This window comes from Roseovarius sp. MBR-6 (assembly GCF_040547525.1).
Lineage (GTDB): Bacteria > Pseudomonadota > Alphaproteobacteria > Rhodobacterales > Rhodobacteraceae > Roseovarius.
In genome coordinates this window covers 1-110,809 of the sequence record NZ_JBEPPW010000010.1, presented here as the reverse complement: position 1 = coordinate 110,809, position 110,809 = coordinate 1, and the positions used below count along the sequence as shown (strand labels likewise).

General features: G+C 66.3%; 110 protein-coding genes, 1 tRNA gene, 2 pseudogenes and 1 riboswitch (1 of these 114 cut by a window edge). Of the genes and pseudogenes, 61 read left to right on the top strand and 52 right to left on the bottom strand.

Features of this window, described 5'->3' with window-relative positions; all coding sequences use genetic code 11:
* On the top strand, positions 1-1,159 hold the final stretch of the coding sequence (locus ABIE57_RS13405; RefSeq protein WP_354539560.1) for an Rne/Rng family ribonuclease. It extends 1,568 nt beyond the left edge of the window; only the last 1,159 of its 2,727 coding nucleotides appear in the window; its start codon lies off the left edge, out of view; it ends in the stop codon at positions 1,157-1,159.
* Positions 1,160-1,201: 42 nt separating this feature from the next.
* Here the strand turns inward: ABIE57_RS13405 and ABIE57_RS13400 are convergent, their stop codons facing one another.
* On the bottom strand, positions 1,202-1,432 hold the full coding sequence (locus ABIE57_RS13400; RefSeq protein ID WP_354539535.1) for a sulfurtransferase TusA family protein: 231 nt from the start codon (positions 1,430-1,432) through the stop codon (positions 1,202-1,204).
* Between the two features lie 93 nt (positions 1,433-1,525).
* On the opposite strand from ABIE57_RS13400, the gene ABIE57_RS13395 reads away from it, so the two are divergent.
* Positions 1,526-2,278 carry a cytochrome c biogenesis CcdA family protein gene (locus ABIE57_RS13395; RefSeq protein ID WP_354539559.1) on the top strand — a complete coding sequence of 251 codons (753 nt, stop codon included), beginning with the start codon at positions 1,526-1,528 and terminating at the stop codon, positions 2,276-2,278.
* A 4-nt stretch (positions 2,279-2,282) separates the two neighbouring features.
* Here ABIE57_RS13395 and dtd read toward each other — a convergent pair whose 3' ends face one another.
* On the bottom strand, positions 2,283-2,720 hold the full coding sequence (gene dtd / locus ABIE57_RS13390; protein WP_354539534.1) for a D-aminoacyl-tRNA deacylase: 438 nt from the start codon (positions 2,718-2,720) through the stop codon (positions 2,283-2,285).
* Between the two features lie 162 nt (positions 2,721-2,882).
* On the opposite strand from dtd, the gene ABIE57_RS13385 reads away from it, so the two are divergent.
* Complete coding sequence (locus ABIE57_RS13385) at positions 2,883-3,776, top strand: fructose bisphosphate aldolase (protein ID WP_354539533.1); 894 nt, start codon at positions 2,883-2,885, stop codon at positions 3,774-3,776.
* A 360-nt stretch (positions 3,777-4,136) separates the two neighbouring features.
* On the opposite strand, the gene dxs is transcribed toward ABIE57_RS13385, so the two are convergent.
* The 3 genes from dxs to ABIE57_RS13370 are packed head-to-tail and all read right to left on the bottom strand — an operon-like array spanning position 4,137 to position 7,193.
* Positions 4,137-6,065 carry a 1-deoxy-D-xylulose-5-phosphate synthase gene (dxs, locus tag ABIE57_RS13380; RefSeq protein ID WP_354539532.1) on the bottom strand — a complete coding sequence of 643 codons (1,929 nt, stop codon included), beginning with the start codon at positions 6,063-6,065 and terminating at the stop codon, positions 4,137-4,139.
* 22 nt (positions 6,066-6,087) lie between these two features.
* Complete coding sequence (locus ABIE57_RS13375) at positions 6,088-6,951, bottom strand: polyprenyl synthetase family protein (protein WP_354539531.1); 864 nt, start codon at positions 6,949-6,951, stop codon at positions 6,088-6,090.
* Positions 6,951-7,193: an exodeoxyribonuclease VII small subunit gene (locus ABIE57_RS13370; RefSeq protein WP_354539530.1), complete on the bottom strand. Its 243-nt coding sequence runs from the start codon at positions 7,191-7,193 to the stop codon at positions 6,951-6,953. Before ABIE57_RS13370 ends, ABIE57_RS13375 begins: the two co-directional genes overlap by 1 nt.
* Positions 7,194-7,295: 102 nt before the next feature.
* Here ABIE57_RS13370 and ABIE57_RS13365 point away from each other — a divergent pair, with 102 nt between their 5' ends.
* Positions 7,296-8,207 (top strand): phosphotransferase, encoded by a 912-nt coding sequence (locus ABIE57_RS13365; protein ID WP_354539529.1) that lies wholly within the window; start codon positions 7,296-7,298, stop codon positions 8,205-8,207.
* Positions 8,208-8,210: 3 nt separating this feature from the next.
* Here the strand turns inward: ABIE57_RS13365 and ABIE57_RS13360 are convergent, their stop codons facing one another.
* Complete coding sequence (locus tag ABIE57_RS13360; protein WP_354539528.1) at positions 8,211-9,749, bottom strand: helicase HerA-like domain-containing protein; 1,539 nt, start codon at positions 9,747-9,749, stop codon at positions 8,211-8,213.
* A 411-nt stretch (positions 9,750-10,160) separates the two neighbouring features.
* Between ABIE57_RS13360 and ABIE57_RS13355 the strand changes: the two genes are divergently transcribed.
* Positions 10,161-10,799, top strand: a complete 639-nt coding sequence (locus tag ABIE57_RS13355) for an invasion associated locus B family protein (protein WP_354539527.1) — start codon at positions 10,161-10,163, stop codon at positions 10,797-10,799.
* A 131-nt stretch (positions 10,800-10,930) separates the two neighbouring features.
* Here ABIE57_RS13355 and ABIE57_RS13350 read toward each other — a convergent pair whose 3' ends face one another.
* The 3 genes from ABIE57_RS13350 to ABIE57_RS13340 form a co-directional block, all read right to left on the bottom strand.
* Positions 10,931-12,142 (bottom strand): beta-ketoacyl-[acyl-carrier-protein] synthase family protein, encoded by a 1,212-nt coding sequence (locus tag ABIE57_RS13350; protein ID WP_354539526.1) that lies wholly within the window; start codon positions 12,140-12,142, stop codon positions 10,931-10,933.
* The gene (locus tag ABIE57_RS13345) at positions 12,139-12,399 is read right to left on the bottom strand and encodes an acyl carrier protein (protein ID WP_354539525.1); all 261 of its coding nucleotides are present in this window, start codon (positions 12,397-12,399) and stop codon (positions 12,139-12,141) included. The genes ABIE57_RS13350 and ABIE57_RS13345 overlap by 4 nt, the downstream gene beginning before the upstream one ends.
* A 265-nt stretch (positions 12,400-12,664) precedes the next feature.
* Positions 12,665-14,314 carry a L,D-transpeptidase family protein gene (locus ABIE57_RS13340; RefSeq protein ID WP_354539524.1) on the bottom strand — a complete coding sequence of 550 codons (1,650 nt, stop codon included), beginning with the start codon at positions 14,312-14,314 and terminating at the stop codon, positions 12,665-12,667.
* Positions 14,315-14,652: 338 nt separating this feature from the next.
* Between ABIE57_RS13340 and mepK the strand changes: the two genes are divergently transcribed.
* A complete protein-coding gene (gene mepK, locus ABIE57_RS13335) occupies positions 14,653-15,222 on the top strand; it encodes a peptidoglycan L,D-endopeptidase MepK (protein WP_354539523.1) in 570 nt (189 codons plus the stop codon).
* A gap of 69 nt (positions 15,223-15,291) precedes the next feature.
* On the opposite strand, the gene ABIE57_RS13330 is transcribed toward mepK, so the two are convergent.
* Positions 15,292-15,375: transfer RNA gene (locus ABIE57_RS13330), tRNA-Leu, on the bottom strand.
* Positions 15,376-15,494: 119 nt separating this feature from the next.
* Here ABIE57_RS13330 and ABIE57_RS13325 point away from each other — a divergent pair.
* Positions 15,495-16,073, top strand: coding sequence for a YqaA family protein (locus ABIE57_RS13325; protein ID WP_354539522.1), 579 nt, complete (start codon positions 15,495-15,497; stop codon positions 16,071-16,073).
* A gap of 4 nt (positions 16,074-16,077) precedes the next feature.
* Positions 16,078-16,557, top strand: coding sequence for a disulfide bond formation protein B (locus tag ABIE57_RS13320; protein ID WP_354539521.1), 480 nt, complete (start codon positions 16,078-16,080; stop codon positions 16,555-16,557).
* 276 nt (positions 16,558-16,833) lie between these two features.
* Here the strand turns inward: ABIE57_RS13320 and ABIE57_RS13315 are convergent, their stop codons facing one another.
* Positions 16,834-17,262, bottom strand: coding sequence for an Lrp/AsnC family transcriptional regulator (locus ABIE57_RS13315; RefSeq protein ID WP_354539520.1), 429 nt, complete (start codon positions 17,260-17,262; stop codon positions 16,834-16,836).
* A gap of 116 nt (positions 17,263-17,378) precedes the next feature.
* Here ABIE57_RS13315 and rocF point away from each other — a divergent pair, with 116 nt between their 5' ends.
* Genes rocF through ABIE57_RS13300 form a run of 3 tightly spaced genes read left to right on the top strand, consistent with a single transcriptional unit; the run spans position 17,379 to position 19,951 of the window.
* Positions 17,379-18,308, top strand: a complete 930-nt coding sequence (rocF, locus tag ABIE57_RS13310) for an arginase (RefSeq protein WP_354539519.1) — start codon at positions 17,379-17,381, stop codon at positions 18,306-18,308.
* A 10-nt stretch (positions 18,309-18,318) separates the two neighbouring features.
* Positions 18,319-19,377 carry an ornithine cyclodeaminase gene (gene ocd, locus ABIE57_RS13305; protein ID WP_354539518.1) on the top strand — a complete coding sequence of 353 codons (1,059 nt, stop codon included), beginning with the start codon at positions 18,319-18,321 and terminating at the stop codon, positions 19,375-19,377.
* Positions 19,378-19,420: 43 nt separating this feature from the next.
* Entirely contained in the window at positions 19,421-19,951 is a 531-nt protein-coding gene (locus ABIE57_RS13300) for an isochorismatase family protein (protein ID WP_354539517.1), read from the top strand.
* A gap of 1 nt (position 19,952) precedes the next feature.
* Here the strand turns inward: ABIE57_RS13300 and ABIE57_RS13295 are convergent, their stop codons facing one another.
* The 3 genes from ABIE57_RS13295 to purM form a co-directional block, all read right to left on the bottom strand.
* Positions 19,953-21,293, bottom strand: coding sequence for a DEAD/DEAH box helicase (locus ABIE57_RS13295; protein ID WP_354539516.1), 1,341 nt, complete (start codon positions 21,291-21,293; stop codon positions 19,953-19,955).
* Positions 21,294-21,550: 257 nt separating this feature from the next.
* Positions 21,551-22,144, bottom strand: a complete 594-nt coding sequence (gene purN, locus ABIE57_RS13290) for a phosphoribosylglycinamide formyltransferase (protein ID WP_354539515.1) — start codon at positions 22,142-22,144, stop codon at positions 21,551-21,553.
* The gene (gene purM, locus ABIE57_RS13285; protein ID WP_354539514.1) at positions 22,141-23,187 is read right to left on the bottom strand and encodes a phosphoribosylformylglycinamidine cyclo-ligase; all 1,047 of its coding nucleotides are present in this window, start codon (positions 23,185-23,187) and stop codon (positions 22,141-22,143) included. Before purM ends, purN begins: the two co-directional genes overlap by 4 nt.
* Before the next feature lie 176 nt (positions 23,188-23,363).
* Here purM and ABIE57_RS13280 point away from each other — a divergent pair, with 176 nt between their 5' ends.
* Positions 23,364-25,283, top strand: a complete 1,920-nt coding sequence (locus tag ABIE57_RS13280; RefSeq protein WP_354539513.1) for a tetratricopeptide repeat protein — start codon at positions 23,364-23,366, stop codon at positions 25,281-25,283.
* A gap of 60 nt (positions 25,284-25,343) precedes the next feature.
* Here ABIE57_RS13280 and ychF read toward each other — a convergent pair whose 3' ends face one another.
* From ychF to ABIE57_RS13260, 4 genes are all read right to left on the bottom strand, one after another.
* Entirely contained in the window at positions 25,344-26,441 is a 1,098-nt protein-coding gene (gene ychF, locus ABIE57_RS13275; RefSeq protein WP_354539512.1) for a redox-regulated ATPase YchF, read from the bottom strand.
* Positions 26,442-26,513: 72 nt separating this feature from the next.
* Complete coding sequence (locus tag ABIE57_RS13270) at positions 26,514-27,377, bottom strand: DMT family transporter (protein ID WP_354539511.1); 864 nt, start codon at positions 27,375-27,377, stop codon at positions 26,514-26,516.
* 154 nt (positions 27,378-27,531) lie between these two features.
* Positions 27,532-28,458 (bottom strand): pirin family protein, encoded by a 927-nt coding sequence (locus tag ABIE57_RS13265; protein ID WP_354539510.1) that lies wholly within the window; start codon positions 28,456-28,458, stop codon positions 27,532-27,534.
* Positions 28,459-28,502: 44 nt separating this feature from the next.
* A complete protein-coding gene (locus ABIE57_RS13260) occupies positions 28,503-29,096 on the bottom strand; it encodes a LysE/ArgO family amino acid transporter (RefSeq protein WP_354539509.1) in 594 nt (197 codons plus the stop codon).
* Between the two features lie 90 nt (positions 29,097-29,186).
* Here ABIE57_RS13260 and ABIE57_RS13255 point away from each other — a divergent pair, with 90 nt between their 5' ends.
* Positions 29,187-30,074: a LysR family transcriptional regulator ArgP gene (locus tag ABIE57_RS13255; RefSeq protein WP_354539508.1), complete on the top strand. Its 888-nt coding sequence runs from the start codon at positions 29,187-29,189 to the stop codon at positions 30,072-30,074.
* A 10-nt stretch (positions 30,075-30,084) separates the two neighbouring features.
* On the opposite strand, the gene rseP is transcribed toward ABIE57_RS13255, so the two are convergent.
* From rseP to pyrH, 6 genes are read right to left on the bottom strand one after another with little or no spacing between them, the layout of a single operon-like run.
* Positions 30,085-31,431, bottom strand: a complete 1,347-nt coding sequence (gene rseP / locus ABIE57_RS13250; protein WP_354539507.1) for an RIP metalloprotease RseP — start codon at positions 31,429-31,431, stop codon at positions 30,085-30,087.
* 3 nt (positions 31,432-31,434) lie between these two features.
* A complete protein-coding gene (gene dxr / locus ABIE57_RS13245) occupies positions 31,435-32,610 on the bottom strand; it encodes a 1-deoxy-D-xylulose-5-phosphate reductoisomerase (RefSeq protein WP_354539506.1) in 1,176 nt (391 codons plus the stop codon).
* Positions 32,607-33,380, bottom strand: coding sequence for a phosphatidate cytidylyltransferase (locus tag ABIE57_RS13240; protein ID WP_354539505.1), 774 nt, complete (start codon positions 33,378-33,380; stop codon positions 32,607-32,609). Before ABIE57_RS13240 ends, dxr begins: the two co-directional genes overlap by 4 nt.
* On the bottom strand, positions 33,377-34,102 hold the full coding sequence (gene uppS / locus ABIE57_RS13235; protein WP_354539504.1) for an undecaprenyl pyrophosphate synthase: 726 nt from the start codon (positions 34,100-34,102) through the stop codon (positions 33,377-33,379). The genes ABIE57_RS13240 and uppS overlap by 4 nt, the downstream gene beginning before the upstream one ends.
* Before the next feature lie 17 nt (positions 34,103-34,119).
* Complete coding sequence (frr, locus tag ABIE57_RS13230; RefSeq protein WP_354539503.1) at positions 34,120-34,683, bottom strand: ribosome recycling factor; 564 nt, start codon at positions 34,681-34,683, stop codon at positions 34,120-34,122.
* A 48-nt stretch (positions 34,684-34,731) separates the two neighbouring features.
* Positions 34,732-35,463: a UMP kinase gene (gene pyrH / locus ABIE57_RS13225; protein ID WP_354539502.1), complete on the bottom strand. Its 732-nt coding sequence runs from the start codon at positions 35,461-35,463 to the stop codon at positions 34,732-34,734.
* Between the two features lie 119 nt (positions 35,464-35,582).
* On the opposite strand from pyrH, the gene miaA reads away from it, so the two are divergent.
* Positions 35,583-36,458, top strand: coding sequence for a tRNA (adenosine(37)-N6)-dimethylallyltransferase MiaA (gene miaA / locus ABIE57_RS13220; RefSeq protein WP_354539501.1), 876 nt, complete (start codon positions 35,583-35,585; stop codon positions 36,456-36,458).
* Between the two features lies 1 nt (position 36,459).
* Here miaA and ABIE57_RS13215 read toward each other — a convergent pair whose 3' ends face one another.
* On the bottom strand, positions 36,460-37,116 hold the full coding sequence (locus tag ABIE57_RS13215) for a sugar transferase (RefSeq protein WP_354539500.1): 657 nt from the start codon (positions 37,114-37,116) through the stop codon (positions 36,460-36,462).
* A gap of 363 nt (positions 37,117-37,479) precedes the next feature.
* Between ABIE57_RS13215 and ABIE57_RS13210 the strand changes: the two genes are divergently transcribed.
* Complete coding sequence (locus ABIE57_RS13210) at positions 37,480-39,006, top strand: class I adenylate-forming enzyme family protein (RefSeq protein WP_354539499.1); 1,527 nt, start codon at positions 37,480-37,482, stop codon at positions 39,004-39,006.
* Positions 38,993-39,631, top strand: coding sequence for a DsbA family oxidoreductase (locus ABIE57_RS13205; protein WP_354539498.1), 639 nt, complete (start codon positions 38,993-38,995; stop codon positions 39,629-39,631). Before ABIE57_RS13210 ends, ABIE57_RS13205 begins: the two co-directional genes overlap by 14 nt.
* Positions 39,632-39,636: 5 nt before the next feature.
* On the opposite strand, the gene ABIE57_RS13200 is transcribed toward ABIE57_RS13205, so the two are convergent.
* Positions 39,637-39,966, bottom strand: a complete 330-nt coding sequence (locus ABIE57_RS13200; protein WP_354539497.1) for a KH domain-containing protein — start codon at positions 39,964-39,966, stop codon at positions 39,637-39,639.
* Positions 39,967-40,173: 207 nt separating this feature from the next.
* Between ABIE57_RS13200 and ABIE57_RS13195 the strand changes: the two genes are divergently transcribed.
* The 3 genes from ABIE57_RS13195 (at position 40,174) to ABIE57_RS13185 (ending at position 45,543) form a co-directional block, all read left to right on the top strand.
* On the top strand, positions 40,174-41,394 hold the full coding sequence (locus tag ABIE57_RS13195) for an efflux RND transporter periplasmic adaptor subunit (protein ID WP_354539496.1): 1,221 nt from the start codon (positions 40,174-40,176) through the stop codon (positions 41,392-41,394).
* On the top strand, positions 41,391-45,179 hold the full coding sequence (locus ABIE57_RS13190) for an efflux RND transporter permease subunit (RefSeq protein WP_354539495.1): 3,789 nt from the start codon (positions 41,391-41,393) through the stop codon (positions 45,177-45,179). Before ABIE57_RS13195 ends, ABIE57_RS13190 begins: the two co-directional genes overlap by 4 nt.
* A 199-nt stretch (positions 45,180-45,378) precedes the next feature.
* Positions 45,379-45,543, top strand: a complete 165-nt coding sequence (locus ABIE57_RS13185) for a VPEID-CTERM sorting domain-containing protein (protein ID WP_354539494.1) — start codon at positions 45,379-45,381, stop codon at positions 45,541-45,543.
* 9 nt (positions 45,544-45,552) lie between these two features.
* Here ABIE57_RS13185 and xrtE read toward each other — a convergent pair whose 3' ends face one another.
* The 3 genes from xrtE to ABIE57_RS13170 form a co-directional block, all read right to left on the bottom strand.
* Positions 45,553-47,154 (bottom strand): exosortase E/protease, VPEID-CTERM system, encoded by a 1,602-nt coding sequence (xrtE, locus tag ABIE57_RS13180; protein WP_354539493.1) that lies wholly within the window; start codon positions 47,152-47,154, stop codon positions 45,553-45,555.
* Between the two features lie 63 nt (positions 47,155-47,217).
* Positions 47,218-47,883: an alpha/beta hydrolase gene (locus tag ABIE57_RS13175; RefSeq protein ID WP_354539492.1), complete on the bottom strand. Its 666-nt coding sequence runs from the start codon at positions 47,881-47,883 to the stop codon at positions 47,218-47,220.
* Positions 47,880-48,509, bottom strand: coding sequence for a DNA-3-methyladenine glycosylase family protein (locus ABIE57_RS13170; protein ID WP_354539491.1), 630 nt, complete (start codon positions 48,507-48,509; stop codon positions 47,880-47,882). The genes ABIE57_RS13175 and ABIE57_RS13170 overlap by 4 nt, the downstream gene beginning before the upstream one ends.
* 100 nt (positions 48,510-48,609) lie before the next feature.
* Here ABIE57_RS13170 and ABIE57_RS13165 point away from each other — a divergent pair, with 100 nt between their 5' ends.
* Positions 48,610-49,482, top strand: a complete 873-nt coding sequence (locus tag ABIE57_RS13165; protein WP_354539490.1) for a TIGR01459 family HAD-type hydrolase — start codon at positions 48,610-48,612, stop codon at positions 49,480-49,482.
* Between the two features lie 102 nt (positions 49,483-49,584).
* Entirely contained in the window at positions 49,585-50,028 is a 444-nt protein-coding gene (locus ABIE57_RS13160) for a MaoC family dehydratase (RefSeq protein WP_354539489.1), read from the top strand.
* A gap of 323 nt (positions 50,029-50,351) precedes the next feature.
* On the opposite strand, the gene ABIE57_RS13155 is transcribed toward ABIE57_RS13160, so the two are convergent.
* The 4 genes and pseudogenes from ABIE57_RS13155 to ABIE57_RS13140 all read right to left on the bottom strand — a co-directional run bounded on the left by ABIE57_RS13155 (position 50,352) and on the right by ABIE57_RS13140 (position 54,238).
* Positions 50,352-51,950, bottom strand: coding sequence for a phosphoenolpyruvate carboxykinase (locus ABIE57_RS13155; protein WP_354539488.1), 1,599 nt, complete (start codon positions 51,948-51,950; stop codon positions 50,352-50,354).
* 334 nt (positions 51,951-52,284) lie between these two features.
* Positions 52,285-53,370, bottom strand: a pseudogene (locus ABIE57_RS13150) (complex I 51 kDa subunit family protein); the annotation flags it as partial.
* 68 nt (positions 53,371-53,438) lie between these two features.
* Positions 53,439-53,876, bottom strand: a pseudogene (locus tag ABIE57_RS13145) (formate dehydrogenase subunit gamma); the annotation flags it as partial.
* A gap of 53 nt (positions 53,877-53,929) precedes the next feature.
* Positions 53,930-54,238 (bottom strand): LysR family transcriptional regulator substrate-binding protein, encoded by a 309-nt coding sequence (locus ABIE57_RS13140; RefSeq protein WP_354539487.1) that lies wholly within the window; start codon positions 54,236-54,238, stop codon positions 53,930-53,932.
* 553 nt (positions 54,239-54,791) lie between these two features.
* Between ABIE57_RS13140 and ABIE57_RS13135 the strand changes: the two genes are divergently transcribed.
* Positions 54,792-56,972 carry a polysaccharide biosynthesis tyrosine autokinase gene (locus tag ABIE57_RS13135; RefSeq protein ID WP_354539486.1) on the top strand — a complete coding sequence of 727 codons (2,181 nt, stop codon included), beginning with the start codon at positions 54,792-54,794 and terminating at the stop codon, positions 56,970-56,972.
* A 135-nt stretch (positions 56,973-57,107) separates the two neighbouring features.
* On the opposite strand, the gene ABIE57_RS13130 is transcribed toward ABIE57_RS13135, so the two are convergent.
* Together ABIE57_RS13130 and ABIE57_RS13125 are read right to left on the bottom strand one after the other, a co-directional pair.
* Entirely contained in the window at positions 57,108-58,904 is a 1,797-nt protein-coding gene (locus tag ABIE57_RS13130; RefSeq protein ID WP_354539485.1) for an ABC transporter transmembrane domain-containing protein, read from the bottom strand.
* 79 nt (positions 58,905-58,983) lie between these two features.
* Entirely contained in the window at positions 58,984-59,655 is a 672-nt protein-coding gene (locus ABIE57_RS13125) for an NnrU family protein (protein ID WP_354539484.1), read from the bottom strand.
* A gap of 98 nt (positions 59,656-59,753) precedes the next feature.
* A riboswitch (cobalamin riboswitch) is annotated at positions 59,754-59,962 on the top strand.
* Between the two features lie 136 nt (positions 59,963-60,098).
* Between ABIE57_RS13125 and ABIE57_RS13120 the strand changes: the two genes are divergently transcribed.
* From ABIE57_RS13120 to ABIE57_RS13075, 10 genes are all read left to right on the top strand, one after another.
* Positions 60,099-61,910: a TonB-dependent receptor plug domain-containing protein gene (locus ABIE57_RS13120; protein WP_354539483.1), complete on the top strand. Its 1,812-nt coding sequence runs from the start codon at positions 60,099-60,101 to the stop codon at positions 61,908-61,910.
* 46 nt (positions 61,911-61,956) lie between these two features.
* A complete protein-coding gene (locus ABIE57_RS13115) occupies positions 61,957-62,736 on the top strand; it encodes an ABC transporter substrate-binding protein (protein WP_354539482.1) in 780 nt (259 codons plus the stop codon).
* A complete protein-coding gene (locus ABIE57_RS13110) occupies positions 62,733-63,716 on the top strand; it encodes a FecCD family ABC transporter permease (protein WP_354539481.1) in 984 nt (327 codons plus the stop codon). Before ABIE57_RS13115 ends, ABIE57_RS13110 begins: the two co-directional genes overlap by 4 nt.
* A complete protein-coding gene (locus tag ABIE57_RS13105) occupies positions 63,713-64,471 on the top strand; it encodes an ABC transporter ATP-binding protein (RefSeq protein WP_354539480.1) in 759 nt (252 codons plus the stop codon). Before ABIE57_RS13110 ends, ABIE57_RS13105 begins: the two co-directional genes overlap by 4 nt.
* Complete coding sequence (locus ABIE57_RS13100; protein ID WP_354539479.1) at positions 64,468-65,130, top strand: adenosylcobinamide amidohydrolase; 663 nt, start codon at positions 64,468-64,470, stop codon at positions 65,128-65,130. Before ABIE57_RS13105 ends, ABIE57_RS13100 begins: the two co-directional genes overlap by 4 nt.
* Positions 65,123-65,752, top strand: coding sequence for a MotA/TolQ/ExbB proton channel family protein (locus tag ABIE57_RS13095; protein WP_354539478.1), 630 nt, complete (start codon positions 65,123-65,125; stop codon positions 65,750-65,752). Before ABIE57_RS13100 ends, ABIE57_RS13095 begins: the two co-directional genes overlap by 8 nt.
* On the top strand, positions 65,749-66,126 hold the full coding sequence (locus ABIE57_RS13090; RefSeq protein WP_354539477.1) for an ExbD/TolR family protein: 378 nt from the start codon (positions 65,749-65,751) through the stop codon (positions 66,124-66,126). Before ABIE57_RS13095 ends, ABIE57_RS13090 begins: the two co-directional genes overlap by 4 nt.
* A gap of 4 nt (positions 66,127-66,130) precedes the next feature.
* Positions 66,131-66,514 (top strand): ExbD/TolR family protein, encoded by a 384-nt coding sequence (locus ABIE57_RS13085; RefSeq protein ID WP_354539476.1) that lies wholly within the window; start codon positions 66,131-66,133, stop codon positions 66,512-66,514.
* The gene (locus tag ABIE57_RS13080; protein ID WP_354539475.1) at positions 66,511-67,479 is read left to right on the top strand and encodes a TonB family protein; all 969 of its coding nucleotides are present in this window, start codon (positions 66,511-66,513) and stop codon (positions 67,477-67,479) included. Before ABIE57_RS13085 ends, ABIE57_RS13080 begins: the two co-directional genes overlap by 4 nt.
* A 98-nt stretch (positions 67,480-67,577) precedes the next feature.
* A complete protein-coding gene (locus ABIE57_RS13075; RefSeq protein ID WP_354539474.1) occupies positions 67,578-68,621 on the top strand; it encodes a patatin-like phospholipase family protein in 1,044 nt (347 codons plus the stop codon).
* 9 nt (positions 68,622-68,630) lie between these two features.
* Here ABIE57_RS13075 and ABIE57_RS13070 read toward each other — a convergent pair whose 3' ends face one another.
* The 5 genes from ABIE57_RS13070 to ABIE57_RS13050 all read right to left on the bottom strand — a co-directional run bounded on the left by ABIE57_RS13070 (position 68,631) and on the right by ABIE57_RS13050 (position 73,882).
* Positions 68,631-68,876, bottom strand: coding sequence for a DUF2484 family protein (locus ABIE57_RS13070; protein WP_354539473.1), 246 nt, complete (start codon positions 68,874-68,876; stop codon positions 68,631-68,633).
* 84 nt (positions 68,877-68,960) lie between these two features.
* Positions 68,961-70,217, bottom strand: coding sequence for a hypothetical protein (locus ABIE57_RS13065; RefSeq protein ID WP_354539472.1), 1,257 nt, complete (start codon positions 70,215-70,217; stop codon positions 68,961-68,963).
* A gap of 5 nt (positions 70,218-70,222) precedes the next feature.
* Positions 70,223-71,623, bottom strand: coding sequence for a UDP-N-acetylmuramate--L-alanine ligase (gene murC, locus ABIE57_RS13060; RefSeq protein WP_354539471.1), 1,401 nt, complete (start codon positions 71,621-71,623; stop codon positions 70,223-70,225).
* A gap of 4 nt (positions 71,624-71,627) precedes the next feature.
* On the bottom strand, positions 71,628-72,722 hold the full coding sequence (locus tag ABIE57_RS13055) for a UDP-N-acetylglucosamine--N-acetylmuramyl-(pentapeptide) pyrophosphoryl-undecaprenol N-acetylglucosamine transferase (protein ID WP_354539470.1): 1,095 nt from the start codon (positions 72,720-72,722) through the stop codon (positions 71,628-71,630).
* Positions 72,719-73,882: a peptidoglycan glycosyltransferase FtsW gene (locus tag ABIE57_RS13050; protein WP_354539469.1), complete on the bottom strand. Its 1,164-nt coding sequence runs from the start codon at positions 73,880-73,882 to the stop codon at positions 72,719-72,721. Before ABIE57_RS13050 ends, ABIE57_RS13055 begins: the two co-directional genes overlap by 4 nt.
* Before the next feature lie 121 nt (positions 73,883-74,003).
* On the opposite strand from ABIE57_RS13050, the gene ABIE57_RS13045 reads away from it, so the two are divergent.
* The gene (locus ABIE57_RS13045; RefSeq protein ID WP_354539468.1) at positions 74,004-75,191 is read left to right on the top strand and encodes a BaiN/RdsA family NAD(P)/FAD-dependent oxidoreductase; all 1,188 of its coding nucleotides are present in this window, start codon (positions 74,004-74,006) and stop codon (positions 75,189-75,191) included.
* Positions 75,192-75,268: 77 nt separating this feature from the next.
* On the opposite strand, the gene ABIE57_RS13040 is transcribed toward ABIE57_RS13045, so the two are convergent.
* Positions 75,269-76,003, bottom strand: a complete 735-nt coding sequence (locus ABIE57_RS13040) for a FadR/GntR family transcriptional regulator (protein WP_354539467.1) — start codon at positions 76,001-76,003, stop codon at positions 75,269-75,271.
* An 84-nt stretch (positions 76,004-76,087) separates the two neighbouring features.
* Here ABIE57_RS13040 and ABIE57_RS13035 point away from each other — a divergent pair, with 84 nt between their 5' ends.
* The 17 genes from ABIE57_RS13035 (at position 76,088) to ABIE57_RS12955 (ending at position 92,322) form a co-directional block, all read left to right on the top strand.
* Positions 76,088-76,822: a DUF2182 domain-containing protein gene (locus ABIE57_RS13035; RefSeq protein ID WP_354539558.1), complete on the top strand. Its 735-nt coding sequence runs from the start codon at positions 76,088-76,090 to the stop codon at positions 76,820-76,822.
* Between the two features lie 15 nt (positions 76,823-76,837).
* Positions 76,838-77,467, top strand: a complete 630-nt coding sequence (locus tag ABIE57_RS13030) for a DUF1326 domain-containing protein (protein WP_354539466.1) — start codon at positions 76,838-76,840, stop codon at positions 77,465-77,467.
* A complete protein-coding gene (locus tag ABIE57_RS13025; protein ID WP_354539465.1) occupies positions 77,467-78,573 on the top strand; it encodes a dimethylsulfoniopropionate demethylase in 1,107 nt (368 codons plus the stop codon). The genes ABIE57_RS13030 and ABIE57_RS13025 overlap by 1 nt, the downstream gene beginning before the upstream one ends.
* Positions 78,574-78,667: 94 nt before the next feature.
* Entirely contained in the window at positions 78,668-79,660 is a 993-nt protein-coding gene (acuI, locus tag ABIE57_RS13020) for an acryloyl-CoA reductase (RefSeq protein ID WP_354539464.1), read from the top strand.
* Positions 79,653-80,159, top strand: coding sequence for a GNAT family N-acetyltransferase (locus ABIE57_RS13015; protein WP_354539463.1), 507 nt, complete (start codon positions 79,653-79,655; stop codon positions 80,157-80,159). The genes acuI and ABIE57_RS13015 overlap by 8 nt, the downstream gene beginning before the upstream one ends.
* 81 nt (positions 80,160-80,240) lie before the next feature.
* Positions 80,241-80,585 (top strand): hypothetical protein, encoded by a 345-nt coding sequence (locus ABIE57_RS13010; RefSeq protein WP_354539462.1) that lies wholly within the window; start codon positions 80,241-80,243, stop codon positions 80,583-80,585.
* Positions 80,586-80,653: 68 nt separating this feature from the next.
* Positions 80,654-82,048, top strand: coding sequence for a PepSY-associated TM helix domain-containing protein (locus ABIE57_RS13005; RefSeq protein WP_354539461.1), 1,395 nt, complete (start codon positions 80,654-80,656; stop codon positions 82,046-82,048).
* A gap of 637 nt (positions 82,049-82,685) precedes the next feature.
* Complete coding sequence (mraZ, locus tag ABIE57_RS13000) at positions 82,686-83,189, top strand: division/cell wall cluster transcriptional repressor MraZ (RefSeq protein WP_354539460.1); 504 nt, start codon at positions 82,686-82,688, stop codon at positions 83,187-83,189.
* Positions 83,190-83,192: 3 nt separating this feature from the next.
* A complete protein-coding gene (gene rsmH, locus ABIE57_RS12995) occupies positions 83,193-84,182 on the top strand; it encodes a 16S rRNA (cytosine(1402)-N(4))-methyltransferase RsmH (RefSeq protein WP_354539459.1) in 990 nt (329 codons plus the stop codon).
* Positions 84,182-84,529 (top strand): cell division protein FtsL, encoded by a 348-nt coding sequence (ftsL, locus tag ABIE57_RS12990; protein ID WP_354539458.1) that lies wholly within the window; start codon positions 84,182-84,184, stop codon positions 84,527-84,529. The genes rsmH and ftsL overlap by 1 nt, the downstream gene beginning before the upstream one ends.
* A complete protein-coding gene (locus ABIE57_RS12985; RefSeq protein ID WP_354539457.1) occupies positions 84,526-86,310 on the top strand; it encodes a peptidoglycan D,D-transpeptidase FtsI family protein in 1,785 nt (594 codons plus the stop codon). The genes ftsL and ABIE57_RS12985 overlap by 4 nt, the downstream gene beginning before the upstream one ends.
* Positions 86,311-86,325: 15 nt before the next feature.
* Complete coding sequence (locus ABIE57_RS12980; protein WP_502950135.1) at positions 86,326-87,807, top strand: UDP-N-acetylmuramoyl-L-alanyl-D-glutamate--2,6-diaminopimelate ligase; 1,482 nt, start codon at positions 86,326-86,328, stop codon at positions 87,805-87,807.
* Complete coding sequence (locus tag ABIE57_RS12975; protein WP_354539455.1) at positions 87,804-89,240, top strand: UDP-N-acetylmuramoyl-tripeptide--D-alanyl-D-alanine ligase; 1,437 nt, start codon at positions 87,804-87,806, stop codon at positions 89,238-89,240. Before ABIE57_RS12980 ends, ABIE57_RS12975 begins: the two co-directional genes overlap by 4 nt.
* Positions 89,240-90,322 carry a phospho-N-acetylmuramoyl-pentapeptide-transferase gene (mraY, locus tag ABIE57_RS12970; RefSeq protein WP_354539454.1) on the top strand — a complete coding sequence of 361 codons (1,083 nt, stop codon included), beginning with the start codon at positions 89,240-89,242 and terminating at the stop codon, positions 90,320-90,322. Before ABIE57_RS12975 ends, mraY begins: the two co-directional genes overlap by 1 nt.
* A gap of 180 nt (positions 90,323-90,502) precedes the next feature.
* Complete coding sequence (locus ABIE57_RS12965) at positions 90,503-90,976, top strand: hypothetical protein (protein ID WP_354539453.1); 474 nt, start codon at positions 90,503-90,505, stop codon at positions 90,974-90,976.
* Positions 90,977-91,045: 69 nt separating this feature from the next.
* Entirely contained in the window at positions 91,046-91,624 is a 579-nt protein-coding gene (locus tag ABIE57_RS12960; protein ID WP_354539452.1) for a nitroreductase family protein, read from the top strand.
* Positions 91,621-92,322, top strand: coding sequence for an EI24 domain-containing protein (locus ABIE57_RS12955; protein WP_354539451.1), 702 nt, complete (start codon positions 91,621-91,623; stop codon positions 92,320-92,322). Before ABIE57_RS12960 ends, ABIE57_RS12955 begins: the two co-directional genes overlap by 4 nt.
* Here the strand turns inward: ABIE57_RS12955 and ABIE57_RS12950 are convergent.
* A complete protein-coding gene (locus tag ABIE57_RS12950) occupies positions 92,294-92,572 on the bottom strand; it encodes a DUF1467 family protein (protein ID WP_354539450.1) in 279 nt (92 codons plus the stop codon). The two genes, ABIE57_RS12955 and ABIE57_RS12950, sit on opposite strands and share 29 nt — an antisense overlap.
* On the bottom strand, positions 92,572-92,976 hold the full coding sequence (gene mce / locus ABIE57_RS12945) for a methylmalonyl-CoA epimerase (protein ID WP_354539449.1): 405 nt from the start codon (positions 92,974-92,976) through the stop codon (positions 92,572-92,574). Before mce ends, ABIE57_RS12950 begins: the two co-directional genes overlap by 1 nt.
* A 147-nt stretch (positions 92,977-93,123) precedes the next feature.
* Here mce and ABIE57_RS12940 point away from each other — a divergent pair, with 147 nt between their 5' ends.
* Positions 93,124-93,825, top strand: coding sequence for a response regulator (locus ABIE57_RS12940; RefSeq protein WP_354539448.1), 702 nt, complete (start codon positions 93,124-93,126; stop codon positions 93,823-93,825).
* Between the two features lie 5 nt (positions 93,826-93,830).
* Here ABIE57_RS12940 and aspS read toward each other — a convergent pair whose 3' ends face one another.
* Positions 93,831-95,861, bottom strand: a complete 2,031-nt coding sequence (gene aspS, locus ABIE57_RS12935) for an aspartate--tRNA ligase (protein WP_354539447.1) — start codon at positions 95,859-95,861, stop codon at positions 93,831-93,833.
* Between the two features lie 351 nt (positions 95,862-96,212).
* Here aspS and ABIE57_RS12930 point away from each other — a divergent pair, with 351 nt between their 5' ends.
* Both ABIE57_RS12930 and gap read left to right on the top strand, forming a co-directional pair.
* The gene (locus ABIE57_RS12930) at positions 96,213-96,356 is read left to right on the top strand and encodes a hypothetical protein (RefSeq protein ID WP_354539446.1); all 144 of its coding nucleotides are present in this window, start codon (positions 96,213-96,215) and stop codon (positions 96,354-96,356) included.
* A 91-nt stretch (positions 96,357-96,447) separates the two neighbouring features.
* The gene (gap, locus tag ABIE57_RS12925; protein ID WP_354539445.1) at positions 96,448-97,449 is read left to right on the top strand and encodes a type I glyceraldehyde-3-phosphate dehydrogenase; all 1,002 of its coding nucleotides are present in this window, start codon (positions 96,448-96,450) and stop codon (positions 97,447-97,449) included.
* Positions 97,450-97,452: 3 nt separating this feature from the next.
* On the opposite strand, the gene coaD is transcribed toward gap, so the two are convergent.
* The 3 genes from coaD to ABIE57_RS12910 all read right to left on the bottom strand — a co-directional run bounded on the left by coaD (position 97,453) and on the right by ABIE57_RS12910 (position 99,398).
* Positions 97,453-97,944: a pantetheine-phosphate adenylyltransferase gene (coaD, locus tag ABIE57_RS12920; protein ID WP_354539444.1), complete on the bottom strand. Its 492-nt coding sequence runs from the start codon at positions 97,942-97,944 to the stop codon at positions 97,453-97,455.
* A 64-nt stretch (positions 97,945-98,008) separates the two neighbouring features.
* Complete coding sequence (locus tag ABIE57_RS12915) at positions 98,009-98,443, bottom strand: CBS domain-containing protein (RefSeq protein ID WP_354539443.1); 435 nt, start codon at positions 98,441-98,443, stop codon at positions 98,009-98,011.
* Positions 98,444-98,504: 61 nt separating this feature from the next.
* Positions 98,505-99,398 carry a LysR family transcriptional regulator gene (locus tag ABIE57_RS12910; RefSeq protein WP_354539442.1) on the bottom strand — a complete coding sequence of 298 codons (894 nt, stop codon included), beginning with the start codon at positions 99,396-99,398 and terminating at the stop codon, positions 98,505-98,507.
* Positions 99,399-99,502: 104 nt separating this feature from the next.
* Between ABIE57_RS12910 and ABIE57_RS12905 the strand changes: the two genes are divergently transcribed.
* Together ABIE57_RS12905 and ABIE57_RS12900 are read left to right on the top strand one after the other, a co-directional pair.
* Entirely contained in the window at positions 99,503-101,002 is a 1,500-nt protein-coding gene (locus ABIE57_RS12905; RefSeq protein WP_354539441.1) for a CoA-acylating methylmalonate-semialdehyde dehydrogenase, read from the top strand.
* 143 nt (positions 101,003-101,145) lie between these two features.
* Positions 101,146-102,285: a carboxylate-amine ligase gene (locus ABIE57_RS12900; RefSeq protein WP_354539440.1), complete on the top strand. Its 1,140-nt coding sequence runs from the start codon at positions 101,146-101,148 to the stop codon at positions 102,283-102,285.
* Positions 102,286-102,291: 6 nt separating this feature from the next.
* On the opposite strand, the gene cobS is transcribed toward ABIE57_RS12900, so the two are convergent.
* The 5 genes from cobS to ABIE57_RS12875 all read right to left on the bottom strand — a co-directional run bounded on the left by cobS (position 102,292) and on the right by ABIE57_RS12875 (position 107,074).
* Positions 102,292-103,278: a cobaltochelatase subunit CobS gene (gene cobS, locus ABIE57_RS12895; protein WP_354539439.1), complete on the bottom strand. Its 987-nt coding sequence runs from the start codon at positions 103,276-103,278 to the stop codon at positions 102,292-102,294.
* An 85-nt stretch (positions 103,279-103,363) separates the two neighbouring features.
* Positions 103,364-104,017, bottom strand: a complete 654-nt coding sequence (locus tag ABIE57_RS12890) for a Crp/Fnr family transcriptional regulator (protein WP_354539438.1) — start codon at positions 104,015-104,017, stop codon at positions 103,364-103,366.
* Positions 104,017-104,889, bottom strand: coding sequence for a 3-hydroxyisobutyrate dehydrogenase (mmsB, locus tag ABIE57_RS12885; RefSeq protein ID WP_354539437.1), 873 nt, complete (start codon positions 104,887-104,889; stop codon positions 104,017-104,019). Before mmsB ends, ABIE57_RS12890 begins: the two co-directional genes overlap by 1 nt.
* Positions 104,886-105,935, bottom strand: a complete 1,050-nt coding sequence (locus ABIE57_RS12880) for an enoyl-CoA hydratase/isomerase family protein (protein WP_354539436.1) — start codon at positions 105,933-105,935, stop codon at positions 104,886-104,888. The genes mmsB and ABIE57_RS12880 overlap by 4 nt, the downstream gene beginning before the upstream one ends.
* Complete coding sequence (locus tag ABIE57_RS12875; RefSeq protein WP_354539435.1) at positions 105,935-107,074, bottom strand: acyl-CoA dehydrogenase family protein; 1,140 nt, start codon at positions 107,072-107,074, stop codon at positions 105,935-105,937. Before ABIE57_RS12875 ends, ABIE57_RS12880 begins: the two co-directional genes overlap by 1 nt.
* A gap of 286 nt (positions 107,075-107,360) precedes the next feature.
* Between ABIE57_RS12875 and ABIE57_RS12870 the strand changes: the two genes are divergently transcribed.
* From ABIE57_RS12870 to ABIE57_RS12845, 6 genes are all read left to right on the top strand, one after another.
* Positions 107,361-107,483: a hypothetical protein gene (locus tag ABIE57_RS12870; RefSeq protein WP_354539434.1), complete on the top strand. Its 123-nt coding sequence runs from the start codon at positions 107,361-107,363 to the stop codon at positions 107,481-107,483.
* On the top strand, positions 107,464-107,952 hold the full coding sequence (locus tag ABIE57_RS12865) for a MobC domain-containing protein (protein ID WP_354539433.1): 489 nt from the start codon (positions 107,464-107,466) through the stop codon (positions 107,950-107,952). The genes ABIE57_RS12870 and ABIE57_RS12865 overlap by 20 nt, the downstream gene beginning before the upstream one ends.
* Complete coding sequence (locus ABIE57_RS12860; protein WP_354539432.1) at positions 107,949-109,244, top strand: relaxase/mobilization nuclease domain-containing protein; 1,296 nt, start codon at positions 107,949-107,951, stop codon at positions 109,242-109,244. Before ABIE57_RS12865 ends, ABIE57_RS12860 begins: the two co-directional genes overlap by 4 nt.
* A 16-nt stretch (positions 109,245-109,260) precedes the next feature.
* The gene (locus ABIE57_RS12855) at positions 109,261-109,545 is read left to right on the top strand and encodes a hypothetical protein (RefSeq protein WP_354539431.1); all 285 of its coding nucleotides are present in this window, start codon (positions 109,261-109,263) and stop codon (positions 109,543-109,545) included.
* A 232-nt stretch (positions 109,546-109,777) separates the two neighbouring features.
* Positions 109,778-110,050 carry a hypothetical protein gene (locus tag ABIE57_RS12850; RefSeq protein WP_354539430.1) on the top strand — a complete coding sequence of 91 codons (273 nt, stop codon included), beginning with the start codon at positions 109,778-109,780 and terminating at the stop codon, positions 110,048-110,050.
* 71 nt (positions 110,051-110,121) lie between these two features.
* Positions 110,122-110,809 (top strand): hypothetical protein (locus tag ABIE57_RS12845; RefSeq protein WP_354539561.1); only part of this gene is annotated, 688 nt, incomplete at its 3' end.

Below are 110,809 nucleotides of genomic sequence, written 5' to 3'. Positions count from 1 at the left end.
GGTGGGCCGCATCTCGGGCTTTGGCCTCATGGAAATGAGCCGCCAGCGCCTGCGTCCGGGGATGCTCGAGGCCAGCACCCAGCCTTGCCCGCATTGCCACGGCACCGGCCTCATCCGCTCGGATGACAGCATGGCGCTCTCGATCCTGCGCCAGATCGAGGAAGAAGGCACACGCGGTCGCTCGCGCGAGGTTCTGGTGCGCGCCCCCGTGGCCATCGCCAATTTCCTCATCAACCAGAAGCGCGAGCATATCGCCCAGATCGAACAGCGCTATGGCCTGTCGGTGCGCATCGAGGGCGATCCGGCATTGGTCAGCCCCGATTTCACCCTCGAGAAGTTCAAGACCGCAACCCGCATCGTGCCCGATCCGGTGACGCAATTCGTCTCCGGTGGCTCTGCGCTGATGGACGAGATCGACAGCGCAAGCGACGAGGTCGAGGTTGAGGACGAGGAGGATGACGTGGCCGAAGCCACGCCCGAGACCTCTGATGACGGCGAACGCCCGAAGAAAAAGCGCCGCCGCTCGCGCAGCCGCAAGCGCAAGCCCAGATCGAATGGCGACCAAGAGCCGCAGGAGTCGCAAGACGACGACGCTCAGGCCGATGAGCGTCTGGCCGCCACGCCGACCGGGGAGATCCCCGAGGCCGCAGCACCGTCCCAAGCCATCGCCGACGTCGAAGCCATAGCCGAGACCGCCCCCGAGACCGCCAAGCCCAAATCGAGGTCACGGTCCGGGTCGCGCAGCCGCAAGACGCCGCCCCCCGCGAGCGCGGAAGCAGAGACCGAGGCAGCACCGGCCACCAAGCCCAGAAGCCGCACCGTGTCGCGCAGCAAGAAACCCAAGGAGGCCGCAACGGACACCGTCGAGGCACCGGCCGTCGCTACCGTGGAGGTCGTCCCGACTGCCGAGACAGTGGCGGAGCAAACCCCTCCCGCACCTGAGCCGGTGGCCGAGCAGGCAGCGCCCGCGCCCGAACCCGTGGTGGTCGTCGAGCAGCCTGAACCCGTAGCCCCAGAGCAGACCCCGGACGTTCCCGATGAGGTTCCGGCAGAGGGCACGGCAAACGCTCCGGAACCGGTGGTCGAGGAGACGGCCGACACGCCGACACCCGAGGACGACACCAAGCCCAAACGTCGCGGCTGGTGGTCCTTCGGCTGATCCGACAGCGCCCCGGCCCCATGCGGGCCGGGGCACGCCGCCTCAGCCGGTCTTGCGGATCACATAGGTCTGGACCCCGTCCGCCTCTGTCGCCGAGACAAGGACATGCCCGCTTTCGACGCAGAAATGCGGCACGTCGATCACCGCCGCCGGATCATCCGCCTGCATGGCAATCGCCTCGCCCGGCGCAAGCGATTTCAGCCGCTTGCGCAGTTTCAGCACCGGCAGCGGACATAGCAGCCCGCGCGCATCAAGGATCTCTTTCGGGGTCATGAATGCTCAGATAGCGGCCTTGTTACAACCTGTCCACAGGGTTGTGACACAGTGCCCCGTGACGCCGCCCGCTACAGCGTCTATGTCTGGCCCATGTTCGGAATCGAAATCATCGACGCGGCGCTTTTGCCCGCCATGTTCGTGGCGCTTCTGGCCGGGGTGATCTCGTTTCTCAGCCCCTGCGTCCTGCCCATCGTGCCGCCCTATATCGCCTATATGAGCGGTATCAGCCTCAACGAGTTGTCACAGGACGGCGCGCAACGCGCGCGCGCGGTGGTGCCCGCGCTGTTCTTCGTTCTGGGCCTCTCGACCGTGTTCATCTTTCTGGGGTTCACCGCCTCGGCCCTCGGGCGCGCCTTCCTGCAATATCAGGACTGGTTCAACACCGTGGCGGGCGTTCTGGTGATGGCGTTCGGTGCGCATTTCGTGGGCGTCTACCGGATCGGCTTTCTTGACCGCGAGGCGCGCCTTGACGCCGGTGATCGCGGCGGCTCGGCCTTCGGGGCCTATGTTCTCGGGTTGGCCTTCGCCTTTGGCTGGACGCCCTGCATCGGCCCGCAACTGGGCGCGATCCTGTCGCTTGCCGCCTCCGAGGCCAATATCGCGCGCGGCACGACGCTTCTGGCGGTCTATGCCATCGGCCTCGGGGTGCCCTTCCTGCTGGTCGCCGCCTTCCTGCCGCGCCTGACCGGGCTCATGGGCTGGATGAAACGGCATATGGAGCGGATCGAGCGGGTGATGGGGCTTTTGCTCTGGACCATCGGTCTTCTGATGCTCACGGGCGGATTCTCGGCCTTTTCCTTCTGGCTTCTGGAGACCTTCCCGGCGCTGGCGCTGATCGGCTGAGGTCTCAGCTTTCCATCCAGATCGTCACCGGGCCGTCATTGACGAGACGCACCCGCATGTCCCCGCCGAACTGCCCCGTCTCGACCGGCACGCCAAGACCGGCAAGCGCGCCCGCGAACTGCTCGTAAAGACGGCGGCCCTCCTCGGGGGCGGCGGCGGCAGAGAAACCGGGGCGATTCCCGCGCGAGGTGTCGGCGGCAAGGGTGAACTGGCTCACCACAAGCGCCCCGCCGCCCGTGTCCAGAAGCGAGCGGTTCATCCGCCCCTCGGCGTCGCGGAAGATGCGCAGCCGCGCCACCTTGCCCGCCAGCCGCGCCACGTCGGCCTCGGTATCGCCCTGCATGGCGCAAACAAGCACCAGAAGCCCCGCACCACAGCGCCCGATCCGAATGTCCCCGACCGTGACCTCGGCCTCGCTCACCCGTTGCAACAATGCCCGCATGTCCCCTCCTGCGCCGTCAGCCTTCGCGCAGGATAGCCCCGCAAATGCGCGAAATCCAAGAGGTCCGAAGGCCCCGCCTGCTGTTAGCGCCACCAAGATTGCGCGCCGCCCGCGCCTCGCCTAAGAGGGCGCAAAGAAGATGTGTTCAAAGGGATTTCCGCCATGTCGAAGGCCGCGCAACGCGACAAGATCACCCAAGGCCAGGGTTTTATCGCCGCCCTCGACCAATCGGGCGGCTCCACCCCCAAGGCGCTGCGGCTTTACGGGATCGAGGAGAGCGCATACGCCTCCGAGGCCGAGATGTTCGACCTCATCCACGCCATGCGCGCGCGCATCGCACAGGCCCCGGCCTTTACCGGCGACAAGGTGTTGGGTGCGATTCTCTTCGAGATGACCATGGATCGCAGCATCGCGGGCCAGCCCTCGGCGCAGTTCCTGTGGGAAGAGCGCGGCGTCGTGCCCTTCCTCAAGGTGGACAAGGGGCTCGCCGAGGCAACCGACGGCGTGAAGCTGATGAAGCCGATGCCCGATCTTGACGCGCTGCTGGCCCGCGCCAATGCGGCCGGCATCTTCGGCACCAAGATGCGCTCGGTCATCGACGCGGCCAACCCTGCCGGGATCGAGGCGGTGGTGGCGCAGCAATTCGAGGTGGGGCGCCAGATCCTCGGGGCCGGTCTTGTGCCGATCATCGAGCCCGAGGTGACCATCTCCATCGCCGACAAGGCCGCGGCCGAGGACCTGCTCCTGTCCCGCCTCACCGCCCATCTCGACACGCTTTCCGAGGGCCAGGAGGTCATGCTCAAGCTCACCCTGCCCGAGACCGCGAACCATTATCAAAGCCTTGTCGATCATCCGCGCGTGTTGCGCGTGGTGGCGCTCTCGGGCGGCTACAGCCGGGACGAGGCCAATGCGCGGCTTGCCCGCAACCGGGGCGTGATCGCCAGCTTCAGCCGCGCACTGACCGAGGGGTTGTCGGCGCAGCAGCCGGATGCCGAGTTCAACGCCACCATCGCGGCCACCATCGACGCAATCCACGCGGCCTCGGTCGCGGGCTGAGGCCCGCCATCAGACCCGTTCGGCAGCGAAAGCAGGGTAGCGGACACTGGCAGTCAGGGCCGTTTGCTGTTCTTTAAATACCCCGCGCGAGGGCCCGACCGCGGGTGGGCGCTCTGACGGTCGTGGGTGGCACTTTATGGTTCAGGATACTTGAACGCTCGCTCGTGCCGCAGCGCTGCAACAGCGCCCGCCCGGGGGGCGGTCGGGCGCTCGCGCGGCGGTGTGCAAGCACACCTTGATTCCGCGCGGGGAACGAAGCTCACCCCGCAAGACCGCCCGCCGTGCCGTCCACCGGATCCCCGAGGATGTCTCCGGATACCGTCCGACACACCCTGCCCCGTGAGCATCCCGGATCGCGGCTCAGGCCCGCCTGCCCGCGATCTGGCCGAGCCCCATCACCTCGAGCACCTTGGCCTCGATCTGCGGCGCGTTCATCGCCGCCACGTCATACATCTGCGCGGGGCTGGCCTGATCTATGAAACTATCGGGCAGCACCATGGAGCGGAATTTCAGCCCGCGGTCAAAAACTCCCGCTTCGGCCAGCAAGTGGCTGACATGGCTTGCAAAGCCGCCAATGGCCCCTTCCTCGACCGTGATCAGCGCCTCGTGCCTTGCGGCCAGATCGAGGATCATCTCGCGGTCGAGCGGCTTGGCAAAGCGGGCATCGGCCACCGTTGGCGTGATCCCGCGCGCGGCCAATGCCTCGCAGGCCGCCAGCACCTCCGACAGCCGCGTGCCGAACGACAGGATGGCCACCCTCGCCCCCTCGCGCACGATCCGGCCACGCCCGATCTCGAGCGGCACGCCGCGCGCGGGCATCTCGACGCCCACCCCCTCGCCGCGCGGATAACGAAAGGCGATCGGCCCTGCGTCATGCGCCGCCGCCGTGGCGACCATATGCACAAGCTCGGCCTCGTCGGCGGCGGCCATCACCACGAAGCCCGGCAGGTTGGCCAGAAACGCCACGTCGAACGCCCCCGCATGGGTCGCGCCGTCGGCCCCCACAAGCCCCGCGCGATCAATGGCAAAGCGCACCGGCAGGCGTTGAATGGCCACGTCATGCACCACCTGATCATAGCCGCGTTGCAGAAACGTCGAATAAAGCGCGCAAAAGGGCCGCATCCCGCCCGCCGCAAGCCCCGCCGAGAACGTCACCGCGTGTTGCTCGGCAATGCCCACATCGAAGAGGCGCGACGGATACCGCTCGGCAAAGAGGTTGAGGCCGGTGCCATCGGGCATCGCCGCCGTCACCGCGCAGATACGCGGATCGTCCGCCGCCTCGGCCAGCAGCGCATCGGCAAAGACGCGGGTATAGCTTGGCGCGTTCGACGGCGCCTTTTTCTGCTTGCCGGTCAGCACGTCGAATGTCGCCGTCGCGTGGCCGCCGTCGCGCGCCTCCTCGGCGGGGGCATAGCCCTTGCCCTTCTTGGTCAGCACGTGAATGAGCATCGGCCCCGTCGCCCGCGCCTTGACGGTCCGCAAGACCGGCAGAAGCTGCCCCAGATCGTGCCCGTCGATCGGGCCGACATAGGAAAAGCCCAGCTCCTCGAAGAGCGTGCCACCCACGGCCAGCCCCTTGAGCATGTCCTTGGCCCGCCGCGCGCCTTCCTGAAAGGGCGGCGGCAGAAGCGAGATCGCGCCCTTGGCGGCGGCCTTGAACTCCTGGAACGGCTCGCCCGCATAGAGCCGCGAGAGATAGGCCGAGAGCGCCCCCACCGGGGGCGCAATGGACATCTCGTTGTCGTTCAGGATCACGAAGAGCCGCTTTTTCAGATGCCCGGCATTGTTCATCGCCTCGAAGGCCATGCCGGCACTCATCGCGCCATCGCCAATGACCGCGATGGCATCGCCATGGCCGGTCTCGCACGGCCCCCCCAGATCGCGCGCCACGGCAAAGCCCAAGGCCGCGCTGATCGAGGTGGAGCTGTGCGCCGCGCCGAACGGGTCATAGGGCGATTCCGACCGCTTGGTGAAGCCCGACAGCCCGTCCTTCTGGCGCAGCGTGCGGATGCGGTCGCGCCGCCCGGTCAGGATCTTGTGCGGATAGCACTGATGCGACACGTCCCAGATGATCTTGTCGCGCGGTGCGTCAAAGACATGGTGCAGCGCCACGGTCAATTCCACCACCCCCAGCCCCGCGCCCAGATGGCCGCCGGTCTCCGAGACCGCCGAAATCGTCTCGGCGCGCAATTCCTGCGCAAGCTGCACAAGCTGCGCCTCGCTCAGACCCTTGAGATCGGCGGGCACATGGACCTTGTCGAGCAGCGGCGTTTTCGGACGGTCGGTCATGACACCCCTCCCCGGGGCAAACTCAGCTTTCGCGCGAGATAACGAAGCGGGCCAGATCGCGCAACCCGTCGCCCCGCGCCCCGTAAGAGGATAGCGCGTCGCAGGCGCTGTCAACCAGTGCCCGCGCCCGCGCACGCGCGCCCTCGAGCCCCAGCAACGACACGAAGGTGGCCTTGCCCGCGGCGGCATCCTTGCCCACAGCCTTGCCCGCGGCACCTGCATCGCCTGTCACGTCGATCACGTCATCCTGGATCTGAAAGGCCAGGCCAAGTGCCCGCGCATAGGCCGCGAGCGGGGCCGTGTCGGCGCGCGCCATCACCGCCCCCGCCACCGCCGCCCATTCAATGAGCGCGCCGGTCTTGCCCGCCTGCAACGCGGTGATCTCGTCAAGGTCGAGCGGCGCGGGCGCACTTTCGGCGGCGATGTCGCGCGCCTGTCCCAGCACCATGCCGCGCCCGCCCGCCGCGCGCGCCAGCCCCAGTGCCAGATCGGCCCGCACATCGCCCGCGCCACAGCGCGGATCGGCCACCATCTCGAACGCGAGCGCCTGAAGCGCGTCACCGGTCAGGATCGCCGTCGCCTCGTCCCATTTGACATGCACGGTGGGCTGCCCCCGGCGCAGCGCATCGTCATCCATCGAGGGCAGATCGTCATGCACGAGGGAATAGGCGTGCAGCGCCTCGATGGCGCCTGCGGGCCAGAGCGCGGACGCCTCCGCCACGCCATGCAGACGCGCGCCCTCCAGCACCAGATGCGCACGGATGCGCTTGCCGCCCCGCGTGGCGTAGCGCATCGCCGCGGTCACCGGTCCCGCCGGGTAACCCGCCAGAACGGTGTCCAGATGAGCCGCCACCCGTTCGGCATCCCGGCCAAGGCGCGCGTGCATCACCCCTCCGCCAACGGGCGGCTGCCCGTGGGGTTGCCCTCGGCGTCGAGCGTGATGGCGTGAACCTTCTCTTCGGCCTCCTTGAGCTTTTCCTCGCAGCGCTTCTTGAGCAGCGCGCCCCGCTCGTAAAGGGCGATCGACTCGTCAAGCGCCACATCGCCGCGTTCCAGACGGCTCACCACCTGTTCCAGCTCCTGCATCGCCTGCTCGAAACTCAGTTCCGTGACGGGGGTCGCGCTCATGCTCATATCCTGCTGCCTGACTTCCGGGCATGACCTTAACCGCGCAGGGCACGGGGCGCAATTCGGTTGACGGCGGGCAAGGCTTGGGAAAATCTCCGGCCCATGTCCGATGACGATCCACGCCCCGACATCGACCTGCCCGAGGGGGCAGAGATCACCGAGGTCCTGCGCCTCGTGCCGGGCAAACGCGCGGTCTTTGCCGGGCATTGGCAGGGGCGCGCGGCGATCTTCCGACTGGCCGAGCCCGCCACAGCCGAGTTGCAGGCCCGCGAATGGCACGAAGCGCGGCGCATCTGGCCCTATATGCAGGGCGCGCGCTTTCGCGTGGCCGAGCCGCTGGCCTATTTGCCGGACCTGCGTCTCATGGTGATGGAGCGCGCGCCCGGCACGCCGCTTCTGCAATGGCTCTGGCAGGCCGCGCCGGAGACGCGCGGCGCGGCCCTTGCCCCGGCCGCGCACTGGCTGCGCCGCTACACGGATGTCTCCGAAAGCTGGGCGCGCGCCACGCCCGCAGGCTGGCTTGCCCGCGCCGCCCGCTGCGCCGCAGCACAGCCTTTCGCGCGCCTGCGCAGCCTCGAGGCCGATATCCTCGCAGCCCTCGCGCAACTTGGTCGGCGGATCGAGACCGAGGATTGGCGCATGGCGATCTGCCATGGCGATTTTCACCCCAACAACCTGCTGCACGACGGGGCGCGCCTGACGGGCATCGACACCGGTGCCTCGGCGCAAATGCCGGTCTGCCGCGATATCGCGCGGTTTCTGATGCATCTCGCGCGGCGCGGCATGGCCCCCTCGGGCCAGACATGGTGCGGTGCCGATGCGGCCCTCGCGGCGGCCTTTACCGATGCCTTTGCCCTGACCACGTTCGAGCAGCGCGTGGTTCTGCCCTTCTTTCTGGGCATAGACGCGCTTTTGCGGGTCGAGACCGAGGGCCTCAAGCGCCGCCGCCTGCGCCTTGCCGAAGCGGCCTATGCGGCCCTGCGCGATGATCTCGCGCGGCTCTCGCCCGCGTGACCGTCATCGCCCCCGGAACAGCCCGCCGAGGATACCGCGCACCAGCCGCCGTCCCGTCGTGCCCTGCAACTCCTTGAGCACCGCCGAGGTGATGGCACCGCCAAGGCTGTCGGTGGCGCGCCCGCGCGTCGTGCGGCCGGGGCTTGCGCCCCCCGAATAGCGCCGCGCCGTCTTGAACTCGCGCGCCGCTTCTTCTTCGGCAGCCGCCTGCGCCTCGGCCGCTTCGGCCTCCTTCGCCGCCGCCTCGGCCCGCGCAGCCAGCACCTCGAAGGCCGAGCGCCGGTCGATCACCGCCTCATACTTGCCCGCCACCGGCGAGCCGGCGATGACCGCGCGCCGCGTGGCCGCGTCACAGGGGCCAAGCTGCGTCGCGGGCGGGCGGATGAGCGTGCGCTCGACCACCCCCGGCACGCCCTTGCCCTCCAGAAGCGAGGTCACCGCCTCGCCGGTGCCGACATCGCGGATCGCCTCCGCCGTGTCGAAGCGCGGATTGGGCCGGTAGGTCTCGGCGGCGCGCTTGAGCGCCTTCTGGTCGCGCGCGGTAAAGGCGCGCAGCGCGTGCTGGAACCGGTTGCCAAGCTGGCCCAGGATCGCGTCGGGCACGTCATCGGGGTTCTGGGTGATGAAGTAGACCCCTACCCCCTTGGACCGGATGAGGCGCGCCACCTGCTCCACCTTGTCGACCAGAGCCTTGGGCGCATCATCGAACAACAGATGCGCCTCGTCGAAAAAGAACACCAGCTTCGGCTTGTCGGGATTGCCCACCTCGGGCAGTTCCTCGAACAGCTCGCTCAGCAGCCACAGCAGAAAGGTTGCATAAAGGCGCGGCGATTGCACCAGCCTGTCGGCGGCAAGGATGTTGACATGCCCCCGCCCCTCTGGCGTCACCCGCATGAGATCCGAAAGATCCAGCGCCGGTTCGCCGAAGAAATACGCGCCGCCCTGATTTTCCAGCACCAGAAGCGCCCGTTGGATCGCCCCCACCGAGGCCGCCGTGACATTGCCGTAGCGCAGCGACAACTCGGCCGCCTGCTGACCCACAAAGGTCAGGAGCGCCTGCAAATCCTTCAGATCCAGAAGCGGCAGCCCCTCTTCGTCCGAGACGCGGAACGCGATGTTGAGAACCCCCTCCTGCGCCTCCGAGAGCGCCATCAGCCGCGCCAGCAGAAGCGGCCCCATCTCGGCCACGGTGGTGCGCACCGGATGTCCCTGCTCGCCGAAGAGATCCCAGAAGATGACCGGGAAAGCGTCATAGCGAAACCCGTCGAAGCCGATTCGCGCGGCGCGCTCGGTAAAGGGCCCGTGCAGCTTGCCTCCCGGATCGCCCGCCTCGGCCATGCCCGAGATGTCACCCTTGATATCCGACAGGATCACCGGCACGCCCGCATCCGAGAATCCCTCGGCCAGAATTTGCAGCGTCACCGTCTTGCCGGTGCCGGTCGCCCCGGCAATAAGCCCGTGCCGGTTGCCGAATTTCAGCAAAAGCTCCTGCGCCGCACCATAGTCCGGCCCGCCGCCACCCACGAAAATCGCCTCTGACACGCCACCCCTCCCGGTCCAGAAATCGTCACGGTGCGACCATACAATCTTAACCCTTCTGTGCCAGAGTGAAATCACGCCCGGTCCCGAGTGTCCTCCCGGACCGGGTGACTTCCTCCCTGTCAGACTGGCCGCGCCCTCGGGTGCGGCCTTTTTTCTTCACGGCCCCACTTCACCTGTTGACGCAACCGGTCTTCTGTCCTAGCGTTCAGCCAAATACTAAGTCGGCCAGTCCGACGGGGAGAGAAACGTTGTTTGAAAGAGGTCCACGGGCCTCTTTCTTCTTGTGCGGGGGCAGCATAGCCGCGCGCGACATGTCGCCCGCGCCTGCTTCGGAGACGCGATTTCATCCTGACACTCCCCAGCCGACGTGGTAGACGCCTGCCAAACTCGTCCGAAACCCATGGGGATAAAATGTCCAAGACCGTGTTCCGCCTCACTCTCGCCGCTCTTCTCGCCGTATCGACCGCCGCAGGCGCGCAACAGGCCGAAAGCCCGGCAGGCGATGCCCAGACCGACGCCGCCCCGGCGCAGACCGAAGCGCCGGTCAACCCGGTGCCCGGGCTCGATACCGGACGCGTGGTCGATGACGAGAACGCCCCCTATATCCGGGAGACCCATGGCGACTGGTCGATGCGCTGCTTTCCCAACGAGGTTGAGGGCCAGGGCGACGACCTGTGCCAGATGTATCAGCTCCTGACCGAGGAGGCCGGCAATCCCGTGGCCGAAATCAGCATCTACCGCCTTGCCGGCGGCGGTCAGGTTGTGGCCGGGGCCACGCTCGCGGTGCCGCTCGGCACGCTGCTCACCGAAGAGGTCAAGCTTTCGGTGGATAGCGGCAAGGCCAAGAGCTATGCCTATTCGTTCTGCACCATGGCAGGATGCTTTTCGCGGATCGGTTTGGCGCAGGTCGATATCGACGCAATGAAACGCGGTTCCAAAGCCACGATCGAAATCGTGCCCGCCCAGGCCCCGGATCAGATCGTGCGCATCGACGCCTCGCTCGTGGGCTTCACTGCCGCCTTCGAGGCGACCTCGACGATCACGAACTGAGGCGCCCTGTCACCCTCGGACATGCACTGAGGGTCTCCCGACAAAAGACCCTCCGGCTTGGCCGGAGGGTCATGTTTTTGGGGACCCCGTCATCCTCGGGCCAGACCCGGGGATATCCCCTCATGAGCGCCTCAGCCGAACCGCCGCAGAGCCATGACCGCATTCAGCCCGCCAAAGGCAAACGCGTTCGACAGCGCGACATCGACATGCGCCTCGCGCGCCTCGTTCGGCACCACGTCGAGCGCGCATTCCGGGTCCGGCTCCTCATACCCGATGGTGGGCGCAATCACCCCGTCGCGCAGCGCCATGATGCAGGCCAGCAGTTCCACCGCCCCCGTCGCGCCGATGAGGTGCGCGTGCATCGACTTGGTCGAGGTGATCATCAGCTTGTCGGCATGATGCCCAAAGACATCGGCCACCGCCGCGCATTCGGTCTTGTCATTGGCCGCCGTGCCGGTGCCATGGGCGTTGATATAGCCCACGTCCTCGCGGTTCACGCGTGCATCGCGCAGCGCACCCGCGATCGCCCGCGCCGCGCCCTGTTTCGAGGGCATGACGATATCGGCCGCGTCCGAGGTCATGGCAAAGCCGACCACCTCGGCCAGGATTTCCGCGCCGCGCCGCTTCGCGTGCTCCAGCTCCTCGAAGACAAAGATCGCCGCGCCCTCGCCCTGCACCATGCCGTTGCGATTGGCCGAGAACGGGCGGCAGGCGTCGCGGCTCATCACCCGCAGCCCTTCCCATGCCTTGACCCCGCCGAAACACAGCATGGACTCGGACCCGCCCGTCACCATCACCGGGGTGATGCCGCCATGCACCATCTGGAAGGCCTGCGCCATGGCGTGATTGGACGACGCACAGGCCGTCGAGACGGTGAAGGTCGGCCCCTTGAGGTTGAACTCCATCGACAGGTGGCTGGCGGCGGCGTTGTTCATCAGCTTGGGCACCACGAAGGGATGGACCCGGTTCTTGCCCTCCTCGTAGACGGTGCGGTAATTCTCGTCGAGCGTGGTCATGCCGCCGCCGGAATTGCCAAGGATCGCCCCCGCCCGCGCCGCCAGTTCGCCGGAGAACTCAAGCCCCGCCTGCCCGATCGCCTCGCGCGCGGCAATCAGCGTGAACTGCGTGAACCGGTCATAGAGCGCCAGTTGCTGCCGGTTGAAGCGCGCCACCGGATCATAGCCCTTGACCTGCCCGCCGATGCGAATCGACAGCCGCTCCACATCCTTGAACTCCAGATCGCCGATGCCGCAGCGCCCCTCGCGCATCGACTCGAGCGTCGTGGGCACATCATGGCCAAGCGCGTTGATCGTGCCCGCCCCGGTTATGACAACGCGTTTCACGCCTGCTCCGCGATCAGCCGCTCGATGCCCGCGATGATCGAGCGCACGGAGGAAATGTCGAAATCGCCCTTCTCCGGCTCGTTGGCGTTGAATGGCACCGCGATGTCAAAGGCTTCCTCGATGGCAAAGATGCTCTCGACAAGGCCGAGGCTGTCGATGCCCAGATCCTCCAGTGTGCTGTCAAGGGTGACATCTGCGGGTTCGAGCACCGCCTGTTCGGCGATGATCGCGATCACCCGGTCCTGAATGCTGCTCATGATGCGGTCTTTCCTTTCACCGCCCCGGCGGGGGCGCATCTCGGGGTCTTGTGCGTCAGTTACGTAACGGATTTTTAAAGGCTGAGCACCGCGCGCACAATCTTTTGCGGCGGCGCTGCCGCACCGCCGCGATTACGATGGATCACTTGCCACGGCACCGGATCTCCGGCGTTCCGGTTTTTCGCTGAAACACGGAAACGCTTTGAGGATTTGATTTGACACAATTTCGAACCGAAAAAGTCTATCAGATTTTTCCGAAATGGCTTTAGCTGTTCGGCCCGCCAAGCGTCACACCGGCGCGTTCCAGCGCCTCCCAGATGCGGGCGTCCCGACCGTAGACATCGCCGCGATACTGCATCTTGCCGCCGGGTTTCGTCACCGCCGTGCGATAGATCAGGTGGACCGGAACATGCTCCTCGAGCTGCACATAGGTCTCGCGTTTCGTCGCCAGGACCGAGTGAAAAAATGCCTTTGGATCCGCCTCCTGGCGCGACAATATCTCATAGGCAAAGTCGAAGGGCTGTTGCAGGCGGATGCAGCCCGAACTGAAGTCACGCTTCTCGTGCTGGAACAGCTCTTTCTGCGGCGTGTCGTGCAGGTAGATGTTCCACTTGTTCGGGAACATGAACTTGACCAGCCCGAGCGCATTGCTGTCCGATGGCGGCTGCTTGATCGCAAAGGGAAAATTGCGCCCGTTATACGCGTTGAAATTCACCGCACCCCGCGGCACCTCCCGCCCCCGGCTGTCATAGATCTTGAGATAGGAGGCGGCATTGCGATTCGCCTGAAGCCGCGGCAGGTAATCCCGCGCCATGATCGAGCGCGGCACATGCCAGGTCGGGTTGATGACCAGATGCTCCATCTCGTCAGAGAATTCCGGGCTGCGCCGGTCGCTCGTGTTCTTGCCGATCACCGCGCGGGTCTCGAAGGTGATGCGGTCGTCGTCGATGATGCGGGCACTGAAATCCGCAAGGTTTACAAGGATATGCCGCATGCCGCGCGCATTGGTGAGCCAACGCTCGCGCTCCATCGCCACGATCACCGAGCGCAGCCGGTCCTCGGGCGTGGTGTTGAGAACGGCCATCGTGCTCGGTCCCGCGACGCCATCGGGTTCAAGCCCGTGATCGCCCTGAAACGCCTGCACCGCCGTCTGGATCGTGCCGTCATAAGAGGCCGCCGCACTGCGCGCGAGATACCCCATGGCCACGAGCCGGTTGCGCAGCGCGATCACCGCCGGGCCGGTCGCGCCGGGCCTGAGACTTTCCGCTGCCACCGGTGCGCCCCAGCCACCCCCGGCAACAAGCCGTTCCAGATCCAGCTTTTGCTTTTGCAGACGGCGGTATTCGTTCGATTGCGGCACCAGCGCGCGCAGGGCCGCGCGCGGCTCTTTCGCGCGCACCTCGTCCAGCAGATCCGACGCCTCCCGGCGCGCAACCTCGCGCTTGATGTCGCCATCCACGCGCGACGGAATCACGATGCCGCTTTGCAGGTCCCGCGCATAGGCAAGATAGGCACGGCTCAACGCCACCTCCGCCTCGGCCAGCGCCTGCACCGAGCGGACATCGCCCAGCCGCGCCATCAGGCCCGGCACATCGTAGCGCGCCACCGGCAGGCCATGCACGTCCGCCTCACCAAGCGCGCGCAACAGCGCCGCGCGCCGCGCGCGATCCGCCTCACCCTCTCCGGTCCAGAGCGGCGCATAGCCACTTTCCCGGTAATAGTCCGCCAGCGCCCGGTCCGGGGCCGCCGCCTCTGCCACCGCCTGACGAAAGGCCGTCTCCTCGGCGCGCGCCTGCGCCACGGCCAGCGCCTCGGCCAGAGCGCCCGACACGGCGGGCGCGAGCAGACCGGGCGTTCCCTCCGCGCGTGGCGCGGTCGCGGCCAGCGTGCCCAGCACACAGAAAACCGCACCCATGCTCCAAAGTCCCGGCACCATACCCATACGTCTCTCCCAGTCGCGCTTTCGCTTTCGATCCTGCCAATATTTCACTGAAACCTCAATTCTTTCCTAACGTTTTCATGTCACGCTTTCCCAATTCCACGTGACGTGGGGCTTTTCGGCACCGGGGTCGCATTGCCGCCACAGCGGCCGGCAATGCGCAGATTCCCGCCGAAACCGCTTGCCGTTCACGCAGTGTGACAAAAGGGGGCTTGGTTGATGATTCTTGTTATGCCATACAAAACCGGCATCTGGGGATGATGACACAAGCCGCGAAACAGTGGCTCATACAGGCGACGGGACAGGCGCTATCAATGACTGATTTCAGCTCGACTGGACTTTCCCGCCGTGGCGTTCTTGCGGCCTTCGCCGCGACACTCGTCACAGCGGCTCCGACCTTCGGCAATGCAGCAGGGTTCCTGCGCGGGGCGGGCGACATCCGAAGGTTGCGCATGGTGTCTCCGCGCACCGGAGAGCGGATCGACACGATCTACTGGATCGAGGGTGAATACATCCCCGAGGCGCTCAAGGAAATCAACGTGTTCATGCGCGACTGGCGCACCAATCAGGCGCATGGCATCGACCGGCGCACGGTGGATATCCTGACCGCAAGCCACAATCTGCTTGCGGCGAGCGAGCCCTACACGCTGCTCAGCGGCTATCGCAGCCCGCAGACCAACGCCATGCTGCGCTCACGGTCGGGCGGGGTGGCCAAGAATTCGCGCCACATGATCGGCGAGGCCGCCGATCTGCGCCTTGGCAGCCGCTCGGTCGATCAGATTTACCGCGCGGGCGTGGCCTGTGGCGGCGGCGGCGTCGGGCGATACTCGGGCTCGAACTTCGTTCACATGGATTGCGGCCCGGTGCGAAGCTGGGGCCGCTGAGCGGGCAGCGCGACAACAGATATACAAGCAAAGGCGGCGCATCCGTGCCGCTTTTTGCCTTTCTGAAAATGGTGCGGGTGGTCGGACTCGAACCGACACTCCTTGCGGAAAGGGTGTTTGAGACCCTCGCGTCTACCATTCCGCCACACCCGCGCCTGATGCGTCTTTAGCCAAGCACGGCGGCCCCGTCCAGAGCCAGTTGCAGCGAAACGGATCTTGACCGCGCCCGCCCCGCATGGTGTGTCCGCGCCAAGACCCAAAGGGAGACACCGATGCTGCGCGCGCTCTATGACCGGACGATCCGCATGGCCGAACATCGGCACGCGCTCTGGGTGCTCGCGGTGATCTCCTTCGCGGAAAGCTCGGTTTTTCCGATTCCGCCCGATGTGCTGATGATTCCCATGATCCTCGCGCGCCCCTCGCGCGCCTGGCTGGTTGCAACCGTGGCACTGGTCTCCTCGGTGCTGGGCGGGATGCTCGGCTATGCCATCGGCGCGTTTGCCTATGAGGGGCTCGGCCAACCGATCCTCGCCGCGCTCGGCAAGGGCGATGCCATGACCGCCTTCAGCACCCGGTTCAACGATTTCGGCTTCTGGGCGGTGCTCACGGCAGGCGTGACGCCGTTTCCCTACAAGGTCATCACCATCATGTCGGGCTGGACGGCGATGCCGCTTGGCACCTTCATCGCCACGTCGATCCTTGCGCGCGGTATCCGGTTCTTCCTCGTGGCCGCACTTTTGTGGAAATTCGGCGCGCCGGTGCGCGACTTCATCGAGCGCAAGCTTGGCCTGCTGACCATCCTTTTCATCGTGCTGCTGTTCGGCGGCTTCTACCTCACACGCTATCTCTGAGACCATGACACGCCAGAAAACCCTCCTTCTGCTCGCCGCCGCAGGCTCCGCCGCCCTTCTGCTCGGGGCGTTTGCCTTTCAGCATCTGGGCGGCATGGCGCCGTGCAAGCTCTGCATCTGGCAGCGCTGGCCGCATGGCATCGCCATTGGCCTTGGCCTGGCCGGTCTTGTCGCCCTGCCCACGCTCATGGCCGGTCTGGGCGCGCTTGCCGCCCTCGCCACCGCCGCCATTGGCGGCTACCATACCGGGGTGGAGCGCGGCTGGTGGCAAGGCCCCTCGGATTGCTCGGGCGGCCCGGTCGGAGGCCTGAGCACCGAGGATCTCTTCGCGCAGATCATGGCCGCGCCATTGGTGCGCTGCGACGAGGTGCCGTGGGAAATGTGGGGCCTGTCGATGGCAAGCTGGAACATGGTGGTTTCGCTCGGCCTGATGCTCGTCTGGCTGATGGCGCTGCGCGCGCGGCAGGGGCGGCGGGGGGCCTGAAGGGGACATTGGTGGAGCCGCGCGAGGGCCCGACCGCGGGTGGGCGCTGCTCGGGCTTTGGTGGTCGCTTTATGGTGCCAAATACTGGAACGATTGAAGGGAGTTTGACGTTGCAGAAGCGCCCGCCCGCCACGCCGGAGGCGTGCCGATTATAATCGGCGCACCTTCGGTGCGACGGGGCGGTCGGGCGCACGCGCGGCGGCGTGCAAGCACGCCTTGATTCCGCGCGGGGGACAGGAGGCGACCGTCACCTTCAAGCCATGACAGGCCACTCCCCTACCCCCCCGATTTCCAGGTATTGAGCAACAGGCTCGTCTCCGAACCCGAAATCCCGTCGAACCGCCTGATCTGCGCCAGCACCCGGTCGAGCGCCTCCAGCGTCTCGGTGCCGATCTCGACGATGAGATCCCAGCGGCCGTTGGTCGCGTGGATCGCGCGCACCGCACTCAACCCGTTCAATTGCCGGATGATCCGGTCCGTGCCGCGCCCCTCGATGCCCAGCATCATCAGCCCGCGCACCGGATCGCGCAGCGTATCGTCGCGCAAGACCACCGAAAAGCCGACGATCTCGCCTTTCGCCTGAAGCCGCTCGATCCGCGCCCGCACGGTGGTGCGCGACACGCCAAGACCAAGGGCCAGATCCGAGAGCGAAGCGCGCGCATCGTGGCGCAGCGCCGAGAGCAGGCGGCGGTCGGTGTCATCCATATCGAAGCCTCTTGCGTTCGTTTTGACTGAATTGCGCCCGTTATGTGCAAAACAATCCCTTTCAATCAACCGAATTCGACGTCACCTTCAGCGCAACCCGTCACAGGAGGCCAGACATGTCCGTCAAGGATATCATTCTCATCGGCGCGCCCGTCGATAGCGGCAAGGACCGGCGCGGCTGTCTCATGGGGCCGGATGCCTATCGCACCGCGGGGATTGCCGAGGCGCTGCGCGACCTCGGCCACCGTGTCAGCGACCGGGGCAATCTTGCCCCCGCGCCTGCCGCGCCCGCGCCCGACATGCCGCCCCATGTCCACCAACCCGCCAAGACGGCAGGCTGGACCGCCACGCTGATCGAGGCGGGGCAAGAGGCCATGGCCGAAGGCTTGCCCATCTTTCTGGGCGGTGATCACAGCCTGTCGCTCGGCTCGGTTGCGGGGGTGGCGGCCCATGCGGCCCGCGCGGATCGCCCGCAATTCGTGCTCTGGCTCGACGCGCACAGCGATTACCACACCCCGCAAAGCACCGCCTCGGGCAACCTGCACGGCACGCCCATCGGCTATGTCACCGGGCGTGCGGGCTTTCACGGCTTTCCGCCCGTGGCCCACCCGATCCCCGAGGAGAACATCTGCCTGCTGGGTCTGCGGTCGGTGGATGCGGCCGAGCGCGCGGCGCTGGAGCCGACGAAAATCCGCCGCCACGACATGCGCGAGATCGACGAGCGCGGCATTTCCAGCCCGCTGGCGGAGTTCCTCGATCATGTCGCCGCCCGGAACGGCGCGCTGCATGTCTCGCTCGATGTGGATTTCCTTGATCCCTCCTTCGCCCCCGCCGTCGGCACCACCGTTCCGGGCGGGGCCACCATCCGCGAGGCGCATCTGGTGATGGAGATGATCTGCGACAGCGGCCTCATGACTTCGCTCGATCTGGTCGAGCTCAATCCCTTTCTTGACGAGCGCGGACGCACCGCGCAGGTGATGGTCGATCTTGCCGCCTCGGCCCTTGGCCGCCGCGTCTTCGACCGCGCCACCCACGCCCATATCTGAGGACCTGACCATGACGCTTGCCCCTTCCGACAAGGCCCTCGTGCCCTTCGTCTCGGTCGATCACATGATGAAACTGGTGCACCATATCGGCATCGAGCCGATGCTGCGTGGCCTCGCCGAGTATATCGAGGCCGATTTCCGTCGCTGGCAGCTTTTCGACAAGACCCCGCGCATCGCCTCGCATTCCGCCGAAGGCGTGATCGAGCTCATGCCCACCTCGGATGGCGAGGTCTACGGCTTCAAATACGTGAACGGCCATCCCAAGAACACGAAAGAGGGGCTTCAGACCGTCACCGCCTTTGGCCTGCTGGCCAATGTCGGCAATGGCTATCCGGTGCTTCTGTCGGAAATGACGGTATTGACCGCCCTGCGCACGGCGGCCACCTCGGCCATGGTGGCGCGTCACCTTGCCCCCAAGGGCGCCGACACAATGGCGATGATCGGCGCGGGCGCGCAGTCGGAATTCCAGAGCCTTGCCATGAAGGCGATCTGCGGCCTGAAATCCGTGCGCCTCTATGACATCGACGCGGCGGCCACGGAGAAGGCCGCGCGCAACCTCGCGGGGCTGGGGCTCGACGTGGTGGCCTGCGGTTCTGCCGAGGCCGCGATGGAAGGCGCGCAGATCATCACCACCTGCACCGCCGACAAGCAATATGCCACGATCCTGACCGATAACATGGTGGGCGCTGGCGTGCACATCAACGCGATCGGCGGCGATTGCCCCGGCAAGACCGAACTGGCCCCGGCGATCCTGCACCGATCCTCGATCTTCGTGGAATATCCCGAACAGACCCGGATCGAGGGCGAGATCCAGCAGCTTGACCCCGATCACCCGGTCACTGAATTCTGGCAGGTGCTTGCGGGCACGGCGCCGGGCCGCCGCAGCGCCGCCGAGATCACGCTTTTCGACAGCGTGGGCTTTGCCATCGAGGATTTCAGCGCCCTGCGTTACGTGCGCGACCGGATCGCGGGCACGGGTCTTTTCACCCCGCTCGACCTGCTCGCCGATCCGGACGATCCGCGCGACCTCTTCGGGATGGTGATGCGGGCAGGACCCGGTGCAGGCTGACGCGGCCCTTGCCAAGCCTGCCCTGACGCGGCAGGCTTGCGCCATGCTTGACGCGCGCGCCTCTCACCTTCTGTTGATCGACTATCAGGCCCGCCTCATGCCCGCGATCCATGGAGGCGCGGGGGTTGTAGCCAATGGCGCGCGGCTGTTGCACGCCGCGCGTCTCCTTGACGTGCCGCGCAGCTTTACCGAGCAGAACCCCGACAGTCTCGGGCGCACGGTGCCGGACCTTGCGCCAGAGTCGGGCGAGGCGGTGCTGGCGAAAATGAGCTTTGACGCCTGTGCCGACACCGCCCTCATGACGGAAATTCCCGCCGCCCGCCGGCTTGTCGTCTGCGGCTGCGAGGCGCATGTCTGCGTGTTGCAAACGGTTCTGGGGCTGCTGGGTGCCGGGCGTGCCGTGGCACTTGTGGCCGATGCCACAGCCTCGCGCGTGAGCGGCAACCGTGACGCCGCACTGGCGCGCATGGCGCGTCACGGGGCCGAGATCGTCACCACCGAGATGGTTCTGTTCGAGTGGCTGAGAAGCGCCAGACATCCCCGCTTCCGCGAGGTGCTGGCGCTTGTCAGATAGATCAGGCGGCCTGACGCGTGCGGCGGCGGCTGCGTGCCGCTGCCCCCGGCTTGGCCTGCCCCGGCTTGGCGGAGCCGTGATTGCCCCCGCCATAACCGCCCGCGCCGCCATAACCACCGGCACCCGTCTTGGCCCCGCCCGGCTTGCCGCCGCCACCGGCGCGGCGCGGTCCGCCCCGGCCTGCGGGTTTGGCTTTCTGGCCCGGCATCACCTCCCACGGCGTGCCCGAGGCAACCGGGATGGTCATGCCCAGAACTTTCTGGATGTCCTTCAACTCGCCCATCTCGTCGGGCGCGCAAAAGGCAATCGCCGCGCCATCGCGCCCCGCGCGCGCCGTGCGCCCGATGCGGTGCACGTAATTGTCCGGCACGTTCGGCAATTCGTAATTATAGACGTGCTTCACGTCCGGAATGTCGAGGCCGCGCGCGGCCACATCCGTCGCCACCAGCACCTTGGAGTGACCGTCGCGGAACGAGCGCAGCGCGCGATCGCGCTGACCCTGGCTCTTGTTGCCGTGGATCGTGGCCACCGCGTAGCCCGCCTGCTCCAGCCGCTGTGCCAGCTTGTCGGCACCATGCTTGGTGCGGCCAAAGACCAGCGCCAATTCATCGCGGTGCTTGTCGAGCATCTCGATCAGCAGATCGGCCTTGGCGGCCTTGGCGATGAAATGCACCTCCTGCGTGATCTTGTCGGCGGGCTTGCCCGGCGGGCTGACCTGCACGCGGCGGGGATTTTTCAGATAGCTTGACGCGATCTCTTCCATCTGCTTGGGCATGGTGGCCGAAAAGAGCATGGTCTGACGCTCGGCAGGCAGAAGGCCCGCGATGCGGCGCAGCGCATGGATGAACCCCAGATCGAGCATCTGATCGGCTTCGTCGAGCACCAGAAAGCTTGCGGTGTCGAGGCGCAGCGCGCGCCGGTCGATGAGGTCGAGAAGCCGCCCCGGTGTGGCGACAAGAATATCGCAGCCCCGGTCCATGCGGTTGATCTGTGCGCTGATCGAGGTGCCGCCAACCACAAGGTTGATGCGGATCGCGCTGTCCTTGACCAGCGGCATGAGCGCGTCGCGGATCTGCCCTGCCAGTTCGCGCGTCGGCGCAAGGATGAGGCTGCGCACGGATTTGGGCTCCGGACGCCCGGGGTTGGCCATCAGCCCCGCCACCAGCGGCAGACCAAAGGCCAGCGTCTTGCCGGTGCCGGTCTGCGCCAGCCCCATCACGTCATCGCCGTCAAGCGCGTGCGGAATCGCGCGGGTCTGGATCGGCGTCGGCTCGGTGATGCCAAGTGCGGCAAGCTTGCGGGTCAGCGTCTCGGGCAGGCCCATCGTGTCGAAAAGAGTCAAATCAAGTCCTTTCAGGCGCCGGGCCCCTGCCCGCGCACCCGTGATCGTGGTTGCACCATGGGCAAGGCGGGGCCACATGCCCACGCCCTCCGGCCGGTGTCTGGCCCCACGCGTGATTTCGGGAACAGGTCCGCGACATTTCATCTGAACGGCACATGAGGGCCGGACTGCTCACGCGGCAGGAAATATCGGTTGAGCGCCATATGGCGGCGGCGCGCGCAGAAGTCAAGCACGACACGGCGCGCGTGCGCAGAATGTCAGGGCAGCAGGACCGGGCGACGGTCCCCGGCGGCAAAGCGGCGCAGCACCATCGGATAAAGGATATGCTCCTGCGCCAGCACCCGCGCGGCCAGCGTCTCGGGCGTGTCACCCGCCAGCACCGGCACCCGCGCCTGCCCCAGGATCGGCCCGTCATCGAGCGCGGGCGTGACCTCGTGCACGGTGCAGCCCGCCTCTTGCTCGCCCGCCGCAAGCGCGCGGGCATGGGTGTTGAGCCCGCGATATTTCGGCAAGAGCGAGGGGTGGATATTGATCATCCGCCCCGCCCATTGGCCCACGAAACCCACCGTGAGCACCCGCATGAACCCGGCAAGGCAGATGAGGTCGATCTCGTGCGGGACAAGCCGCCCGGCAATCTCGGCCTCGAACGCCGCGCGGTCCTTGCCGAAGGGGCGGTGATCCACCACCTCCGTGGGCAGGCCCTGCGCACGCGCCCAGGCGATGCCGCCCGCGCCCGCGTCATTGGAGAAGATGAGCGCGGGCCGCGCCGGATGATCGCCCACCATCGAGGCCACCAGCGCGCGCATGTTCGACCCGCCCCCGGAGAGGAAAATCGCCACGTGCCGTGTCACAGCACGCGGCCCTCATAGCGCACGCCTGCGCCCGAAACCACGCGCCCGAGGCGCGCAACGCCCTCGCCCGCCCCTGCAAGGGCCGCCTCTATCTCGTCCGCGCGCGCCGGATCGACCACCACCACCATGCCGATGCCGGCGTTGAAGGTCTTGAGCAGTTCCGCCTGCGCCATGCCGCCGGTCGCGGCCAGCCAGCGGAACACACCGGGCAATTGCCATGCGCCAAGGTCGATCTCGACCCCCAGCCCCTCGGGCAGGACGCGCGGCACGTTTTCCGTCAGCCCGCCGCCGGTGATATGGGCAAGGCCCTTCACGCCGCCAGCCTTCAGCGCCGCCAGCGCGGGGCGCACATAAAGCCGCGTGGGGGCCAGCAGCGCCGCGCCGAGCGTGCCCTCACCCCAGGGGCAGGGATCGTCCCAGCCGAGGCCCGAGATCTCGACGATCCGGCGCACAAGGCTGTAGCCGTTGGAATGCACCCCGTCCGAGGCGAGCCCCAGCAGGACATCGCCCTCGGCCACGTCCCGCGGCAGGTCCGTGCCGCGCTCCATCGCGCCCACGGCAAAGCCCGCAAGGTCGAAATCGCCCGCCGGATACATCCCCGGCATTTCCGCCGTCTCGCCGCCGATCAGCGCGCAGCCCGAGGCGGCACAGCCCCGCGCGATGCCCTCGACGATGCGCGTGGCCTGTTCGACCTCGAGCTTGCCGGTGGCGAAATAGTCAAGGAAAAAGAGCGGCTCCGCCCCCTGACAGATCAGGTCATTGACGCACATCGCCACCAGATCGACGCCCACACCGTCGACAATCCCGGTGTCGATGGCGATGCGCAGCTTGGTGCCCACCCCGTCGGTCGCCGCGACCAGCACCGGATCCGAAAACCCCGCCGCGCGCAGATCGAACAGCCCGCCAAAGCCGCCCAGCCCCGACATCACGCCGGGGCGGCGCGTGGCGGCGGCGGCGGGCTTGATCCGCTCGACAAGGGCATTTCCGGCGTCGATATCGACGCCCGCCTCCGCATAGGTGATGCCGTTCCTGCTCTCGCTCATGGCGTCGTCCTCTCGCATGTCGCGGCACGGGTTAGACGATTGCCCCGCCCCGCGCAATCGCAAAGCAGGGGTCGGCCGCGCCCCCGGCGGCCGGATCCGGAGCGGGGCCGGAGCCGGATGAAAACCGTTGACCGGCCTGCGCCCCCGGCTAAGGTCGCCGTGCGGAGGGTGGCGTGATGGTCGAAAAGGTTTTGCACGCGGGCAATGTTTCGGCCTGTGTCGGGGCGGTGGTCACGGCGGCAGAGACCAGCGTCTTTGGCGGGGCGACGCTGATGATCGGGGCCGCCCTCTCCGGTCTTGCACTCTTCAGGGGCCTCAAGCCCGCAGAGCAGTCGGTTGCGCAAGACATGGCGCGCGCGCTGGATCAGTATCTGGCGCGCGCGCATCTGACCCCGGATCGCAAGCGGATCATGGTGCAGATGCTCAGTAACTATCCGCCCACCCACACCGATCTTGCCCGCGGCAATATGCTGGCAGAGACCATCGCAGACCATATGCGCGGTCACATCACGACCCACGCCACCGACCCGGCCCATTGCGGCCAAACCGCGCTCGACGATTACGCCGCCATGCTGCGCGCCCTTCTGGCCCCGGTGTTGACGCCGTCAGATGCCACCCAAGCGATGCTGACGGAGCTTCTGGCGCGCACCGACAAGAGCGGCCAATCCGACCGTCTGCGCGATGAGGGGATCACCGAAAACGCCATCATCCGCCTTGCCCAACGCATCGCGCGCGAGACGGACGATCTGGGCCAGGCCTGGCTCGACTTGCAGAACGCCATGGATATCGCCGTGCGGGTGCAGCAGGAAGGGCGTATCCCCTCCAACCACGGCGATTTCGTGGATGAGGTGCTGGCGCGCGCGACCCGCCTGTCGGCCACGGGCGACTATACCGCCGCCAGCAGTGCCATAGCCGAGGCTTTGGCCGAGGAAGAGGCGCAGCACCTCGCCCGCACCGCCCGCCTGCTGCACAGCGGGATAGAGATTGCCATGCTCGAGGGCAACAGCGCCCGCGCCGCCACCCTCCTGATCCAAAAGGCCGATCTGGAGGCAGGCGGGCGCGCCGGGTTCGACGACTTGCGCGCATTGCAAGATAGCCATCATGTCGAAGGCCGCGACAAGGGCACCGCCCTGCCCCTGCGCATCGCCATCGACCTCGCCCATGCGCTCCACACCCGCGCCTCCACCGCCGACGAACGCGGCACGGCGCTCAATGATCTGGGGGTGTCGCTGCTAACTGTTGGGGAACGCGAGAGCGGCACCGAACGGCTGCAAGAGGCCGTCATCGCCAATCGCGCCGCCCTGGAGGAATTCCCCCGCGACCGCGTGCCGCTGGCTTGGGCCGGGACGCAGACAAACCTCGGCAATGCGCTGCGAACCCTCGGGGAACGCGAGAGCGGCATCGAGCGGCTGGGCGAGGCCGTCATCGCCTATTGCAACGCCTTGGAGGAATGGACCCGCGACCACGTGCCGCTGCAATGGGCCATGACACATATGAACCTCGGCGCTGCGCTGCAAACCCTCGGGGAACGCGAGAGCGGCACCGCAAGGCTGGAAGAGGCCGTCAACGTCTATCGCCGCGCCCTGGAGGATTACACCCGTGACCGCGTGCCGCTGCAATGGGCCGCAACACAGATGAACCTCGGCACTGCGCTGCAGGCCCTCGGGGAGCGCGAGAGCGGCACCGAACGGCTGGAAGAGGCCGTCATCGCCTATCGCGACGCCCTGGAGGAATTCCCCCGCGACCGCGTGCCGCTCGATTGGGCCATGACACAGATGAACCTCGGCACTGCGCTCGCAACCCTCGGGGAACGCGAGAGCGGCACCGAACGGCTGGACGAGGCCGTCATCGCCTATCGCGACGCCCTAGAGGAATGGACCCGCGACCGCGTGCCGCTGCAATGGGCCATCACCAAAGCCAACCTTGCTGAGTTGGAGCGCGCTTTTTTCGACAAGACTGGCGACGCCGCGCATCTGGATCGGGCAGAAGACCACGCGCGCGCGGCGTTGAAGGTGTTTGACGCCGCCGGGGCCAGCCATCATGCCGCTTATGCCGACACCATCCTCGCCAAAATCGCCGCGCGGCGGGGTGGCTGAGCGGTCATCGCGGCGCCGACACGGATACCGACGCAATTCCGACCGCCGGATTCGCCCCGCTCAGGTGTTGAAGAGGAAATGCAGCACGTCGCCGTCCTTGACGACATAGCTCTTGCCCTCGGACCGCATCTTGCCCGCGTCCTTGGCCTTTTGCTCGCCGCCGAGGGTGACGAAATCCTCAAAGGCGATGGTCTCGGCGCGGATGAAGCCCTTTTCGAAATCGCCGTGGATGACGCCCGCCGCCTTGGGGGCCGGGGTGCCTTGCGGGATGGTCCAGGCGCGCGCCTCCTTGGGGCCGACGGTGAAATAGGTCTCGAGGTGCAAAAGCGCATAGCCCGCGCGGATAAGGCGATCCAGCCCCGCTTCCTCCAGCCCCATTTCCGACAGGAACATCTCGGCCTCCTCGGGTTCCAGCTTGGAAATCTCCTCCTCGATCTGGGCCGAGATCACCACCGAGGCCGCGCCCTGCTCTGCCGCCATGGCCGCCACCGCTTGGGAAAACGCATTGCCGCTGGCCGCACTCGCCTCGTCGACATTGCAGACATAAAGCACCGGCTTTGCGGTCAGCAATTGCAAGAGCCGCCACGCGCGCGCGTCCTCGGCATCGACCGGAACGGTGCGGGCGGGCCGCCCCTCCTCCAGCGCCGCCTGTGCGGCGGCCAACAGCCGGTCGGCCTGAACTGCGTCCTTGTCACCGCCCTTGAGCTTGCGCACCAGCCCCGCGCGGCGCTTTTCCACCGACTCGAGATCGGCCAGCATCAATTCGGTCTCGATCACCTCGGCATCGGCCACCGGATCGACCCGCCCCTCGACATGGGTCACATCGCCATCCTCGAAACAACGCAGCACATGGGCGATGGCATCGGTCTCGCGGATATTGGCCAGGAACTGGTTGCCAAGCCCCTCGCCCTTGCTCGCCCCTTTCACCAGCCCGGCGATATCGACGAAGGTCATCCGCGCGGGGATGATCTGTTTCGATCCGGCGATCTCGGCCAGCCGGTCAAGCCGCGCATCGGGCACCGCCACATCGCCCACGTTCGGCTCGATGGTGCAGAACGGGAAATTGGCCGCCTGCGCCGCAGCGGTGCGCGTCAGCGCGTTGAAGAGCGTGGACTTGCCCACATTGGGAAGCCCCACGATACCCATTCTGAATCCCATCGGAGTGCCTTTCCCGTGCGCCTCGTGTATCGGGGCGCATCTACGGGGGCGGCGGGGGCAAGGTCAAGCGCGTCAGACCTTGGTGGCAGAAACCGGCGGCGTGATCCGCCGCTTGAGCACCGCCTCACGCCAGGAGATGAAGCTGACCGCCGCCACGATCACCGTGCCGCCAAGGATCACAAAGACATCCACCCCCTCGCCAAAGACCAGCGCCCCGAGCAGCACCGCCCAGACCAGTTGCAGGAAGGTGACGGGTTGCGTGACCGTCAGCGGTGCCGCGCTGAAGGCAAGCATCATGGTGTAATGTCCGGCCGTGGCCAGACAGGCGACCGCGAACAGGATCGCCATTTCCCAGGGCGTCGGCGGCACCCAGACGGCGATGGCCATGGGGGCAAGACCGATCGTGACGGTGAGCGACAGCATCGCCACCACCACGCCCGCGCTGACCCGCCCGGTCAGCACCTTGGCCATGAGGTAGGAACCGCCGAAGGTCACCGCCGTGACCAGCATCGCCAGATGCCCCGGCCCCACCTCGCGGAACCCCGGCCGCAGGATGATCAGCGCGCCGCACAGCGCCACGACGATGGCGATCACCCGCCGCACCGCCAGCCGCTCTCCCAGAAAGAGCGCCGCGCCGATGGTGACGTAGATCGGCGCGAGGTAGTTCATCGCCGTGACATCGGCGATCGGGATGCGCGCCATGGCATAGAACCAGAGCGCCACGCCCGCCGTGTGCAGCACGCCCCGCGCCCCGATCAGGCCCCATGTGCCCCGGTCCAGCCGCAGGTTGCGCAGCGTGCCGAGCATCGGCAGGAGAAACACCAGCCCGAGAAAATAGCGCAGGAAAGCCGCCTGAGAGGCCGGCATCCGCGTGCCCAGCACCTTGACCAGAGCGGTGACCCCGACAAAGAGCAGGCCCGTCAGGATCATCCACATGACGCCCCGGACGGGGCTCGACGGGGTCTCGATCAAGGGGGGCCTCTGCGCGCGCATGAACCGCATTAAGTCACGGCGCAGACGCCCTGTCGAGGCGGGCTGCGGCGCTTTGTCATGCGCGAGACGCAAGGCCATATCCCGGTCAAAGCATGGCTCAGGGCAGCGGGATGAAGTCCGTGTCGTCGCCCGGCGGCAGGGCAAAGCGGCCGTGGTCGCGCGACGCCCAGTCGGCCTTGGCCGCCTCGATCAACTCGCGCGAGGAGGCCACGAAATTCCACGAAATATAGCGCGGACCGCCCAGCGTCTCGCCACCCAGAAGCAAAACCCGCGCCCCCGCCTCTCCCGCGCGCAACGAGAGCCGGTCGCCGGGGCGAAACACCATCATGCGCCCCGCCTCGAACACTTGCCCCCCCACGCTGACAGACCCCGAGAGCACATAGGCGCCGCGATCCTCATGATCCTCGGGCAGCGGCACGCCCGCGCCGGGGGCAAGCGTCACATCGGCATAGAACATCTCGGAGAAGGTCGAGACCGGCGCGCGTTCGCCCCAGCCCCGCCCCATGATGAGGCGCAGCCGTGTGCCGCCATCCTCGATCTCCGGCAGCGCCTCGCTGGTGTGATGCTCGAAACTCGCGGCGCGCTCTTCTTCCGCCTCGGGCAGGGCCACCCAGGTCTGGATGCCGAAAAGGCGGCTCTCGCCCCGGCGCGTCGCGTCGCTCGTGCGCTCGGAATGGGTGACGCCGCGCCCCGCGACCATCCAGTTGACAGCCCCCGGATGGATCATCTGGTCGGTGCCAAGGCTGTCGCGGTGCTGAAACTCGCCCTCAAAGAGATAGGTCACCGTGCCAAGGCCGATATGCGGATGGGGACGCACGTCGATCCCCTGCCCGGTCAGGAACTCCGCCGGTCCCATCTGGTCGAAGAAGATGAACGGCCCGACCATCTGCCGCTTTGGCGCGGGCAGCGCGCGGCGCACCTCGAACCCGCCGATATCGCGGGCGCGCGGCACGATCACCGTCTCGATCGCGTCCATGTCTGCCCCTTCGGGGCAATCGGGCTCCAGTCCGGGGTTCCAGCTCATCGCGCCTCTCCTTCTGGCTTCGAGGCCAGTCTAGCACAAATCGCTCAGCCCGAAAGCAGCCCCGCCGCGATGGACCACATCACCACCCCCACGCCCGCATCGAGCACGCGCCAGGCCTCGGGGCGGCGAAAGAACGGCGCGAGCAGCCGCGCGCCATAGCCCAATGCGAAGAAGAAGGTAAAACTCGCCGTCACCGCGCCGGCACCAAAGGCCAGTCGGTCGTCATATTGCGCCGAGATCGAGCCGAGCAGAACCACCGTATCCAGATAGACATGCGGGTTGAGCCAGGTCAGCGCCAGACAGGTGAGCACCGCGCGCGCACGGCTGCCCGCCCCCTCACCCGCCCCCAGCACCGCCCCCCCGCGCCACGCCGCCTGAAAGCTGCGCGCGCCATAAACCAGCAGAAAGGCCGCGCCGCCATAGCGCATCACCCGCTCCAGCCCCGGCACCATTTCGGCCAGCGCGCCGAACCCCGCCACGCCCGCCGCAATCAGCACCGCATCGGACAGCGCACAGACCAGCACCACCGCCAGCACATGCGCGCGCCGCAGCCCCTGCCGCAGCACAAAGGCATTCTGCGCCCCGATCGCGAGGATCAGCGAAAACCCGAGCGCGAAGCCCGCCAAGCCTGCCTGCATCTGCCTGTCTCCCGCATTGCCCGGCGCTTGCCTAGCGGGGTCGGCTGCATTACTCAAACTCAATGATCTAATTCAGCATCAGGTTTGCTAATGGTCTTTCCCGCCGATCACCTCGCCACGCTCCGCGCCATCCTGCAATCGGGCAGTTTCGAGGGCGCGGCGCGGATGCTGGGGATCACCCAATCGGCGGTCTCGCAACGGCTCAAGGCGCTGGAAACCCGCATCGGCGCGCAGCTTGTGCGGCGCGGCGCGCCCTGCACGGCGACCAACGCGGGCGAGCGGCTGGCGGCCCATGCCGATCAGGTGGCGCTGCTCGAGGCGCATCTGGCGCGCGATCTCTCGGCCCTTGCCCCGCCGCCGCAGACCCGGCTGCGGCTTGCGGTCAATGCCGACAGCCTCGCCACATGGCTGCCCGAGGCTCTTACGGGGCTTGACGGGCACCTCTTCGACCTGGTGATCGACGATCAGGACACCGCCCATGACCGGCTGATGCGCGGCGAGGTTCTGGGCGCGATCACGTCGCGCGCGGCCCCCCTGCCCGGCTGCGATGTGACGCCCCTGGGACGGTTGCGCTACATCGCCGCGGCCAGTCCCGCTTTCATCGCCCGGCACTTTGCGGATGGTGTCACGGCCGCGACGCTCGCCGCCGCGCCGATGCTGCAATTCGACGCCCGCGACCAGTTGCAGCACCGCTGGATCACGCAGGCCACCGGGGCCACGCTCAGCCCGCCCAGCCACCGCCTGCCCTCGGCCCATGGCTTTGCCGAGGCGGCGCGGCGCGGGCTTGGCTGGGGGATGAATCCCGACCCCCTCATCGCGCGCGACCTGCGGCGCGGACGTCTTGTGGCCCTGAGGCAGGACCAGCCGCTCGACACCGCGCTCTATTGGCAGTCAAGCCGCCTTTTGGGTGCCGCCCTTGGCCCGCTCAGCCGCGCGTTGCGCCGTGCGGCAAAGGCGGGGCTGTTGCCGCCAGAATGACGCCGATGGCTCAGGGGCAGAAGATATCGTTGAAGACCGCAAAAAGCATCAGTGACAGGATAAGCGTCAGCCCCACCGTCATCAGCACGCGCAGCGCGCGTTCGCTGGGCGGGCGGCCCGCCACGGCCTCGTAGGCGTAAAACACCAGATGCCCGCCATCGAGCACCGGGACAGGAAAGAGGTTGAGCAGGCCGACGGCCGTCGAGAGCACGGCAATGAACCAGATGAAGCTCTCTGCGCCCTGGCTCGCCATCGCGCCCGACACCTGAGCAATGCCGATGGGGCCGGACATGTTGCAAGAGCTGATCGCGCCCGTCACCATGTGATAGAGACCCGAGAGCGAGCTCTCGATGATCTGCCCGGTCTGCGTCACCGCCTGCCCGAGCGCCTCGACCGGACCGAGCGCCTCGGTCGCAGGCTCGAACGCCATCGCGCCCGCCACGCCGATCCGCCACTGGCTTTGGAAGCCGCCTTCGGGCTGCGGCTCGTCGGTGCGGCGCGGCACCAGCGTCAGCGCCAGATCCTCGCCCTCTCGCCAGACCGACAGCGCCAGCGGCGCGCCGTCCGAACCCTCGACGATGTCGCGCAGTTCGCGGAAGGCATGAACCGGCCGACCGTCCACGGCGATGATCACATCCCCCGTCTGAAGCCCCGCATCGAACGCCGCCGATTGCGGCGAGAGCCCGCCCACGAGCGGCGGCATGAGCTGCGGACCCAGGGCGCTGCGCACCCGCCCGTCGCGCCGCACCTCGTAGTCAAGCAAGGGCTGCACGGGCAGCGCGTCCAGAAACCCGTCATAGGCCTCCGCGGCCTCGCGGTCGGGGATGGGCAACCCCGAGACGGTCACGATCTCGTCGCCGGGGCGCAGCGTGACGCCCTCGACCGGCAGCGGTTTGAGCGCGCCCACGGTCAGCGGATCGGCGGTCTTGCCGCCACCCATCATCACGGCGGTGAAGATGAGGATCGACAGGATGAAGTTGAACACCGGTCCCGCCGCAACCGTTGCCGTGCGCGCCCAGAGCGGCGCGCCATGCATGGTCTGGCGCAGGCGTTCCCGTGGCATGGCGGCCATGGCGGCCCCGTCCTTGCCGCTGGCCGCATCCGCATCGCCCAGAAATTTCACGTAGCCGCCAAAGGGCAGCGCCGCCACCTGCCAGCGCGTGCCGTGCCGGTCGGTGCGCGCAAATATCACCGGACCAAAGCCGAGCGAAAACACCTCGGCCTTGATCCCCGACCAGCGCCCGACGATGTAATGGCCGTATTCGTGCACCGCCACGATCACCGAAAGCGCCACCACAAAGGCCAGGATCGTCATGAAAAGACTGCCGAATTGCGGCAGGAAGCTGATGATGTCCACAGTTTATCCCTGTTCGATTTTCTTTGCTGCCTGATCGGCGCACTGCCTTGCGAGATGGTCCATATGGGCCACGCGATCAAGGGTCAGCGTGCCGCCCCGTGCCTCGGGCAGGGCCAGAAGCCGCTCCAGCACCGTCTCAACGAGCGGTGCCATTGCCATGAACCCGAGGCGTCCGGCGATGAAATGATCAAGCGCGCGCTCCTTGGCGGCGTTGAAGATGGCACCGGCCAGCCCGCCCTCCTCCATCACCGCGCGCGCCAGCCGCAGCGCCGGATAGCGCGTCTCGCAGGGGGTGCGGAATTCGAGCGTGCCCGCCGCCGCAAGATCGAGCACCTCCACCGGCAGCGCGCGCCGCTCGGGCCAGTGCAGCGCATAGCCGATGGCGTGGCGCATGTCGGGCGGCCCCACATGGGCGATAAGCCCGCCATCGGCAAAGCCCACCAGCGCATGAACCAGAGATTGCGGGTGGATCAGAACCTCGATTTTCGCGGGCGCAAAGCCGAAGAACTCGCGCGCCTCGATCATCTCGAGCGCCTTGTTGAACATCGACGCCGAATCGATGGTGATGCGCTGGCCCATGTCCCAGTTGGGGTGCGATGAGGCCTCGGCCACCGTGGCCCCGGCCAGCCTCTCCAGCGGCCAGTCGCGGAACGCCCCGCCAGAGGCGGTGATGATGACGCGGCTGGCCGAAGCGGCATCCGCGCCCGCCAGCGCCTGAAAGATCGCCGAATGCTCGCTGTCCACCGGCAGAAGGCGCGCGCCGTGGCGCCGCGCCGTTTCCAGCACCAGCGGCCCCGCCGTGACCAGCGATTCCTTGTTGGCCAGCGCCAGCGTGGCACCCTGTTCGAGCGCCACCAGCCCCGGTGCCAGCCCCGCCGCGCCGACGATGGCCGACATGACCCAATCGGCGGGCCGCGCCGCCGCCTCGATCAGCGCCGCGCGCCCGGCGGCGGCCGCCACGCCCGACCCCGCAAGCGCGGCGCGCAGATCGGGCAAGAGCGCCTCGTCGGCGGTGACGGCCACCTCGGCCCCGAGCGCCCGCGCATCCGCCGCCAGCCGCGCGATATTCTGCCCGCCGGTGAGCGCCACCACGTCATACTCACCGGGCGCGCGCGCGATGAGGTCGATGGTGCTCTGCCCGATGGAGCCGGTCGCGCCCAGGATCGAGACCCGCCTCATGCCGCCCCCGGCAAAAGACCCGTCGCGTGCAAGAGCCCCGCCATCAGCGCCGCGCCCAGCATCGCGTCGAACCGGTCAAGCACGCCGCCATGACCGGGAATGAGGTTGGAGCTGTCCTTGACGCCCTGCATCCGCTTGGCCGCGCTCTCGGCGATGTCGCCCATCTGTCCGGCAAAGCCCACGAGGACAGAGACCGGCACAAGCGCCGCGCCCGCCCCGGTCGGCCCCGCGAACAGCGCGCCGACGAGGCCCGCCCCGATCCAGCCCGCAGCCGTGCCGGACCAGGTCTTTTTCGGGCTGATGCGCGGCCAGAATTTCGGCCCCCCGAGGGCCTTGCCCGCGAAATAGCCCGCCACATCCGAGACCACCACGATGGCCACCAGCCAGAGCACCCACACGAGCCCCGCCTCGGCGCGCAACATGCCCATGATCCAGGCCCCGAGAAGCGCCCAGAGGGCCAGCGCCGCAAACGGGCCGCGCGCGCGGTCGATACTGCCCGCCGCCACCAGCACGGCCGCGACCAGCAGCGGCACCACGAAGAGCCCCGGCAGCCACAACGCCAGCGCCACCGCCACCGCGCCGAGAATGCCCGAGCGCACGGCATCCGGCGCGCCGAAAAGGCGCGCCGCCTCCCACATCAGCAGACCGGCCAGAAGCGTGACCAGTTCCGCAAAGATGAGACCGCCCGCCCAGACCGCGCCAAGGCCGACCGCCGCCATCGCCACGCCCGACGCCAGACGCGGCGCAAGATCACCCCATTTTGCACTCATGCGCCAACTGCCCCGAAGCGCCTCTCGCGCGCGCCGTATTGCGAGAGGACCGAGGCAAAGATCTCGCGGGTGAAATCGGGCCAGAGCGTGTCGATGAACTCGTATTCCGAATAGGCCGATTGCCAGAGCAGGAAATTCGAGATCCGCGCCTCGCCGCTCGTGCGTATCACGAGGTCGGGGTCGGGCAACACGCGGGTATCAAGATAGCGCGGCAGCGTCTCTTCATCCACGGTTTCGGGATCGAGCCGCCCCTCGGCCACATCCCGTGCAAGCCGTTTGGTGGCGCGCGCCACCTCGTCGCGTCCGCCGTAATTGAGCGCGATGGTGAGGTTGGTGCCGGTGCAATGCTCGGTCATCGCCTCGGCCTCTTCCATCACCGAGCGCAGACGCAACTCCAGCCGGGGGCGATCGCCGATAAACCGCACGCGCACGTTCTCGCGCACGAAATCCTGCATTTCCTTCATGATGTAGCGGCGAAACAGGGTCATCAGCCCCGCCACCTCGGTCTGGGTGCGCTTCCAGTTCTCCGTCGAAAAGGCAAAGATCGTCAGATACTTGACACCCAGACCGGGACAGGCCTCGACGATCTCGCGCACCCGGCGCGCGCCGGCGTGATGACCGAACAGGCGCGGGCGACCGCGTTTTTGCGCCCAGCGCCCGTTGCCGTCCATGATGATCGCCACATGGCGCGGCCCGGCCTTCCCGGCCCCCTTGCTCGCCATGGGCACCACCTTTTTCATCAGACCTGCATGATCTCGGCTTGCTTGTGCTCGAGCGCCTCGTCAACCAGCTTGATATAGCGGTCGGTGAGCGCCTGAACCTCGCCTTCCCACAGCTTCTGGTCGTCCTCGGACATGCCGTCTGCCTTGGCCTTCTTGATCTGGTCCATGCCGTCGCGGCGCACGTTGCGCACGGCAACGCGGGCATGTTCGGCATATTGCGAGGCGACCTTGGTCAACTCGCGGCGGCGCTCTTCGTTCAATTCGGGAATGGGCAGCATGATGATCGTGCCGTTGAGCTGCGGATTGATGCCCAGCCCGCTCTCGCGGATGGCCTTCTCGACCTTGTTCACCAGGCCCTTGTCCCAGACATTGATGGTGACCATGCGCGGCTCGGGCACGTTGACGGTGCCGACCTGGTTGATGGGCGTCATCTGGCCATAGGCATCGACCATCACCGGCTCCAGCATCGAGGCCGAGGCGCGGCCCGTGCGCAACGAGGCAAATTCCGTCTTGAGCGCGCCCATCGCACCGGCCATCCGACGCTCGAGGTCGTCCGTGTCTATTTCCAGATAGTCCGCCATATCGTTTCCCTGTCCTTCTTGAGCGAGGAATACCGCCCCTGTTTAACCTCAGCCATGCACCGTTGTATAGGTGCCCTCTCCGGCGAGAATGCCGCGAAATCCGCCCGGCTCGTCGAGCGAGAAGACGATGATCGGCAGGTTGTTGTCGCGCGCGAGCGCAATGGCGGAGGCATCCATCACGCCCAGATGCTTTGCCAGCACCTCGTCATAGGTGACGCGGTCATAGCGTTTGGCGTCCGCGTGTTTCATCGGGTCCTTGTCATAGACCCCGTCCACCTTGGTGCCCTTGAAGATCGCCTCGCAGGCCATTTCATTGGCGCGCAGCGTGGCCGCCGTGTCGGTGGTGAAATAGGGGTTGCCGGTGCCCGCGGCGAAGATGCAGACGCGCTTTTTCTCAAGGTGGCGCACGGCGCGCCGGCGGATATAGGGCTCTGCCACCTCGTCCATGCGGATAGCCGTAATCACCCGGCAGAACACGCCGACCCGCTCCATCGCCGATTGCATGGCCAGCGCGTTCATCACCGTGGCCAGCATCCCCATGTAATCGGCGGTGGTGCGCTCCATCCCCTGCGCGCTGCCCTGAAGGCCGCGAAAGATGTTGCCGCCGCCGATCACCATGCAGATCTCGACGCCCAGATCATGGACGGACTTGACCTCCTGCGCGATGCGCTCGACCGTGGGCGGGTGCAGGCCGTAACCCAGATCCCCCATCAGCGCCTCGCCGGAAATCTTGAGCATCACTCGGCTGAACCGGGCTTTTGGGGTGTCGGTTTCGCTCATGCGCTTGCTCTCCGCCATTGTTGTTATCGCGCGCAAAATGTCGGAAATAGCGGACAGGTGCAATCGCGGAAAGCGCGGCACCCCTCGCCAGCCGCGCGGATTTCGGCTAGGGCGCGCGCATGAGCGTCATGGATGACACAAACCCCGCGCGTCCGGTGCTGATCGCTGGCCCCACCGCCAGCGGAAAATCGGCGCTGGCCATGGACATCGTGCGTGCGCAGGGCGGCGTGATCGTCAATGCCGATGCGTTGCAGGTCTATGCCAACTGGCGGGTTCTGTCGGCGCGGCCCTCGCCCGAGGAGGAGGCCGCGCTGCCGCACCGGCTTTATGGCCATGTCGGCGTGGAGCAGGACTATTCGGTGGGCCACTGGTTGCGCGAGGTGCGCGCGCTTCTGGGCACGGGCGCACGTCCGGTGATCGTGGGGGGCACCGGACTTTATTTTTCGGCGCTGACCGAGGGGCTGGCCGAGATCCCCGAAACCCCGCCCGAGATCCGCGCCGAGGCCGACCGGCTTCTGACGGAGCAGGGCCTTCGCGCGCTTCTGGACACGCTCGATCCAGCAACCCGCGCGCGCATCGACCGGGCCAATCCCCGACGGGTGCAGCGCGCCTGGGAGGTGCAGGCCGCCACCGGGCAGGGACTGGCCGCCTGGCAGGCGGCGACGCCGCCACCACTTCTGCCGCTGAACACGGTGACGGCCCTATTGGTGGACGCCCCGAAGGACTGGCTCGATCCGCGCATCGAGCGCCGCTTTGACGCGATGCTCGCGCGCGGCGCGCTTGACGAGGCGCGGGCCAATCTCGCGGGTTGGGACGCCGCGCGCCCCGCCGCGCAGGCCATCGGCGCGCCGGACCTGATCGCGCATCTTCGCGGAGAGATCACGCTGGACGAGGCGCGCACCGCCGCCATCACCGCCACGCGCCAATATGCCAAGCGGCAGCGCACCTGGTTTCGCGCACGTATGGTCGGCTGGCAGCGTATAACGGCGGTGTGAGTCAGCAGCCCCTGCGCCCGAACACCGTCACCAATGTGCGCCAGAACACGTAGGCGTCCATTTTCGGGCTGAGGTTGTCGACATAGTGCAGGTCAAGTTTGACTTTCAGGAACGTCCCTTCGGTCGAATCGACATAGCCAAGGTCGGTCTGCGCCAGCCCGCTGATGCCGGGGCGCACGGAATGGCGGCGGCGATAGCCGGGAACAACGCGCATGTACTTGCGGGCATGATGGAAGTAGTCCGGTCGCGGACCGATCAGGCTCATCTCGCCACGCAGCACGTTGATGATCTGGGGCAATTCGTCGATACGCATCTTGCGGAGCACTTGCCCGAGCGGCGTGATCCGATGCTGTTCGAGCGGATCATCCGCCTGTCGCGTGATCCGCGCGGCTGGCACCATCGTGCGGAACTTGATCGCGCCGAAAGCCGAGCAGTCCCGTCCCATCCGCGGTTGAACGAACAGCAGCGGACCCCTGTTGAAGAACGGATTCAACACCAACAGAACAACAGAGCACACGGCAAGAACGGGCAGCAGTGCAACGCTGACCAAGATGTCAAAAGCGGGCTTTCCGACACGGGCGTATAGAGAAAATGGCCGGGTTTCGAAAAGCGACTCAGACACGAACGGCGCGTCGCTCGGAAACGGATCATGTTTCAAAGTAATATCCCCCAATTAACCATACCTATTTCAGCAAAATTTCGGCAAAATCGCCGATGTAAATCGCTACTCATGGCCAACCACCACCTATGCGGCACATGTAACAAGTAAGTGATCTTCTTAAAAGGGTTTGTTTCGTTTATTTCCATATCAGCAAGAAATTGCCGCATTGCAGAAGACCACAGACAGCACGCCACGATGTGCGTGATCCTGCGCGCGGACCGCGCGGACCTACCAATGGTGCCCCGGTGGTCCCGAACAACAAACTGAAGGCCGCAAACGGGGCCGACAGATGACAAAAACGACACCGCCCCGCGCATCAATCCGCTTGTAACCTCCGCGTCGCCTGCCTAATCCGAAGCCATGACCGCGATTTTCGACCAAGGCCCGCCACCGCCCTGCCCCGCGCCCTTCAACCTGGCCGCGCATGTGCTGGCGCGCGCGCACGTCCGGAGCGAAAAGGTGGCGCTGGCGATTCTGCACGCCTCGGGGGCGGAACGCTGGAGCTATGCGCGGCTTGCGGCCGCCGTGCGCGGCACCGGTGCCGGGCTTCTGGCGCAGGGCCTTGTGCCCGGCGACCGGGTGCTGATGCGGCTGGGGAATACGGTGGAGTTTCCCATCGCCTATCTGGGTGCGATTGCCGTCGGGCTGGTGCCGATCCCGACCTCGAGCCAGCTGACTGCGCCCGAGGTGACGGGAATCATCGGCACAACCGCGCCCCGGCTGATCCTGCGCGGCGCGGGCGTGGCCTGCCCCGAGACCGCGATTCCGGTGCTGGACGAGGCCGCGCTTGACGCCATGCGCGCGCTGCCGCCCGCCGATTACCATATGGGCGATCCCGACCGGCTGGCCTACATCATCTACACCTCCGGCACGTCGGGCACGCCGCGCGCGGTTTGCCACGCGCATCGGGCGATCTGGGCGCGGCAGATGATGTATGACGGCTGGTATGGCCTCTGCGCGGATGACCGGCTCTGCCATGCGGGCGCGTTCAACTGGACCTTTACCCTCGGCACCGGGCTGATGGATCCCTGGACCATGGGCGCGACCGCGCTTATCCCCGCGCCCGAGGTGACGCCCGAACAACTGCCGCTTCTGCTCAAGCGTCACGAAGCCACGATTTTTGCCGCTGCACCGGGGGTTTACAGGAAGATGTTGAAGCGGGATGGCGCGCTGTCCCTGCCCCGCCTGCGCCACGGGCTTGCCGCGGGCGAAAAGCTCTCGGAGGCGATCCGCGACCGCTGGCAGGCGGCGACGGGCACGGCCATTCACGAAGCCTACGGCATGTCGGAATGCTCCACCTTCATCTCCGGCAGCCCCGCACGCCCCGCGCCCCCCGGCACGCTGGGACGCCCGCAGGCGGGGCGACGCGTGGCGATCATGGGCGAGCGCGGCCCGGTGGCCCATGGCGCGGAGGGCACCATCGCCGTTCACCGCTCCGATCCCGGCCTGATGCTGGGCTACATGGGCGCGCCGGAGGCGACGGCGGCGAAATTCAATGGCGACTGGTTCCTCACCGGCGATCTGGGGGCGATGGCCGAAGATGGCGCGATCACCTATCTGGGGCGCGCCGACGACATGATGAACGCGGGCGGCTACCGCGTCTCGCCGCTCGAGGTGGAGGCGGCGCTGGCCACCTGCCCCGGCGTGACACAGGTGGCGGTGACGGATATTGCCGTGAAAGAGGATGCGCGCGTGATCATGGCCTTCTATACTGGCCCCGCGCCGCTTGATCCCGCGACGCTCGACGCCCATGCCCGCGCGCGGCTGGCGGGTTATAAATGCCCTCGCGGCTTCTTCCACGTGAAGAGCCTGCCCACGGGGGCCAACGGAAAACTCCTGCGCCGCGCCCTGCGGCCGATCTATGAGGCTCTCGATGATCCGGCTTGACATCATTTCCGATCCGATCTGCCCGTGGTGCTATATCGGCAAGACCCTGCTCGATCAGGCGCTGGCCGAGCGCCCCGATCATCCGTTCGAGATCCATTGGCAGCCGTTCCAGCTCAACCCCGACATGCCCGAAGGCGGGATGGACCGGAAGGCCTACCTTGAGGGCAAGTTCGGCGGGCGCGAGGGGGCGATCCGCGCCTATGCGCCGGTGCTGGAACGCGCCGAGGCGGCGGGGCTTTCGATCGACTTTGCCGCCATCCCGCGCACGCCCAACACGCTCGACGCGCATCGCCTGCTGCACTGGGCCGAGGTCGAGAATTGTCAGGACCGCTTGGCGATGGCGCTTTTCCGCGCCTATTTCGAGGAGGGGCGCGACATCGGCGATCACGAGGTGCTGGCCGATATCGCCGACAGCCTCGCGCTTGATGCGGCGCTCATCAGCCGATTGCTTGCGTCAGACGCGGACCGCGCCGAGATCAGTGAGCGCGACGCCCGGTTCCGCAAGATGGGCATTACCGGCGTGCCGACCTTCATCGTCAATGGCCAGCACGCCCTGCCCGGCTGTCAGCCGGTCGAGACCTGGCTGAAGGTGATCGACGAGATCACGGTGCAACTGGCCGGGTGACCGGATCAGAACCCCGGCAGGCCCGCGTCCAGATCGTAGGACTGCACCGCGACCAGCGGCTGATCCCCATCGAGGGCAAAAACGAAAACATGCGCGCGCTCGGCGGCCAGGGTGAGGCGGCAGAAATGGCGCGCCGTGTCGATCCCCTCGGGACAGCCGGACAGGTCGGCGTGCTCGATGCTGGTCTCGTAGATCTCATAGGTCATGCGCGCGTCATCGAGGTTGACCGCTTCGACGCGCGGCAAGGCGCGCTTGGTCTCGACATTCGAGGCATGGGCCAGCCCGGCAGGCAGAAAAGCGAGGGCGCAGGCGAACATAAGGGCGGAGGGCTTCATATCTGATTCCTTTTGTCAGGCTTTCGCGATCAAAGGCTTACTGTTTTAGTCACCTATCGTCAATCACGGGTGGTGCACAAAACAAGACTCCCTTGTGACTCGCCCGGAAAAGATTTAATCTGAACTGGTTGGTTCAGCGTATTACGTGTTGAAGCCGAATACGGGCTGCGTCACGGTCGTGGCTGACAAGAGTTTGAAAGATCGAAAATGCGCCTTTTGCCCGTCCTCATTGCCCTTGTTGTTGCCGCCGCGATCTATGCTTTCGTGTTCGAGCGCGAGCGGCTGGTGGCGATGATCCCCGGCCCCGAGGATACCGCCACAGATGAGACCGCGCCCCGGAACGACACGCCTGAGCAGATCATGCGCGTGGTGGTGCAGCGCTCGGAGGCGCGCGAGGTGGATAGCGCGGTGCTGTTGCGCGGGCGCACCGAGGCCGACCGCACGGTTGAATTGCGCGCCGAAACCTCGGGCCTCGTGATTTCCGAACCGCACCGCCGGGGGGCTTTTGTCGAAGCGGGCGACATGCTTTGCCGTCTCGATCCCGGCGCGCGGCAGGCGGCCCTTGCCGAGGCGCGCGCCCGGCTGGCCGAAACCGAGGCGCGGCTGCCCGAGGCGCGCGCGCGCATCGAAGAGGCGCAGGCCGATCTGGAAGAGGCCGAGATCAATTACAAGGCCGCCGATAGTCTGGTTGGGTCGGGCTTTGCGTCGCAAACCCGCGTGGCCGCGACCCGCGCCGCGCTGCGCGCCGCCGAAGCGGGCGTGGAGGGGGCGCGTTCAGGTCTCGGATCGGCACAGGCCAATATCGAGGCCGCCCGCGCGGGCGTGACCGCCGCCGAGGAGGAAATCCGCCGCCTGACCATCAGCGCGCCGTTTTCCGGCGTGCTCGAAACCGACACCGCCGAACTGGGCAGCCTGCTGCAACCCGGCGCGCTCTGCGCCACGGTGCTGCAACTCGACCCGATCACGCTTGTCGGCTTTGTCTCGGAAATGGACGTGGCGCGCGTGATCGAGGGGGCGCCCGCCACGGCGCGCACCATCTCGGGCCACGAGGTCGCGGGCAAGGTCAGCTTTGTCGGGCGCTCGGCCGATCCCGCGACCCGCACCTTTCGCGTGGATGTCCGCGTGCCCAACCCCGACCTGACGCTGCGCGACGGCGAGACCGCCGAAATCGGCATCACCGCCGAAGGGCGCATGGCCCATCTGGTGCCGCAATCGGCGCTGACGCTCGATGACGCGGGCACGCTTGGCCTGCGGACGGTGGACGCCGACAGGACCGCGCGCTTTGCGCCCGTTACGCTCCTGCGCGACACGCCTACCGGCATCTGGCTGACAGGCTTGCCGGAGCGCGCCGACATCATCGTGATCGGTCAGGAATACGTCACCGACGGCGTGCCGGTCGAGCCTGTCTATCAGGAGCTTGGCCAATGACGGGCATCGTCGACTGGGCCGCCTCGCGCGCGCGCATGGTGCTGGCCTTTGTGGTGCTCTCGGTGCTGGCGGGCACCATGGCCTATGTCAGCCTGCCCAAGGAGGGCGAGCCGGATATCGAGATCCCTGCGCTCTTCATCACCGTGCCCTTTCCCGGCATCTCGGCCGAGGACAGCGAAAAGCTTCTGGTCAAGCCGATGGAGACCGAACTGAGCGATCTCGACGGGCTCAAGAAGATGACCGGCACCGCGTCCGAGAATTTCGGCGGCGTGGCGCTCGAGTTCGAGTTCGGCTGGGACAAGACGCAGATCCTTGCCGATGTGCGCGACGCGATGGACAAGGCCGAGGCCGAATTTCCCGAAGGATTCGAGAAATACACCATCAACGAGGTGAATTTCAGCGAGTTCCCGATCATCATCGTCAACCTGTCCGGCCCGGTGCCCGAACGGACCATGACGCGGCTGGCCAAGGATTTGCAGGACACGCTCGAGGCGCTCGAGCCGGTGCTCGAGGCCGGCATCGCGGGCAGCCGCGACGAGATGGTCGAGGTGGTGATCGACCCGCTCAAGCTTGAATCCTACAATGTCACCGCGCTCGACCTGATCAACGCGGTGCAGAACAACAACCAGTTGATCCCGGCGGGCGAGGTGGACAGCGCGCAGGGCACATTCGCGGTCAAGATCCCCGCCTCTTTCGAGGAAACGCGCGACATCTACCAATTGCCGATCAAGACCAATGGCGACCGGATCGTGCGGCTGGGCGATATCGCCACGATCAACCTCACCTTCGAGGACCGGGTCGGCACCGCGCGTTTTGACGGTGAGACGACGGTCGCGCTTCAGGTCGTGAAGCGCAAGGGCTTCAACATCATCGACACCGCCGCTCTGGTGCGCCGCACCGTGGCCGAGGCGGAAACGCGCTGGCCGCAGGAATTGCGCGCCGTGGTCTCGGTCGGGGCCTCCAACGACCAGTCGCGCACCGTGGGCTCGATGGTGAGCCAGCTTGAAGGCTCGGTGCTGACCGCCATTGCGCTGGTGATGATCGTGACGCTGGCAGCCCTTGGCATCCGGCCTGCCATTCTGGTGGGGTTCGCCATTCCGACCTCGTTCCTGCTGACCTTTGCGATGCTTGCCGTGATGGGTGTGTCGGTCTCCAACATCGTGATGTTCGGACTGATCCTTGCCGTGGGGATGCTGGTCGACGGGGCCATCGTGGTGGTGGAATATGCCGACAAGCGCATTGCCGAGGGCGAAGGCCCGATGCACGCCTATGTCGGCGCCGCCAAACGCATGTTCTGGCCGGTGGTCAGCTCCACCGCCACGACGCTTTGCGCCTTTCTGCCGATGCTGTTCTGGCCCGGTGTGCCGGGGCAATTCATGGGGATGCTGCCGATCACGCTGATTTTCGTGCTCTCGGCCTCGCTTCTGGTGGCGCTGGTCTACCTGCCGGTTCTGGGCGGGGTGACGGGGCGGCTGGAGCGGTGGTTTTCCGAACGCACCGGGGCGATCGCGGGCGGCTTCTGGCTGTGGCATGTGCTGCTCTTTCCGCTGGCGGCCGGGGCGGCGCTGCTGGCGGGGCGCGGCGTGCCGGTGCTTCTGGCCGAGATCGGCGCGCGCTTTGGCCAGATGGACGGGGCCGCAATCCTCGGCTCGGTCCTGCCGACACTGATCACGGTCTTTGGCCTCGGTCTGGGGGTGGTGGCGCTGATCGGTGCGGGCGTGGGCGCGGTGATCGCGGTGCTGCTGGCCCTGATGGCGATTCCGCGCCGCTGCGGCAAAGCGCTGCGCGCTCTTGGCCGGTCGCTGCTGCCCGGCCGCAAGCCGCGTGTCGCGGCGGGCTATCGCCGGTCGGCCTTTGGCTGGATGATCCACGCCATCGTCGGCAATCCGGTCATGCCGCTGGTGGCCTTCGGCGCGGTTTTCGTGCTCGTCGGCTCGGTGTTGATGTTCTACGTGAACAACAACAACGGCACGCAGTTCTTTGTCGATACCGAGCCGGAACAGGCCATCGTCTATGTGCGCGGTCGCGGAAACCTGTCGATCGGGCAAAAGGATGCGCTCGTCAATCAGGTCGAGGAGATCGTGCGCGCCCATCCCGGCGTCGAGACGGTGTTTGCCTTTGCCGGCGATGGCGGGCTCAACAACAACACCGGCGGTGCGCAGCCGCCGCGCGACACCATCGGCCAGGTGCAGTTCGAAACGATCCCCTGGGAAAAACGCCCGCAGGTGATGGAGACATGGTTCACCCTGCCCTTCACGGATATCGCCGTGCGGCGCAGCATGATCGACCCGTCCTTTGACGGCAACGCGGTGATCGACCAGTTGACCGCCGACCTGGAACAGATCCCCGGCATCAAGATCGAGATCCTCGGCCAGTCGCGCGGCCCCGCCTCCGCCAAGCCCGTGCATCTGCGCATAAGGGGTGACGACTGGGACACGCTCATGCGTTTTACCGAGGAGGCGCGCGCAGAGTTCGAAGCGACAACCGGGCTGCACCAGATCGAGGACACGCTGCCCCTGCCCGGCATCGACTGGCAGATCGACGTGGACGTGGAACGCGCGGGCCGCTACGGTGCCGATGTGGCGACCGTGGGCATCATGGTGCAGCTTGTGACGCGCGGCGTGCTGCTTGACACGATGCGCATCCCCGGCAGCGACGAGGAGGTGGAAATCCGCGTGCGCCTGCCGGAGAATGATCGTGTGCTCTCGACCCTCGACGCGCTCAAGGTGACCACGCCGAACGGGTTGGTGCCGCTGTCGAATTTCATCACCCGCAAGCCGGTGCAGCAGCTTGCCCAGATCGACCGGATCGACCAGACCCGGTTTTTCGATATCAAGGCGGCGGTGCAGGACGGGCTGAGCGCCACCATCCGCGACGCGCAGGGCAATGAGCGCCGCGTGCCGCTCACCGCCAACGAGCGGATCGAGCGGCTGACGGACTGGCTCGAGAGCGGCGTGCTGCCTGCGGGCATCAGCTATGAATGGACCGGCGACCAGGAGGATCAGGAGGAATCGGGTGCCTTCCTGCAAAAGGCGTTTGCCGGTGCGCTTGGCCTCATGTTCATCATCCTGCTGGCGCAGTTCAACAGCGTTTATAACGCGGTTCTCGTGCTGCTCGCCGTCGTGCTCTCGACCACGGGCGTCCTGGTGGGGATGCTGGTGATGAACCAGCCGTTTTCCATCATCATGACCGGCACCGGCATCGTGGCATTGGCGGGTATCGTGGTGAACAACAATATCGTGCTGATCGACACCTATCAGGAATACGCGCGCTACATGCCGCGCGTGACCGCCATTACCCGCACCGCACAGGACCGCATCCGGCCGGTGCTGCTCACGACGATCACCACCATGGCGGGGCTTGCACCGATGATGTTCGGGCTCAGCCTCGATTTCGTCAATGGCGGCTACAGTTTCGACAGCCCCACCGCGCTCTGGTGGAAGCAACTGGCAACAGCGGTGGTGTTCGGCCTCGGCATCGCCACCGTGCTGACGCTCATATTCACGCCCGCGCTGCTGGCGCTTCGCGTCTGGGCCACGACCTATGTGCTCTGGGTCGCGCGGGCGCTCTCGGCGCTGTCGCTGGGCCGGTCGAGCGCGGCGGCGCGCGACTGGGCGCTCAACCATGCCGCACGGCGCATGCGGCAAGCGGAAATCCTGTGGCCGGACGAGCGCGCCGGGCAATCAGGCCATTACGAGGATATCGACGCCGAATCGCCGCGCCCCGAGGATGTGGCGACTGTGCCGGCCGCGCGGTCCGATCCCCCCTTGCGCGCGGCCGAATGACGTCGACGGATATGGATCACTGACCCAACCAAGGCGTGATACGTCCTTCTGGGGAAACAATCCCCGCGAAGTGCCGCGTTCCGTATCAAATGTGTGGCCAATCAAAAAACCGACTTGAAACGTGTCAAAAATCGGGCGATTTTAAGATCAAGTTCGGCAAGACTGGCCGGAACGAATGATATGGTCGGGAGATATTACGATGTGGAATTGGTTTTTCGGCGGCTATACGGGCACCACGGGCGGAACGGGCGCATCGCAGGTGCCTGAAATGGACGCCGCCAGCGGGACGCTTGCAATCGCGGTGGTTCTGGCAGCCCTCGTTCTGGCTTGGGAAATACGTCGCCGTCGTCGCGCGCGCGGCTGAGCCTTCGGCTCAGATCAGCGCGAAATCACCCCTCCAAAGGGCGACGACAGCGATGAGTGCATTTGCACTCGCATGGGCGGCCATGGCATCAGCCAGCCGCCCTTTGTGCATGTAAAGAGCCGAAAACACGACGCCCGCCAGCCCCGCCTCCAGCCACCGGCCATGGACAAGGGCGAATATCGTGGCCGAGACGGCAATCGCCAGAACCCGGCTTGAGAGGGTGCCCCGGTCGATCCGGGCCTGAACGTAGCCGCGGAAAAACAACTCCTCGATGACCGGAACAAGCGCCATCGTGCCGATGAGGCGCAGCGCCGCCCAGAGGGCAAAGGCCCCGCCCGAGAGCGCCGCCAGCCCGGCAGAGAGCGGCGCGGCGGCCGGCGCGGTCACGATCCAGACAAGGCCGACGCCAAGCCCCGCCATGACCGCAAGTGCCGAGGGCAGCACCATGAGGCGCGCGATCTTTTTGCGCGCCCACCACAGCACGCCCGCCATGGCCGCCACCTGCATCGGATAGCCCATTGCGGGATCGGTCCAGAACGCCTGCGCCAGCATTGCCGACAGGGCAAAGACGATGAACGGCAGGATGCGCACCGCCGCATCATCCTCGGCCAACGCGGGGCCCGTGACCGCCACCGGCGCGCCCGCCTGCAAGGCATAGCGCGAGCGGCTCACCAGCGCGAGGATCGCCACCGCCAGCCCGGTGAACATGATCCAGCCGGCAAAGCTGTGGAATCCGTTGACGGCAAGCTCCGGCGAGCCATGCGCGCCGATGAGAACAAGCGCCGTGATGCGCAGCGCGTTGAACACCCAGCTTGCCAGAAGTGCCAGCGGCCAGATCACCAGCCAGACCCGCCGCAGCCGCAGGTCGTCGCGGAAAAGCGCCGCGTAAAGCCCCAGAAACGCGGTGATCAGCACCAGCCCTTCGATGCCCGAACAGCTATCGGCCACCTCGACGAAAAACCCCTCCGCGCCGATGATATAGGCCTCGGGGTTGACGCCGACCTCGCCGGAGAAAAGCCGCAGCATCAGGTAGACCGCGATGAAGGTCACATCGGTCAGCACCTGAACCGTCCAGAGCGGCCCCGCCAGCACCACGATCCCCGGCAGCGCTGCGGCAAACCCCGTGATCGCCAGCAACGAGGCGAGCCGGCCGTCAAGCCACCCTGCCCAGGCGGCGGGCCGCGCCAGCCAGAACAGGCCGCCAAGCGTGGCCAGCAGCGTGCCAAGGCTGAGTAGCGGAAAGAGCATGGCAAAGCGCGCGCTCATATCGCCGGGCGGCACCAAAACCATCGGCACAAGGATCAGCACCAGGCCAAGCAGGTGCAGCGCCGCCCAGAACGCGCCCCCCGGTTGCGTCGCGCTCATGCGCAAGAACTCCGCGCGCGCCTCAGACCGCGCCCAGAGCCAGACGCCCAGAAGCGACGCCGCGCAGAAGAGCCACAGACCCGCCCACCTGAGGCCCCGGCACGCGGCCTCGATCGCCGTGGCGCGACATTCCAGATCGGTCGAGACCTGCAACATCACCACAAGCAAAAGCGCCTCGGCCAGAAACAGCAGGCCGAGACGCAGCGCCCGCCCCGGCGGCGCGAAGATATTCGAAAGCGTCCTCACATCGCGCAAGCTAGCGCGCAGTGCGGTGCTAAAAAAGACGCAAAAGCGGCGATTTCGCGCCTCTCAGAGCCCCAGTCGGTCGCGCATGAACGCAAGCGCCACCGACAGCCCGTCGGGCGCGATGCCATGGGCCGTGCCCTTCATCACATGGGCATAGACATCCTTCCAGCCCGCGCCCTGCAAGGCCTCTGCCGCCTCTGGCAGGGATTGCACCGGCACCACGTCATCGGCATCGCCATGCACCAAAAGGACCGGCGGGCGGCTTTGCACCTCATCGGCCAGAAGATCGGGCCGCAACAGCCGCCCCGAAAAGGCCACGACCCCCGCCACCGCATCCTCGCGGCGCGGCGCGACATGCAGCGCCATCATCGTGCCTTGGGAAAAGCCGAAGAGCACCACCTGTTCGGGCAGAAGGTCCTCATCCACCATCAGCGCATCAAGAAAGGCATCGAGATCGCGCGCGGCCGCCAGAAGCCCGCGCTCGGCCTCTTCCTCGCTCGACCCATCAATCCAGGGAATCGGAAACCATTGCAGGCCAAAGGGCATCCCCGGAATGCTCTCGGGCGCGTCGGGGGCCATGAAAAGCGTGTCGGGCAGATGCTCGGCCAGCGGATCGGCCAGGCCCAGAAGATCGGCGCCGTTCGCACCATACCCGTGCAGGAACACCACCGCCGAGCGCGTCTCGCCCGAAAGAGGCGCGCGCCGCCCCGCTTGCAACACCCGTGTCATGCGATCCCTTCCCTCTCCTTGGCCACCCGGTAATAGGCCCAGAGCAGGCGCGCCGCAACCGCCCGCCACGGTGCCCAAGCTTCGGCCATGCCGCGCAAGGCCGCCGGTTTCGGGCGCTCGGGCAGATCGTAGAGCAGCCGTGCCGCCTCTTGCAGCGCCAGATCGCCGGGGGCAAAGACATCGGCGCGCCCGAGACTGAACATGGCATAGATCTCGGCCGTCCAGACGCCGATGCCGGGCACCTCGGTCAGCGTCGTGATGACGGTCTCGGTGGGGGCGCTGCGCAGCGCCGCGTAATCGAGATCGGCCTCTGCGAGCGCCTGCGCATAGCGCGCTTTCTGGCGGCTCAGCCCCGCGCCGCGCAATGTCTCCTCGTCGCTTGCGGCAATCGCGCGCGCCTCGGTCAGTCCCGCCGCGCCCAGCCGCGCCCAGATCGCGTTGGCCGCCGCCACGCTCACCTGCTGGCTGACGATCGCACCGAAGAGGGCCGCAAAGCCGTCCTCGCGCCGCCGAAGCGGCACCTCCTCCATCAGCGAGAGGGCATGCGCCATGCGCGGACAGGCCCGCGCCAGATGCGCCGTGCCTTCCGCGATATCGGCCTCTGCCGTGATGATGCGCTCATTCATGACCGTCACTCTAGCCGCTTGCCCGCCCGCGCGCCATGGCCGCTGGCCAAACCGCGCCCGCCCTGCCATATCTGCGCCTCGAACAACCACGGAGCCGCTCATGACCCGCCTCATCACCGCCTTGTCCGAGATTGCCCAAGGCTACGACGCGCTCTTTGTCGATCTGTGGGGCTGTGTGCATGACGGGGTGCGTGCCCTGCCCGAGGCCTGCGCCGCGCTCAGCGCCTATCGCAAGGGTGGCGGTGCGGTGGTGCTTGTCACCAACTCGCCCCGCCCGCGCAGCGACGTGGAGCGGCAATTGCGCCATTTCGGCGTGCCCGACGATGCCTGGGACACCATCGCCACCTCGGGCGACAGCGCGCGGGCGGCGATGTTCACCGGCGCGGTCGGGCAGCGCGTCTGGTTCATCGGCCAGCCGCAGGAAGTGCTTTTCTTCGATCCGATCAAGGTGGTGGAGGACCCCGTCGAGATCACCCGCGTCGATCTGGACGAGGCCGAGGGGATCGTCTGCACCGGCCCGTTCGATCCGATGGCCGACCCCGAGGTGATGCGCCCAGAGTTCCTTGCCGCCAAGACGCGCGGTCTGAAACTGCTCTGCGCCAATCCCGATATCGTGGTGGACCGGGGCGAGGTGCGCGAATGGTGCGCGGGGGCGCTGGCGCGGCTCTATACGGAAATGGGGGGGACAAGCCTCTATTTCGGCAAGCCGCATCCGCCGATCTACGACCTTGCCCGCCGCCGCCTTGCCCTGCTTGGCCGCGACGTGGACGAGGCGCGCATCCTCGCCATCGGTGACGGCGCACAGACCGATATTCGCGGCGCCATGGGCGAGGATATCGATTCCCTCTTCATCACCGGCGGGCTGGCCGCACGGGAGACAAAAACGTCGCATCAACCTGAGGAAACGGCGCTAACAGGTTATCTTGAAAAGGAAAATATCGCACCAACCTATGCGATCGGCTATCTTCGATAGGTGATTCAGGGCTTGATTTTTCTGCATCCGCAAAGTAATAAAGTTCCAATCATGGCGTAAAATTCGCCTCAAAATTGCGCACCGGATGAATCGGAGGGGCGAATGTTGGACAACCTGCCGCGCGGCACGATCTGCATCGAAGACATCGAGATGGGCATGACCCGCCACCTGCGAAAGGTCGTGACCGACCGCGATATCGAGATGTTCGCCGAGGTCTCGACCGACCGCAACCCGGTGCATCTCGACGATGAATACGCGCAGGACACCATCTTCGAGGGGCGCATCGCGCACGGGATGCTGACCGCCGGCCTCATCTCGGCGGTGATCGGCGAGCAACTGCCCGGTCACGGCACGGTCTACATGGGCCAGACGCTGAAATTCCTCGCCCCCGTGCGCCCCGGCGACATGGTCCATGCCGAGGTCGAGGTGGTGGGCATCGACCACGCCAAGCGGCGCGTGCAACTCGATTGCCGCTGTCTGGTGAACGGCAAAAAGGTGTTGATCGGCGAGGCCACCGTGCTGGCCCCCTCGCGGAAGTTCGACTGAGTTCGGGCCCCTGAGAGCGTTGGGGGGGCGCTGAACCATCGAAACGCGTCACGGTTGATTTGGTGCGATGGAGACCCGAAGCGCTCGATTACCCGTTGCCGAAATTGCTCTATCTGCCGCAAAGCGCGGGCCTGCGTCTCGCCCCGGCACTCATCCTGCCGCGGTGCTACGGCTGCGCGCGTGGACTGTCGCGGTCCGTCAAAACCTCGGCGCAAAAGCCCCGGCGCACGGTCCGCGCCAGGAAAGTTCACAGCTCTCTTGATCGGAATTTCTTGAAAATTCCGTCGCGCGACGGCGGTTCCGGGCCACGATTTCCAGGCACCTCACCCCAGGGCAACCGCCTTGAGGTCCGCATCCACATGCGCGAGATACTGCTCGAAATTCTGGGCGAACATGGCCACCAGCCGTGCCGCCTGCGCGTCATAGGCTTGCGCGTCGTCCCATGTGCGGCGCGGATCAAGCAGCACATCGGCCACGCCCGGCACCGATACCGGCACTTCAAAGCCGAAATTCGGGTCCTTGCGGAACTCGACATCATTGAGCGAGCCATCAAGGGCTGCGGTCAAGAGCGCGCGCGTGGCCTTGATCGGCATCCGCGATCCGGTGCCATAGGCCCCGCCCGTCCAGCCAGAGTTCACGAGCCAGCACGACGCCCCCTGACTCTCGATCTTGGCGCGCAGGAGGTTGCCGTAAACCTCGGGGCGGCGCGGCATGAAGGGCGCGCCGAAGCAGGTCGAGAACACCGGTTGCGGCTCGGTCAACCCGCGCTCGGTCCCGGCCATCTTGGCGGTGAAGCCCGACAGGAAATGATACATCGCCTGCGCGGGCGTCAGCCGCGCGATGGGGGGCAGCACGCCGAACGCGTCGCAGGTCAGCATCACCACGTTACGCGGATGCCCCGCCTGTCCCGTGGCCGAGGCGTTGGGGATGTAGTTCAGCGGATAGGCACAGCGCATGTTCTCGGTCAGGCTGGCATCCTCGTAGTCCAATTCGCGCGTCTCCGCGTCATAGACCATGTTCTCGATCACCGTGCCGAACATCGAGCAGGTGGCATAGATCTCAGGCTCTGCCTCGGGGCTCAGGTGGATGGTCTTGGCATAGCAGCCACCCTCGAAATTGAACGTGCCCTTGTCGGACCAGCCGTGTTCGTCATCGCCCAGAAGCGTGCGGTTGGGATCGGCCGAGAGCGTCGTCTTGCCGGTGCCCGAGAGGCCGAAGAACACGGCGGCATCCTCGTAGTCGTCCTTGGCATGGTTGGCCGAGCAATGCATCGGCATGACGCCCTTTTCGGGCAGAAGGTAATTCATCAGGCCAAAGATGGATTTCTTGTTCTCACCCGCATATTCGGTGTTGCCGATGAGGATGAGCCTGGCGTCGATATTGACCGCGATCACCGTCTCGGACCGGCAGCCATGCCGCACGGGGTCCGCCTTGAAGCCGGTGCAGTTGATGACGGTGTAATCGGCCACGAAATGATCCAGCGCGGCGCGGTCGGGTCGGCGCAGCATGTGGCGGATGAAGAGGTTGTGCCATGCCAGTTCGTTGACCAGCCGCACGTTGATGCTGTGCGCAGGGTCCGCCCCCGCCACCAGATCCTGAACAAAGACTTCGCGTCCTGCCAGATAGGCCAGCATGTCCTTGTGCAACTGATCAAAATGCCCGGGCGACATCGCCAGATTGTTGTCCCACCAGATCGTGTTTTCCGTGGTGGGCGTGCGCACGGTGAACTTGTCCTTGGGCGACCGGCCGGTGAACTCGCCCGTGCTGACCAAAAGCGCGCCGCCCTGCCCCAATTCGCCCTCGCCACGCCGGATGGCGGCATCCACAAGCGCGGGCTCGGTCAGGTTGTAATGCACGCGGCCCAGCCCGGAAATCCCCTGATCCTCGAGCCGGAAACCCGGATTGACCCGTCCTGAAATCATGTCTCTCTCCCTTTTGGGCATCGCGGCCCGGTCGTCCCTCACCCCGAGGCCCCCCGCCTCTGGTGTCTGGTATTCCAGATTCGCATTGGGCGCGAGTGTCATCACGCGACCGGATGCGATTTTTTCACATGATGGAGCATATCGTCATGAAGGTCCACGGCGCTCTGATGGCCGCTGCACATCGCGTGGCAGGCGTGCCCATGTCTTGCTCATCGGGAATGATGAAATCCCTCATGTCCGTCTCCTCGGCCCTTCATCGTTCGGAAAATACTCCGGGGGGTGCGGGGGGCTGGCCCCCCGCTCCGGTCGCGGCCCGCACGGGCCGCGAAACACCTCATTCCGCCGCCGTGCGGCCGGCGAAATCGTCTGGAAAATGCGTCAGCGCGGACATCACCGGAAAGGGCGTGAACCCGCCAAGTGCGCAGAGTGAGTCATCTTTCATGGTTTCGCAGAGATCGGTCAGAAGCGGGATCGCCGATCCATCGCCTGCCGCGATGCGGTCGATTGTCTCCACTCCGCGCACCGCGCCGATCCGGCAGGGTGTGCATTTGCCACAGCTTTCCACCGCGCAGAATTCCATTGCAAACCGCGCCATTTGCAACATGTCGGCGCTGTCGTCAAAGACGACCAGCCCGGCATGACCCAAGAGCCCGCCCTTGGCGTCAAGCTCTTCATAGCCAAGCGGGGCGTCAAACTTGCTGACAGGGATATAGGCACCAAGCGGCCCGCCCACCTGCACCGCCTTGACCGGACGGCCCGTCATGGTGCCGCCGCCCAGATCGTTGACCACTTCGCCTATGGTGATACCAAACGCGGTTTCGAATAGCCCCCCGCGCGCCACATTGCCCGCGATTTGCAAGGTCACGGTGCCACGCGACCGGCCCAGCCCAAAATCTGCATGATGGTGCGCGCCCTTCTCGAAAATCACCGGCACAGTGGCAAGGCCGATGACGTTGTTGACAACCGTTGGCCGCCCAAGGAACCCTTCGAGCGCCGGAAGCGGCGGCTTGGCGCGAACAACACCCCGCTTGCCTTCGAGCGAGTTGAGCAGTGACGTTTCCTCGCCGCAGACATAGGCCCCGGCCCCCACGCGGATGTCCATGTCAAACGCGCGGCCGGAACCAAGAACATCGGCACCTAGAACACCTGCCCCGCGCGCGATCCCGACCGCGCGCCGCATCACCGCGATGGCATCAGGGTATTCCGAACGCAGATAGACATAACCGCGCGTCGCACCCACCCCAAGACCGGCAATCGCCATGCCCTCGATCAGGGTGAAGGGATCGCCCTCCATGATCATCCGGTCGGCGAATGTGCCGCTGTCACTTTCATCGGCGTTGCAGACGATGTATTTCTGCGGCCCTGCCGCATCGTGAACGGTTTTCCATTTGATACCAGTAGGAAATCCTGCGCCACCCCGTCACCGCAGCCCTGGCGGCACTGTCCTGCGAGACGTAAATCTTCATGCGCCCGCCTCCGCCAGAATGCATCCATCCGGGCGGCATCCACCCGGCCCAACACGCGCCCGTCCAGCATCGCCGCGGGGGCGCAGGCGCAGAGGCCAAGGCAATAAACCGGCTCGACAGTCACCGCGCCATCTGCGGTGGTGCCGTGCCAATCCAGCCCCAGCCTGGCGAGGGTCGCCTCGGCCAGCGCCGCACCGCCCGCCGCCTGACAGGCCTCGGCCCGGCAGATTTTCAGCACATGCCGACCTGCGGGATTGGCGCGGAAATCGCGCTAAAAGCTGATAACGCCGCGCAGACCGGCCTGGCTGATGCGCAACGCCTCGGCAATCGGGCGATGCGCCGCCTCGGGGATATGGCCAAAGGCGTCCTGCATCGCATGCAGGATCGGCAGAAGCGGCCCTTCGAGATGCAGATATTCAGCGAGAAGGGCGTCGATTTCCTCGGGGGCGGGGCTGGTCATGGCTGGCCCCTCGCGGTTGCTGAGGCCAGTCAATCAGGTTTCATCATGTCGTATCAATATCGATATTTCGTCGATTGATAGGTAATATCTATTTCACATCGGTTGCCAGCCGCATGAAAACGCGCCGTATCTTCGGGCAGGACCGTCATCCAGCCGCCCGCCTCGACCGTCGCCATCAGCACGGCGGTAGAGTTGGAGTCGATCCAGACATCTGGCGTCACTTCGACGGCGGCGAAATTGCGGTTGATGATCCGGCGGTTCTGCATGTCTGGCGCCAGCAGACAGAGCCGCTCACCAGCCAGTTCATCCCACCCCACGCTTTCGCGCCCGGCAAAACGCGCGCCCTTGGCACAGACCAGCATATAGGCTCTTCATAAAGCGGCTCGGTGCTGACGCGGCCCATCGGCTCGTTGTCGAGATAGGAAATGCCCGCATCCACATCGAGCTTGTCCAGCATGATCGGTTCTTTCTCTTATAAATGGCCAGAATGAGCATCTAGCCAAAATCGAACGCCTCGAGCAATCACGTCACCAGCCTCGGCTTCATCAGCTCCTGCCGACCTGTCACAGGTCTCTTCCGCTGACCGGCGGCCCGATGAGTCTGGATTCGTGCGCCGGCGACACCGCGCTGTAGAGGATGACCACCGCCGCCCGCGCGACGGGGAACAATCAAGGCCGGGATCAGGCCCCGATGCCATGAAACTCGACCGCGTCAATTCGCTGTGATACACTCAGGTTAATCGAAAATGGCGTCGGCTGGCGTTTGTCAGGCGCATATGGCTCAAGCGGGATGCTGCCGTTCTGTTGAAAATCCCCGTCTCGGCTTGGAAACAACTGTTTACAAAGTGACCTGACGGTCTATTACGTCCCCCTGCGGAAGACTGGCGTAACAGGTCGAAATCAAGGTAATTGCTACATGAATACCATCCAGAGCGGGATCGGAAAGGCGCGGGGAACATTTCCCCGAGCGGTTGACGACGGCGTAACAAAGGCACCCGAGCGCGACGATGACGAGATCGATCTGCTGGCGCTTTTGTCGACAATCTGGCGCGGCAAATGGCTGATCGCGCTTGTTTTCATGCTGAGCGTCCTTGCCGGAGGGTATTACGCATTCTTCGCGGCGGTGCCGCTCTATAGTGCGACCACGACGGTGATTTTCGAGGGCGACGATGGTGGCAGCATCAGCGGTCTCGACAGCGTGCTTGGCGGCGGGCAGGCCAGCCCGGCAAAGATCACCTCGGAACTTGAGGTGATGCGCGCGCGCGGATTGATGGGAAAGGTCGTGGATCGGCTGGACCTGAGCAAGGATCCTGAATTCAACACCAGCCTGCGAACCCCCGGTTACGTCGACAGGGTAAAGGGGCAGATATCGAGTGCCCTGGCATCGCTGATGCCAAGCGCCAATGTCCCGCAAACCGACCCTGAAGCCGACGCCGACAGAACGCGTGCCGTGACGTCCCTCCTGGAAAAGGTCTCCGTCGGTAGTGTGCGCGACAGTCTTGTCTTCAACATCTCTGCCACAACCGAGGATCGCCACAAATCCGCCCTGATCGCGGATACCATCGCCGAGCTTTATGTTCTCGACCAGATCGAGGTCAAATTCGACAAGATGCAGCAGGCGACGGAATGGCTCAGTGAGCGCGTGGTCGAGTTGCAAGGCGATGTCGAGGCCGCAGACGAGGCCGTGTCAAGCTTCAGCGCCCAGATCGATCTTGTCTCCGTCGAAGGTCTGCGTGGACTGGAACGACAACTCAAGGACACGCGCGACAGGATGGTGTCGCTGCGCGAGGCCCGCAACGCGGCCGAGCGCAGGCTTGCCGCGCTCAACGCCGCCGAAACCCGCGCCCAACAGGCCGCAGCCGCAGAAGACGCGGAATTGTCGCGCCTGCTCGCGCGCGTGACTGCGGGCCGCCCGGAGACCGAACTGGCCTTCGATCTTCAGTTCGAGCGTGTGCTCGACCGCACCCGCGCCGATCTCCAGCGCAGCACGCAACAGCTTGAGGCGGTGATCCAGGCGGAGGCGTCCCTGTCCGCGCAGATCGAGGCGCAGAGCCGCGACCTGATCCAGTTGCAGCAATTGACGCGGGTCGCCGAGGCGACGCGCCTGCTTTACGAGCATTTCCTGACACGGCTCAAGGAAACCTCGGCACAGCAGGGCATCCAGCAGGCAGACAGCCGCGTTCTTTCCAGTGCCGTGGTGCCGGAATTTCCGTCGTTTCCGCGCAAGTCGCTGGTTCTGGCGCTGTCGGGTGTCCTCGGCGTCATGTTTGGCATCGCGCTTGTCCTGCTGCGCGAACTGCGCAAAACCGGCTTCCGGACCTCCGACGATCTTGAGCGGCATACAGGCGTTGTGGTCATGGGTCAGGTGCCGGTCATTCCGGGCTCCAAGCGGCGCGATATCCTTGCCTACATGAAGGACAAGCCCACCTCGGCCGCGATGGAAGCGGTGCGCAACCTGCGCACCTCGCTTCTGCTGTCCAATGTGGACAATCCGCCGCAGGTGATCGTCTCCACCTCCTCGATCCCCGGCGAGGGAAAGACCACGAACGCCATAGCACTTGCCTACAATTTCATCGGGCTTGGCAAGAAAGTCCTGCTGATCGAGTGCGATATCCGCCGCCGGACCCTGAACGAGTATTTCGAGGGTGGCGGCAAACATGGGCTCGTGTCCCTGCTTGGCGGGGAACGCAGCGTCGACGAGGTGATCTTCCGGCCGGACGCCTTCGAGGCCGATGTCATTCTGGGCGACAAGAGCCGCACCAACGCGGCCGATCTCTTCTCGTCCGAACGGTTCCGCGAGTTCATGGCCCAGATGCGCACGCAGTATGACATCATCATCATCGACACCCCGCCCGTGCTCGTGGTGCCCGATGCGCGGATCATCGCGCAACAGGCGGATGCGCTGCTCTTCTCGGTGCGTTGGGACAGCACCAGCCACGCGCAGGTCACGGAAGCGGTGCGGCAATTGCAGACGTCGAACATCCGGCCCACCGGCCTCATCCTCAGCCAGATCAGCCCGCAAGGCATGAAACGCTATGGCTATGGCGGGCGTTACGGCGCCTACGGCGGCTATGGCGGGAAATATTACGAAGCTTGACCCGCGGCGGTCCCGAGCGGTAGCGGGACCTCCCTTCGCTGTCGTGCCATGGCCGCCCGCCTTCGGAGATGACCTTTCCGCGTCCTTTCGTCCGGGCCGTCATGCGGCCCGGATGTCACGCAAGGCTGAGCGCGCTCACGCCGCTTCACCATCGGTGAATTGCAGCCGGGCCAGCCGCGCATAAAGCCCGTTCTCGGCCACAAGGCTGTCATGCGTGCCCTGCGCCACGATCCGGCCCTGATCCATCACCACGATCCGTTCGGCCTTTTTCACCGTCGCCAGCCGGTGCGCCACGATGATCGTGGTGCGCGTCTTGGCCATCGCCTCGACCGCGCGCTGCACCGCGCGCTCGCTCTCGGCATCAAGCGCGGATGTGGCCTCGTCGAGCAGCAGCACGGGGGCGTCCCGCAGGATCGCGCGGGCAATGGCGATGCGCTGTTTCTGCCCGCCCGAGAGCATCACGCCCCGCTCGCCCACGAAGGTGTCATATCCCTGTGGCAGGGCGGCGATGAAGTCATCCGCGTTGGCCGCGCGGGCGGCCTCCACGATCTCGGCATCGGTGGCGTCGAGACGACCGAAACGGATATTCTCGCGCGCCGAGGTAGCAAAAATCACCGGGTCCTGCGGCACCAGCGCCATCTCGCGGCGGAATTCGTGCCGCGCCATGTCCGACAGGGCCACACCATCAAGCGTGATGCGCCCCTCATCCGGATCATAAAATCGCTGGATAAGTTGAATCACGCTGGTCTTGCCTGCCCCCGAAGGCCCGACAAGGGCCACCGTCTCGCCGGGCCGGATCGTCAGGCTGAAATCGTCAAGCGCCGGAATTTCGGGCCGCGCCGGATAGGCAAAGCGCACCGCCTCAAAGCCGATTTCGCCGCGCGCCGGATGCGGCACGGGCACGGGGCGCGCGGCATCCGTCACCGGGTCCTCGGCCTGCAACAGATCCACCAGCCGCTCGGTCGCGCCCGCCGCGCGCTGCAACTCGCCCCAGATCTCCGAGAGGGCCGCCACGGCACCGGCCACCATCACCGAATAGATCACGAACTGCACAAGGCTGCCTGCCGTCATGTCGCCCGCGCGCACATCGCGCGCCCCGATCCAGAGCACGCCGACAATACCGGTGAACACGAGGAAAATCACGATCACCGTCATCAGTGCGCGGGTATTCACCCGGCGGCGCGCGGCGTCATGGCTTTTCTCGGTGACATCGGCGAATTGCCCGCGCGTCGCTGCCTCATGGGTAAAGGCCTGCACCGTCTGCACCGACAAGAGCGCCTCGGACGCGCTGCCCGAACTTTGCGCGATCCAGTCCTGATTTTCCCGGCTGAGCACCCGCATCCGCCGCCCCAGCGTCAGGATCGGCACGATCACCAGCGGCACGATCAACAGAACCAGCCCGGTAAGCTTGGCCGAGGTCAACAACATCAGCCCCATGCCCCCCACGAACAGCAGCAGGTTGCGCAGCGCGATCGAGATGGACGAGCCGATGACCGACAGGATCAGCGTGGTATCGGTGGTGATCCGGCTCAGCACCTCGCCGGTCATCAGCCGCTCGAAAAACGCGGGGCTCATGCCGATCACCCGGTCGAACACGGCCTTGCGGATATCGGCCACAACGCGCTCGCCCAGCCGTGTGACGAGCAGGTAGCGCGCCCCGGTCCCCAGCGCGAGCAGCGCCGCAATGAGAAGCGCCGCGCCAAAATACTGATCGAGCAGCGCGCCGTCCTCGACGCTGAAATTGTCCACCACCCGCCGCACCGCCATTGGCAGCGCCAGCGCCACGGCGGCGGTCAAGACCAGCGCGGTGATCGCCGCCACCAGAAGCGGGCGATAGGGACGCAGGAACGGCCAAAGCTCGGCCAGCGCGCTCACGCGCCGCGATTTCTCCCGATCGAGCAGATCGGCCCCGTTCTCGGCCCTGCGCACCATGGTATTCCTCCCGTTCCGTCGTCCCGGTTCTTGGCGAGTGCGGCGCGCGGGGTCAAGTGCTCCGATTGGTCGCAGGCGCTCAGGGGAGGGGCGAAACGCCGATCACCACGGGATGCGCCGCGACCAGCAGCGCAAAACCCGCAAGGCCCAGCCCGAGGCGCACAGCCGTGCCGGACCAGGAGGCGGGGCGCGGCGGCCAGAGCGGCGGGGCGCGGCGTGCCGCGTTCAGGTGCGCCCATTCCGCACCCATCATGCGCTTGCGGCGGCGGTCCACGATCCAATGCCCCAAGAGGGCGAAGCCGGCGAAAAGGCCGAAAAGCAGCACATGCGCCAGATCGCCATTGGGCAGCAGATGCGCCAGCGCCCAGAGCGCGAGGGCCAGCAGCAACGGATGGCGGGTGTAACAGATGAGGCCGGGGCGCGCGGGGTCGAACCCCGCCCCCTCGCGCCCGCCGAAGGAGAACGGGTTGGGCCTGCCCGCGGCCAGCGCCACCAGGAGGCAAACGCCAAGCATCGCGGCAAGCGTCACATGCGCCTGCCACCCGGCCCGCTCCCAGAGCGGCACAAAGGGCGCACGCCCCGCCGCTTTGATCAGCCAGTAAAGCACGCCAAGCGACAGCGCCGAATAGCCAAGGCCAAAGCCCCGCCGCCCCACCCGCGCCACCAGCGCGGACTTGACCGGCGGGCGCAAAGGCAGCGAGTGGCTCAGGAAAAACACCGTAAATGCAAGGATATATTCGGTCCAGCCCACGCCCCTGCCCTTCCACCATTCCGATCAGGTCTGGGCATAGCGCGCAGATACACGATGCGGCAAGCGCGATTTCCGCTTGCGCGAATCCCGCGTGGGGCGTATCGCGTATCTGCTTCGGTCCGGGGCCTTCGGGCGCCGGTGAAAAGGGAATACGGTGCGATCCGCGCTCTGGATCAATTCCGCAACTGCCCCCGCAACTGTAGGCGGCGAGCGAGACCGGCACATGCCACTGCGCCAGCAGGCGTGGGAAGGCCCGGTCAAGCGATGACCCGCAAGTCAGGAGACCTGCCGAAGTGATCACCCTATCCGGGCGCGGGGCGCGCCGTGGATAACGGTCTTTTCCGTAGTGGTGGCGCTTCACCGTCTGCGGAGGGGGCATGTCCTTTTCCAATGACCGACACGCAAGGAAACCGTGCCGCGATCCGGCATTGGGGGACAGACAGATGAAACATATCGCCACCTGCGCGCTTTGCGCTCTCGCCACGGCCCCCGCCATGGCCCAAGAGGCGTTCGACCTCGACACCATCACCGTCATTGCGAACCAGACCGCCACCGCGCTCGAGCGCAGCGGTGCGACCGTGGAGATCATCCCCGGATCCGAGGTGCAGGCCGCGCCCCGCGCGCGTCTGGGCGATTTCCTGACCTTCCAGCCGGGGATCACCTCCTCGGCCAACGGCCCGCTCGGCACCACCTCGACGGTGCGCATCCGCGGGCTTGGCGGGGCCTATGTGCCGGTCTTCATCGACGGTATCGACGTGACCGACCCGGCCTCGAGTGGCGGCGGCTTCGATTTCGGCGGGCTGACCAATGCCGGGCTTGGCCGGATCGAGGTGCTCAAGGGCTCGCAATCGGCGCGGTTCGGTCAGAACGCCGTGGGCGGCGTGATCAATATCGAAAGCCTGCGCCCGACCGAGGACGGCGTGCACGGCTTTGCCGAGGTCGAGGCGGGCAGCTTCGATTTCCGGCGCGGCGTGCTGGGCCTGACCGCGCGCACCGCGCGCACCGATCTCGCCTTTTCCTACAGCCGAACCGAGACGGATGGCTTTTCCGCCTCCGCCTTCGGCACCGAAAAGGACGGGTTCGAGGGAAGCCAGGCCAATCTCTACCTGCGCCACCAGTTTTCCGATAGTCTCGCCGCCGGGTTCACGGCGCTCTATACCGACACCCGCGCCGAGTTCGACGAGTTCGGCGGCGACGGCGCGCCGCCTTTCGACGAAGTCAACAAGAACGAAACCATCGGCGCGCGCGGCTTTGTCGAGGTGCAGACCGGGGCGGTCAGCCACGAGCTTGCGCTGAGCTGGTTCGAAAGCGACCGCACCAGTTTTTCCAACGGCGTGGCCAGCCCCTTCAAGGGCGAGCGGCGGCGCGCGGAGTATCGCGGCAGCTATGATCCGGGCGGGATCTGGGCGCTCAATTTCGGGGGCGACTACACCGAGGAAGAGGACCTGACGCAGACCATCGACATCGTCGGTGTGCAGGCCGAACTTCTGTTTGCCCCCACCGACACGCTCGATCTGGCCTTCTCGCTGCGCAATGACGACCATTCGGAGTTTTCCTCGGAACTCAGCTCGCGCGCGGCGCTGGCGTGGCGGGCGCGGCCCGATCTGATCGTGCGCGCCTCGGTCTCGGACGGGTTCCGCGCGCCGACGCTGGTGCAGCTTGACCCGTTCTTCGGCGATCCGAATTTCCAGCCCGAAACCAGCCTCAGCTATGATGTCGGCGTGGAAAAGCGCCTCAACGGTGACGGATTCCTGCGCGCCACGCTGTTCTACACCGAGATCGACAACCAGATTTTCTTTGACGACGCCTCGACGCGCTGCCCCTCGGGCTTTGGCTGTTTCGAGACCGGCGATTTCGAGGCCAAGGGGATCGAACTTTCGGGGCAGGTGGCGATCAACGCCTTTCTCACGCTTGACGCCGCCTATACCTTTACCGATGCCGAGCAGAACGACCGGCCCGCCGCGCGCGTGCCGCGCCATGATGTCGCGCTTGGCCTCGGCGCGCAGATCACGCCGCGGCTCGACGCGCAATTCACATTGCAGCATGTGGCGGATATCGAGCCGTCGGCCTTTGCCCCGCCGGTCAACAAGGTGGACGATTACACGCTCTTTCACGTCAATGCCAATTACGCGCTGACCGATAGGGTCACGGCGTTCCTGCGCGTCGAGAACCTCTTTGACGAGGATTACGAGACCGCAGGCGGGTTCAATACCTCGGGGCGTGCGGGCTTTGTGGGGCTGCGTGCGTCGTTCTAGGCTCATATCCCTTGGTCTGGCCCTCGCTTTTGTGGGGGCCGCCGCCATGACGCGGGCCCATGCCGATCCGGCCCCGGCGCGGGTCGTGTCGATCAACCTTTGCACCGATCAGCTTGCGATGATGCTGGCCGCCCCCGGGCAGCTTGTGTCGGTGTCGCGCCTTGCCGCCGATCCGCATTCCTCGGCCATGGCCGACGCGGCGCGCGCCTATCCGGCCAATCATGGCCGCGCCGAGGAGGTCTATCTGCTCAAGCCCGATCTGGTTCTGGCGGGGCGCTATTCCGCGCGCGCGACCGTCGACATGCTGCGCCGGGTGGGGCTGCGGGTGGAACTGTTCGACACCGCAACATCGCTTGACGACACGCGCGAGCGCATCGCGCAGATGGCGCGGCTTCTGGGGCGCGAGGCCGAGGGCGCGGCGCTTGTCAAGGATTTCGACGCGCGTCTCGCGGCGCTCGCCGCGCCCGAAACCGGACGGCGCGCGGCGCTCTATCATCCCAACGGCTACAGCCTTGGCGGGGGCACGCTGGCCGATGACATCCTGCGCGCCGCAGGCCTCGGTAATGTCGCGCGCGATCTGGGGCAGACGGGCGGCGGCACGCTGGCGCTGGAACAACTGGTGATGGCGGCCCCGGACCTGCTCATCCGCGCCGAGGCCCTGCCCGGTGCCTCGCGCTCGGAGGAGGTGATGACCCATCCGTCGCTCGAGCGGCTGGCCGCCACCACCGCCGGTTTGCGCATCACCTCGCCCGACTGGATCTGCGGCACGCCGCATGTGCTGGGCGCGGTGGCCACCGTCGCCCGCGCGCGGGAGGGGCTGGAATGAGGCCGCTCGCTTTCGGCCTTGCCGCCCTTGTCGCGGCGCTTTTCCTGGCCTCGCTGGTCGTGGGTCCGGCAGGCATCACTGCGGGCGCGGGGTTGCGCGCGCTGGTCCTTGGCGGCGACGGGCCCGAGCCTCTCGTGATGCGCGAAATCCGCCTGCCCCGCGCCCTTCTCGGGGTGATGATCGGGGCAAGCCTCGGCCTTGCCGGCGCGGCGATGCAGGGTTATCTGCGCAACCCGCTGGCCGAGCCGGGGCTGATCGGCGTCTCGGGCAGCGCGGCCCTGGGCGCGGTGCTGGCCATTCATACCGGGCTGGCGGCCACGCTGACCCTTGCCCTGCCGCTGGCGGCGCTTGCGGGCGCGGGCACCGGCGTTCTGCTCATCCTGATGCTGGCGGGGCCGCGCGGCGGCTCGATCACGCTCATCCTTGCCGGGATCGCCATTTCGGCGCTCGCCGGTGCGCTCACCTCGCTGGTGCTCAACCTCTCGCCCAACCCCTATGCCGCCTCGGAAATCGTGTTCTGGATGATGGGCTCGCTCGCTGACCGCTCGATGACCCATGTCTGGATCGCTTTGCCGCTGATGCTGGCGGGGGGGCTGGCGCTCCTCAGTCTCGGGCGCGGGCTTGACGCGCTGACCTTGGGCGAGGACGCGGCCGAAGCGATGGGGCTGCGCCTGGCGCGCCTGCGCCTGACGCTGGTGCTGGGCACGGCGGCACTGGTGGGGTCGGCGGTGGCGGTGGCGGGTGCGATCGGCTTTGTCGGCCTTGTCGTGCCGCACCTCTTGCGGCCCCTTGTAGGCGCGCGGCCCTCGCGGCTTCTCTGGGCCTCGGCCCTTGGCGGCGCGGCGATGCTGCTGGCCGCAGACCTTGCCGTGCGCCTCATCCTGCCCGAGCGCGATCTGAAACTCGGGGTGCTCACCGCCATCGTCGGCGCGCCGCTGTTCCTGCACCTCATCTACAAGACGCGGGGGGCGCAACAATGAGCCTTTTGTCGCTCCGCGATCTTGGTGTCACGCTGCGGGGGCGCGCGATCCTCAAGGGCGTCACGCTCGATATGGGGCCGGGCGAGTTCATCGGGCTGATCGGCCCCAATGGCGCGGGCAAGACCACGCTGATGCGCGCGGCGCTTGGTCTTTTGCCGCATGAGGGCACGAGCAGCCTTGCCGCCCTGCCCCCCGAAGCGCGCGGGCAGCACGCGGCCTGGATGCCGCAGGCGCGTGACATCGCCTGGCCTGTCACAGTGGAAACTCTGGTAGCCTTGGGGCGCACGCCGCATCTGGCAGGCTGGCAGGGAATGACGGCGCACGACCGCGCCCATGTGGGTCGCGCGCTGGCGACGATGGGGCTGGAGGGCTTGCGCCACCGCACCGCCACGCGGCTTTCGGGCGGCGAACAGGCGATGGCGCTGATTGCCCGCGCGCTGACGCAGGATACGCCACTCCTGATGGCAGACGAGCCGATTGCCGGGCTTGATCCGGCCAATCAGATCGCCACCATGGCGGTCTTTGCCGGGCTGGCGCGGCAGGGGCGCGCGGTCATGGCCTCGCTGCACGATCTGGGGCTGGCCGCGCGCCACTGCACCCGCCTCATCCTGCTGGGCGCGGGCGGCGTCGCCGCCGATGGCCCGCCCGAGACGGTGCTGACGCCCGACAACCTCGCCCGTATCTTCCACGTAACCGCCCATTACGCCACCACGCCGCAAGGCCCGGTGTTCCAGCCGCTGGAGGTGATCCAATGACCGCGCTGCACCACGATCACCCCTGGCTTGCCCTCGATCTCGGGGCCGAAATGCCGGTGCTCAGCTGGGCCGTGAACCGCCCCGGCCTTGTGCGGGCGCGGCGCATCCTGTGGCGCGAGGTGCGCAATGCCGACCTGCCCGAGGGCCTTGACGTGGAGGCATGGCTGACACGGGAACTGGCCGCGCGGGATGCGCTTGACGCGGTGTGCTTCCTCACCTCGTGCAATATCGCGCAGGTCTGCGAAAGCCGCGCCGAGGTGGATGGCATCCGCGCCCGCGCCGTGGCGACGGTGGGCCTCACCAATGCCGAGTCGGTGGGCACCCGCCTGCCCCCCGCGTCCCATGGCTGGGGCACGATCAACATCGCCGTCACGCTCTCCGAAGGGCTGACCGAGGGTGCCCGCATCGAGGCGCTCAGCATTATCGCGCAGGCCCGCACCGCCGCGCTGATGCAGTCCGGTCTGCGCCTCTCCACCGGTCCCGTCACCGGCACCGGCACCGATTGCGTGGCCCTCGCCGCGCCCGAGGGCGCGACGCGATACGCGGGGCTTCACACGGCCACGGGCGAGGCCCTTGGCCGCGCCGTGCTGGACGCGGTGACGCGCGGCGTGGTGCTCTGGCAAGCCAGCGATGCGGCACGGGAGGCCCGCCATGGATGAAACCACGCTTTTCGCCTTTCTCGACCGGGGCGGCCCGGCGCTCTGGGTGATCGCCGTGCTGTCGGTGCTGACGCTGGCGCTGATCCTGTGGAAGCTCTGGCGTCTGCTGCTGACCGGCGCGTGGTCGGGGGCGGTGACCGAACGCGCGGTGACGCTCTGGCAGCACGACCAACGCCCCGAGGCTGCGGCGCTCCTGCGCCCGCGCCGCAGCCTGCGCGCGCGACTTGCCCTTGCGGCGATGGAGGCGAGGCAGGCCCCGCATTGGTCCGAGGCACAGGCCCGCGAGGAGACCACCCGCGTCGCCAAGGGATTGCTGGCCGAGGCCCGCACCGGGCTGCGCGCGCTGGAACTCATCGCCACCATCGCGCCGCTGATCGGGCTTCTGGGCACGGTGCTTGGCATGATCGCGGCCTTTCAGGCGCTTCAGACCAGCGGCAACAGCGCCGATCCGTCGGTGCTGGCGGGCGGGATATGGGAGGCGCTGCTGACCACGGCGGCAGGCATGGCGGTGGCAATCCCCGCCTCGGCGGCGCTCACGTGGTTCGAGAGCGTGGCCGACCGCGTGCAGGCCGACATGGAGGACGCCGCCACCCGGATCTTTACCGCAGGGGCAGCGGCATGATCAGCTTCGGCCCGCCCCGCGCCGCCCGCCGCCCGAGCCTCACGCCGATGATCGACGTGGTGTTCCTGCTGCTGGTGTTCTTCATGCTGGCGGCGCGCTTTGGCCATGATCTGAGCCTGCCCATGGCCATCGGCAGCGGGGCCGACGCTTATGACGGCCCGCCACGTCTCGTCGTTATCGGCCCCGATACGCTTACCCTCAACGGACAGGCCGTGGCCCCCGACGCCCTGCCCGAGGCGCTCGCGCCCCTTATGGAGACGCTTGAGGATATCGTCGTGCTGCGCCCCGCCGAGGGCGTGCCGCTCTCGCGGCTGATCGAGGTGAGCGACACGCTTGCCGCGGCCGGTCTCGGGCGGCTCATGGTGGTGGAGTAGGCCGATGCAGTTCTCCGCGCCCCGCCGCCGCCGACCGATCGAGCCGATCGTGCCGATGATCAACGTGGTGTTTTTGCTGCTCATCTTCTTCCTGATGAGCGCACAGATCGCGCCGCCCGCCCCCTTTGACGTGATCCTGCCCGAAAGCGGCGCAGGCGCGCGCGCCGTGCCCGCCGACACGCTCTACATGGATGCGGAGGGGCAGCTTGCCTTCAACGAGGCACGCGGCGCGGCGGTGCTGGACGCGCTTGCCGCGCGCGCGCAGGCCGACGCGCCGTTGCAGATCCGCGCCGATGCGGGGCTTGAGGCGCGGGCGCTGGCGCGGCTTTTGCCGGGGCTGGCCGCGCGGGGGGTGGTAGAGGTCGAGATCGTGACGGGGGCGAAATGATCCGGGGGCTGGAATTCGCGGGCTTCGTGGCGCTGGCGGCGGCGGTTCATGCCGGGGTCTGGTCTGCCGCCCCCGAGGGCGGCGGCGCGGGCGGGCAAGGCGGGGCCGAGACGGTGACGCTCGCCGCCGCTGCCCCGCAGATGGCGGCGCTGGTGGCGGCGTGGGAGCGCCCGGTCGAAGCGCAAGACCACGCGCCCGCCCCGCAGACCCTGCCCACGCCCGAGGCGCAGCCGGTGGCCCTGCGCCCCGACGACACGCCCGCCCCTGCGCCACGGCCTGCACAACCGCAGCCGGATGCCGCGCCAACCCTGCCCCGGCTGCCCGCGTCCCCCCTGCCCGCGCCCGCCCTTACGGACCGCGCGCCCGCGCCCCTGCCGCCCCCGCCCGCCGAAGCCCCCGCACGCCCCGTGCGCCCCGCGCAGGCACCCCCGCAAACGGTGCGCCCCGACGCCCCCGAAACCCCGTCCATGACAGCCCTGCCGCAGATCGACCGGCAGACCGCGACGGCCACGACCACGGCACCGGCCCGCACGCGCCCCGTCGCCCGCCCCGAACCGAAACCGGCCGCAAAACCGTCCCGGCCAAGCCCCGCGCGCGCCAAACAGACCGCGCGCGGCACAGGTCAGCAAGAGGCGGGCGGGGCCGCGAAATCCCACGCCCCGGCGCAACTCGACGCCGCCACCCGCACCAGCCTCATGGGCCAGTGGGGGGGCGCGATCCGGGCGCGGATCGAGCGGCAAAAGCGGTATCCGGCGGGCACGCGGGCGCAAGGCACGGTGCATCTCGTGCTTGATGTGGGGGGCGACGGGCGGCTCATGGGTGTTGCGGTCACGCGCTCTTCGGGCGATGCGCGGCTCGATGCGGCGGCGGTCAGTGCCGTGCGCCGCGCGCGCCTGCCCGCCGCGCCCGACCGGCTGCCGGGACCACGCCACCGCTTCACCCTGCCGGTGGCCTTCGCGCGCTGAGCACATGGATGTGACGCCGCGCCGTGCGATGCCCCCTACAACTCGCGCGTGATTTGCGCTAGACGGGTTACGCCGCAATGCAGCAAGGATACCGCCCCATGGCCTCCACACAAAAACCGATCAACCTCGCGCTGCAAGGCGGCGGCGCGCATGGTGCCTTTACCTGGGGCGTGCTCGATTACCTGCTCGAGGACGGGCGGCTGCGCATCGCGGGTGTCTCGGGCACCTCGGCGGGGGCGATGAACGCGGTGGCGCTGGCCGATGGCTTTACCCGCGCAGGCCCCGATGGCGCGCGCGCGGCGCTCGACAAGTTCTGGCGCTCGATGAGCGAGAGCGCGCGCAACACGCCGCTGCAACGCACGCCGGTGGACCGCATCACCGGCAACTGGGGGCTGGAGAACAACCCGTTCTATCATTTCATGAACGCGCTGACCGGCGTGGCCTCGCCCTATCAGCTCAACCCGCTCAACATCAATCCGCTGCGCGATCTGGTCGAGGAGAGCATCGATTTCGAGATGGTGCGCAAATGCACCGCGTTCGAGCTCTTTGTTTCGGCCACCAATGTCGAGACCGGGCGCGTGCAGGTCTTTCCGCGCGAGGGGCTGACCGCCGACATGGTGATGGCCTCGGCCTGCCTGCCGCATGTCTACCAGGCGGTCGAGATCGACGGCGTGCCCTATTGGGACGGCGGCTATATGGGCAATCCGGCACTCTTTCCGCTTTATGGCAAGACCGGCACCGACGATATCGTGGTCATCCAGATCAACCCGATCGAGCGCAAGGGCGCGCCGAAGACCGCGCAGGACATCCAGAACCGGATGAACGAGATCAGCTTCAACGCCAGCCTCCTCAAGGAATTGCGCGCCATCGACTTCGTCGACCGGCTGATCCGCGAGGGCAAGCTCTCGGTCGATCACTACCGCCCCGTCAAGGTCCACCTGATCGAGAACGAGGCCGAGATGAAGCCGATGGGCGCCTCGTCGAAGATGAACGTGGAATGGGCCTTTCTCACCCGGCTGCGCGATATCGGCCGCACGACCGCCGCGCGCTGGCTCGATGGCTGCTTTGACCGGATCGGCACCGAGAGCACCGTCGATCTGCGCGCCATGTTCCAGGGCATCGGGGCAGAGCACCAGGGCTGAGGCCGCCCGCTACCCCAGCCGCCGCCGGATCCAGCGCGCCAGATAGATCGCCGGCCAGCGCAGCACGCTCATCCCCGCGAGCAGCATGACAAGGCCCACCCAGGGCCCGTTCTGCCACGTCACCAGCCCGAGGATCGGCACTCCGAGCGCGATGAGCATATAGGCCCTGCGCCAGTGGTTGTCGCGGCTCGGCACCATCGCCAGAAGATTGGCCAGCACCAGCCAGAGCAGCGCGGCGATCAGGGAGGGGGTCATGGCACGCGGCTCCTTTCTCGGCTCAACAGGGCGACGCCGGACGGCAGACATCGGGGGCCGGGTATTGCCGGGCGGGACGATCGGTCACGGCTTGGGCAGCGCGGCGCGCGCCGCGCCGACAAACTCGCCCGCCGATTTCGGGGCAAAGACCATCGCACCAAGGGCCACACCAGCCAGCACGGGCAATCCATAAGAAACCCCAAGGAGCGCCGTCGTGCCAACAAGACCAGCCTTCACCACGCCCTTTCCGGTGTCCCATACGCCCTCGACCACCTCATTTACCTTGGCGCGGGGCAATTCAGCAAATTTTCGACAGTAGAGCCGCACCAGTCGTTCCGAGGTCTCTGCCTCAGAGTCGGTCACCAGGCCTTCGGCTGGTAGGATTGCACGCAGCCGTATGATCGCGTCATGCAGCGCGAGATAAACCTCCATCTGTCGCCGCCATGCCTCGTCGCGCACATTGCTGCGCTGCAACCGCTCAATTTCGAGGAGTAGCAGCCCCTCGATCGCATCGAACGTGGGCGGCAGGGCCGCACGATTGCGCTCCATCGCGGCCTTGACGGCACTGACCTGCTCAGTCGGGACCGGGGGCAGTGCGTGGAGCGCCGCATCGAGCGCTTCCGCCTGCCGACTCGCCTCGATCCGGGCAATCTCTGCGGCGACGGCGGCATGGCCGGCTTGCCAGACATCATCGGGCAGAAGGGCGATCTGGCGCTGCACCTCCCAGTCGAGCCACGCGCCGCGTTTGGCGGCGAAATACCAGCGGTGCCAGTAGGAATCGCGGTCCCCCGTCTCCTGCGCTAGTGTCTCCAGCGCTTGCTGTTCGATCTCCAGAAATTCTGGCGGCGGCTCTCCGTGCCAGAGCGGGGATTGAAGTAAGTCCCCGTTGTCGGTCAGGATTGCCACGTCTTGTGCTACTTTATCCCATGTATCAATATCGGCAACGTAAGCGACAGTGATGGCGTCTGCCACACATGCAGCGACGGTGAAAATGTCGTCAATAGAAGCAGTCTTTACGCTTGATTTAGCGGTCGAATAGACCGCAGAAGTAGTAGAGAAACTACGGGCATCTGACGTGTGGAACATTTGCATCCGGTTGGCGGAGAAGTGGCAGGTATCCAGAACCTCCCTGATACCCTCTACTTGATATTTGCACGCAACCCCCAAAGACAGATTACAGCGTAAAATCGGCAGGCTTGTCAGATCACGTTTATGCGCCCAGCCCTCGCGCATCGCCGCGCCCCAGAACGGCCAGATCCGCAGTGCCGCGCGATGCACGATTAAGATCGCCTCCTCCCGAGGCCGACCTTCCAGCCACTCCTTGAGGCTCTCCCGATCCACCCCCCTCACCCCGCCTGCAACCGGGCAGGCAGCCCGTTGGCCCAGGCAGAAATCGTGCCCGCACCCAGACACACCACCATGTCGCCGGGTTTCGCCTCTGCGCGCACGAGCCGCTCAAGATCGTCCTCGGAGGCGACGGCCACCGCCTGCCGGTGACCGTGGCGGATGAGGCCCGCCACCAGATCGTCGCGCGAGGCCCCCGGAATGGGGTCCTCGCCCGCCGCGTAAACATCGGCGATGCCCACCACGTCGGCCTCGTTGAAACAGCCGCAGAAATCATCAAAGAGCGACGACAGGCGCGAATAGCGGTGCGGTTGGTGCACGGCGATGACGCGGCCCGTGGAGGCCTGCCGCGCCGCGCGCAGGACGGCCGCGATCTCTACCGGATGATGGCCGTAATCGTCGATGATGGTCACACCATTCACCTCGCCCACGCGGGTGAAGCGGCGGTTGACGCCGCCGAAACTCGCCAGTGCGTCGCGGATGGCGGCGCGCGGCACGCGCAGATGCCGCGCCACGGCGACGGCGGCGAGCGCGTTCGACACGTTGTGATCTCCGGGCATGGGCAGCGAACAGCCCTCGATCAGCTTGCCTTCGGCCTGAAGCGCGATGTCGAACCGCGCCACACCGGCCTGATATGTCAGGTTGAGGGCGCGCACATCGGCCTGCGCGTTGAAGCCGAAGGTGATCACCCGCCGGTCGGTGATGCGCCCCACCAGCGCCTGAACCTCCGGGTGGTCGGTGCAGCACACGGCCAGACCATAGAACGGGATATTGCTTACGAAATCGTGAAACCCCTGCCGCAGGTTCTCGATCGTGCCCCAATGTTCCATATGCTCGGGGTCGATATTGGTGACGATGGCGATGGTCGCGGGCAGGCGGTTGAAGGTGCCGTCGCTCTCGTCGGCCTCGACCACCATCCATTCGCCCTGCCCCATCCGGGCGTTGCTGCCATAGGCGTGGATCACACCGCCATTGATCACCGTGGGGTCGATCCCGCCCTTGACCAGCAGTTCCGCCACCAGCGTTGTCGTGGTGGTCTTGCCATGGGTGCCCGCCACCGCGATGTTGGACTTGAGGCGCATCAACTCGGCCAGCATCTCGGCCCGGCGCACCACCGGCAGGCCACGCCTGCGCGCCTCGTCCAGTTCGGGATTGCCCGGTTTGATCGCCGAGGAAATGACCACCACCTCGGCCCCGTCCAGATTGTCGGCGCGCTGGCCAACAAAGACCCGCGCGCCGAAGCTCTCCAGCCGCTCGGTGATTTTCGACGCCTTGAGGTCCGAGCCCTGCACGTCATAGCCAAGATTCAGCAGCACCTCGGCGATGCCCGACATGCCGATGCCGCCGATCCCCACGAAATGCAAAGGGCCCACATCGGTGGGCAGCTTGGTGGCGGCATTCATGGTATCAGTTTCCTTCTTTTGCCAGTTCTTCGACCAGATCGGCCAGCCGCTCGGCGGCCTCGGGCCGCCCCTGCAAGCGCGCCGCCTCGGCCATCAGGCGCGCGCCTTGCGCATCGCCCAGAACCGCCGCCATCTGCGTGGCGAGCGAGGCGGTGTCAAGCCGGCTCTCGGGGATAAGGATCGCAGCCCCCGCCGCCACCAACCCGCGCGCATTGGCGCTCTGGTGGTCATCGGCAGCGGCGGCGAAGGGAATGAGGATCGCGGGCCGCCCGATCACCGCCAGATCGGCAAGGCTTGATGCGCCCGCGCGGGAAATGACCAGCTGCGCCTCGGAGATGCGCCGCGCCACGTCACGGAAAAACGGCTGAACATCCGCGTCGATCCCCGCCTCGGCATAGGCGCGCGCCACGCGGGTGCCGTCCTCGTCGCGCGCCTGATGGCTCACGCGGACATTGCGCAAAATCTCCTCGGGCAGCGCGGCGATGGCCCCGGGCACCACATCGCTCAGGATGCGCGCGCCCTGAGAGCCGCCGATCACCAGCACCGACATCGGGTAATCGCCCGGCGGGATATAGGGCGCGCCCGCACGCTCCAGCACCGCCGTGCGCACCGGGTTGCCCACATGCTCAGACCTCGCCCCCTCGGGCAGGGTGGTGGGCCAGGTGCCGCAGGCCACCAGATCGACGCGGGGGGCAAAAAGCCGGTTCACCCGCCCCGGCACGCCGTTCTGTTCGTGCACCATGCGCGGCAGGCGCAACAGGGTCGCCGCCGCCAGCGCCGGGATGCTCGGATAGCCGCCGAAGCCCACCACCATGGCCGGTTTCTCGCGCCACATCCGCACCACCGTGCCAAGCACGCCGCCCGCGATATGCAGCGGTGCCAGCAGCTTGTTCACGATCCCGCCGCGCGCGAATGTGGCGCTTGCCACCTGCACGATCTCGACCGAATGGGGAAAACCGCCCACGTAGCGCGCGCCGCGCGCGTCCGTGCTCAGACGCACCCGCCAGCCGCGCCGCAGCATCACCTCCGCCAGCGCCTGCGCCGGGAACATGTGCCCGCCGGTGCCGCCCGCCGCGATGATCAGAAGCGGCGCGCTCACCGCCGTCCCCGCAGGATATCGCCGATCTGCCCCTGCGGGCGCGTCCGCGTGAAGGCCAGCAGCATCCCCAGGGCAATGCCCCCCGCCACCAGCGACGAGCCGCCATAACTGACGAACGGCAGGGTCATCCCCTTGGCGGGCAGAAGCCGCACCGCCACGCCCATGTTGATCATCGCCTGCGCGCCGAAAATCGCCACAAGGCCGGTGCCCGCGAGGCGGATGAACGGATCACGCTCGCGCATCAGCCGCAGGAAGGAGCGCACGACGATCCCCGCGTAGAGCGCGATGACGACCATCACCAGCACGAGGCCGTATTCCTCTGCCGCCACCGCGATGATGAAATCCGTATGCGCATCGGGCAGCGACCATTTCACCTGCCCCTCGCCCACGCCTACGCCAAACAATCCGCCCTCGCGGATCGCGTTGGTGGCAAAGCCAAGCTGCGTCGTGGGATCGAGTTCGGGGCTGAGAAACCCGTCGATGCGACGCGCGAAATGCTCGGAATTGGCATAGGCCAGCGTGCCCGCCGCCACCACCGCCCCGGCCATGATCAACAGAAGGGTGACCGGCGCACCGCTCACGAACCACATCACCCCCCAACCGAACAGCACCAGCGCCGCCTGCCCGAAATCGGGCTGCATCGCCAGAAAGCCCAGGATCACCACCATGAGGGCGAAAGACCAGAGCCGCCCCGGCGGGCCGCCGATCTCGTAGCTGGCCGCGATCATCCAGGCCGCGACGACGACGAATGCGGGCTTGAGAAATTCCGAGGGCTGAACGCTGGCGAACCCGAGGCTATACCAGCGCACCGCCCCCTTGCCGAAATCCGTGCCGAAGACCGGCAAACACATCAGCGCCAGCAGCGCGCCGAAAAACCCCAGCACCGCCAGCCTGCGCACCGTCTCGGGGCGCTGCATCGAGACAAGCATCATGGCAACAAGTGCCAGCCCGCCAAAGAACATCTGTCGCTGAACGTAGTGAAACGGCGCAAAGCCGTTCTTTTCCGCCAGCGGCACCGAGGCCGCCAGCCCCAGCAGAATACCGATGGCAAAGAGAATGAGCACCGAGAAGAACGACCATCTGTCGATCGTGCGCCACCACCGGGGGAGAACGGGCTCTGCGTCCCGCAGGGGCACTGCCCCATAGACCATTTCCGTCATCTGCCTGCCGCCTCGATTAGGTTCGCCCCTTTGCGGGGTCTCGGTGCACAGTCTAGCCGCATTTCGGCCCCTGCGCCAGAACCTCTTGCCAATGGGCGGGTTTTCGCGTCACAGGCGGATCATGACGAACGCGGTTACGACCCTCATCCTTGGCGCAGGCGCCGCGGGGCTGATGTGCGCGGCTCATGCCGGTCCGGGCGCGCTGCTGATCGACCATGCGCGCGCGCCGGGCGAAAAGATCCGCATTTCCGGCGGCGGGCGGTGCAATTTCACCAATCTTCATGCGGGGCCAGAGAATTTCCTGTCGCAGAACCCGCATTTCTGCAAATCGGCGCTGGCGCGCTATACCCAGTGGGATTTCATCGACCTCGTGTCGCGCCATGGCATCGGCTGGCACGAGAAAACACTGGGGCAGCTTTTCTGCGACGGGCGCGCGACGCAGATCGTCGCAATGCTGGTCGCCGAGGCGCGGCAGGCGGGTGCCGATCTTTGGCTTTCGACGCGGGTGGTCGGGATCGACCATGACGGCCAGTGCTTTCGCGCCGTGCTCGACCGCGAGGGGGCGCGCGTTACCGTCACGGCCCGCCACCTCGTGTTGGCCACGGGGGGCAAGTCGATCCCCAAGATGGGCGCGACGGGCCTCGCCTACGAGGTCGCGCAGCGCTTCGGCCACGCGCTGACCGAAACCCGCCCCGCCCTTGTGCCGCTGACCTTCTCGGACGCGCCCTTTGCCGCGCTCTCGGGCGTGGCCCTGCCCGTGCGCGCCGCTTGCGACGGCGTGGCCTTCGAGGAGGCGGCGCTCTTTACCCATCGCGGGCTTTCGGGGCCCGCGATCCTGCAAATCTCGTCCTTCTGGCGCGAGGGGACGGCGATCACGCTCGATCTCGACCCCGGGGGCGCGCTTTACGAGACCCTGCGGGCAGACCGCCAGAGCCAGGGCAAACGTAACCTGACCACCGTGCTGGGCCAGCATCTGCCGGGCAAGCTTGTGACCCACCTCGCCCCCTCGCTGGCCCTTTCGGGCAATCTCGGAGACCAGTCCGACGCCCGGTTGGGCGCGCTCGTCACGGCGCTGCGCGGCTGGGAGATGAAGCCCACCGGCTCGGAGGGCTACCGCACCGCCGAGGTGACGCTGGGCGGCATCGCCACCCATGGGCTCGACTCGGCCACCATGGAATCGCGCCACCTGCCCGGTCTATTTGCCATCGGCGAGGCGGTGGACGTGACCGGCTGGCTGGGCGGCTACAATTTCCAATGGGCCTGGTCCTCGGGCTGGGCGGCGGGCCAGGCGATTGCGGCGCGGGGGTAAGAGGGGGACTGGCCGGGAGCGGTTGCGAAGAGAGCCGCGCCGGGAGCAAATCCCAACCGGCCCCGTCAGGCCAGGCCCTACCGCTTCGGCCGCGCGCGTGCCGCCATCACGTCGCGCCCCAGCGTGAGCGTATAGGCTTCCAACGCGCTCAGCGCCGCCAGCGCCGCCTCGGCCTCGTGTCCCTCAAGCGCATCGGCAATCCGGGTGTGAAAGCCCACGATCACCTCGCGCGACCGCGCCGTGAAGGTGATCATGTTCATCAGAGGCTGCATCGCCTCGACCGCGCCCGCGAGTTGGTAGCTGAGCACCGGGTTGCCCGCGCTGTCCACCAGTGCGCGGTGAAAGGCCACGTCCGAGGCGCAGAACGCCTCGTCCGTCAACCCCGGCTGCCCCTGCCGGTGAATCTCGGCGCGCATCGTCGCCAGCGTGTCGGGCGTGCGGCGCAGGGCCGCCAAGGGCGTGCAGGCACGTTCCAGCGCATAGCGCGCCTCGCAGGCGACATCGAAACTGATCGCGTTCATGCTCAAAAGCAGCGTCGCGGTGGTGATCTGCTGACCGTAAGCCTCCGTGTAGCTCAGCCGGTTGACAAAGGCCCCGCCGAACGCACCGCGCTGGGTGCGGATGAGCGATTGCGCGGCAAGGCGTTTCAGCGCCTCGCGCACCGTGGGGCGTGAGACCGCGAAGTGATCGGCGAGTTCGGCCTCGGAGGGCAGGCGTTCGTCGACAATGAGCCGCCCGGCCATGATCTCCTCGCGGATGGCCTCGGCGATCTGGGCCGAGAGGTCGGCCTTGTTGTCGGGATCAATTTTCATTTGTCTTACATTTAAATGTCTGACAATTTGAATGCAAGGGATGAGTCGGGGGAAGCAGCGATGATCGCGGCACAGGTCAGGCGGATGGGGGGCGGGCATTGGCTGCTGCTTTATGCGCTGATCCTCGGGGCCTGGGGGCTGCTTTACGCGATGGCGCTGCCCGCCGCGCTGCGCGAGGGCGCGCAGATATACGGCGCGGATTTCCTGCAAAGCCTGTGCATCGTCACGCCCGATGCCGCCGGGTTTGGCCGGATCATCCTGATGTGGGCGCTGATGTCGGCGGCGATGATGGCCCCCACGGCGCTCCCGGCCTTCGCCACCTACGAGGATCTGGGCCACGCGGGCGAGACGCGGCTGGGCGCGCTGGTGGCGGGGTATCTGTCGGTCTGGCTGGGGTTTTCGGTGCTGGCGGCGGGCGCGCAGATGGCGCTGTTTCAGGCCGGGTTGCTGACGGCGTTCGGGGATAGCCGGTCGGGTATCCTGTCGGCGGTTCTGCTGGCCGTAGCCGGGGCCTATCAGTTCAGCCCCGCCAAGGAAGCCTGCCTGTCCAAATGCCGCCGCCCGCTGTCCTTCTTCATGCAGCATTGGGACGAGGGCGCGCTCCACAACGGCGTGCGGCTGGGGCTGGTGTGCCTGGGATGCTGCTGGGCGCTGATGGCGCTGGCCTTTGTCGGGGGCGTGATGAACCTTGCCTTCATGGGGCTGGCCACGGTGATCATGGTTCTGGAGAAACTGCCGCAGATCGGCGCTTGGCTCACCCGCCCGCTCGGCGTGGCGCTGCTGGCCGCGTCGGGCTGGGTTCTGTTCACATCAATCTGAGAGAGGAGACCGGATATGGCATTGGATACGGTGGGCACAGTCCCGTGGGCGATCAAGGGGGAGTTGATCCTCAACTGCAACTGCACGGTGTTCTGCCCCTGCGTGGTGAGCCTTGGCAAACACGCGCCGACGGAAGGCTACTGTCAGGCCTGGTCGGGCGTGCGCATCGACGAGGGCCATTACGGCGACGAGGATCTGAGCGGGCTGAACGTCGGCCTGATGCTGGAAATCCCCGGCCTGATGGCGCGCGGCAACTGGAAGGCGGCGGCCTTCATCGACGAGCGCGCGAGCGAGGCAGGCTATGAGGCGCTGGTCAATATTTTCAGCGGCAAGGCGCGCGGCACCACCGGCCTCTTCGGGGTGCTGGTGAGCGAGTTTCTGGGCGCCGAGCGCGCGCCGGTCATCTTCGAGACCGAGGGCAATGCCCGCCGCCTGATGGTGGGCAAGAAGATCCAGGGCGAGGTGATCCCCGTTCCGGGCCATGGCGGTCAGGATATCGTTGTCACCAACACCGAATACTGGATGGGGCCGGATATCACCGTCGCCACCGCCACCAAGGGCCGCGTGCGCGCCTTTGGCCGGGTGTGGGATTTCGACGGGCGCAGCGCGGAAATCTGCCAGATCGACTGGAAAGGCCCGCGCTGATGGTGCTGCTGTCGCCCTCGCGCCGGTTGCGCCGCACGCCGTTTTCCCAAGGGGTCGAGGCGGCGGGGGTCAGGGCCTACACGGTCTATAACCACATGCTGCTGCCTACCGTGTTCCGCTCCATCGAGGAGGATTATCGCCATCTCAAGCAGGCGGTGCAGGTCTGGGACGTGGCCTGCGAGCGGCAGGTGGAGTTGCGCGGCCCGGATGCGGGCCGCCTCATGCAGATGCTGACGCCGCGCGATTTGCGGGGGATGATGCCGGGGCAATGCTATTACGTGCCCATCGTCGATGAGACCGGCGGGATGCTCAACGATCCCGTCGCCGTGAAACTGGCCGAGGATCGCTGGTGGATTTCGATTGCCGATTCGGACCTGCTCTACTGGGTCAAGGGGATCGTGCAGGGCTGGCGGCTCGATGTGCTGGTGGATGAGCCGGACGTGTCGCCGCTGGCGGTGCAGGGACCGCGTGCCGACGATCTGATGGCGGCGGTCTTTGGCGACGCGGTGCGCGATATCCGCTTCTTTCGGTTCGGGATGTTCGATTTTCAGGGCCGCGACATGGTGATCGCGCGTTCGGGCTATTCCAAGCAGGGCGGCTATGAGATCTATGTCGAGGGCGGCGATATAGGGATGCCGCTGTGGAACGCCCTGATGGAGGCGGGCAAGCCGTGGGACGTGCGCGCGGGCTGTCCCAACCTGATCGAGCGGATCGAGGGCGGATTGCTGAGCTATGGCAACGACATGACCGACGACAACACGCCGCATGAATGCGGGCTGGGCCGGTTCTGCAACACCCACACGGCGATCGGCTGCATCGGGCGCGATGCGCTCTTGCGGGTGGCTCGTGAAGGGCCGGTGCAACAAATCCGCGCCATCGCCATCGAGGGCGGCGCGGTGCCGCCCTGTGTGGACTGGTGGCCGGTGCTGTCGGAGCGGGGCGAGCGGGTGGGGCGCGTGAGTTCCGCCGCGTGGTCGCCGGATCATCAGGTCAACGTGGCCATCGGCATGGTGCGGATGACCGATTGGGAGGCGGGCACCGACCTGCGGGTCATGGCGCCGGATGGCGAGCGGCGCGGCGTGGTGCAGGCGGGGTTCTGGGCCTGAGAGGGGGAGTGAGGGGCCAGCCCCTCACACTCCCCGGGATATTTTTGGCAAGATGAAGCGGGGGGCTGGCCCTGCGAATGACATGGAGAGCGATATGTTCAACGCATTGGTCGTCGAGAAGGACGAGGAAAGCGGCAAGACATCTGCGGCGGTGAAACAGATTTCCGTGGAGGATCTGCCGCATGGCGAGGTGCTCGTCGCGGTCGAGTATTCCACCGTGAATTACAAGGACGGGCTCTGCATCGGGCCGGGGGGCGGCCTTGTGCGCAAATATCCGCACGTGCCGGGGATTGATTTCGCCGGAATCGTCGAGGAAAGCCGCGACGCGCGTTACAAGCCCGGCGACAAGGTGGTACTGACCGGCTGGCGCGTGGGCGAGGCGCATTGGGGCGGCTACGCGCAAAAGGCGCGGGTGAAGGCCGACTGGCTGGTGCCGCTGCCCGAAGGGCTGGACACGCGGGCCGCGATGGCCGTGGGCACCGCAGGATTTACCGCGATGCTGGCCGTCATGGCGCTGGAGGATCACGGGCTGAAGCCGGGGCACGGGCCCGTGCTGGTGACGGGGGCTGCGGGCGGTGTCGGGTCCGTGGCGACCGCGATCCTCGCCAATCTCGGGCATGAGGTGGCGGGGGTGACGGGCCGCCCCGAGACCGCCGATTACCTGCGGTCGCTGGGGGCCACGCAGATCGTGCCGCGCGAGGAGCTGAACGAGACGGTCAAGCGCCCGCTGGAAGCCGAGACCTGGACCGGCTGCGTCGATGCCGTGGGCGGCGCGATGCTGGCGCGGGTGCTGGGGCAGATGAAATACGGGGCCTCCGTCGCCGCCGTGGGCCTTGCGGGCGGCGCGGGCCTGCCCGCGACGGTCATTCCCTTCCTTTTGCGCGGCGTGAACCTTCTGGGCATCGACAGCGTGATGCAGCCCTATGACAACCGCCTGCGCGCCTGGGGCCGCATCGCGCGCGACCTGCCGATGGACAAGCTCGAGGCGATGATCGTGCCCGCCAGCCTCGGTGATCTGCCACGCCTCGGGGCCGAAATCCTCAAGGGACAGGTCAAGGGCCGCGTGGTGGTGGATGTGAATGGATGACGTCACGATCCGGCTGGCGCGTCCGGGTGATTTCGACGCGCTATGGCCCATGCTGCGCGCGGTGATCCGCGCGGGCGACACCTATGCGCTCGACCTAAACCTCAATGCCGAGGCGGTGCGCGCGCTCTGGATGGAAGCCCCGCGCGCCACCTATCTTGCCGAGGCGGGGGGCGAAGTGCTGGGCACCGCCTACATCAAGACCAATCAGGCGGGCGGTGGAGCGCATGTCTGCAATGCGGGTTTCGTGGTGGCCGAGGCGGCGCGCGGGCGCGGCGTGGCGCGCGCGCTCTGCGAGCATGCCATCGAGGAGGCCCGCGCCATGGGCTATCTGGCGATGCAGTTCAATTTCGTGGTCGAGACCAACGAGGGGGCCGTCGCGCTCTGGCAAAGCCTGGGCTTTGCGACCGTGGGCCGCCTGCCGCACGCCTTCCGCCACCCCGAGGCGGGGCTGGTCGATGCGCTGGTGATGTATAAATGGCTGGGCGCGGACGGCGATTGAGGCTGGCGCGGGTCTGGCGGTCATGGCAGGCTATCGGACAAGATGCGGATTGATCGAAGCCCTTTGACCGCGGCCCTGCTCGTGGCCGTCCTGACGGTGGCGCTGGCCGCTGTCGGCTTTGCGCATCGCGGCGGGGGGCTGCCGGACGCGGATTACGCGGCCTATCTGGCGGCGGGCGGCTCTGCCGGGGACCTCTGCGCCCATGGCGGCGGTGCCGGGGATCACGCGCCCGCAAAGCATGAGAGCGGCACCAATGGCTGCGAGGCCTGCCGCATCGCGGCGGCCATGGTGCTGCCTGAGCCGGGGCGCGCGCCCGATGTCTGGCCACGCCCGGTGCGCGCGCCGGCAACCCCGGCCGAGGCGCAGATCCGCCCTGCCCGCCTGGCGCATGGCCTGCCACAGACCCGCGCACCGCCGCGCGCCTGAGATTTCCCGAACCAGTCCTTTTCAACCTGCGCCGCCGCGATGCGGGGCGCCTGCGATGGAGTTGCTCCATGACCTCGATTGATCAGACCTGTGCCCCGCCCGAGAGCGCGCGCGGCACCAACGCCTTTTATTTTGCGGCCTGGCGGTGGCATTTCTATGCCGGGCTGTTCGTGATCCCGTTCTTCTGCATCCTGGCCGTGACCGGGCTGATGATGCTGTGGATCGCCTGGATCGACGGGCGCGACGGCGAGCGCACCGTGGTGCAACCGCTCGATGCGCCGCTTGCTGTCTCGGTGCAGGCCCAAGCGGCGGTGGCGGCCGTTCCGGGCGGCACGCTCAAGCAATACGTGGCCCCGCGCCGCGATGATCTGGCGGCGATTTTCCGCGTCGATCAGGGCGGCGAGGCGACCATGGTCGTGGTCGATCCCTACCGCGCCGAGGTGCTGGCGCAGTTTCCACGACGGCAAGGCTGGTATGATTTCGCCGATGGTGTCCATTCCGAGTTGATGCTGGGCGTGACCGGCGACCGGATGCTGGAAATCGCCGCCTCTCTGGGCATGGTGCTGATCGCGACCGGCCTTTACATGTGGTGGCCGCGCGAGGCCGGGTGGCGCGCGGCGCTCATCCCTACCTTGGGCCGGGGCCGCGCGCTCTGGCGGTCGCTGCACGGGGTGCTGGGCTTCTGGATTTCCATCGTGCTGGCGTTCTTTCTTGTCTCCGGCCTCGCCTGGTCGGGGGTCTGGGGCGAAAAGCTGGTGCAGGCCTGGAGCCAGTTTCCGGCCGAGAAATGGGACAGCGTGCCGCTCTCGGACGATATCCATGCCAGCATGAACCACGACCGCAAGGAGGTGCCCTGGGCGCTCGAACGCACGCCCATGCCCGCCTCGGGCAGCCATGCGGGCCATGAGGGCGTGAGCGGCGCGGTGACCATCGACACGCTCGACGCGCTCGCGCGGCAGATCGGATTCGATGCGCGCTATCAGCTCAACCTGCCCCAAGGCGAGACCGGGGTCTGGACCTTGGGCCGCGACTCGATGAACACCGACGATACCGACCCGACCTCGGACCGCACGGTGCATGTGGACCAGTATACCGGCAATATCCTCGCCGATGTGCGCTATGGCGATTACTCGCTGGCGGGAAAGGCGATGGCCGTGGGCATCGCGCTGCACATGGGCACGATGGGGCTCTGGAGCGTGCTGGCAAATACGGTGTTTTGCCTCGCGGTGCTGTTTCTCTGTGTCTCCTCGGTGGTGATGTGGTGGAAGCGGCGGCCTGCCGGGGCCGCGCGCCTTGTTGCCCCGCCCCTGCCGCGCGATCTGCCGATGTGGCAGGGCGCGGCGCTGGTGGGGCTGGCGGTGTCGCTCGCGTTTCCGCTGGCGGGTCTGACGCTGGTCGCGGTGCTGGCGCTTGACGTGCTGGTGCTGCGCCACCTTCCGGGGCTGCGCCGCGCGCTGAGCTGATCCCGTGCCCCATGCGTCTTGAGGCCCCGCCCCGGCGGGGCCTTTGTCGTTTCCGGGACAGGCGCGCCGAAACCCGCATTGACGGTGATTCGCAGGCGTGATTCGATGAATTTCGCCTGTTGAGGCCCTGTCAGACGGTTGGGAAACCATGGGGCAACATCGATATCCGTAGATTGCTTGGGAAATCGTGGGACGTTTATACCTTAAGATGAAACACAATATATTGGATATATTTTATAAAAAAGCACCACATGATCCAAAATTGACCAACTAATGACGTATCCCCTTGTTTCCCAAGATATCCCAGCAGGCGCGCCATCGAAAGAAAGCTCAAAAAATGTTTGCAGTGGGAGAAAATACCATGCTATCCAAGGACCACGATGAGGACGGGACAGACGAAGGGGCAACAAGACCCCGAAACAATCTCCCAAGTCAGGTTTCATACAGGCACCCAGCTTCATCGCATAAGAATCCGGCGCGCGAGCGAGCAGACATCCCCCCAGGTGGCGCGCGCAGTCGGAAACCCCGCTAGGCGGGACGAGGGCGGCGGGTTGATCAGTGGCAGCAGATCAACCCGCCGTTTTCCGTCAGGGGGACCGGGTATCAACCGGGGGCACCAAAAGAGGCCATCGGGACAGTGGGTCGGATATTCAGAGGCGAAAACACCGTAAAGGTGGATGCCAAGGGCCGGGTGTCGATCCCCGCGCTCTTTCGCCCCGTGATCCAGGACAGCGATCCCAACTGGAGCGCCGGAAAACAGCCCGAACTGATCATCGTCTATGGCGACCACCGCCGCGATTTCCTTGAATGTTTCACCATCGAGGCGATGCAGGAAGTGGACGAGAAAATCGCCCGCCTGCCGCGCGGCTCCAAACCGCGCCGCCTGCTCGAACACATGTTCCAGGGACAGTCGCTCCCCACCTCGGTCGATGACACGGGCCGCATCGTGCTGCCCGCCAAGCTGCGCAAGAAGCTCGATCTCGAGGACGAGGCGTTCTTCATCGCGGCGGGCGACACGTTCCAGATCTGGAAGCCCGAGACCTATCAGGCCAAGCGCCTTGCCGATGTCACCGAATGGCTTGACGAATTCCCCGAGGATTTCGACCCGCTCACCCTGCTCGACACGCCCGACGGGGGCTGAGCCATGGCCGCCGCTGCCCCTGCCTCGCCCGCCCCTCACATCCCGGTCCTCTTGCGCCCGCTCCTGGCCGCCGTCGCCCCCGTGCGTGGCACCTGGCTTGATGGCACGCTGGGCGCCGGGGGCTATGCGCGCGGGCTTCTGGAGGCGGGTGCCGATCAGGTCATCGGCGTGGACCGCGACCCGCTGGCCATCGCCATGGCGCGGGACTGGGGTGCGCCCTACGGCGACCGGCTGCGGCTGGTGCAGGACAATTTCGCGGCGATGGACAGCCATGCCGAGGCGCTCGACGGCGTGGTGCTCGATCTCGGTGTGTCCTCGATGCAGCTTGATCAGGCGACGCGCGGCTTTTCCTTCATGCGCGACGGCCCGCTTGACATGCGGATGAGCCAGGAAGGGCCAAGCGCCGCCGATCTGGTCAACACCGCCGCCGAGGCGCAACTGGCCGATATCCTTTATCTTTACGGCGAGGAACGCGCGAGCCGACGCATCGCCCGCGCCATCCTGCGCGCGCGCGAAACAGCGCCCATCGAGACCACCGCCCAACTGGCCGCCATCGTCGAGCGCTGCCTGCCGCGCGCCAAACCCGGCCAGGCACATCCCGCGACCCGCAGCTTTCAGGCCATCCGCATCGCCGTCAACGACGAATACCGCGCCCTTATGGGCGGGCTGGAGGCGGCCGAGCGCGCGCTCAAACCCGGCGGGCAACTGGCGGTCGTCACCTTTCATTCCATCGAGGACCGGATCGTGAAACGCTTCTTGCAGACCCGCGCGGGCGCGCAGGGCGGCGGCAGCCGTCACGCCCCCGAGACGCAGCGCGAGGCACCGCAATTCACGCTCAGGACCCGCAAGGCCATCGCGCCCGATGACGCGGAACTGGCCGACAACCCCCGCGCGCGCTCGGCCCGGCTGCGCATCGGCATCCGCACCGACGCAGCCCCCGGCCTCTCGGACCCCGCCGCGCTCGGCCTGCCCATGCTGAAGGGAGAGAAATGATGCGCAGCCTGCTCCATGTTCTGACGGCGCTTGCCGTGATCGGCCTCGCCTTCTGGGCCTACCGCGAGAATTACCGCACCCAGGCCGCGATTGCAGAGGCCGAACGCCTGCAATCAGGCATCGCCGAGGCACGCCAGCGGCTTCGGATGCTCAACGCCGAATGGGCCTATCTCAACCGGCCCGACCGGCTGATGGATCTGGTCGAGATGAATTATGACCGGCTCGGCCTCATGCCGCTGCAACCGCACCAGTTCGGGCGCATCGATCAGGTGGCCTATCCGGCCCCGGCGGCGCTGATTCTCAACAATCCGGTCGATGTCTCCAACACCGAAGAGCAACTGCCATGATCCGCACGCCGCTGCGCCCGCTGGCGCGTATCCTCGAAGCGCGCCGCAAGGGCGAGAACCCCGACGCCATCGAGCGCGAGAATATCCGCCTGCGCCACGAGGAAATGCGCGACCGCGCGCGCCGCCGCGCCGAGGGGCGGCTTCTGGTGCTTGCGGGGCTGTTTTTCATCGGTTTCACCGCCGTAGGCGGCAAGATGGCGGTGCTGGCACAATCCGAACCCGCCGAGCCGCGCATCAGCAGCGAAGGCGCACAAATTCACGCCCAGCGCGCCGATATCGTGGACCGGCAAGGCCGCGTTCTGGCAACCAACCTCGACACCTACAGCCTCTATGCCCAGCCGCATCAGATGGTGGACCCGGTGCGCGCCGCCGAAACGCTGGTGGAGATTTTCCCCGATCTCGACGGCGAGCGCCTACTGCGCGATTTCACCGGCACGCGCAAGTTTCTCTGGATCCGCCGCACCCTCAGCCCCGAACAGAAGCAGGCGGTGCATGACATCGGCGAGCCGGGCTTGCTCTTTGGTCCGCGCGAGATGCGGCTTTACCCCAATGGGCGTCTGGCCGCGCATGTCATGGGCGGTGCCAGCTTTGGCCGCGAGGGCGTGCACGCCGCCGAGGTGGTGGGCGTCGCGGGGATCGAAAAACAGCTTGACGAGCGCCTGCGCGACCCTGCCCGCGCGCATGAACCGCTGATCCTCTCGCTGGACCTCAGTGTGCAGGCGGCGATGGAGCGGGTCCTTTTGGGCGGCATGAAGATCATGAATGCCAAGGGTGCCGCCGGCATCCTGATGGACGCGCAATCGGGCGAGGTGATCGCGGTCGCCTCCTTGCCCGATTTCGATCCCAACAAACGCCCGCCCCTGCCCACGGAAGGCAATCCCGATGACAGCCCGCTCTTCAACCGCGCAGTGCAGGGTGTCTACGAGCTTGGCTCGACCTTCAAGGTCTTCGCGCTGGCGCAGGCGCTGGATCTGGGTCTGGTGACCCCCGCCACCGTCATCGACACGCGCAGCCCGATGCAGTGGGGCAAGTTCCGCATCCGCGATTTCCGCAATTACGGCCCCGAACTCAGCGCGGAAAAGGTGTTGGTGAAATCCTCCAACGTCGGCACCGCGCGCATCGCGCTCCAGATCGGCGGCGCGCGGCAAAAAACCTTTCTCGACGCGCTCGGCTTCATGCAGCCCTCGCCGCTCGAGATCAGCGAGGCATCGGGCAGCGGCCCGCTTTTGCCGAAAAACTGGTCGGAGTTGTCGACCATGACCATTTCCTACGGTCACGGCCTCTCGACCAGCCCGATGCACCTTGCCGCCGCTTATGCCACCATCGTCAACGGCGGGCGGCTTGTGACGCCGACGCTATTGCGCGACCCGACCCGCACACCGGGGCCTCGCGTCATATCCGAGGCGACATCGGCCGCCATGCGCGACATGATGCGCAAGGTGGTGAGCGAGGGCACGGCCAGCCTGGCCGAGGTGGAAGGCTATGCCGTGGGCGGCAAGACCGGCACCGCCGACAAACCCAAGGCCAGGGGCGGCGGCTATTACAAGGACAAGGTCATCGCCAGTTTCGCGGGCATGTTCCCCGCCGATGATCCGAAATACGTGCTCGTCGTCACGCTGGACGAGCCGGTGGAAACCTCCGGCAGCGAAGCGCGCCGCACCGCGGGCTGGACCGCCGTGCCCGTTGCCGCCGAAATCATCCGCCGCACCGCGCCGCTGTTGGGACTCAGACCCACGATTGAACACGCCGGAGTGCCTGTTATAAGGCCCGCATCTCAGTAAGGGCGGATGGTGCGCGTGGGGCAGATACGGACACTGACAGAGCTTGGCCTGACAGCGCAAGGCGGGCGACAGGCGCGCATCACCGGGCTTGCCACCGACAGCCGCGCGGTGCGCGAGGGGATGCTGTTCGCGGCGCTTCCGGGCACGCAGGTTCATGGCGCGCGCTTCATCGACGCGGCGCTTGCGCAGGGTGCGGCGGCGATCCTCACCGATGCGACGGGCGCACGTCTTGCCGCCGACGCGCTCGGCTTGCATCAGGCGGCGCTTGTCGTGGCCGAGGACCCGCGCCAGACGCTCGCCTTTACCGCAGCCCTCTGGTTCGGCGCGCAACCCGAAACCATGGTGGCCGTGACCGGCACCAACGGCAAGACCTCGGTCGCCACCTTCACCCGCCAGATCTGGGAAGCGCTCGGGCTTGACGCGGTCAATCTCGGCACCACCGGGGTGGAAGGCGCGGTGCGCGCGCCGCTCTCCCACACCACCCCCGAGCCGATCACACTTCACCGCGTGCTGGCCGACTGCGCGGCGCAGGGCGTGACCCATGCCGCGATGGAGGCCTCCTCGCACGGTCTTGCGCAGGCGCGGCTTGACGGGGTGCGCCTCGTGGCGGCGGGGTTTACCAACATCACGCAGGACCATCTCGACTATCACCCCGATTTCGAGAGCTATTTTCAGGCCAAATCGGGCCTCTTCGCCCGCGTCCTGCCCGAGAGCGGCGTGGCGGTGATCAATATCGACGACCCCAATGGCGCGCGCATGGCCGAGATTGCCACCGACCGGGGGCAGGATCTTCTGACCGTCGGGCGCCGCGATGGCGCCGATCTGCACCTTCTCGCGCAACGCTTCGACGCCACCGGTCAGGTGATCCGGCTCGCGTGGGAGGACCGCATCCACCAGATACGCCTTGACCTCATCGGCGGGTTCCAGGCCGAAAACGTGGCGCTCGCGGCAGGGCTTGCCATCGGCGCGGGCGCGGACCCCGCGCGCGTGCTGGCGGAACTGCCGGGCATGACCACGGTGCGCGGGCGGATGCAACTGGCCGCGACGCGCGGCAATGGCGCGGCGGTCTTCGTCGATTATGCCCATACCCCCGACGCCGTCTCGACAGCCATCCGCGCGCTGCGCCCGCATGTCATGGGGCGGCTTGTCGCCATCATCGGCGCGGGCGGTGACCGCGACCGGGGCAAGCGCCCGCTGATGGGACAGGCCGCCGCGCAATTCGCCGATGCGGTGATCGTGACCGACGACAACCCCCGCTCCGAGAACCCCGCCACGATCCGCGCCGCCGTCCTCTCGGGCTGTCCCGGCGCGCTCGAGGTGGGCGACCGCGCCGAGGCGATCCTGCGCGGCGTCGATGCGCTCGGGCCCGGCGATGCACTGCTGATTTGCGGCAAGGGGCATGAGACCGGTCAGGTTATCGGGCAGGACGTGCTGCCCTTCGACGATGCCGAACAGGCCAGCCTCGCCGTCGCCGTGCTTGACGGGGGCGTGGCATGAGCCTCTGGACCGCAGCCGAGGCGGCATTGGCCACCGGGGGCCGAGCCACGGGCGACTGGGCCGCTTTGGGCGTCTCCATCGACACGCGCACATTGCAACCCGGCGATCTTTTCGTGGCGCTCAGCGCGGCACGCGACGGGCATGAGTTCGTGGCGCAGGCGCTGGCCGGGGGGGCGGCGGCGGCGCTGGTGAGCCGCGTGCCCGAAGGTGTCACCGCCGACGCGCCGCTCCTTCTGGTCGAGGACGTGCAAGCCGCGCTCGAGGCATTGGGGCGCGCGGGCCGCGCCCGGATGCGGGGCCGGGTCATCGCCGTGACCGGTTCGGTCGGCAAGACCTCGACCAAGGAGATGCTGCGCGCGGTGCTCTCGCATCAGGGCCGCACCCATGCCGCCGAGGCCAGCTACAACAATCACTGGGGTGTGCCGCTGACGCTGGCGCGGATGCCCGAGGATACCGAGTTCGCCGTGATCGAGATCGGCATGAACCATCCCGGAGAAATCGCGCCGCTCTCGCGCATGGCGCGGCCCCATATCGCGGTGATCACCACGGTCGCCGCCGCCCATCTGGAGGCGTTCGAGAGCCTTGAGGGCATCGCGCGGGAGAAGGCCGCGATCTACGAGGGGCTGGAGCCGGGCGGCGTGGCTGTCCTGAACACCGATATTTCAACCGCCCCCATCCTGCGCGAGAGCGCCGCGCGCCATGCCGCGCGCGTGCTGGGCTTCGGCACGGCGCGGGGCGCGCATCATCGCCTGCTCTCGGTCAAGCTGCATGACGGCGCGACGGTGGCGCGGGCGCGCGCCTGGCGCACGCCGCTGCTTTACAAGGTGGGCACGATGGGGCGGCATTTTGCCATGAACGGGCTGGCGGTGCTGGCGGTGGTGCATCTGCTGGGCCTTGACCGGGCGGTGGCGATTGCCGATCTGGCGCGCTGGTCGCCGCCCGAGGGGCGCGGCACGCGCGAGCGGCTGGTGCTCGATCTGGCCGCCGATGGCATGAGCATCGACCTCATCGACGACGCCTTCAACGCCAACCCCGAATCCATGGCCGCAGCCCTTGAGGTGCTGGCCGCGAGCACCCCGCGCCATGACGTGGGCCGCGTCTCGCAAGGGCGGCGCATCGCCATTCTGGGCGACATGCTGGAACTGGGCGAGACCGAGACGGCGCTCCACGCCGCGCTTGCCGCCCTGCCCGCGATGCAGACGGTGGACGAGGTGCATTGCGTGGGCCCCCGGATGCGCGCCCTCTGGGAGGCGCTGCCCGAGCAGAAGCGCGGGCGCTGTGTCAAGACCGCCGAGGATCTGGCGGCCGAGGCGCATCGCCTGATCGACGCGGGCGATGTGGTGCTGGTCAAAGGCTCCAAGGGGAGCAAGGTAAGCCTTGTCGTCGCGGCGCTGCGCCGCGCGGGCCGGGGCATGGAAGAGGAACGCGGGTAATGCTCTACTGGCTGACACTGTTCTCGGACGGGGGCGATATCTTCAACCTTTTCCGCTACATCACCTTTCGCGCGGGCGGCGCTTTCCTGACCGCGCTGGTGTTCGGCTTTATCTTCGGGCAACCGCTGATCAACGTGCTCCGCCGCCGTCAGGGCAAGGGCCAGCCGATCCGCGAGGATGGCCCTGCGACCCATTTCGCCAAGGCCGGCACGCCCACCATGGGCGGGCTCCTGATCGTCGGCGCGCTGGTCACCTCGACCCTCTTCTGGGCGCGGCTTGACAATCCCTATGTCTGGCTCGTGCTGTTCGTCACCCTCGGCTTTGCGATGATCGGCTTTGCCGATGATCTCGCCAAGGTCTCCAAGGGCAATGTGAAGGGCGTGCCGGGCCGCGTGCGGCTTGCCCTGGGCTTCGCCATCGCGCTCGTCGCAACGCTCTGGGCGGGGTATCACCACCCCGACGCGCTGCAAAATCAACTGGCCCTGCCGGTGTTCAAGGACGTGCTGCTGAACATGGGGGTTTTCTTCATCCCGTTTGCGATGTTCGTGATCGTGGGCGCGGCCAATGCCGTCAACCTCACCGACGGGCTGGATGGGCTGGCGATCATGCCGGTGATGATCGCCTCGGCCACGCTTGGCGTCATCGCCTACACGGTGGGACGGACGGACTTTACCGAATATCTCGGCCTGCATTACGTGCCCGGAACCGGCGAGATCCTGATCTTCGTCGCGGGCCTGGTGGGCGGCGGCCTCGGCTTTCTGTGGTATAACGCCCCGCCTGCCGCCGTCTTCATGGGCGATACCGGCAGCCTGGCGCTTGGCGGCGCGCTCGGGGCCATCGCGGTGGCCACAAAGCACGAGCTGGTTCTCGGCATCGTCGGCGGGCTCTTCGTGGTCGAGGCGCTTTCGGTCATCATCCAGGTGCTCTATTTCAAGCGCACCGGCAAGCGCGTGTTCCTGATGGCACCGATCCACCACCATTACGAGAAAAAGGGCTGGGCCGAGCCGCAGATCGTCATCCGCTTCTGGATCATCGCGCTCATCCTGGCGATCATCGGGCTGGCGACGCTGAAACTGCGATAGCAGGCACCTGTCCGGCCGTGTCGTGACACGCGAGGCTTTCGTCACACGCCCCGAGCGCGCGCGCCGTCCGGTGCCTCTTACATCCCTCGCCGCCATGTGACTTGCGACCGCAGGACCAAGCCATTAGGCAAGGCACGCTGGTCAACCGGCCAGCGACGCGAAACACCCGAGGGAACACCGATGGACGCACGGCTCCGCCTTACCCCGCAGGACCGGCTCGACGGTCTGGCGCTCTTGATCCTGCGGCTGGGGCTGGCGTGGTTCGTGTTCCTCTGGGCCGCGCACAAGATCATTACCCCCAAGCAATATCAAAGCCTTGCGCGGCATTTCGACGGGGTCGACGTGAGCCTGGCACAGGTCTACGCGATGGGGGGCCTGCAAATCGCGCTTTGCGGGCTCGTGGCGCTCGGGGTATTCCGCTATTTCAGCTATGGCAGTTTGCTCTTGATGCATTTTTTCACCGTCACCCGCCGCTGGGAAGGGTTTTTCGACCCCTTCGCGCTCAACGATCGCGGCTTTCCGGTGAACCGCAATCAGGTCATCGACCTTGCGGTGCTGGGCGCCTTCATCGCGCTCGTGCTGCTCGTCCGGCGCGACCATTTCAGCATCGGCGGCTGGCTGGCCCGCCACGACAGGGCGCGCTGGTGGATGTAATCCACACCGGGGCTTGACCCCGCGCGCGCGGTTGCCGACATGGGAGGGGCAACAGATGCGAGAGAGCCGATGCCCGATCCCAACCCCGCCGCGCTGACATTCCTGCAAACACGCCGGTCGCGCCCGGCCAAGACGCTTGGCCTGCCGGTGCCCGACCGCGCGGCGCTTCTGCCGCTTCTGGTGGCGGCGCTGCGCGTGCCCGACCACGGCAAGCTGGAGCCCTGGCGCCTTGTGGTGCTGGAGCGCGCGGCGCTGTTGCGGCTGGCGGCGCTCGTGCCCGAGGTGGGCGCGCGGCTGGCGCGCGCGCCCGAGGATACCGCCAAGCAGGAGGCCCAATTCGCCGAGGCGCATCTTGCCGTGGCGGTGATCGCGTCGCCGAAACCCTCCGAGAAGATTCCCGCCATCGAACAGACCTATTCGGCCGCCTGCGTGGCTTACGGCCTTCTGAGCGCGGCGCTGGCGGCGGGCTGGGGGGCGAACTGGCTGTCAGGCTGGGCCAGCCATGACCGGGGCTTTGCCGAGGCGGCGCTCGGGCTCGCAGAGCATGAGACCATCGTCGGTTTCATCCACATCGGCACCGAGACCGCCGCCCCCCCCGAACGGCCGCGCCCCGATCCCGAGGCGGTGATCACCTGGATGACAGAATGATTTTTCCGGCCTTCCTCAAGACACTCGGCCAGACCGGCGACCCGCGCTTTCGCCGTGTGCTGCTGCTTGGTATCGGGCTGACACTGGCCCTGCTTGTTGCGGTCTATGCAGGTGTGCTCTGGCTCATTCAGGCGACAGTGGGCGACAGCACGGTGCTGCCGTTCATCGGCGAGGTGACATGGGTGGGCGACCTGCTGAGCGGCGCGTCACTGCTGCTGATGATGATCCTTTCGGCCTTTCTCATGGTGCCGGTCGCCTCGGCCATCACCTCGATGTTTCTCGACGAGGTGGCGCAGGCGGTGGAGGATCGCCATTACCCGTCCCTGCCGCCCGCGTCGCCCGTGCCGCTTGGCGAGGCGCTCAAGGACACGGTGAATTTCCTTGGCGTCATCATCGGCGCGAACCTTCTCGCGCTCATCCTCTACGTGATCTTCACGCCGTTCGCTCTTTTCATCTTCTGGGGTCTGAACGGCTATCTTCTGGGGATGGAGTATTTCCAACTGGCCGCCATGCGCCGCGAGGGGCGCGAGGGGGCGCGTCAGTTGCGCAGGAAACACCGCCTGACGATCTGGGCGGCGGGGGTGCTCATGGCGATGCCGCTCTCGCTGCCCTTGGTGAACCTGGTGATCCCGGTGCTGGGGGCCGCGACCTTCACCCATATCTACCATGCTATCCGGCGGCAGGGCCCATCCGGTTGAACAGGTCGATATCGCGCACCGAGATTACGCCCGACAGGATCACCCAGGCCGCGATGGCCCAGAGCACGGCAGCAATCCCGGAAGTAATCCACGCCTTTTTGCGCAGGTGATGATGCTCCGGCGCACCGGCCTGCGTGCCGGGCACGATCCGGCCCAGATCGCCCTGCGTCTCTATGCGGATCGGCAGCACGATGAAAAACGTCAGGAACCAGATCACCACATAGAGCACGATGGCCGAGGTGACACCCATCAGACCTGCTCCAGTTCCACAAGGCACCCCTGAAAATCCTTGGGGTGCAGGAACAGAACCGGCTTGCCATGCGCGCCGATTTTCGGCTCGCCCGTGCCCAGCACCCGCGCGCCGCTGGCCAGAAGGTGGTCGCGCGCGGCGATGATGTCCTCGACCTCGTAGCAGACATGGTGAATGCCGCCCGAGGGGTTCTTGTCCAGAAACCCCTTGATCGGGCTCTCCTCGCCCAAGGGATAGAGCAGTTCGATCTTGGTATTGGGCAGGTCTATGAACACGACCGTGACCCCGTGGTCGGGTTCGTCCTGTGGCGCGCCGACCTTTGCGCCGAGCGCATCACGATACTGTGCGCTTGCGGCCTCGAGATCGGGCACGGCGATGGCGACATGGTTGAGACGTCCGATCATGGGGCGCTTCCTTCTGGCTGGTCTGGCGGGGTTATGGCGCGGGCGCGGGCCGCTTTCAAGCGGCAGGGCGCCGCAGAGGGCCATTAACCCCGCGTTCATCATGAGCGGGCAAGCTGGGGGCGTTCTCGTCCCGAAAGGAGCCCTGCGATGATCGACCCGGATACGCGCCCCCGCCCCTGCGCCACCCTGCCCGCCCGTCCCCTTCTGGGGCTGACGGTGCTGGTGGTGGAGGACAGCCGCTTTGCCTCCGAGGCGCTGCGCCTGATGTGCCTGCGCAGCGGCGCGCGCCTGCGCCGCGCCGACAGCCTGCGCGCGGCGCATCGGCATTTGCAGGTCTACCGTCCCTCGGTGATGATCGTCGATGCGGGGTTGCCGGATGGGTCCGGCCTCGATCTGATCAGGACCATGAGCGCCGCGCGCCCGCGCATCTCGGTGATTCTCGCGACGAGCGGCGATGTCGGGCTTGGCGGCGCGGCGCGGCGCGCGGGCGCGGACGGGTTCCTGCCCAAGCCGATGGTGCGGCTGGCGGAATTCCAACAGGCGATGCTGCGCCACCTGCCGCCGGACCGCTGCCCGGTCGGGCCCTATGCGCTGTCACAGGAACGCATCACGCCCGATCGCCTTGCCTATCGCGACGACCTCGAGCATGTCCACGCGGTGCTGGCCGCCCGCCCCGGTGCGGCGGCGTTGTCCTATGCCGCGCAGTTCCTCATCGGCGTGGCGCAGGCGGCGGGCGATCCGGCGCTGGCACAGGCCGCAAGCGGCCTGACCGGGCACGGACCCGAGGCGGGGCTGGCGCATGTCATGGGCCTGATCGAGGCGCGGCTGGCCGAGCCGGTGGCGATCTGAGCCGCTTACGCCTGCGGCAGCACCCGCAGGCCAAGCTCCATGAGTTGCTCGGGCGTGGGATCGGAGGGCGCGTTCATCATCAGATCCTCGGCGCGCTGGTTCATCGGGAACATGATCACCTCGCGGATGTTCGATGTGCCCGCCAGCAGCATCACGATGCGGTCGATCCCCGCCGCACAGCCGCCATGAGGCGGCGCGCCATACTGGAACGCGCCCACCATGCCGCCGAACCGCTTGCGCACCTCTTCCTCGCCATAGCCCGCCAACTCGAACGCCTTGAACATGATCTCGGGGCGGTGGTTGCGGATCGCGCCAGAGACCAATTCATACCCGTTACAGGCAAGGTCGTACTGATAGCCCAGCACGCCCAGCGGATCGCCGTCGAGGGCGTCGCGCCCGCCCTGCGGCATGGAAAACGGGTTGTGGCTGAAATCGACGCGGCCGCTGTCCTCGTCGCGCTCATACATCGGGAAATCGACGATCCAGGCAAAGGCAAAGCGGTCCTGATCGCTCAGCCCCAATTCATCGCCGATCACCGTGCGCGCCTTGCCGGCCACCCGCTCGAACGCCTGCGGCTTGCCGCCAAGGAAAAACGCCGCATCGCCCACGCCAAGGCCAAGCTGCTGGCGAATGGCCTCGGTCCGCTCGGGGCCGATATTCTTGGCGAGAGGGCCTGCGGCTTCGAAGTCACCGAAGTAAGCATTGTAAAGGAGTTCAGCACGACGAACATTACCGTTTTCCAACGCTCTGTTCATTCTATCAACGGCATCGGATTCGATAGTCGCGGCCTCAGACGCTAACCTCGCTAGTTCGGAATAAGCTTCGATAAGGTTCCGAGTTGTGACTTCATCCGGCGTCGCGTCTTCGTCGGGAAGCAGTGAGTTGAGGATTTTCTCTAGAGCACTGACCCTTTCAAGTGCTTCAGTTGTCGCAAACTTGACTTCGCGTTTCCGCCAGAAAATATACCCCATCCCCGGCAGCCCCTCTTTCTGGGCAAACGCATTCATGCGGTCGCAGAACTTGCGGCTGCCGCCCGTGGGCGCGGGGATGGCGCGCACCTCGGTGCCGTCCTGCTCCAGCAATTTCGCGAAGATGGCGAAACCGGACCCCCGGAAATGCTCGCTCACGTCCTGCATTTCAATCGGGTTGCGCAGGTCTGGCTTGTCGGTGCCGTATTTCAAGAGCGCCTCGGCATAGGGGATCTGCGGCCAGCTCTCGGGCGCATCGACCGCCTTGCCGCCGCCGAAATCCTCGAACACGCCCGCGATCACCGGGGCCACGGTGTCGAATACGTCCTGTTGCTCGACAAAGGACATTTCCATGTCAAGCTGGTAGAAATCGGTGGGCGAACGGTCGGCGCGGGGGTCTTCGTCGCGGAAACAGGGTGCCACCTGAAAATACTTGTCGAACCCCGACACCATGATGAGCTGCTTGAACTGCTGCGGGGCCTGCGGCAGGGCGTAGAACTTGCCGGGATGGAGGCGCGAGGGCACCAGAAAGTCGCGCGCGCCCTCGGGGCTGCTGGCAGTGATGATCGGCGTCTGGAACTCGCGGAACCCCTTGTCCCACATGCGTTTGCGGATCGAGGCCACCACGTCGGAGCGCAGCACCATGTTGGCCTGCATCGCCTCGCGGCGCAGGTCGAGATAGCGGTAGCGCAGGCGCGTCTCCTCGGGATACTCCTGATCGCCGAACACCTGGAGCGGCAACTCGGACGCCGCGCCGAGGATTTCCATGTCGCGGATATAGACCTCGACCTCGCCGGTGGGGAGTTTCGCGTTCACGAGGCTCGCATCGCGCGCCTTCACCTCGCCGTCGATGCGCACGCAATATTCGGCGCGCAAGCCGTCCACGGCCTTGAAAACCGGGCTGTCAGAGTCGCACAGCACCTGCGTTACGCCATAGTGATCGCGCAGGTCGATGAAGAGAACCCCGCCGTGATCGCGGATGCGGTGGACCCATCCGGCAAGGCGGACGGTCTCTCCGACATGGGATTTCCTCAGATCGGCGCAGGAATGGCTGCGATATGCGTGCATTTTGGCTCTCCGGGGCCGGGAACGGCGCGGTTCGGGGTTTGTCTCGGGTCCGGGCCGATACACATGGGCAGCGCGGCAAAGTCAAGCCGGGACCGGACCCCGCGAACGGGGAATCGTGTTTGGGAAACGGTGACGGCACGGCAGGGCGACCTCGATTTTGAACGGCAATCCCGATAGGAAGGCCCGCGTTGGGGCGGCCATCCCTTAGCACTCGGGGCAAACCGGTAGGCGACGCGGCGACGGTGCAACCCCATCCGCGACGGCCTTTTCCCTGCACGCCGCTCCCCCGGACGCTTGCGCCGCCATGCCTGCTGGGGCAAGACTGATCGCGGATTTGTCGAAAGGCCGCCCATGACCAACAGGATCGCGCTTGCGCTCGGTGCCATGCTCGTTCTCGCGCTCGGTTATGACATGGCGCGAAACGACATGGCCGGCGCGCTTTTTGTCGCGCGCAAGCTCCTCGATCTGATCGACTGGCTGGCCTTCTGGCGCTGATCACTTTCGTTTTCCAGCAGATTGACAGAGTTGCGTTTTCGCGTATGTTCGCGTCGAATAGTTAGCGCTAACATCCAGAGGAGGCCACGCCATGACAACGACCCTCGCCATCAACGGTTTCGGACGGATCGGGCGGAACGTGCTGCGCGCGCTGGTGGAATCGGGGCGCACCGATCTGCGGATCATCGCCATCAACGATCTCGGCCCGGTCGAGACCAACGCGCATCTTCTGGAATTCGACAGCGTCCACGGCCGTTTTCCCGGCCTCGTCAAGGTGGACGGCGACACCATCGACGCAGGGGCCGGTCCGATCCGGGTGACGGCGCTGCGCGAGCCCGAGGCGCTGCCCTGGAGCGATGTGGATATCGTGCTGGAATGCACCGGTATCTTCACCGAGCGCGACGCCGCCGCGCGTCATCTCCGGAACGGCGCGCGCCGGGTGCTTGTCTCGGCCCCGGCCAGGAACGCCGACCGCACCGTGGTTTACGGCGTGAACCACGCCGACCTGACATCCGACGACATCATCGTCTCGAACGCGTCCTGCACCACCAACTGCCTCGCCCCCGTGGCCAAGGTGCTGCATGAGGTGGTCGGCATCACGCGCGGCTTCATGACCACGATCCACAGCTATACCGGCGATCAGCCGACGCTCGACACCATGCATCGTGACCTCTATCGCGCGCGGGCCGCGGGCCTCAACATCATCCCCACCACAACCGGGGCCGCGCGCGCCGTGGGTCTTGTCTTGCCGGACCTCGCGGGCCGTCTCGACGGCACAGCCATCCGCGTGCCCACCCCGAACGTGAGCGCCGTCGATCTGACCTTCGAGGCCGCACGGGACACAAGCGCCGAGGAAATCAACGCCGCCATCGCAGAGGCCGCCACCGGTCCGCTCAGGGGCATTCTTGACGTGACGGGCCGCGAACTGGTGTCATCGGATTTCAACCACAACCCGATGAGCGCGGTTTTCGCCACCGACCAGACCCGCGTGATGGACGGCCATCTGGTCCGGGTTCTGGCCTGGTATGACAACGAATGGGGGTTTTCCAACCGGATGCTGGACGTGGCCGCAGCCATGGCGGGCGCGGACTGACCCTCAGCCGAATTTCCCGGCCAGCGCCGCCTTGACCAGGGGGGTCACGAATTTCGACACATCCCCGTCCAACCGCGCGATTTCCTTGACCAGCTTCGACGCGATCGCCTGATGGCCTGCGTCCGCCATGAGAAATACCGTCTCGACGGTGTTGTCGAGCGCGCGGTTCATGCCGACCATCTGGAATTCATACTCGAAATCCGCCACCGCGCGCAGGCCGCGAATGATGATCTGCGCACCGACATCATGGGCGCAGTGAATCAACAGGTTCTCGAACGGATGGGCCACGATCTCGGTGCCGGTGAGCTTCGACAGCCCCACACATTCCGCCTCGATCATCGCCACCCGCTCTTCGAGCGAGAAGAGCGGCCCCTTGTCGCGATTGATGGCCACGCCGATCACCAGCCGGTCCACCAGCATCGCCGCGCGCCGAATTATGTCGATGTGACCCAGGGTTATCGGGTCGAAAGTGCCGGGATAGAGGGCGATGCGCATGAGGCGGCTCCGTTCTTGCAGTCGTGTGGCACGCAACAAGATTGCGCGCGCCGATGCAAGCCCCTCAGTAGCCCATGATCATGCCTTCGAGCGCGTTTTTCTCCATCGACAGCTCTTCCAGCCGCGCCTTGACCACGTCGCCGATGGTCACGATGCCCACAAGGCGGCCCTCCTCGACCACCGGCATATGCCGGAAACGGCCATCGGTCATGCGGGTCAGCACCGCGTCGGATGTGTCCTGCCGCGAGCAGCAGACCGGGTTGCGCGTCATCATCTCGCTCACCGTTTCCTTGAGACAGCCCGCACCACGCACCGCCAGCGCCCGCACGATATCGCGCTCCGACAGGATGCCGTCAGGCCGCTCGCCATCGGCGGACACGACCACCCCGCCGATCCGGCGCTCGGCAAGAATGCTGGCAGCCTCCGAGACAAGGGTGTCGGGGGTAACGGTGATCACGCCGCTATCGCCTTTGGATTTCAGAATCTGGTGAACGAGCATGTCGGGACCCTTCCGAAACAAAATGTCGATAACACTAGCGTGATCGACAATAAAATTCCTGTCAAGTCTCGGCCTCCAGTCGCGCAACTTCCGCGCGCAGCCCCTCGACAAGGGCGGTCGCAAAACGGTTCTGCCGCTCCAGCCGCCGGTCATCGGCATGGCGCACGAGGTAAAAGCTGCGCGTGAGCGAAAGCTGATCGGGCAGAACCCTGGTCGCGCGCAGCCAGGGCAACGAAAAATCGTGCAGAACCCCGATCCCCGCCCCCTGCCGCACGAGGTTGAGCTGAACAGCGACCGAATTGGACGCCAGATCCACCCGGCCAATCCCCGCCTCGCTCAGATAATCCAATTCGCGGTCGAAGATCATGTCCTGGATATAGCCGACGATGCGGTGGCCATGCAGGTCCTCGAGCCGGGTGATCGGCGGATGCGCGCGCAGATAGGCGCGCGAGGCCGCCAGATGAAGCCGGTAATCGGTGATCTTCTGCACCGTGAGGCGGCCCGCCGTCGGCGGGCTGACGGCGATGACCATATCCGCCTCGCGCCGCGTCAGGTTGAAGACGCGCGGCAATGCGACGATCTGGATTTCAAGATCCGGGTTCTCCTTGCCGATGGCCGCGCAGACCTGGGGCAGCAGGTAATTGGCGCAGCCATCCGGCGCACCGATCCGGATTTGCCCCGAGAGCCCCCCCGCCTGCCCGCCCAGCTCGGTCGCCGCCTCCTCCATCGCCTGTTCGGCGCGGATCGCGTGGGCCATGAGCCGCGCGCCCGCCTCGCTCAGCGCATAGCCGGTGGGGGATTTGGCGAAAAGCGGTGCGCCAAGGTCTTCCTCGAGCCGGGCGACGCGGCGGCCCACCGTGGCCGGGTCGATCCGCAGCACACGGCCCGCGCCCGACAGGCTTTCCTCGCGCGCGACAGCAAGGAATATGCGGATATCGTCCCAATGCGGCATCATCCCCGCCCCCTTTTGCAGAATTGCAAATCCATAATGGAATCTTGCCTCTTTTTCATCGAGTTTTGCAAGGCTAGGCTTCGCGCGACTTCAGAGGAGGATCCCAGATGCAAGAGCTGACCCATTATATCAACGGTGCCCATGTCAAAGGCACGTCGGGGCGCTATTCGGACGTATTCAACCCCGCCACCGGCGAGGTGCAGGCGCGCTGCCCGCTGGCGTCACCTGCGGAAATGGCGCAGGCCGTTGCCGCAGCCGAGGCCGCGCAACCGGCATGGGCCGCCACCAACCCGCAGCGCCGGGCGCGGGTGATGATGGAATTCGTGCGCCTGCTCAACCGCGACATGGACAAGCTGGCCGAGGCGCTTTCGCGCGAGCATGGCAAGACATTCCCGGACGCCAAGGGCGATGTGCAGCGCGGGCTTGAGGTGGTGGAATACTGCATCGGCGCGCCGCAACTGCTCAAGGGCGAGTTCACCGATGGCGCGGGCCCCGGCATCGACATCTATTCCATGCGCCAGCCGCTTGGCGTGACAGCCGGGATCACCCCGTTCAACTTCCCGGCCATGATCCCGATGTGGATGTTCGCGCCCGCGCTCGCCTGCGGCAACGCCTTCATCCTGAAACCCTCCGAGCGTGACCCCTCGGTGCCCCTGATGCTGGCCGAATTGATGGAAGAGGCGGGCCTGCCCAAGGGCGTGCTTCAGGTCGTCAACGGCGACAAGGTGGCCGTCGATGCGATCCTCGACGATGAGGTGATCCAATCGATCGGCTTTGTCGGCTCCACGCCGATTGCCGAATATATCTACGGGCGCGGCTGCTCCAACGGCAAGCGCGTGCAGTGCTTCGGCGGGGCCAAGAACCACATGATCGTGATGCCCGATGCCGATATGGATCAGGCCGCCGATGCGCTGATCGGGGCCGGATACGGCGCTGCGGGCGAACGCTGCATGGCGATCTCCGTGGCCGTGCCGGTGGGCGACGAAACCGCTGACCGGCTGATCGCGAAGCTGGTGCCGCGCATCGAAAAGCTGAAGGTCGGGCCCTACACGGCGGGCAATGACGTGGATTACGGCCCCGTGGTGACGGCAGAGGCCAAGACGCGCATTCTCGGGCTGGTCGAGAGCGGCATCGCGCAGGGCGCGGAATTGGTGGTGGATGGCCGCGATTTCAAATTGCAGGGCTATGAGGACGGGTTCTTTGTCGGGCCGCACCTCTTTGACCGCGTGACGCCCGAGATGGACATCTACCGGCAGGAAATCTTTGGCCCCGTGCTCTCGACCGTGCGCGCGGGCAGCTACGAGGAGGCCGTGAAACTGGCGATGGACCACGAATACGGCAACGGCACCGCGATCTTTACCCGCGACGGGGATGCCGCGCGCGATTTCGCCAACCGGATCAATATCGGCATGGTCGGCATCAACGTGCCCATTCCGGTGCCTCTGGCCTATCACACCTTCGGCGGCTGGAAAAAATCGGGCTTCGGCGATCTCAACCAGCACGGGCCGGACGCGTTCAAGTTCTACACCCGCACCAAGACCGTGACGGCGCGCTGGCCGTCGGGGATCAAGGAAGGCGGCGAGTTCAACTTCAAGGCGATGGACTGAGCCGGACGGGACAGGAACGGGGGGCCAGCCCCCCGTGACCCCCCGGGATATTTCCGGCCAGAAGAAACCGGTACGCGCCGGTTTTTTCTTGGCAGCCTCCCTAGTGCGGTGTTTTCTGGGACCACTGACGAGGGAGGCTGCCCATGGCGATCACGGCACCGGAGTTCACCATCGGGATCGAGGAGGAATACCTTCTTGTCGATCTTGACAGTCTTGCGCTCGCCCCCGCGCCAGAGGCGCTGATGCGGGCCTGCGCGCAGGAGTTGGAGGGGCAGGTCAGCCCCGAATTCCTGAATTGCCAGATCGAGATCGGCACCAAGCCCTGTGCGACCGTGGCCGAGGCGCGCGAGGACCTGCGCCGGCTGCGCCGCGCCGTGGCCCGGCACGCCAAGGCACACAACCTCGCCCCCATCGCGGCGTCGTGCCATCCGTTCTCGGACTGGCGCGCGCAATCGCATACCGACAAGCAGCGCTATAACGACCTGTCGCACGATCTGGCGGGCGTGGTGCGGCGGATGCTGATTTGCGGGATGCATGTGCATGTGGGGATCGAGCCGCCCGACCGGCGCATCGACCTGATGAACCAGTTCAATTATTTCCTGCCGCATCTTCTGGCGCTGTCGTGCTCCTCGCCCTATTGGCAGGGGCAGGATACCGGGCTCGCAAGCTACCGGCTCACCGTCTTCGACAACCTGCCGCGCACCGGCCCGCCCCCCCGGATGGAAAGCTTTGGAAGTTTCGAGCGCTCGGTTCAGGCGCTCGTGGATCTGGGCGTGATCGAGGATGCCAGCAAGATCTGGTGGGACCTGCGCCCCTCCTCGCGCTTTCCCACCATCGAGTCGCGCATCTGCGACGTGCAGCCCCGGCTGGAGGATGCGCTGACGCTGGCGGCGCTCACGCAGGCACTGGCGCGGATGCTGTGGCGGCTGGCGCTGAAAAACCAGCGCTGGCGCATCTACGACGCATTCCTCGTTTCGGAAAACCGCTGGCGCGCGCAGCGCTACGGGACGACCCATGGGCTGATCGATTTCGGTCGCGGCGAGATCGTGGAGATGGCCGTTCTGGTCGAGGAAATCCTGGAGCTGATCGCCGAGGATGCGGAATTTTTCGGCTCAACCTTCGAGGTCGAGGCCGCGCGCGACATCCTTGACCGCGGCACCAGCGCGGAGAGACAGCGCGCGGTCTTTGCCGCCGCCCGCGACACCGGCCAGACCGAGGCGGAGGCGCTGCAAGCGGTGGTGCGCCACCTGATCGAGGAATACCACGCCGATTGCGAAGGCTGAGCGCCCTCAGCGCACCGTCACATTGGCCGCGCTTTCGGGCAGTTCCTCGTCAAAGCAGCGCTGGTAGAACTCGGCCACGGTCTGACGCTCCAGCTCGTCGCATTTGTTGAGGAAGGTCAGCCGGAAGGCGTAGCCGACATTGCGGAAGATCGTGGCGTTCTGCGCCCATGCGATCACGGTGCGCGGGCTCATCACGGTCGAAAGCTCGCCATTCATGAAGGCGGTGCGCGAGAGATCGGCGACCGTCACCATGCGGCTGATGGTCTTGCGCCCTTCGGCGGTGTTGTAGAGCGGGTTCTTGGCCAGAACGATGGCGGTTTCGGCGTCATGGCTGAGATAGTTGAGCGTGGCCACGAGGCTCCAGCGGTCCATCTGGCCCTGGTTGATCTGTTGGGTGCCGTGATAGAGGCCGGTGGTGTCGCCCAGACCAACCGTATTGGCGGTCGCAAAGAGGCGAAAGAACGGGTTCGGCGTGATCACCTCGTTCTGATCGAGCAGCGTCAGCTTGCCGTCGGCCTCAAGCACGCGCTGGATGACGAACATCACATCGGCGCGGCCCGCGTCGTATTCGTCAAAGACAATAGCGGTGGGATTGCGCAGCGCCCAGGGCAGGATGCCCTCGTGAAACTCGGTCACCTGCACCCCGTCGCGCAGCTTGATCGCGTCCTTGCCGATGAGGTCGATCCGGCTGATATGGCTGTCGAGGTTGACGCGCACGCAGGGCCAGTTGAGGCGCGCCGCCACCTGCTCGATATGGGTGGATTTGCCGGTGCCGTGATAGCCCTGGATCATCACGCGGCGGTTGTGGGAGAAGCCCGCAAGGATGGCCAGCGTGGTGTCGGGATCGAATTTATAGGTCGAATCGAATTCAGGCACGCGGTCGGTGCGGGTGGCAAAGCCCTTCACGATCATGTCGGTGTCGATACCGAAGGTCTCGCGGACCGGGATTTCCTCGGTCGGTTTCGCATTGATGTCGATGGTGCCGTCCGCCATGTCGCCCTGGTCCTTCAGATCGCGTGGTTTTGTCTGTGCCGTGGTGCAACATATCGCGGGCAAGGGCAAGGGGAAGGGGCGCGCCCTAGTCCGCAAGCACCGCGATCTCGCCAAGCGCCTCGGCATCCACGATCCGCACCTGCCCGCGTGCCAGCGCCACGATCCCGCGCCGCGCCAGCGCATCGAGCCTGCGCGAGACCACCTCGCGGGCGGTGCCGATCATCACCGCCAGTTCGGCATGGGTAGCGGCAACCACGCCGCCCTTTGCGCGCGCCAGAAGACAGGCGGCAAGCCGCGTCTCGACCCGCTGGAACGCCACCCGGTCAAGCAAGTGCATCATGGATTGCAGCCGCGCAGCGAAGGCAGCGAAGACGAAGCCGCGAAAGGCCGGGGCCTCGTCCATCAGGCGCAGGAACAGATCGCGCGGCACCAGAACGATTTCCGAGGCTTCGCGCGCCACCGCCTCGCCGGAATAGTCCTCGCCGCCCATCAGGCCGAGGGTGGATTGCACGCAGCTTTGCCCCGGCACCACCTCGTAGAGCAGGATCTCGCGGCCCGAGAGCCCCGTGAGATAGACATCGACCCGGCCCCGGAGCACGATGACGAAACCCTTGACCGTCTCGCCGGGGCGAAAGAGCACGGCACCCTCGGGCACCTCCATCGGGGTGAGCCGGTCAAGCGCCGCCGCTGCCGCGCCCTCGACCGGCGGCAATGCCGTGGCGCGGGCGCGCCAGCCCATCAGCCGCGACCGCGCGTCTCGAATCGCGGCAGCATGGCCGAGAAATCGCGGCCCTTGCCGCCCTCCTCTTCGACGAATTGCGCGTAAAGGTCGCGCGCCGCGCGGCCCATCGGCGTGTCGGCATCGGCGGCCTCGGCGGCCATCTGCGACAGGCGCAGGTCCTTGAGCATCAGTTCGGCGGCGAAGCCGGGGGTGTAACCGTTATCGGCGGGCGATTTGGGGCCGACGCCCGGCGCGGGGCAATAGGCGTTCATCGACCAGCTATAGCCCGAGGAGGTGCTCACCACGTCGAACATCGCCTGCCGGTCCAGCCCCAGCTTGTCGGCGAGCGCAAAGGCCTCGCAGGTGGCGATCATGGTCACGCCAAGGATCATGTTGTTGCAGATCTTGGCCGCCTGCCCGTTGCCGGACGGGCCGCAGTGAACCGCCTTTTGCCCCATGATATCAAAGAGTTCTCCGGCGATGTTAAAGCCATCCTCGCCGCCGCCCACCATGAAGGTGAGCGTGCCCGCCGCCGCCCCGCCGACGCCGCCCGAGACCGGCGCATCGAGCGCGTGAAGCCCCGCCGCCACCGCCTCTGCCGCCACATCGCGGGCCGATTGCACATCGACGGTCGAGCAATCAAGCAGCACCGCACCCTTGTCCATCGCCGGGATCACCTCGGCCGCCACACGGCGCAGGATATCGCCATTGGGCAGCATGGTGATGACCACCGCCGCGCCCTTTGCGGCCTCGGCGGCATTCGTGGCGGCACTCACCCCCGCGGGCATGGGGGCGGCCAGGTCAAAGCCTGCCACCTCGTGCCCGGCCTTGGCGAGATTGGCCGCCATCGGCGCGCCCATATTGCCCAGCCCGATAAATCCGATCTTCATGGCGTTTCCTCCTCCAGTGTCAGGGCGTCCTTGCCCAAAGGCCGCAGCATCTGCGACACCGCATAGCCCGGCAGGCCATCAAGCCCATGTTTCCATTGCGGTTTGCGGTCCTTGTCGATGATCGCGGCGCGGATCCCTTCCAGAAAATCGCCCTGCTCCATGGCACGATAGGTGAAACGGTATTCAAGGCCAAGGGCGCGCACGATATCCGCCGAGGGACCGCGCAGCCGGTGGATCATCTCGACCGCGCAGGCCATCGAGAGGGGGGAGTTGCGCGCCAGTGTCTTGAGCGTGTCGCGGGCGAAATCACTGTCTGCGGCGCGCAGGGAATTGACGATGTCGTGCAACGTCTCACCGCCGAAATGCGCGTCGACCTGGGGACGGAGCGCGCTCAGCCCGCCTTGCGGCGCGGCCTCGCCCAGCTCGGATATGGCCTCGGTCGTGCCGGTTTCTAGAAGGCGTCCGGTCAGGTCAGGCCACTTCAAGTTAGGTATGTAAACATCTGCAAAACCTGCAAGTATTGCGTCCGCAGCTCCCATCCGCGTGCCCGTCATGCCCAGATATTCGCCCAGCCGCCCCGGCGCCCGCGCGAGAAGCAGCGAGCCGCCCACATCCGGCACGAGGCCGATGCCGCATTCGGGCATGGCGATCTGCGTGCTCTCGCAGACCACCCGGTGCGAGCCGTGGCAGGAGACGCCCACGCCGCCGCCCATGACGAACCCCTGCATCAGCGCCACATAGGGTTTCGGATAGCGCGCGATTTTCGCATTGAGCCGGTATTCATCCGCCCAGAACCGCCGCCCATAGGCGAAATCACCCGCGCGGCCCGTATCGTAGAGCTGCTGGATATCGCCGCCCGCGCAGAACGCGCGATCACCCTCGGCGTCGATCAGCACAAGCGCCACACCCTCGTCGTCGCGCCAGTCGTCAAGCGCCGCCTCGATGGCCATGGCCATGTCATAACTCAGCGCATTCAAGGCCTTGGGCCGCGTCAGCGTGATCCGCCCCGCGCGCCCCTCCTTGCGGATATGGATATCGCCGCTCATCACGCGCTCAGCATCTGCCGCGCCACGATGAGGCGCATGATCTCGTTGGTGCCCTCGAGGATTTCATGCACGCGCAGATCGCGCACCAGCTTCTCGATCCCGTAATCGGCCAGATACCCGTAACCGCCATGCAGTTGCAGGCACTGGTTGACGATGCGTGATCCGGCCTCGGTCACGAATTTCTTGGCCATGGCGCAGAACTTGGTGGCGTCGGGCGCGTCGGTGTCGAGCTTCCACGCCGCCTGCCGCAGAAAGGTGCGCGCCGCCTGAAGCTCGATCTCCATATCCGCCAGCCGGAATTGCAGCGCCTGAAACTGGTCGATGGATTTGCCGAACGCGCGGCGCTCGGCCATGTAGGCCAGCGTCATGTCGATGGCCTGCTGCGCCGCGCCAAGCGAGCAGGCCGCGATGTTGAGCCGCCCGCCATCCAGCCCGTTCATCGCATATGTGAAACCTTTTCCCTCTTCACCAACCAAATTCGCCGCTGAAATGTTGCAATTGTCAAACTGCACCTGACGGGTCGGCTGCGCCCTCCAGCCCATCTTGTCCTCCAGACCACCAAAACTCAGCCCCGGCGTGCCATCCTCGACATAGACGGTCGAGATGCCCTTGGGCCCGTCGCCACCGGTGCGCACCATGACCACATAGGCGTCCGAATAGCCGCCCCCCGAGATGAAAGCCTTGGTGCCGTTGAGGGTGTATCCCTCGTTGGTGCGCTCGGCGCGGGTGCGCAGCGCGGCGGCGTCCGAACCCGATCCCGGCTCGGTCAGGCAATAGGCGAGCACGGTTTCCATGGTCATCGCCTTGGGCAGCATACGCGCCTTCATCTCGGGGCTGGCGAATTTGTCGATCATCTTGGCGCACATGTTGTGGATCGACAGGAACGCCGCCACCGCCGGGCAAGCCATGGAAAGCGCCTCGAAGACAAGCGTCGCGTCAAGCCGCGTGAGGCCCGAACCGCCCGCCTCCTCGCTCACGTAAAGCCCGCCGAATCCAAGCGCGCCGATCTCTGGCCACAGCTCTTTCGGGATGGTGCCCGCCGTTTCCCATGCGCGGGCGTGGGGCGCGATCCGCTCCTGGCCAAAGGCGTGGGCCATGTCGAACATGGCGGTCTGTTCCTCGCTGAGGGCAAAATCCATCGGTGGCTCCTGGTCGTTGAATTGAACGCTTGTTAATTTCCAATTCTTGCGGGAATGTTGCAAGGGGATATGTCGCCAACCCTGAAGCCTGACCGTAGCGTGACAGCGAAGCTTGAACAAGTTTACAGGCTGTCTGGTATCTACGAACTTCATCAAAACCGGATGCGACACGCTGTTCGGTCATGCGCGCTCTGTGCGCCGAACGAAGATCCGCGCAGGCCCTGGCCCGACGCGTGCACGGCACCCATGGGGTCAGCCAAACCGTTCCGGTTTCGAAAGGGAGAGAATGGTGCTGCTTGAAAGAGAAAGTTTGAACTCTCTTTTCGAGACTTTGCAAGAGTGGGAACGCCATCTCGCGCATTTAGACCTTGACGGTCTGGAGCGCGACCATGACGAAACTGTCTTATGATTTCAATGGTTTGGCGAACTGGTGTCCTTCAGGCGAAGCCCCGCCTGAGAAACCGGCTCCCAAGCAGCCAACACCGCAGAAGCCGACGCCCTTCTCGCTGCGCCTGAGCTTTGATGAGCGGGCGCGGCTGGAGCAGGATGCCTCCGGCATGGCGCTTGGGGCCTATATCCGCGAGCGCCTGTTTGGCGATGATGCTGCGCCGCGACAGAGGCGCGGGCATTTTCCGGTCAAGGATTATGCCGCCCTTGGGCGCGTTCTGGCCGCTCTCGGTCAGTCCCGGCTGTCGAATAATCTTAACCAGCTCGCCAAGGCGGTGAACACGGGCTCGCTGCCCGTCACGCCGGAGACCGAAGACGATTTAAGGCAGGCGTGCAAAGATATTCAGGCGATGCGGCGCGATTTGCTGATCGCGCTCGGCCTTCAGGAAACGGGAACCGGCTCGAAAGCAGGGCCGGAGTTGAAGCCATGATCCTCAAGGCCAAAGAACGCGGCGACGGCGCACAGCTTGCCCGTTACCTGCTCTCAATGCGGGATAACGATCATATCGAGCTGCATGAGGTGCGCGGCTTCGTTGGCTACGATCTGATGTCTGCCTTCCGTGAGGTTGATGCCATAGCAAAAGGCACACGCTGCGAGAACTATCTGTTCTCGGCCAGCCTCAACCCGCCAGGCGGCGAAACCGTCACAACATCCGATTTCGAGAATGCCGCCGATGAGGTCGAGCGCAAGCTCGGCCTAGAAGGCCAGCCCCGCGCCATCGTCTTTCATGAAAAGGACGGGCGGCGACACGCCCATGTCGTCTGGTCGCGCATTGATGCTGAACACATGCGGGCGATCAACCTGCCGCACTACAAGATGCGCCTGCGTGACGTGTCGCGCGATCTGTTCCGCGCTCATGGCTGGGAAATGCCCAAGGGGCTGCGCGACTGGCGCGAACGCGATCCTCTCAGCTACACGCGCGAGGAATGGCAGCAGGCGCGGCGCGTCGGCCTCGATCCCAAGGAACTCAAGGCGCTGTTTCAGGAATGCTGGAACCGCTCGGATTCCGGCACGGCGTTCGCCCAGGCACTCAAGGAACGCGGTTTCACTCTGGCGCGCGGTGATCGGCGCGGCTTCGTCGCTGTCGATTATCGCGGCGAAACCTATGCGGTGGCGCGGCAGACTGGCGTGAAAACCAGAGAAGTTGCCGCCCGCCTTGGCGACCCCGAAGCCTTCCCTTCGGTCGATGAAGCGAGGACCTACATCGCCGCCCGCATGTCGGAACGGATCAAGGGCTTTATTCGGCAGGCAGAGCTGGAAGCCGGACAGGGCCGCAAGGCGCTGGAAGCCGAGCGCACCGAACTGGCCGCCCGGCACCGGAAAGAACGGCAAGCGATAAAGGAAGCGCATGAAAAGCGCTGGATCGCCGAGACCAAGACGCGGGCGGAACGGCTACCGCGCGGGTTTTCGGGTATCTGGCAGCGCCTGACCGGCAAATACAGCAAGATCAAACAGCGCAATGAGCGCGAAGCATGGGCGGCGCTCAAGCGCGACCGCGCCGAACGCGACAACCTGATCGCCAGCCAGCTCGATGAGCGCCGTACGCTGCAAGAGCGGATTCGGGAGCAGCGTGAACGGCAACAGGCCGATCTGCTCCTGCTGCGTGAGGATGTTACCCGTTATCAGGACATGGCTCTGCAAGAAAGGCAAGAGCCGGAACGCGATGGGCGCAAGGAGCAACGCCAGCGCGAAAGAACGCGGGATCGCGGATTTGAGCGATAGAGAAAGGAGATTCAGAATGAACAAGCCCGACGGGATCACCTATGTCCCGCGCCGTGTCTATGATGCGGCGCGGCGGCTCGAAGCGGCGTGCGCGCGCGTCGGCTGTCCCTCGCCGAATGGCGTGGCCGAACACCGTTCGGATTTCCGGCCAACGCGGGAAGGCCGCATGTTCTGGCGGCAGGTTTGGCTATTCTTGATGGAAGAGGACTGTATCCCGCCGGGCTACGTCATCAAATTTGTCGTGGTCGATAATCCGGCTCTTGAGCGCCTCTGCTCGGTGACGCCGAGACAGCTGAACTGACAACGGCGCACCACCGAAAAACTTTGGGAAAGCGCGCAAAAAGGCACCTTTTTGCGCGGCTGCCGTACGGGGCGCTTCACACGAGCGTTTCAGCGGAAAATTTCGTAACTTGTGGATATTTGAGGAATTTATTTCAGATTTTAACGATTAAACAACCAAATATTGCTACGCTAAAACTTGATTAAAAAGGTGGGATATTGCCATGCGAAAACTTGCTTTATTGTTCACTGTCTTGACGTTTGCGGTGTCCACTGCGCCTATCGTCGCACACGCACAGGATGACGAATCGCCGGACTCAGGCACACAGGCTCAGACACGGATCGAAGCCGATCCAGAGACGCATGAAATTCGCTTCTATGTCGAGGGTAATTTGGCCGCCGTTCTGAAAGGCGATGGCCTGCATGTTCGAAATAATGTGCAGTTTGGTGGAACAGTCTTCGATAGTGGGGAAAATTTTCACTTCCAGAAAGGGCGATCAAAAAATGATCGTAAAAATATTCATTAAGGCACGTCCTGATAATCTATTTAGTAAAAACATAAACTCTCCCAAACACAATAGTGTCGAAAGAAGGGAAAATGAAAATAAAAGCAAATATCACTCTCTACGTAAGATTACTTATTATATTTTTAACCTTTTTTCTTCCCTCTTCTTTCGCTTATTCGCAAGATTATCAGCCTGGAGATTCCTGCACTGTGGCCGATGACGGTCGATATATGCTTAGCGGTGGCCCTGAACTTAGCGGCGTTGGTTACATGCTTGTCTGTGACGGCACTCAATGGCTGAAGGTTTTTAGCTTCGATCGTGACAGTTTTTTCAGACCTCAGTTTGTGAACCAAAACTCATGCCAGAACGGCGAGGTTCTAACCTATCATTCGGCCTCCGGGGGCCTTCATTGCGACCCGTGCTCCCTCGACCCAGCACCTGGTGAGGCCTGTAGCGACGGCACATACTTCCTTGGCGATATTGGCGCGGGGCCGGTTTATGCAACAGATGCAACATTTCAAGGTAACGAAACCTGGAATGACGGCAACACGAATTATTCCACTACAGGCGCGACAAGCGTCACTGATGGAGAGGCTAACACGGCAATTCTCGTAACAGAAGATTCTGATGATGTAACGGCAGGCGTACAGCCTCATGAGGCAGCGATCTATTGTGACAACCTAAGTGTCACATCCCGGAAGGTAGTATGGCTTCTTCCTGAACAACTGCGGCTTGAGTTTGTGCCAGTCCTTCATCGCCTGCAAGGGCGACCTGCTGCCC

Excerpts from the sequence above, each read along its gene's own strand:
- ABIE57_RS12965 (WP_354539453.1), top strand. The coding sequence starts at position 90,503 with ATGGACGCACGGCTCCGCCTTACCCCGCAGGACCGGCTCGACGGTCTG.
- ABIE57_RS12900 (WP_354539440.1), top strand. The coding sequence starts at position 101,146 with ATGGCGATCACGGCACCGGAGTTCACCATCGGGATCGAGGAGGAATAC.
- rocF (WP_354539519.1), top strand. The coding sequence starts at position 17,379 with ATGTCCGTCAAGGATATCATTCTCATCGGCGCGCCCGTCGATAGCGGC.
- ftsL (WP_354539458.1), top strand. The coding sequence starts at position 84,182 with ATGCGCAGCCTGCTCCATGTTCTGACGGCGCTTGCCGTGATCGGCCTC.
- ABIE57_RS13155 (WP_354539488.1), bottom strand. The coding sequence starts at position 51,950 with ATGATTTCAGGACGGGTCAATCCGGGTTTCCGGCTCGAGGATCAGGGG.
- ABIE57_RS13070 (WP_354539473.1), bottom strand. The coding sequence starts at position 68,876 with ATGACCCCCTCCCTGATCGCCGCGCTGCTCTGGCTGGTGCTGGCCAAT.
- ABIE57_RS13270 (WP_354539511.1), bottom strand. The coding sequence starts at position 27,377 with ATGTGGATGATCCTGACGGGCCTGCTCTTTGTCGGGGTCACCGCTCTG.
- ABIE57_RS13115 (WP_354539482.1), top strand. The coding sequence starts at position 61,957 with ATGACGCGGGCCCATGCCGATCCGGCCCCGGCGCGGGTCGTGTCGATC.
- rsmH (WP_354539459.1), top strand. The coding sequence starts at position 83,193 with ATGGCCGCCGCTGCCCCTGCCTCGCCCGCCCCTCACATCCCGGTCCTC.
- ABIE57_RS13365 (WP_354539529.1), top strand. The coding sequence starts at position 7,296 with ATGTCCGATGACGATCCACGCCCCGACATCGACCTGCCCGAGGGGGCA.
- ABIE57_RS13030 (WP_354539466.1), top strand. The coding sequence starts at position 76,838 with ATGGCATTGGATACGGTGGGCACAGTCCCGTGGGCGATCAAGGGGGAG.
- ABIE57_RS13095 (WP_354539478.1), top strand. The coding sequence starts at position 65,123 with ATGGATGAAACCACGCTTTTCGCCTTTCTCGACCGGGGCGGCCCGGCG.
- ABIE57_RS13040 (WP_354539467.1), bottom strand. The coding sequence starts at position 76,003 with ATGAAAATTGATCCCGACAACAAGGCCGACCTCTCGGCCCAGATCGCC.
- coaD (WP_354539444.1), bottom strand. The coding sequence starts at position 97,944 with ATGCGCATCGCCCTCTATCCCGGCACTTTCGACCCGATAACCCTGGGT.
- ABIE57_RS13255 (WP_354539508.1), top strand. The coding sequence starts at position 29,187 with ATGGTCTTTCCCGCCGATCACCTCGCCACGCTCCGCGCCATCCTGCAA.
- ABIE57_RS13385 (WP_354539533.1), top strand. The coding sequence starts at position 2,883 with ATGTCGAAGGCCGCGCAACGCGACAAGATCACCCAAGGCCAGGGTTTT.
- ABIE57_RS12870 (WP_354539434.1), top strand. The coding sequence starts at position 107,361 with ATGGTGCTGCTTGAAAGAGAAAGTTTGAACTCTCTTTTCGAGACTTTG.
- frr (WP_354539503.1), bottom strand. The coding sequence starts at position 34,683 with ATGGCGGACTATCTGGAAATAGACACGGACGACCTCGAGCGTCGGATG.
- ABIE57_RS13110 (WP_354539481.1), top strand. The coding sequence starts at position 62,733 with ATGAGGCCGCTCGCTTTCGGCCTTGCCGCCCTTGTCGCGGCGCTTTTC.
- aspS (WP_354539447.1), bottom strand. The coding sequence starts at position 95,861 with ATGCACGCATATCGCAGCCATTCCTGCGCCGATCTGAGGAAATCCCAT.
- ABIE57_RS13325 (WP_354539522.1), top strand. The coding sequence starts at position 15,495 with ATGCTGCGCGCGCTCTATGACCGGACGATCCGCATGGCCGAACATCGG.
- mce (WP_354539449.1), bottom strand. The coding sequence starts at position 92,976 with ATGATCGGACGTCTCAACCATGTCGCCATCGCCGTGCCCGATCTCGAG.
- ychF (WP_354539512.1), bottom strand. The coding sequence starts at position 26,441 with ATGGGATTCAGAATGGGTATCGTGGGGCTTCCCAATGTGGGCAAGTCC.
- pyrH (WP_354539502.1), bottom strand. The coding sequence starts at position 35,463 with ATGAGCGAAACCGACACCCCAAAAGCCCGGTTCAGCCGAGTGATGCTC.
- ABIE57_RS13315 (WP_354539520.1), bottom strand. The coding sequence starts at position 17,262 with ATGGATGACACCGACCGCCGCCTGCTCTCGGCGCTGCGCCACGATGCG.
- ABIE57_RS13075 (WP_354539474.1), top strand. The coding sequence starts at position 67,578 with ATGGCCTCCACACAAAAACCGATCAACCTCGCGCTGCAAGGCGGCGGC.
- dxr (WP_354539506.1), bottom strand. The coding sequence starts at position 32,610 with ATGAGGCGGGTCTCGATCCTGGGCGCGACCGGCTCCATCGGGCAGAGC.
- ABIE57_RS13015 (WP_354539463.1), top strand. The coding sequence starts at position 79,653 with ATGGATGACGTCACGATCCGGCTGGCGCGTCCGGGTGATTTCGACGCG.
- ABIE57_RS13375 (WP_354539531.1), bottom strand. The coding sequence starts at position 6,951 with ATGCACGCGCGCCTTGGCCGGGATGCCGAACGGGTGGCGGCTCATCTG.
- ABIE57_RS13050 (WP_354539469.1), bottom strand. The coding sequence starts at position 73,882 with ATGACGGAAATGGTCTATGGGGCAGTGCCCCTGCGGGACGCAGAGCCC.
- ABIE57_RS13165 (WP_354539490.1), top strand. The coding sequence starts at position 48,610 with ATGACCCGCCTCATCACCGCCTTGTCCGAGATTGCCCAAGGCTACGAC.
- ABIE57_RS12860 (WP_354539432.1), top strand. The coding sequence starts at position 107,949 with ATGATCCTCAAGGCCAAAGAACGCGGCGACGGCGCACAGCTTGCCCGT.
- ABIE57_RS13345 (WP_354539525.1), bottom strand. The coding sequence starts at position 12,399 with ATGAGCAGCATTCAGGACCGGGTGATCGCGATCATCGCCGAACAGGCG.
- ABIE57_RS13135 (WP_354539486.1), top strand. The coding sequence starts at position 54,792 with ATGAATACCATCCAGAGCGGGATCGGAAAGGCGCGGGGAACATTTCCC.
- murC (WP_354539471.1), bottom strand. The coding sequence starts at position 71,623 with ATGAATGCCGCCACCAAGCTGCCCACCGATGTGGGCCCTTTGCATTTC.
- ABIE57_RS13320 (WP_354539521.1), top strand. The coding sequence starts at position 16,078 with ATGACACGCCAGAAAACCCTCCTTCTGCTCGCCGCCGCAGGCTCCGCC.
- ABIE57_RS13100 (WP_354539479.1), top strand. The coding sequence starts at position 64,468 with ATGACCGCGCTGCACCACGATCACCCCTGGCTTGCCCTCGATCTCGGG.
- ABIE57_RS13025 (WP_354539465.1), top strand. The coding sequence starts at position 77,467 with ATGGTGCTGCTGTCGCCCTCGCGCCGGTTGCGCCGCACGCCGTTTTCC.
- ABIE57_RS13190 (WP_354539495.1), top strand. The coding sequence starts at position 41,391 with ATGACGGGCATCGTCGACTGGGCCGCCTCGCGCGCGCGCATGGTGCTG.
- ABIE57_RS12910 (WP_354539442.1), bottom strand. The coding sequence starts at position 99,398 with ATGATGCCGCATTGGGACGATATCCGCATATTCCTTGCTGTCGCGCGC.
- ABIE57_RS13185 (WP_354539494.1), top strand. The coding sequence starts at position 45,379 with ATGTGGAATTGGTTTTTCGGCGGCTATACGGGCACCACGGGCGGAACG.
- ABIE57_RS12875 (WP_354539435.1), bottom strand. The coding sequence starts at position 107,074 with ATGGATTTTGCCCTCAGCGAGGAACAGACCGCCATGTTCGACATGGCC.
- purM (WP_354539514.1), bottom strand. The coding sequence starts at position 23,187 with ATGAGCGAGAGCAGGAACGGCATCACCTATGCGGAGGCGGGCGTCGAT.
- ABIE57_RS13130 (WP_354539485.1), bottom strand. The coding sequence starts at position 58,904 with ATGGTGCGCAGGGCCGAGAACGGGGCCGATCTGCTCGATCGGGAGAAA.
- ABIE57_RS12905 (WP_354539441.1), top strand. The coding sequence starts at position 99,503 with ATGCAAGAGCTGACCCATTATATCAACGGTGCCCATGTCAAAGGCACG.
- ABIE57_RS13400 (WP_354539535.1), bottom strand. The coding sequence starts at position 1,432 with ATGACCCCGAAAGAGATCCTTGATGCGCGCGGGCTGCTATGTCCGCTG.
- ABIE57_RS12915 (WP_354539443.1), bottom strand. The coding sequence starts at position 98,443 with ATGCTCGTTCACCAGATTCTGAAATCCAAAGGCGATAGCGGCGTGATC.
- dxs (WP_354539532.1), bottom strand. The coding sequence starts at position 6,065 with ATGACCGACCGTCCGAAAACGCCGCTGCTCGACAAGGTCCATGTGCCC.
- ABIE57_RS12955 (WP_354539451.1), top strand. The coding sequence starts at position 91,621 with ATGATTTTTCCGGCCTTCCTCAAGACACTCGGCCAGACCGGCGACCCG.
- mmsB (WP_354539437.1), bottom strand. The coding sequence starts at position 104,889 with ATGAAGATCGGATTTATCGGGCTGGGCAATATGGGCGCGCCGATGGCG.
- ABIE57_RS13045 (WP_354539468.1), top strand. The coding sequence starts at position 74,004 with ATGACGAACGCGGTTACGACCCTCATCCTTGGCGCAGGCGCCGCGGGG.
- ABIE57_RS12880 (WP_354539436.1), bottom strand. The coding sequence starts at position 105,935 with ATGAGCGGCGATATCCATATCCGCAAGGAGGGGCGCGCGGGGCGGATC.
- uppS (WP_354539504.1), bottom strand. The coding sequence starts at position 34,102 with ATGGCGAGCAAGGGGGCCGGGAAGGCCGGGCCGCGCCATGTGGCGATC.
- acuI (WP_354539464.1), top strand. The coding sequence starts at position 78,668 with ATGTTCAACGCATTGGTCGTCGAGAAGGACGAGGAAAGCGGCAAGACA.
- ABIE57_RS13105 (WP_354539480.1), top strand. The coding sequence starts at position 63,713 with ATGAGCCTTTTGTCGCTCCGCGATCTTGGTGTCACGCTGCGGGGGCGC.
- ABIE57_RS13370 (WP_354539530.1), bottom strand. The coding sequence starts at position 7,193 with ATGAGCGCGACCCCCGTCACGGAACTGAGTTTCGAGCAGGCGATGCAG.
- ABIE57_RS12975 (WP_354539455.1), top strand. The coding sequence starts at position 87,804 with ATGAGCCTCTGGACCGCAGCCGAGGCGGCATTGGCCACCGGGGGCCGA.
- ABIE57_RS13265 (WP_354539510.1), bottom strand. The coding sequence starts at position 28,458 with ATGAGCTGGAACCCCGGACTGGAGCCCGATTGCCCCGAAGGGGCAGAC.
- mraY (WP_354539454.1), top strand. The coding sequence starts at position 89,240 with ATGCTCTACTGGCTGACACTGTTCTCGGACGGGGGCGATATCTTCAAC.
- dtd (WP_354539534.1), bottom strand. The coding sequence starts at position 2,720 with ATGCGGGCATTGTTGCAACGGGTGAGCGAGGCCGAGGTCACGGTCGGG.
- ABIE57_RS13205 (WP_354539498.1), top strand. The coding sequence starts at position 38,993 with ATGATCCGGCTTGACATCATTTCCGATCCGATCTGCCCGTGGTGCTAT.
- ABIE57_RS13140 (WP_354539487.1), bottom strand. The coding sequence starts at position 54,238 with ATGCTGGTCTGTGCCAAGGGCGCGCGTTTTGCCGGGCGCGAAAGCGTG.
- ABIE57_RS12940 (WP_354539448.1), top strand. The coding sequence starts at position 93,124 with ATGATCGACCCGGATACGCGCCCCCGCCCCTGCGCCACCCTGCCCGCC.
- ABIE57_RS12960 (WP_354539452.1), top strand. The coding sequence starts at position 91,046 with ATGCCCGATCCCAACCCCGCCGCGCTGACATTCCTGCAAACACGCCGG.
- ABIE57_RS13080 (WP_354539475.1), top strand. The coding sequence starts at position 66,511 with ATGATCCGGGGGCTGGAATTCGCGGGCTTCGTGGCGCTGGCGGCGGCG.
- ABIE57_RS12950 (WP_354539450.1), bottom strand. The coding sequence starts at position 92,572 with ATGGGTGTCACCTCGGCCATCGTGCTCTATGTGGTGATCTGGTTCCTG.
- ABIE57_RS12930 (WP_354539446.1), top strand. The coding sequence starts at position 96,213 with ATGACCAACAGGATCGCGCTTGCGCTCGGTGCCATGCTCGTTCTCGCG.
- ABIE57_RS13210 (WP_354539499.1), top strand. The coding sequence starts at position 37,480 with ATGACCGCGATTTTCGACCAAGGCCCGCCACCGCCCTGCCCCGCGCCC.
- mepK (WP_354539523.1), top strand. The coding sequence starts at position 14,653 with ATGACTGATTTCAGCTCGACTGGACTTTCCCGCCGTGGCGTTCTTGCG.
- ABIE57_RS13240 (WP_354539505.1), bottom strand. The coding sequence starts at position 33,380 with ATGAGTGCAAAATGGGGTGATCTTGCGCCGCGTCTGGCGTCGGGCGTG.
- ABIE57_RS12855 (WP_354539431.1), top strand. The coding sequence starts at position 109,261 with ATGAACAAGCCCGACGGGATCACCTATGTCCCGCGCCGTGTCTATGAT.
- ABIE57_RS13090 (WP_354539477.1), top strand. The coding sequence starts at position 65,749 with ATGATCAGCTTCGGCCCGCCCCGCGCCGCCCGCCGCCCGAGCCTCACG.
- ABIE57_RS13300 (WP_354539517.1), top strand. The coding sequence starts at position 19,421 with ATGCTTGACGCGCGCGCCTCTCACCTTCTGTTGATCGACTATCAGGCC.
- ABIE57_RS13260 (WP_354539509.1), bottom strand. The coding sequence starts at position 29,096 with ATGCAGGCAGGCTTGGCGGGCTTCGCGCTCGGGTTTTCGCTGATCCTC.
- gap (WP_354539445.1), top strand. The coding sequence starts at position 96,448 with ATGACAACGACCCTCGCCATCAACGGTTTCGGACGGATCGGGCGGAAC.
- ABIE57_RS13195 (WP_354539496.1), top strand. The coding sequence starts at position 40,174 with ATGCGCCTTTTGCCCGTCCTCATTGCCCTTGTTGTTGCCGCCGCGATC.
- ABIE57_RS13085 (WP_354539476.1), top strand. The coding sequence starts at position 66,131 with ATGCAGTTCTCCGCGCCCCGCCGCCGCCGACCGATCGAGCCGATCGTG.
- ABIE57_RS13005 (WP_354539461.1), top strand. The coding sequence starts at position 80,654 with ATGACCTCGATTGATCAGACCTGTGCCCCGCCCGAGAGCGCGCGCGGC.
- ocd (WP_354539518.1), top strand. The coding sequence starts at position 18,319 with ATGACGCTTGCCCCTTCCGACAAGGCCCTCGTGCCCTTCGTCTCGGTC.
- ABIE57_RS13340 (WP_354539524.1), bottom strand. The coding sequence starts at position 14,314 with ATGGGTGCGGTTTTCTGTGTGCTGGGCACGCTGGCCGCGACCGCGCCA.
- ABIE57_RS13160 (WP_354539489.1), top strand. The coding sequence starts at position 49,585 with ATGTTGGACAACCTGCCGCGCGGCACGATCTGCATCGAAGACATCGAG.
- ABIE57_RS13280 (WP_354539513.1), top strand. The coding sequence starts at position 23,364 with ATGGTCGAAAAGGTTTTGCACGCGGGCAATGTTTCGGCCTGTGTCGGG.
- ABIE57_RS13200 (WP_354539497.1), bottom strand. The coding sequence starts at position 39,966 with ATGAAGCCCTCCGCCCTTATGTTCGCCTGCGCCCTCGCTTTTCTGCCT.
- ABIE57_RS12865 (WP_354539433.1), top strand. The coding sequence starts at position 107,464 with ATGACGAAACTGTCTTATGATTTCAATGGTTTGGCGAACTGGTGTCCT.
- ABIE57_RS13175 (WP_354539492.1), bottom strand. The coding sequence starts at position 47,883 with ATGACACGGGTGTTGCAAGCGGGGCGGCGCGCGCCTCTTTCGGGCGAG.
- ABIE57_RS13395 (WP_354539559.1), top strand. The coding sequence starts at position 1,526 with ATGTTCGGAATCGAAATCATCGACGCGGCGCTTTTGCCCGCCATGTTC.
- cobS (WP_354539439.1), bottom strand. The coding sequence starts at position 103,278 with ATGGCGGACGGCACCATCGACATCAATGCGAAACCGACCGAGGAAATC.
- ABIE57_RS13355 (WP_354539527.1), top strand. The coding sequence starts at position 10,161 with ATGTCCAAGACCGTGTTCCGCCTCACTCTCGCCGCTCTTCTCGCCGTA.
- ABIE57_RS13035 (WP_354539558.1), top strand. The coding sequence starts at position 76,088 with ATGGGGGGCGGGCATTGGCTGCTGCTTTATGCGCTGATCCTCGGGGCC.
- ABIE57_RS13170 (WP_354539491.1), bottom strand. The coding sequence starts at position 48,509 with ATGAATGAGCGCATCATCACGGCAGAGGCCGATATCGCGGAAGGCACG.
- ABIE57_RS13120 (WP_354539483.1), top strand. The coding sequence starts at position 60,099 with ATGAAACATATCGCCACCTGCGCGCTTTGCGCTCTCGCCACGGCCCCC.
- ABIE57_RS12985 (WP_354539457.1), top strand. The coding sequence starts at position 84,526 with ATGATCCGCACGCCGCTGCGCCCGCTGGCGCGTATCCTCGAAGCGCGC.
- miaA (WP_354539501.1), top strand. The coding sequence starts at position 35,583 with ATGAGCGTCATGGATGACACAAACCCCGCGCGTCCGGTGCTGATCGCT.
- ABIE57_RS12890 (WP_354539438.1), bottom strand. The coding sequence starts at position 104,017 with ATGGGCTGGCGCGCCCGCGCCACGGCATTGCCGCCGGTCGAGGGCGCG.